Source organism: Stenotrophomonas maltophilia group sp. msm1 (assembly GCF_032025805.1).
In the GTDB taxonomy this organism is placed as follows: domain Bacteria; phylum Pseudomonadota; class Gammaproteobacteria; order Xanthomonadales; family Xanthomonadaceae; genus Stenotrophomonas; species Stenotrophomonas hibiscicola.
Map to the genome: position 1 here is coordinate 860,488 of NZ_JAVSKH010000001.1, position 111,404 is coordinate 971,891.

The 111,404-nt window shown below is 67.2% G+C and carries 100 protein-coding genes, 4 pseudogenes and 2 riboswitches (2 of these 106 only partly in view); of the genes and pseudogenes, 60 read left to right on the forward strand and 44 right to left on the reverse strand.

Going from position 1 to position 111,404, the window contains the following annotated elements:
• On the reverse strand, positions 1-1,324 hold the 5' portion of the coding sequence (locus ROV95_RS03740) for an ATP-binding protein (RefSeq protein ID WP_065195982.1). It extends 503 nt beyond the left edge of the window; the window shows 1,324 of its 1,827 coding nt (coding positions 1-1,324); its start codon is at positions 1,322-1,324; its stop codon lies off the left edge, out of view.
• Between the two features lie 385 nt (positions 1,325-1,709).
• Here ROV95_RS03740 and ROV95_RS03745 point away from each other — a divergent pair, with 385 nt between their 5' ends.
• The 4 genes from ROV95_RS03745 to ROV95_RS03760 all read left to right on the forward strand — a co-directional run bounded on the left by ROV95_RS03745 (position 1,710) and on the right by ROV95_RS03760 (position 5,534).
• Positions 1,710-2,771 carry an ATP-binding protein gene (locus ROV95_RS03745; protein WP_308305905.1) on the forward strand — a complete coding sequence of 354 codons (1,062 nt, stop codon included), beginning with the start codon at positions 1,710-1,712 and terminating at the stop codon, positions 2,769-2,771.
• Entirely contained in the window at positions 2,764-4,212 is a 1,449-nt protein-coding gene (gene ntrC / locus ROV95_RS03750; RefSeq protein WP_155028774.1) for a nitrogen regulation protein NR(I), read from the forward strand. Before ROV95_RS03745 ends, ntrC begins: the two co-directional genes overlap by 8 nt.
• Before the next feature lie 93 nt (positions 4,213-4,305).
• Positions 4,306-4,875 (forward strand): superoxide dismutase family protein, encoded by a 570-nt coding sequence (locus ROV95_RS03755; RefSeq protein WP_019661930.1) that lies wholly within the window; start codon positions 4,306-4,308, stop codon positions 4,873-4,875.
• A 32-nt stretch (positions 4,876-4,907) separates the two neighbouring features.
• Positions 4,908-5,534 carry a superoxide dismutase family protein gene (locus ROV95_RS03760; protein WP_227844205.1) on the forward strand — a complete coding sequence of 209 codons (627 nt, stop codon included), beginning with the start codon at positions 4,908-4,910 and terminating at the stop codon, positions 5,532-5,534.
• 206 nt (positions 5,535-5,740) lie between these two features.
• Here the strand turns inward: ROV95_RS03760 and ROV95_RS03765 are convergent, their stop codons facing one another.
• Positions 5,741-6,628 (reverse strand): hypothetical protein, encoded by an 888-nt coding sequence (locus tag ROV95_RS03765; protein WP_019661928.1) that lies wholly within the window; start codon positions 6,626-6,628, stop codon positions 5,741-5,743.
• Between the two features lie 93 nt (positions 6,629-6,721).
• On the opposite strand from ROV95_RS03765, the gene ROV95_RS03770 reads away from it, so the two are divergent.
• Positions 6,722-8,017, forward strand: a complete 1,296-nt coding sequence (locus ROV95_RS03770) for an acetyl-CoA C-acetyltransferase (protein ID WP_099551602.1) — start codon at positions 6,722-6,724, stop codon at positions 8,015-8,017.
• Positions 8,018-8,109: 92 nt separating this feature from the next.
• Here ROV95_RS03770 and ROV95_RS03775 read toward each other — a convergent pair whose 3' ends face one another.
• From ROV95_RS03775 to ROV95_RS03785, 3 genes are all read right to left on the reverse strand, one after another.
• The gene (locus tag ROV95_RS03775; protein ID WP_312543121.1) at positions 8,110-9,405 is read right to left on the reverse strand and encodes a heme biosynthesis HemY N-terminal domain-containing protein; all 1,296 of its coding nucleotides are present in this window, start codon (positions 9,403-9,405) and stop codon (positions 8,110-8,112) included.
• A gap of 6 nt (positions 9,406-9,411) precedes the next feature.
• On the reverse strand, positions 9,412-10,389 hold the full coding sequence (locus ROV95_RS03780) for a uroporphyrinogen-III C-methyltransferase (protein ID WP_312543122.1): 978 nt from the start codon (positions 10,387-10,389) through the stop codon (positions 9,412-9,414).
• Positions 10,390-10,493: 104 nt separating this feature from the next.
• Complete coding sequence (locus tag ROV95_RS03785; RefSeq protein ID WP_171953240.1) at positions 10,494-11,303, reverse strand: uroporphyrinogen-III synthase; 810 nt, start codon at positions 11,301-11,303, stop codon at positions 10,494-10,496.
• 35 nt (positions 11,304-11,338) lie between these two features.
• Between ROV95_RS03785 and ROV95_RS03790 the strand changes: the two genes are divergently transcribed.
• The 5 genes from ROV95_RS03790 (at position 11,339) to ROV95_RS03810 (ending at position 14,423) form a co-directional block, all read left to right on the forward strand.
• Positions 11,339-11,806 (forward strand): YiiD C-terminal domain-containing protein, encoded by a 468-nt coding sequence (locus tag ROV95_RS03790; RefSeq protein ID WP_008266702.1) that lies wholly within the window; start codon positions 11,339-11,341, stop codon positions 11,804-11,806.
• 32 nt (positions 11,807-11,838) lie between these two features.
• A complete protein-coding gene (locus tag ROV95_RS03795) occupies positions 11,839-12,264 on the forward strand; it encodes a hypothetical protein (protein WP_021204063.1) in 426 nt (141 codons plus the stop codon).
• A 57-nt stretch (positions 12,265-12,321) separates the two neighbouring features.
• Positions 12,322-12,759 (forward strand): rhodanese-like domain-containing protein, encoded by a 438-nt coding sequence (locus ROV95_RS03800; RefSeq protein WP_014645505.1) that lies wholly within the window; start codon positions 12,322-12,324, stop codon positions 12,757-12,759.
• Positions 12,760-12,858: 99 nt separating this feature from the next.
• Positions 12,859-13,377, forward strand: a complete 519-nt coding sequence (gene secB, locus ROV95_RS03805; protein ID WP_005407596.1) for a protein-export chaperone SecB — start codon at positions 12,859-12,861, stop codon at positions 13,375-13,377.
• 20 nt (positions 13,378-13,397) lie between these two features.
• On the forward strand, positions 13,398-14,423 hold the full coding sequence (locus tag ROV95_RS03810) for an NAD(P)H-dependent glycerol-3-phosphate dehydrogenase (protein ID WP_312543125.1): 1,026 nt from the start codon (positions 13,398-13,400) through the stop codon (positions 14,421-14,423).
• A 145-nt stretch (positions 14,424-14,568) separates the two neighbouring features.
• Here the strand turns inward: ROV95_RS03810 and ROV95_RS03815 are convergent.
• Positions 14,569-14,856, reverse strand: a pseudogene (locus ROV95_RS03815) (DUF4440 domain-containing protein); the annotation flags it as partial.
• Between the two features lie 59 nt (positions 14,857-14,915).
• Here ROV95_RS03815 and ROV95_RS03820 point away from each other — a divergent pair.
• Positions 14,916-15,590 (forward strand): Ivy family c-type lysozyme inhibitor, encoded by a 675-nt coding sequence (locus tag ROV95_RS03820; RefSeq protein WP_111097751.1) that lies wholly within the window; start codon positions 14,916-14,918, stop codon positions 15,588-15,590.
• Between the two features lie 13 nt (positions 15,591-15,603).
• On the opposite strand, the gene ROV95_RS03825 is transcribed toward ROV95_RS03820, so the two are convergent.
• From ROV95_RS03825 to ROV95_RS03845, 5 genes and pseudogenes are all read right to left on the reverse strand, one after another.
• Entirely contained in the window at positions 15,604-15,978 is a 375-nt protein-coding gene (locus ROV95_RS03825; protein ID WP_069138124.1) for a hypothetical protein, read from the reverse strand.
• A gap of 489 nt (positions 15,979-16,467) precedes the next feature.
• Positions 16,468-17,499 (reverse strand): ACR3 family arsenite efflux transporter, encoded by a 1,032-nt coding sequence (arsB, locus tag ROV95_RS03830; RefSeq protein WP_312543129.1) that lies wholly within the window; start codon positions 17,497-17,499, stop codon positions 16,468-16,470.
• Between the two features lie 8 nt (positions 17,500-17,507).
• Positions 17,508-18,011, reverse strand: a complete 504-nt coding sequence (locus ROV95_RS03835; protein WP_058980263.1) for an arsenate reductase ArsC — start codon at positions 18,009-18,011, stop codon at positions 17,508-17,510.
• A 36-nt stretch (positions 18,012-18,047) separates the two neighbouring features.
• Positions 18,048-18,467: pseudogene (arsN2, locus tag ROV95_RS03840) on the reverse strand (arsenic resistance N-acetyltransferase ArsN2); the annotation flags it as partial.
• Between the two features lies 1 nt (position 18,468).
• Entirely contained in the window at positions 18,469-18,798 is a 330-nt protein-coding gene (locus tag ROV95_RS03845; protein WP_021204021.1) for a metalloregulator ArsR/SmtB family transcription factor, read from the reverse strand.
• A 17-nt stretch (positions 18,799-18,815) separates the two neighbouring features.
• On the opposite strand from ROV95_RS03845, the gene arsH reads away from it, so the two are divergent.
• Positions 18,816-19,544 (forward strand): arsenical resistance protein ArsH, encoded by a 729-nt coding sequence (gene arsH / locus ROV95_RS03850; protein ID WP_312543131.1) that lies wholly within the window; start codon positions 18,816-18,818, stop codon positions 19,542-19,544.
• A gap of 21 nt (positions 19,545-19,565) precedes the next feature.
• Here arsH and ROV95_RS03855 read toward each other — a convergent pair whose 3' ends face one another.
• From ROV95_RS03855 to ROV95_RS03865, 3 genes and pseudogenes are all read right to left on the reverse strand, one after another.
• Complete coding sequence (locus tag ROV95_RS03855) at positions 19,566-20,258, reverse strand: L,D-transpeptidase (protein ID WP_021204019.1); 693 nt, start codon at positions 20,256-20,258, stop codon at positions 19,566-19,568.
• A gap of 157 nt (positions 20,259-20,415) precedes the next feature.
• Entirely contained in the window at positions 20,416-20,688 is a 273-nt protein-coding gene (locus tag ROV95_RS03860) for a hypothetical protein (RefSeq protein WP_005407606.1), read from the reverse strand.
• Positions 20,689-20,962: 274 nt separating this feature from the next.
• Positions 20,963-21,517: pseudogene (locus ROV95_RS03865) on the reverse strand (lytic murein transglycosylase); the annotation flags it as partial.
• A 245-nt stretch (positions 21,518-21,762) separates the two neighbouring features.
• Between ROV95_RS03865 and ROV95_RS03870 the strand changes: the two are divergent.
• From ROV95_RS03870 to ROV95_RS03890, 5 genes are all read left to right on the forward strand, one after another.
• Entirely contained in the window at positions 21,763-22,338 is a 576-nt protein-coding gene (locus ROV95_RS03870; RefSeq protein ID WP_021202106.1) for an Ax21 family protein, read from the forward strand.
• A 123-nt stretch (positions 22,339-22,461) separates the two neighbouring features.
• Positions 22,462-23,229 (forward strand): DUF6597 domain-containing transcriptional factor, encoded by a 768-nt coding sequence (locus tag ROV95_RS03875; protein WP_227844210.1) that lies wholly within the window; start codon positions 22,462-22,464, stop codon positions 23,227-23,229.
• 68 nt (positions 23,230-23,297) lie between these two features.
• Positions 23,298-23,666 carry a VOC family protein gene (locus ROV95_RS03880; protein WP_312543134.1) on the forward strand — a complete coding sequence of 123 codons (369 nt, stop codon included), beginning with the start codon at positions 23,298-23,300 and terminating at the stop codon, positions 23,664-23,666.
• Between the two features lie 121 nt (positions 23,667-23,787).
• Positions 23,788-24,762 (forward strand): Dyp-type peroxidase, encoded by a 975-nt coding sequence (locus ROV95_RS03885; protein WP_312543136.1) that lies wholly within the window; start codon positions 23,788-23,790, stop codon positions 24,760-24,762.
• Positions 24,763-24,847: 85 nt separating this feature from the next.
• Positions 24,848-25,264 carry a hypothetical protein gene (locus tag ROV95_RS03890; RefSeq protein ID WP_312543137.1) on the forward strand — a complete coding sequence of 139 codons (417 nt, stop codon included), beginning with the start codon at positions 24,848-24,850 and terminating at the stop codon, positions 25,262-25,264.
• A 96-nt stretch (positions 25,265-25,360) separates the two neighbouring features.
• Here the strand turns inward: ROV95_RS03890 and pnuC are convergent, their stop codons facing one another.
• The 7 genes from pnuC to ROV95_RS03925 all read right to left on the reverse strand — a co-directional run bounded on the left by pnuC (position 25,361) and on the right by ROV95_RS03925 (position 34,139).
• Positions 25,361-25,933, reverse strand: a complete 573-nt coding sequence (pnuC, locus tag ROV95_RS03895) for a nicotinamide riboside transporter PnuC (protein WP_312543138.1) — start codon at positions 25,931-25,933, stop codon at positions 25,361-25,363.
• An 8-nt stretch (positions 25,934-25,941) separates the two neighbouring features.
• Positions 25,942-28,131, reverse strand: a complete 2,190-nt coding sequence (locus ROV95_RS03900) for a TonB-dependent siderophore receptor (protein WP_312543140.1) — start codon at positions 28,129-28,131, stop codon at positions 25,942-25,944.
• Between the two features lie 70 nt (positions 28,132-28,201).
• Positions 28,202-28,297: riboswitch (TPP riboswitch) on the reverse strand.
• Positions 28,298-28,340: 43 nt separating this feature from the next.
• Positions 28,341-29,465, reverse strand: a complete 1,125-nt coding sequence (locus ROV95_RS03905) for a phosphotransferase (RefSeq protein ID WP_312543142.1) — start codon at positions 29,463-29,465, stop codon at positions 28,341-28,343.
• 128 nt (positions 29,466-29,593) lie between these two features.
• A complete protein-coding gene (locus ROV95_RS03910; RefSeq protein ID WP_014645533.1) occupies positions 29,594-30,001 on the reverse strand; it encodes a glycine zipper 2TM domain-containing protein in 408 nt (135 codons plus the stop codon).
• 246 nt (positions 30,002-30,247) lie between these two features.
• On the reverse strand, positions 30,248-32,239 hold the full coding sequence (locus ROV95_RS03915) for a peptidoglycan-binding protein (protein WP_312543144.1): 1,992 nt from the start codon (positions 32,237-32,239) through the stop codon (positions 30,248-30,250).
• Between the two features lie 112 nt (positions 32,240-32,351).
• Positions 32,352-33,122 carry a hypothetical protein gene (locus tag ROV95_RS03920; RefSeq protein ID WP_312543145.1) on the reverse strand — a complete coding sequence of 257 codons (771 nt, stop codon included), beginning with the start codon at positions 33,120-33,122 and terminating at the stop codon, positions 32,352-32,354.
• Between the two features lie 378 nt (positions 33,123-33,500).
• Entirely contained in the window at positions 33,501-34,139 is a 639-nt protein-coding gene (locus tag ROV95_RS03925; protein WP_019661903.1) for a response regulator transcription factor, read from the reverse strand.
• Positions 34,140-34,214: 75 nt separating this feature from the next.
• On the opposite strand from ROV95_RS03925, the gene ROV95_RS03930 reads away from it, so the two are divergent.
• Positions 34,215-37,814 (forward strand): transporter substrate-binding domain-containing protein, encoded by a 3,600-nt coding sequence (locus ROV95_RS03930; protein WP_312543146.1) that lies wholly within the window; start codon positions 34,215-34,217, stop codon positions 37,812-37,814.
• Here the strand turns inward: ROV95_RS03930 and ROV95_RS03935 are convergent.
• Both ROV95_RS03935 and ROV95_RS03940 read right to left on the reverse strand, forming a co-directional pair.
• Positions 37,808-38,209 carry a c-type cytochrome gene (locus tag ROV95_RS03935; RefSeq protein ID WP_251102785.1) on the reverse strand — a complete coding sequence of 134 codons (402 nt, stop codon included), beginning with the start codon at positions 38,207-38,209 and terminating at the stop codon, positions 37,808-37,810. The genes ROV95_RS03930 and ROV95_RS03935 overlap by 7 nt on opposite strands.
• Positions 38,210-38,273: 64 nt before the next feature.
• Positions 38,274-39,950, reverse strand: coding sequence for an electron transfer flavoprotein-ubiquinone oxidoreductase (locus ROV95_RS03940; RefSeq protein WP_019661900.1), 1,677 nt, complete (start codon positions 39,948-39,950; stop codon positions 38,274-38,276).
• 258 nt (positions 39,951-40,208) lie between these two features.
• Here ROV95_RS03940 and ROV95_RS03945 point away from each other — a divergent pair, with 258 nt between their 5' ends.
• Entirely contained in the window at positions 40,209-41,372 is a 1,164-nt protein-coding gene (locus ROV95_RS03945) for an acyl-CoA dehydrogenase family protein (RefSeq protein WP_057504116.1), read from the forward strand.
• A gap of 375 nt (positions 41,373-41,747) precedes the next feature.
• Here the strand turns inward: ROV95_RS03945 and ROV95_RS03950 are convergent, their stop codons facing one another.
• Both ROV95_RS03950 and ROV95_RS03955 read right to left on the reverse strand, forming a co-directional pair.
• A complete protein-coding gene (locus ROV95_RS03950) occupies positions 41,748-42,227 on the reverse strand; it encodes a tRNA (cytidine(34)-2'-O)-methyltransferase (protein ID WP_312543150.1) in 480 nt (159 codons plus the stop codon).
• A gap of 69 nt (positions 42,228-42,296) precedes the next feature.
• A complete protein-coding gene (locus ROV95_RS03955; RefSeq protein ID WP_014035556.1) occupies positions 42,297-42,773 on the reverse strand; it encodes a hypothetical protein in 477 nt (158 codons plus the stop codon).
• A 415-nt stretch (positions 42,774-43,188) separates the two neighbouring features.
• On the opposite strand from ROV95_RS03955, the gene ROV95_RS03960 reads away from it, so the two are divergent.
• The 4 genes from ROV95_RS03960 (at position 43,189) to ROV95_RS03975 (ending at position 48,701) form a co-directional block, all read left to right on the forward strand.
• The gene (locus ROV95_RS03960; RefSeq protein WP_312543152.1) at positions 43,189-46,038 is read left to right on the forward strand and encodes a pitrilysin family protein; all 2,850 of its coding nucleotides are present in this window, start codon (positions 43,189-43,191) and stop codon (positions 46,036-46,038) included.
• Between the two features lie 194 nt (positions 46,039-46,232).
• On the forward strand, positions 46,233-46,550 hold the full coding sequence (locus ROV95_RS03965; protein WP_005407628.1) for a DUF4156 domain-containing protein: 318 nt from the start codon (positions 46,233-46,235) through the stop codon (positions 46,548-46,550).
• A 103-nt stretch (positions 46,551-46,653) separates the two neighbouring features.
• Complete coding sequence (locus ROV95_RS03970) at positions 46,654-47,670, forward strand: 3-oxoacyl-ACP synthase III (protein ID WP_014035559.1); 1,017 nt, start codon at positions 46,654-46,656, stop codon at positions 47,668-47,670.
• Between the two features lie 140 nt (positions 47,671-47,810).
• Complete coding sequence (locus ROV95_RS03975; protein ID WP_227844221.1) at positions 47,811-48,701, forward strand: alpha/beta fold hydrolase; 891 nt, start codon at positions 47,811-47,813, stop codon at positions 48,699-48,701.
• Between the two features lie 110 nt (positions 48,702-48,811).
• Here the strand turns inward: ROV95_RS03975 and ROV95_RS03980 are convergent, their stop codons facing one another.
• Complete coding sequence (locus ROV95_RS03980) at positions 48,812-49,243, reverse strand: YkgJ family cysteine cluster protein (RefSeq protein ID WP_029380125.1); 432 nt, start codon at positions 49,241-49,243, stop codon at positions 48,812-48,814.
• Between the two features lie 104 nt (positions 49,244-49,347).
• Between ROV95_RS03980 and oleC the strand changes: the two genes are divergently transcribed.
• From oleC to ROV95_RS03995, 3 genes are all read left to right on the forward strand, one after another.
• Positions 49,348-51,006, forward strand: a complete 1,659-nt coding sequence (gene oleC / locus ROV95_RS03985) for an olefin beta-lactone synthetase (protein ID WP_134735588.1) — start codon at positions 49,348-49,350, stop codon at positions 51,004-51,006.
• Positions 51,003-51,995 (forward strand): 2-alkyl-3-oxoalkanoate reductase, encoded by a 993-nt coding sequence (oleD, locus tag ROV95_RS03990; RefSeq protein ID WP_134735589.1) that lies wholly within the window; start codon positions 51,003-51,005, stop codon positions 51,993-51,995. Before oleC ends, oleD begins: the two co-directional genes overlap by 4 nt.
• 81 nt (positions 51,996-52,076) lie before the next feature.
• Positions 52,077-52,232, forward strand: a complete 156-nt coding sequence (locus ROV95_RS03995) for a DUF1328 domain-containing protein (protein ID WP_005407633.1) — start codon at positions 52,077-52,079, stop codon at positions 52,230-52,232.
• A gap of 175 nt (positions 52,233-52,407) precedes the next feature.
• Here ROV95_RS03995 and ddlA read toward each other — a convergent pair whose 3' ends face one another.
• On the reverse strand, positions 52,408-53,502 hold the full coding sequence (ddlA, locus tag ROV95_RS04000) for a D-alanine--D-alanine ligase (RefSeq protein WP_312543155.1): 1,095 nt from the start codon (positions 53,500-53,502) through the stop codon (positions 52,408-52,410).
• Positions 53,503-53,892: 390 nt separating this feature from the next.
• On the opposite strand from ddlA, the gene ROV95_RS04005 reads away from it, so the two are divergent.
• The 4 genes from ROV95_RS04005 (at position 53,893) to ROV95_RS04020 (ending at position 57,663) form a co-directional block, all read left to right on the forward strand.
• Positions 53,893-54,528 (forward strand): SCP2 sterol-binding domain-containing protein, encoded by a 636-nt coding sequence (locus ROV95_RS04005; protein ID WP_021203737.1) that lies wholly within the window; start codon positions 53,893-53,895, stop codon positions 54,526-54,528.
• Positions 54,525-56,180: a ubiquinone biosynthesis regulatory protein kinase UbiB gene (ubiB, locus tag ROV95_RS04010; protein WP_058979718.1), complete on the forward strand. Its 1,656-nt coding sequence runs from the start codon at positions 54,525-54,527 to the stop codon at positions 56,178-56,180. Before ROV95_RS04005 ends, ubiB begins: the two co-directional genes overlap by 4 nt.
• Before the next feature lie 5 nt (positions 56,181-56,185).
• Positions 56,186-56,764 (forward strand): O-methyltransferase, encoded by a 579-nt coding sequence (locus tag ROV95_RS04015; protein WP_312543157.1) that lies wholly within the window; start codon positions 56,186-56,188, stop codon positions 56,762-56,764.
• Between the two features lie 155 nt (positions 56,765-56,919).
• The gene (locus ROV95_RS04020) at positions 56,920-57,663 is read left to right on the forward strand and encodes a pseudouridine synthase (protein WP_207049543.1); all 744 of its coding nucleotides are present in this window, start codon (positions 56,920-56,922) and stop codon (positions 57,661-57,663) included.
• A gap of 70 nt (positions 57,664-57,733) precedes the next feature.
• On the opposite strand, the gene ROV95_RS04025 is transcribed toward ROV95_RS04020, so the two are convergent.
• Positions 57,734-58,261, reverse strand: coding sequence for a DUF2059 domain-containing protein (locus ROV95_RS04025; protein ID WP_019661887.1), 528 nt, complete (start codon positions 58,259-58,261; stop codon positions 57,734-57,736).
• Positions 58,262-58,394: 133 nt separating this feature from the next.
• On the opposite strand from ROV95_RS04025, the gene arfB reads away from it, so the two are divergent.
• From arfB to dcp, 3 genes are all read left to right on the forward strand, one after another.
• Positions 58,395-58,826 carry an alternative ribosome rescue aminoacyl-tRNA hydrolase ArfB gene (gene arfB / locus ROV95_RS04030; protein ID WP_005420755.1) on the forward strand — a complete coding sequence of 144 codons (432 nt, stop codon included), beginning with the start codon at positions 58,395-58,397 and terminating at the stop codon, positions 58,824-58,826.
• Between the two features lie 4 nt (positions 58,827-58,830).
• Positions 58,831-59,433: a lysophospholipid acyltransferase family protein gene (locus tag ROV95_RS04035; protein WP_010487088.1), complete on the forward strand. Its 603-nt coding sequence runs from the start codon at positions 58,831-58,833 to the stop codon at positions 59,431-59,433.
• Between the two features lie 111 nt (positions 59,434-59,544).
• The gene (gene dcp / locus ROV95_RS04040) at positions 59,545-61,701 is read left to right on the forward strand and encodes a peptidyl-dipeptidase Dcp (protein WP_019661886.1); all 2,157 of its coding nucleotides are present in this window, start codon (positions 59,545-59,547) and stop codon (positions 61,699-61,701) included.
• A 117-nt stretch (positions 61,702-61,818) separates the two neighbouring features.
• On the opposite strand, the gene ROV95_RS04045 is transcribed toward dcp, so the two are convergent.
• On the reverse strand, positions 61,819-62,265 hold the full coding sequence (locus tag ROV95_RS04045) for a 3-dehydroquinate dehydratase (protein ID WP_004153636.1): 447 nt from the start codon (positions 62,263-62,265) through the stop codon (positions 61,819-61,821).
• Between the two features lie 3 nt (positions 62,266-62,268).
• The gene (locus tag ROV95_RS04050) at positions 62,269-62,670 is read right to left on the reverse strand and encodes a hypothetical protein (protein ID WP_021203742.1); all 402 of its coding nucleotides are present in this window, start codon (positions 62,668-62,670) and stop codon (positions 62,269-62,271) included.
• Between the two features lie 257 nt (positions 62,671-62,927).
• Between ROV95_RS04050 and lepB the strand changes: the two genes are divergently transcribed.
• On the forward strand, positions 62,928-63,554 hold the full coding sequence (lepB, locus tag ROV95_RS04055; RefSeq protein WP_312543160.1) for a signal peptidase I: 627 nt from the start codon (positions 62,928-62,930) through the stop codon (positions 63,552-63,554).
• 124 nt (positions 63,555-63,678) lie between these two features.
• Positions 63,679-64,935 (forward strand): MFS transporter, encoded by a 1,257-nt coding sequence (locus ROV95_RS04060; RefSeq protein ID WP_188250590.1) that lies wholly within the window; start codon positions 63,679-63,681, stop codon positions 64,933-64,935.
• 128 nt (positions 64,936-65,063) lie between these two features.
• Here ROV95_RS04060 and ROV95_RS04065 read toward each other — a convergent pair whose 3' ends face one another.
• Positions 65,064-65,981 carry a LysR family transcriptional regulator gene (locus ROV95_RS04065; protein WP_164145245.1) on the reverse strand — a complete coding sequence of 306 codons (918 nt, stop codon included), beginning with the start codon at positions 65,979-65,981 and terminating at the stop codon, positions 65,064-65,066.
• Positions 65,982-66,286: 305 nt separating this feature from the next.
• Entirely contained in the window at positions 66,287-67,255 is a 969-nt protein-coding gene (locus ROV95_RS04070) for a LysR family transcriptional regulator (RefSeq protein ID WP_019661881.1), read from the reverse strand.
• A gap of 110 nt (positions 67,256-67,365) precedes the next feature.
• Between ROV95_RS04070 and aceB the strand changes: the two genes are divergently transcribed.
• The 4 genes from aceB to ROV95_RS04090 all read left to right on the forward strand — a co-directional run bounded on the left by aceB (position 67,366) and on the right by ROV95_RS04090 (position 74,319).
• Complete coding sequence (gene aceB / locus ROV95_RS04075) at positions 67,366-68,988, forward strand: malate synthase A (protein ID WP_021203746.1); 1,623 nt, start codon at positions 67,366-67,368, stop codon at positions 68,986-68,988.
• A 64-nt stretch (positions 68,989-69,052) separates the two neighbouring features.
• Positions 69,053-70,354, forward strand: a complete 1,302-nt coding sequence (gene aceA, locus ROV95_RS04080; RefSeq protein WP_019661879.1) for an isocitrate lyase — start codon at positions 69,053-69,055, stop codon at positions 70,352-70,354.
• A 418-nt stretch (positions 70,355-70,772) separates the two neighbouring features.
• Positions 70,773-71,813, forward strand: coding sequence for a GGDEF domain-containing protein (locus ROV95_RS04085; protein ID WP_019661878.1), 1,041 nt, complete (start codon positions 70,773-70,775; stop codon positions 71,811-71,813).
• Between the two features lie 13 nt (positions 71,814-71,826).
• Positions 71,827-74,319: a putative peptide modification system cyclase gene (locus tag ROV95_RS04090; RefSeq protein ID WP_312543165.1), complete on the forward strand. Its 2,493-nt coding sequence runs from the start codon at positions 71,827-71,829 to the stop codon at positions 74,317-74,319.
• 7 nt (positions 74,320-74,326) lie between these two features.
• On the opposite strand, the gene ROV95_RS04095 is transcribed toward ROV95_RS04090, so the two are convergent.
• Positions 74,327-74,623, reverse strand: coding sequence for an NHLP-related RiPP peptide (locus ROV95_RS04095; RefSeq protein ID WP_058979735.1), 297 nt, complete (start codon positions 74,621-74,623; stop codon positions 74,327-74,329).
• Positions 74,624-74,761: 138 nt separating this feature from the next.
• Here ROV95_RS04095 and ROV95_RS04100 point away from each other — a divergent pair, with 138 nt between their 5' ends.
• Positions 74,762-75,928 carry a putative peptide maturation dehydrogenase gene (locus ROV95_RS04100; RefSeq protein WP_312543168.1) on the forward strand — a complete coding sequence of 389 codons (1,167 nt, stop codon included), beginning with the start codon at positions 74,762-74,764 and terminating at the stop codon, positions 75,926-75,928.
• Between the two features lie 19 nt (positions 75,929-75,947).
• On the opposite strand, the gene ROV95_RS04105 is transcribed toward ROV95_RS04100, so the two are convergent.
• From ROV95_RS04105 to ROV95_RS04115, 3 genes are read right to left on the reverse strand one after another with little or no spacing between them, the layout of a single operon-like run.
• The gene (locus ROV95_RS04105; protein WP_312543170.1) at positions 75,948-77,930 is read right to left on the reverse strand and encodes an acetyl/propionyl/methylcrotonyl-CoA carboxylase subunit alpha; all 1,983 of its coding nucleotides are present in this window, start codon (positions 77,928-77,930) and stop codon (positions 75,948-75,950) included.
• Between the two features lie 41 nt (positions 77,931-77,971).
• On the reverse strand, positions 77,972-79,582 hold the full coding sequence (locus ROV95_RS04110) for a carboxyl transferase domain-containing protein (protein ID WP_111101760.1): 1,611 nt from the start codon (positions 79,580-79,582) through the stop codon (positions 77,972-77,974).
• A 10-nt stretch (positions 79,583-79,592) separates the two neighbouring features.
• The gene (locus ROV95_RS04115) at positions 79,593-80,756 is read right to left on the reverse strand and encodes an isovaleryl-CoA dehydrogenase (protein WP_251102087.1); all 1,164 of its coding nucleotides are present in this window, start codon (positions 80,754-80,756) and stop codon (positions 79,593-79,595) included.
• Positions 80,757-80,917: 161 nt separating this feature from the next.
• Here ROV95_RS04115 and ROV95_RS04120 point away from each other — a divergent pair, with 161 nt between their 5' ends.
• The 3 genes from ROV95_RS04120 to ROV95_RS04130 all read left to right on the forward strand — a co-directional run bounded on the left by ROV95_RS04120 (position 80,918) and on the right by ROV95_RS04130 (position 83,928).
• On the forward strand, positions 80,918-81,535 hold the full coding sequence (locus ROV95_RS04120; RefSeq protein ID WP_021203751.1) for a TetR/AcrR family transcriptional regulator: 618 nt from the start codon (positions 80,918-80,920) through the stop codon (positions 81,533-81,535).
• A gap of 218 nt (positions 81,536-81,753) precedes the next feature.
• Positions 81,754-82,272, forward strand: coding sequence for a c-type cytochrome (locus tag ROV95_RS04125; protein ID WP_005407662.1), 519 nt, complete (start codon positions 81,754-81,756; stop codon positions 82,270-82,272).
• A 210-nt stretch (positions 82,273-82,482) separates the two neighbouring features.
• Positions 82,483-83,928: an ExeM/NucH family extracellular endonuclease gene (locus ROV95_RS04130; RefSeq protein WP_312543174.1), complete on the forward strand. Its 1,446-nt coding sequence runs from the start codon at positions 82,483-82,485 to the stop codon at positions 83,926-83,928.
• A 300-nt stretch (positions 83,929-84,228) separates the two neighbouring features.
• Here the strand turns inward: ROV95_RS04130 and ROV95_RS04135 are convergent, their stop codons facing one another.
• A complete protein-coding gene (locus ROV95_RS04135) occupies positions 84,229-85,086 on the reverse strand; it encodes an EamA/RhaT family transporter (protein WP_155028805.1) in 858 nt (285 codons plus the stop codon).
• 43 nt (positions 85,087-85,129) lie between these two features.
• Here ROV95_RS04135 and ROV95_RS04140 point away from each other — a divergent pair, with 43 nt between their 5' ends.
• From ROV95_RS04140 to ROV95_RS04155, 4 genes are all read left to right on the forward strand, one after another.
• Positions 85,130-85,801 (forward strand): CocE/NonD family hydrolase, encoded by a 672-nt coding sequence (locus ROV95_RS04140; RefSeq protein ID WP_019661868.1) that lies wholly within the window; start codon positions 85,130-85,132, stop codon positions 85,799-85,801.
• Positions 85,798-86,898, forward strand: a complete 1,101-nt coding sequence (zapE, locus tag ROV95_RS04145) for a cell division protein ZapE (RefSeq protein ID WP_312543177.1) — start codon at positions 85,798-85,800, stop codon at positions 86,896-86,898. Before ROV95_RS04140 ends, zapE begins: the two co-directional genes overlap by 4 nt.
• 635 nt (positions 86,899-87,533) lie before the next feature.
• Complete coding sequence (locus ROV95_RS04150; protein ID WP_019661866.1) at positions 87,534-89,936, forward strand: ribonucleoside-diphosphate reductase subunit alpha; 2,403 nt, start codon at positions 87,534-87,536, stop codon at positions 89,934-89,936.
• A gap of 147 nt (positions 89,937-90,083) precedes the next feature.
• Positions 90,084-91,103, forward strand: a complete 1,020-nt coding sequence (locus ROV95_RS04155) for a ribonucleotide-diphosphate reductase subunit beta (RefSeq protein ID WP_019661865.1) — start codon at positions 90,084-90,086, stop codon at positions 91,101-91,103.
• Between the two features lie 134 nt (positions 91,104-91,237).
• Here the strand turns inward: ROV95_RS04155 and ROV95_RS04160 are convergent, their stop codons facing one another.
• The gene (locus tag ROV95_RS04160; protein WP_155028807.1) at positions 91,238-91,873 is read right to left on the reverse strand and encodes a LysE family translocator; all 636 of its coding nucleotides are present in this window, start codon (positions 91,871-91,873) and stop codon (positions 91,238-91,240) included.
• A gap of 152 nt (positions 91,874-92,025) precedes the next feature.
• On the opposite strand from ROV95_RS04160, the gene ROV95_RS04165 reads away from it, so the two are divergent.
• The 3 genes from ROV95_RS04165 to ROV95_RS04175 all read left to right on the forward strand — a co-directional run bounded on the left by ROV95_RS04165 (position 92,026) and on the right by ROV95_RS04175 (position 94,508).
• On the forward strand, positions 92,026-92,427 hold the full coding sequence (locus ROV95_RS04165) for an acyl-CoA thioesterase (protein ID WP_100474952.1): 402 nt from the start codon (positions 92,026-92,028) through the stop codon (positions 92,425-92,427).
• A 43-nt stretch (positions 92,428-92,470) separates the two neighbouring features.
• Positions 92,471-93,286 carry an NAD-dependent protein deacetylase gene (locus tag ROV95_RS04170; protein WP_111097701.1) on the forward strand — a complete coding sequence of 272 codons (816 nt, stop codon included), beginning with the start codon at positions 92,471-92,473 and terminating at the stop codon, positions 93,284-93,286.
• Between the two features lie 121 nt (positions 93,287-93,407).
• Positions 93,408-94,508 carry an NADH:flavin oxidoreductase/NADH oxidase gene (locus ROV95_RS04175; RefSeq protein WP_111097700.1) on the forward strand — a complete coding sequence of 367 codons (1,101 nt, stop codon included), beginning with the start codon at positions 93,408-93,410 and terminating at the stop codon, positions 94,506-94,508.
• A 3-nt stretch (positions 94,509-94,511) separates the two neighbouring features.
• Here the strand turns inward: ROV95_RS04175 and ROV95_RS04180 are convergent, their stop codons facing one another.
• Positions 94,512-95,423: a LysR family transcriptional regulator gene (locus ROV95_RS04180; protein ID WP_021203759.1), complete on the reverse strand. Its 912-nt coding sequence runs from the start codon at positions 95,421-95,423 to the stop codon at positions 94,512-94,514.
• A gap of 114 nt (positions 95,424-95,537) precedes the next feature.
• Here ROV95_RS04180 and purU point away from each other — a divergent pair, with 114 nt between their 5' ends.
• Positions 95,538-96,389 carry a formyltetrahydrofolate deformylase gene (purU, locus tag ROV95_RS04185; RefSeq protein ID WP_026347242.1) on the forward strand — a complete coding sequence of 284 codons (852 nt, stop codon included), beginning with the start codon at positions 95,538-95,540 and terminating at the stop codon, positions 96,387-96,389.
• Positions 96,390-96,676: 287 nt separating this feature from the next.
• Here the strand turns inward: purU and pncA are convergent, their stop codons facing one another.
• Together pncA and ROV95_RS04195 are read right to left on the reverse strand one after the other, a co-directional pair.
• A complete protein-coding gene (gene pncA, locus ROV95_RS04190) occupies positions 96,677-97,303 on the reverse strand; it encodes a bifunctional nicotinamidase/pyrazinamidase (RefSeq protein WP_312543186.1) in 627 nt (208 codons plus the stop codon).
• 55 nt (positions 97,304-97,358) lie between these two features.
• Positions 97,359-98,030, reverse strand: a complete 672-nt coding sequence (locus tag ROV95_RS04195) for an epoxyqueuosine reductase QueH (RefSeq protein ID WP_032953751.1) — start codon at positions 98,028-98,030, stop codon at positions 97,359-97,361.
• Positions 98,031-98,205: 175 nt separating this feature from the next.
• Positions 98,206-98,421, reverse strand: a riboswitch (cobalamin riboswitch).
• Between the two features lie 127 nt (positions 98,422-98,548).
• Here ROV95_RS04195 and ROV95_RS04200 point away from each other — a divergent pair.
• Complete coding sequence (locus ROV95_RS04200; RefSeq protein ID WP_312543188.1) at positions 98,549-100,423, forward strand: patatin-like phospholipase family protein; 1,875 nt, start codon at positions 98,549-98,551, stop codon at positions 100,421-100,423.
• 43 nt (positions 100,424-100,466) lie between these two features.
• Positions 100,467-100,904 carry a hypothetical protein gene (locus tag ROV95_RS04205; RefSeq protein ID WP_058979760.1) on the forward strand — a complete coding sequence of 146 codons (438 nt, stop codon included), beginning with the start codon at positions 100,467-100,469 and terminating at the stop codon, positions 100,902-100,904.
• 211 nt (positions 100,905-101,115) lie between these two features.
• Here ROV95_RS04205 and ROV95_RS04210 read toward each other — a convergent pair whose 3' ends face one another.
• On the reverse strand, positions 101,116-102,483 hold the full coding sequence (locus ROV95_RS04210; protein WP_019661852.1) for a short-chain fatty acyl-CoA regulator family protein: 1,368 nt from the start codon (positions 102,481-102,483) through the stop codon (positions 101,116-101,118).
• A gap of 114 nt (positions 102,484-102,597) precedes the next feature.
• On the opposite strand from ROV95_RS04210, the gene ROV95_RS04215 reads away from it, so the two are divergent.
• From ROV95_RS04215 to mmsB, 5 genes are read left to right on the forward strand one after another with little or no spacing between them, the layout of a single operon-like run.
• Entirely contained in the window at positions 102,598-104,103 is a 1,506-nt protein-coding gene (locus tag ROV95_RS04215; protein ID WP_019661851.1) for a CoA-acylating methylmalonate-semialdehyde dehydrogenase, read from the forward strand.
• 14 nt (positions 104,104-104,117) lie between these two features.
• Positions 104,118-105,284 (forward strand): acyl-CoA dehydrogenase family protein, encoded by a 1,167-nt coding sequence (locus tag ROV95_RS04220; RefSeq protein WP_312543190.1) that lies wholly within the window; start codon positions 104,118-104,120, stop codon positions 105,282-105,284.
• Entirely contained in the window at positions 105,281-106,078 is a 798-nt protein-coding gene (locus tag ROV95_RS04225) for an enoyl-CoA hydratase (protein WP_312543192.1), read from the forward strand. The genes ROV95_RS04220 and ROV95_RS04225 overlap by 4 nt, the downstream gene beginning before the upstream one ends.
• Positions 106,075-107,250 (forward strand): enoyl-CoA hydratase/isomerase family protein, encoded by a 1,176-nt coding sequence (locus ROV95_RS04230; protein WP_312543193.1) that lies wholly within the window; start codon positions 106,075-106,077, stop codon positions 107,248-107,250. The genes ROV95_RS04225 and ROV95_RS04230 overlap by 4 nt, the downstream gene beginning before the upstream one ends.
• Positions 107,247-108,137, forward strand: coding sequence for a 3-hydroxyisobutyrate dehydrogenase (mmsB, locus tag ROV95_RS04235; protein ID WP_312543194.1), 891 nt, complete (start codon positions 107,247-107,249; stop codon positions 108,135-108,137). The genes ROV95_RS04230 and mmsB overlap by 4 nt, the downstream gene beginning before the upstream one ends.
• A gap of 147 nt (positions 108,138-108,284) precedes the next feature.
• Here the strand turns inward: mmsB and ROV95_RS04240 are convergent, their stop codons facing one another.
• On the reverse strand, positions 108,285-108,710 hold the full coding sequence (locus tag ROV95_RS04240) for an organic hydroperoxide resistance protein (protein ID WP_005411948.1): 426 nt from the start codon (positions 108,708-108,710) through the stop codon (positions 108,285-108,287).
• A 111-nt stretch (positions 108,711-108,821) separates the two neighbouring features.
• Positions 108,822-109,802, reverse strand: a complete 981-nt coding sequence (locus ROV95_RS04245) for a cation transporter (RefSeq protein ID WP_005407688.1) — start codon at positions 109,800-109,802, stop codon at positions 108,822-108,824.
• Between the two features lie 185 nt (positions 109,803-109,987).
• On the opposite strand from ROV95_RS04245, the pseudogene ROV95_RS04250 reads away from it, so the two are divergent.
• Together ROV95_RS04250 and ROV95_RS04255 are read left to right on the forward strand one after the other, a co-directional pair.
• A pseudogene (locus ROV95_RS04250) lies at positions 109,988-110,223 on the forward strand (STAS domain-containing protein); the annotation flags it as partial.
• A gap of 866 nt (positions 110,224-111,089) precedes the next feature.
• Positions 111,090-111,404 carry the 5' portion of a hypothetical protein gene (locus ROV95_RS04255; protein WP_146256770.1) on the forward strand. 117 nt of this gene lie beyond the right edge of the window, so 315 of the gene's 432 nt are visible here — the first part of the coding sequence; its start codon is at positions 111,090-111,092; its stop codon lies beyond the right edge, outside the window.

The window sequence follows — 111,404 nt, forward strand, 5'->3', positions numbered from 1 at the left end:
GGAGCGCTTTGGAAAGGGCTTTCAAGGCTAGTACATCGGTTGGACCTTCGACGCACACTAGTACCTGGACCCGGCTGTCAGGCGTTACGCCCAATGCTTCAGCCACCTTACCGAACACGTCGACCCCCGACTCAACCTGCGGCTTTTTCGTGTCGGAGTGGCGAGAGATGTAACGAATGCTCTGCTGGGGTAGCGCCGAGGCAAATCCGGGACTGTGAGTGGTCAATATGACCTGACAGCCGGGGTCTTCTGACAACACCTTGAAGGAGTCGATGAGAATCCGTTGGTTGCTGGGGTGCTGAGCCGTCTCTGGCTCCTCGATCGCGTAGATGATGCTGCGCTTGGTGCTGGTTTTGAGCCGTCGCTCTGCTTCGGCTTTGAAGAAGCTCACCAGCACAAGCCGCCTGACGCCGCTGCCTCGCTTGTTCAACGGTATGCCATCGTCGGTGCTCAAGCCGAGCGAAAACAGTCCCTGCCACTTGGCGGCGGTGGGAGGGCTGAACTCTGGTGTAAGTTCGCTGGCAAGGTTGGGATCGATCGTGGTCAAAGCTCTGTGCGTGTTCTTCGCAATCTCTTCGGCCTTCTCGCGAACCTTTGTTTGGATTCGAGCAATGTCATCTTGGACCTCTGCAATGGCAGCAGCGACGGCTGCCTTCATCGGGCTTTGGACCTCGCTGTCCGAGTCCCGACTGCTCCGATCACTTTGGAAGAGAGCGAACATCGGCAAGTGAGGCTCAATCTGGTCCCAGATACGTTTGACGTCCTCCTTGGACTTGCCGACCGCGATTGCGACCTCTTGAAGCTTGAGGTCGCCAGCGGCCGCCCAAAGTGCGCGGCGCATGCCAGGGTTGCCCTTCAATGCAACCGCCAAGCCAAGATCTTTCACCCTCTTCTGGAGCTCCTTCTCCTTCAATTCCAGCAGGTTGTCGTAATTGGCCGCAGTGGGGTGAAACGCAAGCACCAGCACTTCTGCGGATGGCTTCTTACTGGTGCAGTCGTAGGTTTTACGAATTTTCAGCCGGCCGTCCAAGGTCAAAAGATACTCATCGGCCAACGTGGTATCTGCCCCCGCGTCTAACGTCAGTGTTGGCGGAAGCTCCGAGAACTCACACGTGATCGAAACGGTCTTGTCTACGCTGTGAACATGAGCATCTCCCTGCTCCATGGCCACCACGTCTGCGTTGAAGAATATTTCCAGCGCTTCCAGAATCGCTGACTTGCCGATGTCATTCCGGCCGACAAAAGTAGTCAAGTCGTCCAGTTCGACCCGGATCTCATCCCCATAGCAACGAAAGTTGGTAATGCTGATTGCTTCCAAGCGCATATCTTCGCTCCCCCCTGAGCGCCTTCCATGCAGCCAAGCCAGCCGCCACTAGATAGTGCCTCGAGGCTGCGGAAGCGGCAACCGAGGCAATCTGAGGGCCTGAGCAAGGGCGCTGCCTCCGGCACCTAAGATGGCCCGCTACTCTTAACGCTTCATTCTCACGAATGCGTTCTTGGCTGGCCAAACAGGCGTACGCTCTCATCTGGTTCCGCAGTTCCCTGAACTGTCGAACCTGGGACCCACCCTGAAACTACAGTTCGGCATAGTTCGTACTCATGCGATTAGCCATAGTTGGTGCCTACAGCACTGACTTTGCCAAAGCGTCCACTTTTCTGGCGGAACGTGCTCTGACCCCGAACCCCGCGTTTTGCACTACATTGGTGCAATGTCCGACCCCGCACCGCCGCCGACCCTTGAAGCCCTGGGCACGCCGCTGGCGTGGGCCGGGGCCGATGGCCGCATCATCGGCTGCAATCCGGCCTTCGGCCGCTGGCTGGGCGTCAGCGGGCGCCGCCTGCTGGGCCAGCCGCTGGCTGCACTGGAAGTGCAGGGCGAAGCGCTGGCCCACTTCCTGGCACGCGATGAGCGCGACAGCCTGCGCCTGAACCGGTTGGCGCTGGCGGTGCCCGGCGAGGCGCCGCGCTTCGCCGAGGGCTGGATGAGCCGCCGCGACGATGGCGGCTGGTTGCTGGAGGCACATCCGGTCGACGAATTCCCTGGGCTGGACCCGACGCAGGCCCTGCCCAGCGCGCTCAGCGCGGCGCTGAAGGGCCTGGCCCACGAGCTGCGCAACCCGCTGGCCGGGTTGAAGGGTGCGGCCCAGCTGCTGGCCCGCCGCGCGGCCCAGCGCGAGGCCAGCGAACGCGAACTGATCGAACTGATCGGCTCGGAGATCGAGCGCCTCAACGGCCTGCTCGACCAGCTGCTGTCGCCGGCCCCGGCCGCACCCCACGCCGAACTGAACATCCATGCCGCGCTGGAACGCGTGCTGCGCCTGGCCGAGAACGAGGCCGGCTGGGCAGTACGCCTGCAGCGCGACTACGACCCCAGCATTCCCGAATTCCGTGGCGACGCCGACCGTCTTACCCAGGCGGTGTGGAACCTGGTGCGAAACGCAATCCAGGCCGGTGCCGGCAGCATCACCCTGCGCACCCGCGTGGAGCATGGCGCGCGCATCGCCGAGCAGCTGCACACGCTGGCGTTGCGCCTGGAAATTGCCGACGACGGCCGTGGTGTACCCGAGGAACTGGCCGAGCACCTGTTCCTGCCGCTGGTCAGTGGCCGCGCCGAAGGCACTGGCCTGGGCCTGGCGCTGGCCCAGCAGGTGGCGCGCGAGCACCGCGGCACGCTGACCTACCGCTCGCGCCCGGGCCATACCGTGTTCACCCTGCTGCTGCCGATTGTCAGTGGCGCCGCCCCGGCCGAGGAGGCCCCGCGCGATGTCTGAGTCTTCTTCGTCCCCGCAGCGCATCTGGGTGGTCGATGACGATCGTGCCGTGCGCTTCGTGCTGTGCACCGCGCTGCGCGAGGCGGGCTACCAGGTCGTCGATTTCGACAGCGCTGCGGCAGCCCTGCAGGCCCTGGGCGAAGGCGCGCCGCCGGCGCTGCTGTTCACCGATGTGCGCATGCCTGGCGACGATGGCCTGGTGCTGCTGGACAAGCTCAAGGCCGCGTTGCCGCAGCTGCCGGTGGTCGTGATGTCGGCCTATACCGATGTGGCCAGCACGGCCGGTGCGTTCCGCGGCGGCGCGCATGAATTCCTGTCCAAGCCGTTCGACCTGGACGATGCCGTGGCGCTGGCGCAGCGCGTGCTGCCGGCGGTGGCGCCGGCACTGGCAGCGCCCACGCCTGCGGCGGAAGCGCATGGCGACCAACCGCCGCAACTGGTGGGTGAGACGCCACCGATGCGCGCGCTGTTCCGCGCCATCGGTCGCCTGGCGCAGGCGCCGCTGGCGGTGCTGATCACCGGCGAGACCGGCACCGGCAAGGAGCTGGTGGCCAATGCACTGCATCGCGAATCGCCGCGTGCGCATGGGCCGTTCGTCGCGCTCAATACCGCTGCAATCCCGTCCGAGCTGCTGGAAAGCGAGTTGTTCGGCCACGAGGCCGGTGCCTTCACCGGTGCGCAGCGCCGCCATATCGGCCGCTTCGAGCAGGCCAACGGTGGCACGCTGTTCCTTGACGAGATCGGCGACATGCCGCTGCCGTTGCAGACCCGGTTGCTGCGCGTGCTGGCGCAGGGCGAGTTCTTCCGCGTCGGTGGCCGCGAACTGATCCGCGTCGATGTGCGCGTGGTGGCCGCCACCCACCAGGACCTGGAAGGGCTGGTCGCGCAGGGGAAGTTCCGCGCGGACCTGCTGCACCGCCTCGACGTGGTGCGCCTGCAGCTGCCGCCGCTGCGCGAGCGCCGCGAGGACATCGCGCAACTGGCCAGCACCTTCCTGGCCGCCGCCGCACGCAGGCTGGACACGCCGCCCAAGCGCCTGACCGCCGCCGCACTGCAGGCGCTGCGCGAACACGACTGGCCCGGCAACGTGCGCGAACTGGAAAACGTGTGCTGGCGGATGGCCGCGCTGGCCGCCGCTGACACCATCGGCGTGGCCGACGTCGATACCGCGCTGAACCGTACGCGGGGCGGTCGCGGCAGCATCAGCGGTGCCGATCCAGGCCAGTGGGAAGCGCTGCTGGCCGAATGGGCGCGCCGCCAGCTGGCCGAAGGCGTGGAAGGGCTGCACGCACAGGTGCGTGAGCGGGTCGACCATGCGCTGCTGGAAGCGGCGCTTCAGATCACCCATGGCCGCCGCGCCGAAGCCGCTGCCCGCTTGGGCCTGGGCCGCAATACCCTTACCCGCAAGCTGGGCGCTGGCCGCCGCCGCGGGGGCCATTGAACGGTCCCTGCACGCGGTCCTCGCGCCTGCTTGCCGAACTGTTGATCGTTCATGGACGATGCAACGCTTAGTGTCACCTGCAAGGAGTCTTCGATGCGTCTGTCCTTTGCCATCCTGCCGTTGTCCGCCGCCGTGCTGCTGTCTGCCTGTGGCAGTACGCCGAAGAAAGCCGAGCCCACCCCGCCGCCGCCGACCGTGGTCAGCGCTGCGAAGCAGGGCGAGGCCAATCTCGCGCCGGCCTCGGCCAGCATTGTCAGTGGCCGCATCGCACTGATGGTGGAGCCCGGCGGCATGCACATCACCGGCCTGGTCGGTGGCCTGCAGCCGATGCAGCAGGCCGGCTTCCACATCCATGAGCGCGGCGACTGCAGTGCGGTGGATGCCAGCAGTGCCGGCAATCATTTCAATCCCGGTGGCGCTGCGCATGGCCGCGCCGGCACCGGCAAGCACCACCTGGGCGACATGGACAACCTGCGTGCCGACGCCCAGGGCCGCGCCAACGTCGATATCCACCTCAAGGGCGTTACCCTTGGCGGAGGCGCCGCCACCGATATCGCCGGACGTGCACTGGTCGTGCATGCCAACGCCGACGACTATCGCAGCCAGCCCGCCGGCAATGCCGGCGTCCGCATCGCCTGTGGCGTGATCCGGGTCGTCCGCTGATCACTGCAGGCATCATCGAGGGAGAGATTCCAATGCGTCTGATCCACACTTCGCTGTTTGCGGCCATCGCCGCGCTGGGCCTGGCGGCCTGCAACCAGCAGCCGGCCGCGCCGCAGGCCGAAACCCCGCCGGCCGCGCCGGCCGACGGCGCCACCACCGGACCGGCGGCAACTCCGGAACCGGCTGCGGCACCGGCGGCCGATGCTTCGGCAACGGCCGAGCTGGCACCGACCCAGGGCAACGAGACCAAGGGCAGCGTCACCTTCAAGGTGGTTGATGGCAAGGTGCACGTGACCGGCCAGGTTACGGGCCTGAAGCCGGGTAGCGAGCACGGTTTCCACATCCACGAGAAGGGCGACTGCAGCGCGCCGGACGGCATGAGTGCCGGCGGCCACTTCAACCCGGGCAAGCAGGACCACGGAAGCGTGGCGGCCGATCCGCACCACGGCGGCGACATGCCCAACATCAAGGCCGACGACAAGGGCGTGGCCACCATCGACGGCCCGGTGTCGAGCAACGTCAACATCGGCAAGGGTGATGACTTCGACATCATCGGCCGCGGCCTGATCGTCCACGCCGATGCGGATGACTACAAGACCCAGCCGACCGGCAACGCCGGCGCGCGCCTGGCGTGTGCGGTGATCCAGAAGGCCCCGTAAGGACGCTTTTGCTGGAAACGGAAAACGCCGGCGCAAGCCGGCGTTTTTCTTTGCATCGCTTCCTGTAGAGCCGAGCCCATGCTCGGCTGCTATTCGGTGGACCTGAGCCGAGCATGGGCTCGGCGCTACACGCACGGCGGTCGCGCCCCGGCGAAACGCAATTGCACGGTAGCGCCGGGCCATGCCCGGCGGTGCGCATCCGCAGATCAGCGCGCCAGCAGCTCGCGCGCGTCCTGCCCGGCCTCGCAGTGCACGAACAGCACCGGCACGCCGTGTGCCTCCAGCACCGCAGCCATCTGCCGCTGGCGCATCAGGAACTGTTCGTAGATGCCCTTCAGGCGGTCGCAATCGTTCTTGCTGTGGTTGTAGTGCGCGCACCAACCGGCCGGGTCGAACAGTGCCATGCGTGCTTCGCCGTGCGTATAGCGCAGCAGCGGCTCGGGCGCGGCATTGAGCCACTCGTCCTCGCCCGGCGCCATGATCGCGGTCTCGATCAGCGGCCACAGCGCGGCCAGGCCCTGGTTGTCGTACTGCATCGACATCATCGCGGCCAGATCGTTCACGGTGAAGTAGCGTGCGTGTTCGATCCGCGCACCGAAGCTGTTCTGCGCCATCAGCGCGGTGTCGGCATGCGCCATGCCGTTGGCGAGCAAGGTGTCTTCCAGCGCATGCGCGACCGCGTTGGTGGTGGCCACATCGCTGCCGGTCAGCAGGAACGGCACCACGCGCAGGCCACCGCCAACCAGGCTGGCATCGGCCTGGAACGGCAGCGGCACGTCACCCTCGGCATCGGTACCGAAGGCCAGCAGGCGCGGGCCTTGGTTGCGGCCCGGAGCACGCATCTGCAGTTCTTCCAGGCGGCGATGGATCGGCCAGCCCGGGCGCAGCACTTCGGCCGGGTCGAAATGGGCGGCGGCGAACACCAGGTCCAGCTCGGCTACCTGTGGCACCAGCTTGGACAGGTCACGGCCGACGCGTTCGGCCAGTTCACCGGCCTGTTCTGCGCTGAGCACCGCCTGGCGGGGGATTTCACCGCCGGCCAGTTCCAGGGCCAGCACGCCAAGGGCATTCATCGCGGGGTCGGGTTTGCTCATGGTTCCACGGTTGGCCCATCACAGGGCGGCAGCTACACTTGGCTCCATTATGCCTGCTCCGCCGTGCAGGCCATGTTGCAGACACCCTCATCCATGCCAGGTATCTCCATGCCCAACGCTCGTCCCGTCGCCATCCTCGGTGGCGTCCGCATTCCGTTCTGTCGCCAGAACACCGCGTATTCGGATGTCGGCAACCTCGGCATGTCGGTCCGTACGCTGGGTGCGCTGGTCGAACGGTTCGGCCTGCATGGCCAGCAGCTGGGTGAAGTGGCAATGGGTGCGGTGATCAAGCACTCCAGCGACTGGAACCTGGGCCGCGAAGCCACGCTGTCCTCCGGCCTGTCGCCGCTGACCCCGGGCATCACCCTGCAGCGCGCCTGCGGTACCTCGCTGGACAGCATCATCACCGTGGCCAACAAGATCGCGCTGGGCCAGATTGAATCGGGCATCGGTGGTGGTTCGGACACCACCTCCGACGTGCCGATCGTCTACGGCAAGAAGCTGCGTGCACGCCTGCTGGCCGCCAACCGCGCCAAGAGCACCGGCGACAAGATCCGCGCACTCACCGCTGGCTTCAAGTTCTCCGAGCTCAAGCCCGAGTTCCCGGGCGTGGCCGAGCCGCGCACCGGCAAGAGCATGGGCGACCACTGCGAGGACATGGCCAAGGAGTGGAACATCTCGCGCGACTCGCAGGACGAGTGGGCGGTGTCCTCGCACAAGAAGCTGGCTGCCGCCTATGAGCGCGGATTCTTCAACGACCTGATCGCACCGTTCCGTGGCGTCGAGCGTGACAACATCCTGCGCCCGGATACCTCGCTGGAAAAGCTGGCGACGCTGAAGCCGGCGTTCGACAAGGTCTCCGGCCGTGGCACGCTCACCGCCGCCAACTCCACCCCGCTGACCGATGGTGCCGCTGCGGTACTGCTGGCCAGCGAAGAGTGGGCACGTGCGCACGGCCATGAGCCGCAGGCCTATCTGCGCGATGCGCATGTCTCTGCGGTGGACTTCGTGCATGGCGAAGGCCTGCTGATGGCACCGACCGTGGCCGTGCCGGAGATGCTCAAGCGCAATGGCCTGACCCTGCAGGACTTCGACATCTACGAGATCCACGAGGCCTTCGCCGCGCAGGTGCTGTGCACCCTGCGTGCGTGGGAGAGCGAGGATTACTGCCGCAACCGCCTGGGCCTGGATGCACCGCTGGGTCGCATCGACCCGGACAAGATCAACCTGCTGGGTTCGTCGCTGGCCACCGGTCATCCGTTCGCCGCCACCGGCGCACGCGTGATCGCTACCGCCGCCAAGCAGCTGGCCGAACGCGGCGGTGGCCGCGCGCTGGTGTCGATCTGCACCGCCGGCGGCATGGGCGTGGTGGCGATCGTCGAACGCTGATCGCTGCGACTACCGGGTTCCACATATGAAAACGCCGCCCGGTGGGCGGCGTTCTTTTTCTCCGGTGGGTGCCGACCGTTGGTCGGCACGCTTCACGGCAACCGCGGGTTGCCGAATTCGTCGCGCTCTTCGTTGGCGTCATATACCGGGGGCTGGACCGCGATCGGCTGCTCTTCCACCGTGGCGCGCAGCGGCGCTTCGCTGCCGCGTACCAGTTCCACGCTGTCCTCGCCGCGCTGCAGGCGCAGCGCATTGGCCAGGCACTGCGCGGCCAGCGCGTGTTCGCCACGCTGGGCGAACAGTTCACCCAGCGCTTCCCACGCTGGTGCACCGGCGCCCGCGGCGATGGCCTCGTGCAGGAACGTATCGGCGGCATCCCACTGCTGCTGGGCCAGGGCGACGCGGCCCTGCGCCAGATGCAGTGCGGCCGAGCCATCATGCACATTGCGCCAGCGCGCCAAGTTGGCCTGGCGGGTGGCCAGGCGCTCGGCCGGCAGGCGGCCATACAGCGCCACCAGTTCGTCGTCCCAGCGCTGGTCCAGCGCCTGTTCCAGCGCCAGCAGCGCCGGCTCGTCCCAGTCCAGCGCCACGGCGCGGCTGGCATAGGCGCCCACCACGTCCGGGGTAGGGCGCAACGCCTTCGGCGTGGCTTCCCACTGCGCGGCCAATGCGTTGACGTCGGCCGCTTCCAGCAGCGCCTGGGCCGCCAGCCGCGCTTCCAGTTCGCTGCTGGCCTCGGCCGGCAGCACCTTGCTCTGGCGCAGCGCACCCAGCTGGCCATACGCCTCATGGGCGCGGCCGGCCTGTGCCAGTGCCTCGGTGCGCAGCCACAGGCCGCGAGGCGGCAGCGGCTGGATCGCCGCTACGTCCAATGCGTTGATCGCATCGACTGGCAGATCGCGCGCCAGCAGCTGTTCGGCGCGCAGCAGCGCCTGCAGGGTGGCGTCACTTTCGCCCAGGCGCTGCAGCAGCGCCTCGCCGGCGGGGCCGTCGGCCCGTGCCTGCGCGCTGCGCACGGCGGTGGCCAGTGCCACCGCGCTCACTTCCGGGTCCCTGGCGGCGCCGTCCAGCAGTTTTTCCGCGCGCTGCCACTGGCCATGCTCGTAGGCCTGCAGGCCGTCGATCAGGCGCACCCTGCCCTGCTTGCGGCGGTAGCGGCCCCAGGCACGGAACGGTGCAGCGATCAGGCTCCACAGCAGCCACAGCACCAGGACCGTGATCACCGCCAGCAGCGCTACCTTCGGCAGGTTGCTGTGATAGTCGTAGCCGCCGTAGCGCAGGGTCACCTCGCCGAAGCGGTTCAGGTCATCGGCGCCGAGCCATTGCGCGGCGACCACGCCGATGGCCACGGCCAGCAACAGCACGACCAGGGATTGCAGGGGTTTCATGCGGGCTTACCTCCGGTCGGTCTGGGTGCGCAGTTGTTGCAGGGTGCTGCCAAGGACAGCGTCGTTGGCCTGCAGTGGAAGTTCGCGCAAGGCCTTCAGTTCAGCACGTTGCGCGCGCAGGGCCGGTGAATCCGGCCAGCGTCGCTGTGCCCAGTGTTCCACCCGGTCCAGGGCGGAGTTGCGGCCCGCGCGGTCGCCACGCTCGATGGCGGCACGTGCCAGCGTCAGTTCCAGCTGCAGTGCATCGTCGGCGTTGCGCTGTTCGGCGGCCGTCAGTGGGCCGTTCTGGCGGCTGGGGGTGATGTCCACGAACGGGGCCAGGGTGGCCTGCCACCACGGCTTGGCAGCATTGCCGCCGGTCGTGCCGGTGATCTGTGACGGTAGGCCCTGCAGCGCCCGGGCCACAGCATCCAGACGCTGCAGCGACTGCACGCGCGGGCCGCTGCCGAGCGCGTCCAGTGCCTCGCGCTCCTGCACCAGCGCCTGGCGCAGGTTCAGGCCATCAGCGTCGGGCAGTTCGGCCAGTGCGGTGGCCACCTGTGCGTACAGGCGGCGTGCGCCCTCCACGTCGTCGGCATAATTCAGCCGTTGCGCCGCCTGGGTCAGCAGCAGTTCGGCCTCATCGCGCTGTACCGCCTGGCGGCCCTGGTTGGCGCTGTCGGCCAGCTTGGCCAGGTTCTCTTCCAGCAACGCGCTGCGCTGGGAGAGGCCCAGCATCTCGTCGCGCAGCACGCGGTTGGTGGTGGCCGCGTCCTGCAGGCGCTGGCTGGTTGCGCGCTGGTCACGACGCAGCGCATCCAGCGTGGCCTCCAGGCCCTTCAGCTGGACGGCCGTGGTCTGTGCCTGCGCTTCCTGCTCATGCTGTTGCTGCTGCCAGACGTACCAGCCGGCATAGCCGCCCGCGCCAAGCACGACCGCAGCGGCCAGCGGCAGCAACCAGCGCACGGGTCTACGGGGCGGGGAAACGGGCGGAGTCTCGTTCATGGGGCTTCCTTGTCGGCAACGTCGCCGGTCAGGGTCCGGCAGGCCGCATGGTGCACAGCATCACTGTTGCCGACCACAGCGGCAAGCGTGATCCACGTCCCTGTTCAGTTCGCTGCCGGGACGGTGAGCGTGGCGTGTGCAGCGGCCACCAGCTGCGCAGCAGTGGGGCCGGCGCTGCGTGAGATGTGCCGCAGGCCGAGCGACCGCGCCTGTTCGCCGAGGCGGTCGCTGGCAACCACCACGCGGGCAGACGCCCGCAGGCGCTGCTGCCAAGTCGGCGGAAGCTGCTGCCAGAAATGCAGCAGCGCCTCGCCACTGCTGACCGCCAGCACCCACGGCTGCGCTGAATGCGCCAATCGCGCCAGCGTGCGGGGCGAAAGGCGCAGCAGGCGACGCTGGTAGACATCGGCACGTTCGATCGCGGCGCCGGCGGTCTGCAGGTGTGCAGCAATCAGGCCGCGTCCGCCGGGCGCGGTGACCAGTCCGATGCGCAGGCCGCGGACGTCCGCCAGCACCGGCAGCGCCAGCAGCCCCTCGCTGTCCATCCGCTGCGGCGCATGCACCCCGGCGACGCCGTGCTCCCGCAGCGCGCGCGCGGTGCCTTCGCCCACGGTCAGCCACGGGCTGCGTTGCGCCTTGGCCAGCGGCAGCAGGGTGGCGGCCGCGGTAACCGCGGCCGGGCTGGTGAACACCACCCGGTCGCAGTTCAGCGCGCGTTGCAGCTGACGCACCACTGGCATGCCGTTCAAGCGCTGCAGGCGCCAGGGCGGCAGGGCCACCACATGCCCGCCCAGCCCAGCAACGGCGCGGCGCAGCGCGGAATTCTGGCCCTGCGGTCGCAGCGAAATGAAGGTCCAGCCCGGCTCGGAACCGGCGGCGCCAGTGGGTATCGTATGGTCGGCCATTGCCTGCATTATGCGGGCCCTTCGTTGTCGTGGTCGCTGCTCCGATGTCCGTTGATGCTCTGACTTCCTCGCTGGCCGCCCTGCAGGACGTGCTGGACTGCATGCCGGCGGTGCGCGCCATGCAGATCCAGCTCGATGGCTATGCCGATGGCGTGCTGCGCATCACCGCGCCGCTGGCCGCCAACGTCAACGACAAGGGCAACGCCTTCGGTGGCAGCCTGGCCTCGGTGCTGACCCTGTCCGGCTGGGCACTGGTCAGCCTGCGCCTGCGCCTGGCCGGCCACGATGCCGAGGTCTACGTGGCCGACAGCAACCTGCGCTACCTGGCCCCGGTCTACGAAGACCTGCATGCCCATGCCGAAGCGGCCGAAGCCAGCGGCTGGGATGCCTTCCTGAATACCTTCCGCCAGCGCCGCAAGGCCCGCATCAGCATCATCGCCACCCAGCCCGGCGCCGATGGCAAGCCGGCCGCCGAGTTCAGCGGTCGCTTCGTTGCCTTCGCCAAAGGGTAGGATGGCAGGCTGACGTCCTGGGGAAACCACCGATGCGCCGCCTCATCCAGTTCCTGATGTGTTCCCTGCTGCTGGTCAGCGCCGTGGCTTCGGCCGACGACCTCAGCCGCAAGCAGCGCAAGTTGCTGGAAGAGACCCAGATCGCCTACGGCGCCACCATCCGCTGGGGCAGCATGGACGATGCGATCGGCTATCTGGACCCCAAGCTGCGCAAGGAAAAGCCGCCGACCGAGTTCGAGCTCAACCGCTACGCGCAGCTGCGCGTGTCGTCCTACCGCGAGCGCAGCAGCGCCTCGCTGGATGGCGGCCTGGTCGAGCGCCGGGTCGAAATCGGGGTGATCAACCAGAACACCCAGGCCGAACGCACCGTGGTGGTGGTCGAGCGCTGGCGCTGGGACCCGGAAGCCAAGCGCTGGTGGCAGACCGCCGGCCTGCCGGACCTGTGGAAGGGGCAGTGACGGGCCGCGTCCGGCTTGTGCGACAATCGGCGCCCGCTTAATCGACCCGTGACCTGAGTGAATTACGAAGAGTTGCTGGCCTTTGCAGGCCGAAACCCGATGCTGTCCGCGGCCCTGGTCGGCCTGACCGTGGCCATCATCGTCACCGAGATCCGCCGCCTGTTCCGGGGCTTCAAGGGCATCAAGCCCGCCGAACTGACCCAGCTGATCAACGCGGGCGGCACGGTGGTGGTCGACCTGTCGGCCAGCGGTGACTTCGAGAAGGGCCACATTGCCGGCAGCCGCAACGCCCAGGCCAGTGCCTTCGGCCCGGACCACAAGCTGGTGGCCAATGCCAAGCAGTCGCCGGTGGTGCTGGTGTGCCGCAGCGGCAACGCCTCGGAAACCGCCGCCAAGGCGCTGAAGAAGGCCGGCTTCGAGAAGGTCTACGTGCTCGACGGCGGCATTCCTGCCTGGCAGCAGGCCGAGCTGCCGCTGGTCAAGGGCCGCAACTGATTACCGCAGGTGGCGGATCCGGCCTTGTATGGGCCTGATCCCGCCCCCATCGCAGTAATTCGACCATCGTTTTCATTGCATTCATTGGAGTTACTGGAAATGTCCGAAGAGATCACCAACGGCGCTGCTGCGCCGGTCGATGCCGCCACCGGCCCCGCTTTCACCGTCGAGAAGATCTACGTCAAGGACGTCTCCTTCGAGTCGCCGAACGCCCCGACCATCTTCAATGACCAGGTGCAGCCGGAGCTGCAGCTGAACCTGAACCAGCAGGTGCAGCGCCTGGGTGAGAACGCCTTCGAAGTCGTGCTGGCCGTGACCCTCACCTGCCAGGCCGGTGAGCGCACCGCCTACGTGGCCGAAGTGAAGCAGGCCGGCGTGTTCGGCCTGGTCGGCCTGGACCCGCAGTCGATCGACGTGCTGCTCGGCACCCAGTGCCCGAACATCCTGTTCCCGTACGTGCGCCAGCTGATCAGCGACCTGATCCAGGCCGGCGGCTTCCCGCCGTTCTTCCTGCAGCCGATCAACTTCGAAGGCCTGTACGCAGAAACCCTGCGCCAGCGCCAGGAGCAGGGCGACGCACCGTCGCTGGCTGACTCCGAGCCGGCCGGCAACGCCTGATTCCTGCCGCGACGTCACGGATGAGCACTCCCGCTGACAAGATCGCCGTGCTGGGCGCCGGTTCCTGGGGAACCGCGCTGGCCAGCCTGCTCGCACGGCACGGTCACCCGACCGTGCTGTGGGGGCGCGATGCTGCCGTGGTCGACGCCATCGACCAGCGCCACGAGAACCCGCGTTACCTGCCGGGCATCCCGCTGCCGGACAGCCTGCGTGCCACTACCGACCTGGCGTCGGCGGTGGAGGGCGCGGCCTGGATCCTGGTGGTGACCCCCTCGCATGCCTTCGGCGAAACCGTGCGCGCGCTGGCGCCGCTGCGCCCGGCCGGTGCCGGCGTGGCCTGGGCCACCAAGGGCTTTGAGCCCGGTTCGGGCCGCTTCCTGCACGAAGTGGCGCGCGAAGTGCTGGGCGAGGACGTGCCGCTGGCCGTGGTCACCGGCCCGTCGTTCGCCAAGGAAGTGACCCAGGGCCTGCCGACCGCGATCACCGTGCACGGCGACGTGCCCGAGTTCGCGCAGACGGTGGCCGAGGCGATGCACGGCCCGGCGTTCCGCGCCTATACCGGCGACGACATGGTCGGTGCCGAGCTGGGCGGCGCGATGAAGAACGTGCTGGCCGTGGCCACCGGCGTGGCCGATGGCATGCAGCTGGGCCTGAACGCCCGTGCCGGCCTGATCACCCGTGGTCTGAACGAGATGCTGCGCCTGGCCGCTGCGATCGGCGCCAAGCCGGAAACGCTGATGGGTCTGGCCGGGTTGGGCGATCTGGTGCTGACCTGCACCGGCGACCTGTCGCGCAACCGCCGCCTGGGCCTGGCCCTGGGCCGTGGTCAGACGCTGCAGGATGCTGTTCGCCAGATCGGCCAGGTGGTCGAGTCGGTGCAGACTGCCGACGAAGTGATGCGACAGGCGCGCCGCCATGGCATCGACCTGCCGATCTCCGACGGTGTGCGTGCCGTGCTGCATGGCGAGCAGACCCCGGAAGAAGGCCTGCGTGCATTGCTGGCGCGGGAACAGAAACCGGAATATCCGGACACGCTGTTCAAGTGAATCGAAAAACCCCGGCCACGTGCCGGGGTTTTTTTATGTGCGTGCCCTATCCACGCATGTCGTGGATCCAGGACGGATCCCGCTTCTGGTAGCTGCCAACCTTGGTTGGCGCCCGGTAATGCCGGGCCATGCCCGGCGGCATTCATCACCGCGCGCGCGGCCGCGCGTTGCTGTTGTCCATGTCCGATAAAATCAACCACGGCCCATCCCCCTCGCGCTTCAGCATGAGCGTGAACTTGCCGGTATCCCTCACGTTGCTGCCGTAGCTGTACGCACCAATGATGTAGCCCGTGCTGCCCTCCATCGAATACGGCAACGCACGCAGCCGCAACGGACTGCCACCCCGGCCGGCATACACGGCCTCGATCGCGCTGCGGCCGCGCATCGGCAGCTGGTTGCTCTGCAGCACAAAGCCATCTTCGGCGAACAGCGCATTAGAATCACGCGGCCGTCGATTCGGCGGACGCAGCGCAGATCAGACAAGGACACGCGATGAAGATGCGAATCACAGGGATGGCGATGATGGCCGCGCTGCTGGCAGCCTGCGGACAGGCACCGGAGAAGACTGGCGAGGCCGCGCCTGCTGCGGCGCCAGCACCAACCACCGAAGCTCCGGCCGCCACGGCCACGGTGGTCGAGAAGGAACCGTCAATCGAAGACAGCGTGGACCCCGCGGTGTGGGACAGCGAGGGCGAACCGGAAGACCCGGGCGCCGGCGGCGAACTGACCTGCGCGGACAATCCGCTGGCGACCCACTTCTTCACCCTGGTCGGCGGCAGTACCGTGGACGACTGCGGCCGCAAGGACCCGAAGGTGCTGGCCGCGTTCGATGCGCTGATGAAGGGCACGCAGGACGCCGAATCCACTGACAAGGATATGCCGTCGCTGCGCAAGCGCCTGTTGAGCGGACCCAGCGGCCCTGGCGAGCTGGTAGTGCTGCAGGGCGAGCCGTGGTGGTTCTACACCGCCTGCCAGGCCCACGACTGCCCCGGCACCGCGTTGGCGATGCTGTACTCACCCACGCAGGCGAAGATGGTCGGCCGTCTTACCGCGCGCTGCCGTGTGTGGTGGCTGGGCGAGCCGACGGCGGAACAGCGTGAGCAGATCGAACAGCGCCAGCCACTGCAGGATGCCGCGTTGAAGGAAGACAGCGCGCTCTGCGAGTGATGTGGCGCCGGCGTCACCCGTCCGGCTGCATGCGCGCGCTGGCCTGTGCGTTCATCGTCAGGCACGCCATGATCAGCCCTTCCATCACCCGGTCGCCCACGTACTCGGCCTCCGTGCCGTTCTGGCGCACGCGTTCGGCCGCCAGCAGCAGCTCCAGCGTCACACGCTGGCCGGCCAGTGCGCAGTCCGCATCGGCCAGCGCCATGCAACGGCCCGGCATCTGGTGACGCTCCGGCCAGGGTTGGCCATCGGCGGCCGCGCCTTTGCCGATGCGGTGAAGCGTGGCGATGAAGGCGTTCGGGTCGGTCGCAGCCGCGTGCTCTGAGGGCTCACCGCCAGTGGCGGACGAGCGATGCGGATGCAGGCGGGGGAAGTCCGGTGAGGTCATGGCAGTGCTCCGTGCAGGACAGACGGTAGCCGCCACGCAAAGGTGGCGGGCGGAGACGTGGCTCGAAAACCGGGAGATCACGAACAAGACCGGCAGGCGCAAGGCCTCCACGCTCCGCCCGCCATAGCCGGCAGACGGAATGCCAGCCGGCGCCACGCGGGGTGACGCCGGCTGGCAAGCGCAAACAACGTTCGTGATCTAACGGGTTTTCGAGGCCCGGCCACCCATTTTCCGGCGGCCCGCCATCTGTACCGCCGTCGCTGCGCAACGCCAATCAGAAGAGTTGCATTCAACGCTGGATCAAAGACGCTTTTGGCATTTTTGCATGCTGTTAAGCCGTCGCAGACGCAGGCGCCGCAACGTCCGTAGCGGCATGGGGAATATGCGACATGGGTCGAAGTTGATGACGTGGCGTACGGGTACCCCACCAGGCCGATGACGACAGTGCGGGGCGAAGGACGTAAATAGACTTCGGCGCACTCCGGTCTGTCAGTGCTCTTCGCGTCTCTCGTACCAGGCTTGAGTACGGTTTACGATCCGCACCACAGACAACATGACCGGCACCTCGATCAGCACACCAACTACCGTCGCCAGCGCAGCCCCCGAATGCACGCCGAACAGCCCCACCGCGGTGGCAACCGCCAGTTCGAAGAAGTTGCTGGCACCAATCAGTGCTGAAGGGCCGGCCACGCAATGCGCCACGCCCAGGCGACGATTGAGCAGGTAGGCCAGGCCGGAAGTGAAATAGACCTGGATCAGGATCGGCACCGCAATCAGTGCGATCACCAGCGGTTGCTTCACGATCTGCTGGCCCTGGAAGCCGAACAGCAGCACCAGTGTGAGCAGCAGCGCGCACAACGAGACGGGCCCCAGATGGCGAAGCACCCGCTGCAACGCCGCCTCGCCACTACGCATCAGGATCCAGCGCCGCAGCAACGCAGCCAGCAGCACCGGCACCACGATGTAGAGGCCAACGGACAGCAGCAGGGTATCCCACGGCACGGTGATCGCCGACAGGCCCAGCAGCAGTGCAACCACCGGCGCGTAGGCCACCACCATGATCGCGTCGTTCAACGCCACCTGGCTCAAGGTGAAGTTGGCATCGCCACGGCACAGGTTGCTCCACACGAACACCATGGCGGTGCAGGGCGCGGCCGCCAGCAGGATCAGCCCGGCGATGTAGCTGTCGATCTGTGCTGCGGGCAACCAGTCGGCGAAGGCATGGCGCAGGAACAGCCAGCCCAGCAGCGCCATCGAGAATGGCTTGACCGCCCAGTTGATGAACAGCGTTACGCCGATGCCCTTCCAGTGCTGCTGCAACTGGCGCATCGCAGTGAAGTCGACCTTCAGCAGCATCGGGATGATCATCAGCCAGATCAGTACCGCAACCGGCAGGTTGACCTTGGCGATCTCTGCGGATGCCAGCGCGGCAAAAGCACCGGGTAGGAAGTGGCCCAGCAGCGTGCCGACCGCAATGCAAAGCCCGACCCAAAGCGTCAGGTGGCGTTCGAACAGATTCATGCGGGAAGTCACGGCACGCTGTCGGTCGGCTGCAACTGTCCAATCTGATCCAGCGCGTGCTGCAGCGCTTCGCGGTCGGACCACAATGAGTCAGGCAAGGCGAGCAATGCACGCAGTCGCAGCTTCACGATGGCATGGGCCTGCGCGAATGCCGCGGCCTTGTCGGCATCGTTACCCGCTACGGCCGCCGGATCGGGCAGGCCCCAGTGGCTGCGGATGAAGTCACCGAACACCACCGGGCAGGCCTCCGCTGCGGCTGAATCGCATACGGTGATCACCAGGTCCATCGGGGCTGCACCCACGAACTCATCCCACGACTTGCTGCGCAGCCCTTCAATGGGCATTCCTTCGGCCTGCAACTGGGCCAGCGCGAAGGGGTTGATCTGGCCAGTGGGCTGGCTGCCCGCACTGAATGCGCTGAAGCGATCGCCGCCCCAGGCGCGCAGGGTGGCTTCAGCAAGCACGCTGCGGGCGCTGTTGCCGGTGCAGAGGAACAGGACATTGCGGGTCATGTGGCTTCCGTGGTCAGTGAGTGGCTTGGACATGCAAAGCGCGCTGCCCGGGCAGAGACGAGTGAACTCGGCAGAGCTGCGGATCGCCTCCGCTATCTGCGCGCGATCGCATCCGGCATAGCCGTGCCGCGCGAACCACGTGCCTGCCGATGTTGTCAGCAGCACCAGTACCCTGACCTGCATACGGCGGGCCATCTCTTCGGCCGCTGCCAGCAATGCGCGTCCAAGGCCGGTGCCGCGTCGGTCATCAGACACCACCAGGGAGCGGAGCAGCGCCGAGGCGCCGAAAACCTGCAATCCAACGGCGCCCACGGGGACGCCGTCGAGGTCTGCGACGAGAAACACGACCTCGCTGCTTTCCAGATCGGCCACGGGCAACTGCGCCCGCTGCAGAAGGTCTCGGATGCAGGACAGGTCGTCGCGTGTGCCGGCACGAATCACGGGGTCTGGCTTCATCTCAGCACCTGCAGGCCGGTTCGCTTGCCGCGCACTGCTGGTCCGGCGAACCCGCGCAGCAATTGTGCGTCAGGTACTGGATCAAGCCGTTCATCGCATCGAAGTTGGCGCGATAGCAGACATGGCGGCCCTGGCTTTCGCTCTCCACCAGCCCGGCCTGCACCAGCTCCTTCAGGTGGAAGCTGAGCGTGGCTGGAGGCACCTGCAGGGCCGTGGCGATGTCGCCCGCCATGCGCCCTGCCGGGCCAGCCTCCACCAGCAGGCGGAAAGAAGCCAGGCGGGTGGCATGACCGAGCGCGGTGAGGGCGGTGATTGCATTTAACGTTTCCATATTTCTAGAATAATCGAATGAATAAGCCAATCACAAGCCCTGACCTGCCCAATCTGGTGGAATCGTCATTGCCCCAGCCCAATCATCACAAGCTCGCCGCGGCAGATCTGGGGCCGCCACGCATCCTCCTGCTCTACGGCTCGCTGCGGCCGCAGTCCTTCAGCCGCAAGCTGGCGCTCGAAGCCGAGCGATTGCTGCGCCATCTGGGGTGCGAAACCCGCATGTTCGATCCGCATGCGCTGCCCATGCTGGACAGCGTGGACACGAGCCACCCTGAAGTGCAGCGGTTGCGTGCGTGGTCGCAGTGGTCGGAAGGCCAGGTCTGGGTCAGCCCCGAGCGGCACGGCACGGTCACCGGCGTGTTCAAGAACCAGATCGACTGGTTGCCGCTGGAAGATGGCAGCGTGCGGCCCACGCAGGGCAGGACGCTGGCGGTGATGCAGGTGAGCGGCGGCTCGCAGTCGTTCAACACCGTCAACACGTTGCGCGTGCTCGGTCGCTGGATGCGCATGCTGACCATCCCCAACCAGTCATCGGTGGCCAAGGCCTGGCAGGAATTCGATGACGAAGGGCGAATGAAGCCCTCGCCGTACTACGACCGCGTGGTGGATGTGATGGAGGAGCTTGTGAAGTTCACGCTGCTGATGCGAGGGCGGTCGGACTACCTGGTGGACCGCTACAGCGAGAGGAAGGGCGACGCGCTCGCGGCCGCATTGGCGCAGGCTGCTGGCGCTACCGCCTCCTGAGTTCCGCTACGCAAACGCGCTCTATTTGCTCGCGCGCCGCGCGCCCTTCTCGTCTTCTTCCTTCGCATTCCCACGGCTCTGTGCGAACTCCGGGAAGGTCTTCGCGATCGAATCCTTGTCCGGCAGGATGTAGAACACACCGCCCTTCTCGAACGTGGAGTGCACGATCTGCTCGTAGAACGCAGGCGAAACGTTGATGCAACCGTGGGTGACGCGGTTGTCGTCCGGCGAGGGCGATGCCAACCGCTCGGCGCGCTTTTCCTTCGGGCTGCCCGGCGGCAGCGGGTGCATCGAGACTGCGGAATCGTAGTCCACCCACAGCACGCGTCCGGCATCGTCGGACGGGCCGTAACCGCCAATGAAGCGGCCGGCAGGCGTGGTGCGGTCGTGGCCGGGAATCGCGCTCAGTGCGAGCTTGGCGACGCCCGGTGCGGAGTGGTCGCCGATCGCCGACCCAAACAGCGCCGGTGCTGCGCCGCGCAGCTTGCCGTCACCGCCGAAGACCAGAACCTGCGCCGCCGCCTTGTCCATGACCGCAAACGGATAGCCCTGGTTGTCCTTGCTGGCGACCACCCAGCCGGCCAGCTCGATCACTGTTTCGGACACGCTCTGGTCGGGCGGAAGTTCATCAACGGCGGCAATGCGTTGTTCAGGCGCTTCCTTGTCCTTGCCCTTGGCGCTGGCTGCGCCGCTGCACGCAACGGCCAGTGCCAACGCCAGTGCGGCATGGAAGACGCGGCGTGCAGGGGAGGAGGAGGTACGAATGGGACGGCTCCTTGCAATGCAATTCTGGGTGGAAGGATGCCAGTGGCCGGCGAAGGCCACTGGTTCCCGATACAGAGGTGGATCAATTCAAAGGGTGAGAGAGCTATCAGCCGCGCGGCTTGCGACCGGCCGGTGCCCTTTCAAGCTGCTGTACGCGGCCTTCGATCTGGTCCAGACGCTGGTTGGCCTGCTGCGCCGACTGGTTGGCGGACTCGGCACTCTGGGCAGCGCCCTGCACCTTTACGTCGAGCTGATCGAGGCGCGAGTTGATGGTTGCGAACTCGTCCTTGTAGGTGGCGCAAGCGCCGAGGCTTACGGTGGCCACGATGGCGACGGTGATGGCGCGTGCTGCGTTGATGTGCTGCTTGGTCAGTTTCATTTCCAACTCCCTCCTTCGTCTGGGGAAGCTGGAATATAGCGGCGTTTGTTCCCGGCGCTAGCCCGTGCTTTCAGCTGGAATTGGAAGACGTGGAAGCGCCGTGAAGACGTTCGATCAACAAAACTTAACAAGCAGGATCACGCGGGCGGACGTGCATCGGCCGGCTTGCCTTGTGCCTGTTCAGAAGCACGTATTCATCAGCATGAAGCGGATTTCATCGAAGTGCCGTCGGCACCGCCTCGATGCCAGCGCACGCGGGCCGCCACCGGCTGGCTTCCAGCAGCGCCTGATAGAGCAGGGTGGGCTGCTCGACTTCCACGCGTGCACCTGGCTGTTGCACGTGCACGTACTCATGGGCAATCAGGTGCACGAAACGGTCGCCGACATCGGCCTGCATCCAGTCGGCGTCGCACAGCGCTTGCAGTCCAATGACCACGCCTGCTTCGGCGGTCACGCCACCACTGTTGCCGCGGCCCACCAGTACGGTGACCGGGGAAAGCGCCGCAGACGGCAACAAGGTGCCCAGCTGATCGACGGCAGCGGCGACGCGCATGCGGATCGATGGCAATGCTGTCGCGCAGGTTCTCGCTTTCGCAGACAATGCCGGCGTGTCCTGGATGGCCCTGGCCAGCCGCTCCATCGAGCCGATACGGCTGTCGGTGAAGCTGCGCAGAGCGTCTGTGCCAGCATCCAGATAGCCGCGCTGCAGATCGTCGGCACTCGGCTTTCCAGCGCTGGCATCCAGCACATGGAAGAAACGCGTGACATCGTCCGTCTGAATCACGATGCGCGCAGGAGGCTGGCTGCGCTCGGCCGCCTGCAGCATCATCGCAAGGATGATGAGCAGCAGCTCGCGCACCCTACGGCGGGCACGTCCCCGCAACAGCAGTGACGCGGCGGATGTGTGCGGCATGCGGAGTTCCCTGAACGTTGCCCACATTTATATACCAGTCAGTTCAATATTCAGGGTTGATTAGACCCCCTAACGGATAATTCACACCTGTCGATCGCCTCCTCTCTCTCCCCCTCCCGGGAGGCGGCCGACGAAACCAAAATAATTAAAGGTGTGTCCCGATGAACAAGAATTCGCTGCTCGCTCTGGGCCTTCTGGCTGCCCTGCCATTCGCTGCATCGGCAACCGACGGCCTGTCGTACAACTACGTTGAAGGCGGCTACGTGAACACCGACGCCAAGGGCGGCGACGCCGATGGCTGGAAGGTGAAGGGTTCCGTTGCGGTGCACCCGAACTTCCATATCTTCGGCGACTACAGCGCGCAGGAGACCGACAAGTTCAAGAACGATGTCGACCAGTGGCGCATCGGCGCCGGCTACAACTACGGCATCGCACCGAACACCGACCTGGTGGCTCGCGTTGCGTACCAGAAGTACGACATGAAGCACGGCCTGGACTTCAACGGCTACTCCACCGAAGTGGGCGTGCGCACCGCGTTCAACCCGTACGTGGAAGGCTACGTGATGGCCGGCTACGAAGATTTCAGCAAGAAGCACGGTTACAACCCGGACGGCGAGTTCTACGGCCGTGTCGGCGCCACCGCCAAGTTCAACCAGAACTGGGGCCTGAGCGGCGAAGTGAAGCTGGCCAAGGCTGGCGACCGCGAGTGGTTCGTGGGCCCGCGCTTCACCTGGTAACAAACGCCTGCCGTTAGTGCGTGTTGTGCTGGCGTGTGACTCTCTCTCTCTCCCACACGCCAACCGAAGCCCGGCCTCGCGCCGGGCTTCACTTTTATGGGCCCTGTAGCGCGACAATGCGGCATGGGCGACTCTTCCCCCCTCGCAGGTACTGGCACGGCCTACCAGGAGCATCCGGCGCCTGCGCCGCTGCGCGGCCACTTTGGTCAGCTGTGGCAGAGCCAGCTTCCTGACGATGCCGATGGGCACATCACCGTACTGCCCGATGGTTGCGTGGATATCCTCTGGCGCGACGGTGCGTTGTTCGTGGTCGGCCCGGACCGCGTGGCCGCGCACCCGGCGCTGGCACCCGGTGCGCAGGTGCTGGGGGCACGCTTCCGTCCCGGCCAGGCATTGGCCGCGCTGGGCCTGCCCCTGGCCGAGATCATCGGCCAGGCCGTGCCACTGGCCGATCTGAAGGGCGCGTGGGCGAGCAAGGCGGCGGCCTCCATTGGTGACACCGCGCCTGCACAGCGCCTGCAGCGGATGGCGCACTGCCTGCAACAGCATATGGGTGCGTCCGCGCTCGATACCCCGGCGCAGCGTGCACATGCCCTGTTCCAGGCGCTCGCCATTGGTGACGCCACGCTGGATACGCTGGCGGCACGCCTGAGCCTGAGTCCGCGCAGCCTGCGGCGCTTCAGCCAGTCGCAGTTCGGCTACGGCGCCAAGACGCTGGAACGGATCCTGCGGCTGCAACGTTTTCTGCGCCACAGCCGCGCGCTGCCGCAGCACTCCCTGGCGATGCTGGCCGCCGAGGCCGGCTATGCCGACCAGGCCCATCTCAGCCGCGAGGCACGTGAGCTTGCCAGCATGACAGCACGCGAGCTGCGCCTGGAATGGGGCCAATGATGGCCGTTTCGTTCAAGACCGCGATGCCACGTTGATTGAAGCTGGGGCTCCCAACACGGAGCCACGCCATGAGCCACGCCGCATCCCGCGATGCCGAACGCCGCATCGACAACATCGAATTCAACGTCGCCGACATTGCCCGCAGCAAACGCTTCTACGGCGAGGTGTTCGGTTGGCACTTCACCGACTATGGCCCGGTCTACACCGAATTCGACGATGGCCGCCTGAAGGGCGGCTTCGTGGCCGACGTGCCGGTGCGTGTCCACGGAGGGCCGCTGGTGATCGTGTATTGCGCGGACCTGTCCGACGCGCAGCAGCGCGTAGTCGCTGCCGGTGGCGAGGTGGTGCGGGCGGTGTTCGCATTCCCCGGCGGCCGCCGCTTCCACTTCCGCGACCTGGATGGCTACGAGCTGGCGGTGTGGAGCGATCTGGATTGAGTCTTCGTACCATTGCCGGTGGACGGAACGAGAACCGCTCCGTCCACGGTCAGGCGGTTCCGCTATGATCGCCCGCACATCGCCACACGCGACGCGCCCGCCTCAAGCCCGCAGGAATACCGTGAACACCCAGCCCGCCCAGATCACCGCCGTCAACCACACGCTCGACAATGAGCCGCAGCAGATCACCGCGCCACTGACCCATTCGGCGGCGTTCCTGGTGCTGAAGGTGAAGGATGATGAGGCGTCGATCGCCAGGGCGCGCGAGGTGCTGGCCAGCACCGACGACCTGATCAAGAACACCGCCATCCGCGAGATCGAGCGCACCTTCACCTGCAACGTGGCCATTGGTCACCGCGTGTGGAAGCCGCTGGTGGGCACCACGCCGCCGCGTGAGCTGCAGCCGTTCCGCGAGATCAAGGGCGCGACCCACACCGCCGTGTCCACGCCCGGTGACCTGCTGTACCACATCCGTGCACGCACCATGGACCTGATCGTGGCGTTCGAGCGCAACCTGCTGATGGCCTTCGGCGATGCGGTGGAAGCGGTCGATGACGTGGCTGGCTTCCGCTATTTCGATGGCCGCGACCTGCTCGATTTCGTCGACGGCACCGCCAACCCGGAAGGGCTGTCGCTGCCGGAAGCCACGATCGTGGGTGAGGAAGACCCGGAACATGCCGGCGGAAGCTACGTGGTGGTGCAGAAGTACCTGCACAATCTCGATGCCTGGCGCGCGCAGAAGACCGAGGCGCAGGAGGCGATCATCGGCCGCACCAAGCACGACAACATCGAGCTGGACGATGCACCGGCCGATGCGCAGAAGTCGCACAAGACCCTGTGCACCATCGAGGACGCCGACGGCGAGCATGAGATCCTGCGCGACAACATGCCGTTCGCCAACCCGGGCCGCGGCGAATACGGCACCTACTTCATCGGCTACACGCGCCGCCTGTGGGTGATCGAGAAGATGCTCGAGCGCATGTTCATCGGCAATCCCGCGCCACTGCACGACCGCATCCTTGATTTCTCCACCGCCACCACCGGCGTGACCTTCTTCGCGCCCTCGCGCAAAGTGCTGGCCGATCTGGGCGATTGATCGCGCCGGGCAGCGGCGACCGCCATCTGCCTGTCATCTTCCGCCCCGACCATCTGCTGTTGGATGCGAGTGCAGGAGGCAGGCGATGGCGATGGCAAGGAACACAACCGGTGCACGCCGCTGGTGGCGGCCGCTGGCCGCGGTGTTCGGTGCGCTGGTACTGGGGAGCGCGGCGGTGTCCGCGCAGGACGCCCCTGCGCATTGGATGGCCTACGCCGCTGCGGTCGGTGGCCAGCTGCAGCAGCGCCTGCAGCAGGAGCAGGACCCGCAGGCGCAGCGCGTGCTGGAATGGCTGCAGGCACATCCGGACGCACCGACGCCGCTGCCGGTGAGCGTGTGGATCGCTGCGGATGGCCGCATCTCGAAGCTGGAATTCGACAGCCTGGGTGACGCCCAGGTCGACGCAGACCTGCGCGCGACGCTGCAGGCCGCGCCGTTGCTGGCAGCCCCGCCGGCGGACATGCGCCAGCCGCTGCGATTGGGTCTGGTGCTTGACCGGTAGATCCACGCCATGCGTGGATGGGCCTACCGGTGACCCTTCAGCCACGCATGGCGTGGCGCTACTGTGGATGGCCAGCGCACAGCCCGGCCATCCGCATCAACGAACCGGCGCCACCTGCGGTTCGCGTGCGGCGGCACTCCATGCGCGCAGGCCGAACACGGCCAGGCCGAGGAAGAACACGTACAGCGCGGCGGTCACGTGCAGCGACTTGAACAGGTACGCGCCCACGTAGACCACGTCCACCGCGATCCACACCCACCAGCAGGCCACGTGGCGGCGTGCCTGCCACCATTGCCCGACCAGGCTCAGACCGGTCAGCAGCGCATCCAACCAGGGCAGGGCCGCGTCGGTGAAGCTGTGCATGGCCGCACCCAGCGCCACGCCACCACACAGGCCGATGGCCAGGTCGCGCAGCAGCTTGCCGCGCGCCAGCGGCACGATGCGGATGCTGCCCTCATCGGCGGCATGCTGCCGCCAGTTGAGCCAGCCGTAGACCAGGAAGCCACCGAAGGCGACCTGCAGCAGGGTGTCCGAGTACAGCTTGGCCTCGGCGAATACCAGCCCGTACAGCGTCACCGACAGCAGGCCCACCGGCCACGCCACCAGCCGGCGCCGGGCCATCAGCCAGACGCCAAGGATGCTGCACAGTGCGGCGGTCCACTCGAGCATCACGCCGCTCACAGCGCGAACGTCACCGACAGGCGGGCCTGTCGCGGTGCGCCGGGGAACAGGTAGTAGTCACCGCCGCTGCTGCCGGTATCGCGCCAGTAGAAGCGGTTGAACACGTTGTCCACCGACAGGTTCCAGGTCACCGCACGCTCGTGCAGGCGATGCTGGAAGCGCAGACCAGCGTCGAACACCGAGTAGTCCGGTGCGCGCACGCCGCCGTCGGCGCGTGCCACGTTGGCACCGGCATAACGCCAGCCGCCAGTGACATCCAGGCCCTGCACGAACGGCAGCGCGTAGGCCAGGTGCACGCTGGCCCGCACCTTCGGCACATTCACCAGCTGATGGCCTTCATAAGCCGGCGTGCCGGTGTCGCGCGCACGCGCCTGCAGCACGCTGGCACTGGCCACGATCTGCAATGCGTCGGTCAGCTGGCCGTTGGCGGTCAGCTCCAGGCCGGTGTGGGTCTGGGTGCCTTCCTCGACGAAGGTGTAGCCCACGTCGCTGTTGTCCGGCCTGGCGTACTGGTACGGCTGCGAAATGCGGAACACGGCCGCACCCAGGGTCAACGCCTCGACCGGCACGTACTTCACGCCCACTTCCAGCTGGCGCGACTGCACCGACGGCAGGAAGGTGTCGGCATTGCTGGTCCAGAACGGCGCTTCCTGGCCAAGCGAAATGCCGCGCACGTAACTGGCATAGGCGTTGAGCTGGCCGGTGGCCTTCCACACCAGCGCGGTCTGCGGCAGGAAGCGTGACAGGCGGCTGTGGCGCTGCGGGGTGCCGCGCTTGTCGTAGGCGCGCTCATCGAGGCGCACGAAGCGGCCACCGGCCAGCCACTGCCAGTCGTCACCGAAGCTCATCCGGTCCAGCGCGAAGAAGGCGGTCTGGCGGCTGTCCAGGCGACGTGCGGATGGGCCGGGCATCTTCGGCGACGGCTCGAACACCGGCACCGGTGCCTCGTGGATGTTGGTGGTGCCGACGTACTCGTTGACGCTGGGGCGCTTGTCCACGGTGCGGCGGAAGTAGTCGGCACCGAGGGTCAGCTCATGGCCGACGCTGCCGGTCTCGAAACGGCCGCGCAGCTCGGCACGGGCCTGCTGGTTGCGGCGGGTGTCGTCCGGGCTGCGGTAGTCGTAGACGTCGTAGTCGCCATTGGGTGCGAAGTAGTTGCCCGGCACGCTGCCGTCGGCGCACTGCGTGGCGTAGTAGCAACCGTAGGCGAAGGCGACGTTGTCATCGATCACCGACCGGCTGTGGCCGACCGAGACGCGCGACTGCCAGGCCTCGTTGAAGTCGTAGGTGTGCAGGGCGGTGATGTTGGTGCTGGCGATATCCACCGGACGCTGCCACGGCTGGTAGCCGAGCAGGTGCTCGCGGTCGACGCCGCGCGGCAGGTCGCGTGCGCCCAGCAGCTGGTAACCGGACACCGAACGCTGCGAGCTGGTCTGGTAGTTGGCATCCACTTCCAGCTTGCCGCGTTCGCCGATCAGCCAGTCGGCCGCCAGCGAGTAGAAATTGCGGCGGCCATCGGCGTGCTCGACATAGGAATTGCTGGAATCCCACGCGGCATTCAGGCGCAGGCCGAAGCGCGGGGTGATCCAGTGGCCGACATCGACGGCGACGTAGCGCGAGCCTTCCGAATCGGTGCCGAGCGTGGCGGTGCGCACTTCGGCCGGGCGCTTGCCGATGTAGTTGATGATGCCACCCGGTGCCATCACGCCTGCGGCCAGGCCGGCTTCACCCTTGAGGATCTCCACCGACTGCACGTTCTCCAGCGCCAGGCGCTGTTCGCCGGCGATGGACAGGCCGTTGAAGCGGTAGCCGGTGGCGGCGTCCAGCGCGAAGCCACGGATGGCGATGTTCTGGTAGTAACCCACCGGCGCATACGCATCACCGAGCGAGGCATCGTTGCTGGCCAGCTCGGACAGCGAACGCACCTGGCGACGGTCGAGGTAATCGCGCTCAAGCACGTTCACCGAGGCCGGCGTGTCCTTCCAGCTGCCGCCACCGAAGGCGTTCACGCGCGAGGTATCGGCTTTCGGTTTGCCGGCCTGCACGCGCACCGCTGCCAGTTCGGTCGGCGAATGCTCGGCGCCGGTGGCAGCCGCATCGGGGGACGCCTCGGCCTCGCTGGCGTGCAGCGGCAGCGCGGCGCAGAGGGCGAGGGAGAGCAGGGTGGGGCGAAGGCAGCGGTTCATTCGATTCGTCTTCGGACAACAAGGGAGACGAAGCGACGGCGCGCAGGTGCACCGGCCCATGACGGGGGTGTGGCTGCGGCTCAAAGCTCCCTACGCCGGTGCAAACCGGATCAGGTTCCAAGGGACTCTCTCAGCCTGGCAGATCCAGGCACCCCCGCTTCAGGTGACCATTTCACTACAAATGGTACGGATTTGCGAGCCGGCGCCCTTCAGGCTGCCGCGTGCAGGGCCTGCAGCAATGCCTGTCCCGGCGCGCTGTGGAACCACGCCGGGTGCCCCAGCATGAAGGGCTGCCACGCCACGTCGGCATTCGCGGTCGAGCCGGTGACACCTTCGAAGTACTCCACTTCGGACAGTGCGAAGTCGAAATGGACCATCGGCAGCAGGTCGGCCAGCAGGTGCACGCGTGCCGCCGACAGCGGCAGTACCTGGCGGTAGCCGTCGAGCAGCGCCAGCGCGATATCGATGCGCACTGCCTGCATGCCGCGCTCCAGTTCCAGCCACGCCACCGCGTTGCGCTCGATCGCGGTGGCGAGGTCGAACAGTGCGCTGGTAGGCGACGCCAGGCCGAAGTCCAGCACGGTACTGATCTGCCCATCGCGCCACAGCAGATTGGACACATGCCAGTCGTTGTGTGCCCACAGCCGGGGCTCGTCGCGCAGGCGTTCGGCCAGGCCGGCATGCCACGGCAGCACGTCACGCTGCAGCTGCGCCTCCCACGGAATGCGCGCGAGATAGCGGGCCAGCGCGGGGCGCTCGTGCAGCCCTGCCTTGATGGCCGCGACCGGATCGTCGGCGCCGATCAGATCGTCGCGCGCGACCAGCACATGGGTGCTGCGCTGGGGCGCGTGGTAGCTGGCGGCGGCACGGTGCAGCTGTGCGAGTGCGCGTCCGGCTTCACGGGCCTGCGCGATATCGGTCAGCAGCGACCACGACACCGCGTCGCGATACAGGTCCTCACCGACGCCAACCGCATGCAGCTCGAAGGTCCATTCGCCATGCTCGACGGCAGTGTGGCCATCGGTGGCCGGCAGCACCTGTACTACCGGCACGCCGGCGGCGGCGAGATGGGCGATGAAGTGGTGTTCTTCTTCCAGGCAGGCCGCACTGCGCACGCTGTGGTGGTGGCGCTTGATGAACAGCGCGCCGTCCACGCCGTCGACGATGGCGGCGGCCGACAGCGGTCGGGGGCTGTGCCAGCGCGGTTGGCTGTGCTCGCCCAGCTGCGGGTAACGCTGGCGCAGCCACGCGATGTCCGCCGCGCTGATCGGTGGCCAATCGGCAGCGACCTCGTCGTTGTTGAGGCCCTGCACGCGGTGGGAAGAAGAATTCATGCCGCAGCCCCGGTGGGGAAAGTCACATCCAAGGCTGCGCATTCAACGCCATGCACGCGGCCAACGCAAACGGGCGGGTCATCGACCCGCCCGTCCGTGCATCAGCTGCGGTGATGCCGCCGCGCTGCCTACCAGCCGCGATGGCGGCCGCGGTCGTGGTAGTAGCGGTTGTCGTAGTAGCGCTCGCGCTGCCAGCGACGGTCGTCACCGCGGTCGTAGTAGCCGCTGCGGTAGTAGCCACGGTCGTAACGGCGATCGTAGCGGTCGTCGTAACGGCGATTGTCGTAGTAACGACGGTCGCGGCGGTCGGAGGTGGTCAGGTTGCCGATCGCGCCGCCGGCCACGGCGCCGCCCACGGTGGCGGCAGGATCACCGTTGGAGAGCAGGTTGCCGGCCACGCCACCGACCACGGCGCCGACCAGGGTGCGCTTGTCCTTCCTCGACATCGCGCTGGCATCGCTGACCACGGCGACACCGGCAACCAGCGCCAGAGCCATCGCCAGACCACGGAAGCTGAGTGTGGAAGTACTGAGCATGTTCGTTCTCCTGTGAGGTGCATGCCACGCTGGGCAGGGAGGGCGCGGGGCGCCCCGGCTGCCGTGATGTCCACGCTGGCGTTCCAACATTGCCGGAACATTGCCTGGTGCACCGAGCGGCTTGCGCATTCATCTAGCGGCAGGCGGCATGAAGCAAGGCTGAAAGCGGCCTCGGCCGCTCAGCTGGCAGAAAGGGAAAAGGCCACGCGGACGTGGCCCTCCCTTCTCTCCCAAGGCGCTGCGGGCTTAGACGCCCATCGCCTTCTGTGCCTGCCGGGCCTGCTCCTGCTGGGCATCCTGCTGCTGGTGCAGCACGTTTGGGGCGCCCTGCACGGCACCACTGCTGAGCGCCAAGCTCTGCTCGCTGGCCGCACGGGTCTCCACCGCCACGCGGCTGGCCGCCGGGTCGCCGATCGCGCCCTGCACGGCGAACAGGCGCTCACCGTTCGGGCTGGGCACCACCGTGTCGATGCGTTGCAGGCCGGCGGCATGCGCCTCCTTGGTCAGGGCCGCGGCGGCGCTTTCCAGCGCGTGGCGATCCTTGAAGGTACCTGCCGGCAGCCGCTCCAGGCCTTCGGTGGCCTGCAGGTACATCGGATTGCGTGGGTGCCGCTCGTCGTTCAGCAAGGGCCGTTCGCGTGCTTCCTTGATCGCTTCCAGCGTCTTCGGACCGACGATGCCGTCGACGACCAGGCCGTTGTCCTTCTGCAGCTGGCGCACTGCCGCGTCGGTGTTGCGGCCGAAGCGGCCATCCTCGACCAGTGGCTTGCCGTCGGCGCCGACGTAGCCCAGGTGGCCCAGCTGCTCCTGTACCTTGCGCACGCCCTCGCTGTGCGCGCCCTGCTTGTACAGTTCGGCGTGCGGCGTGGCGGCCGCCTTGTGCTCGGCGTTGGTCTTGCCCTGGGTCTGCTCGTGCGATTGGGTGCGGTTTTCCAGCAGGTCACGGGCCTTGGACAATGGATCGGACGCGAACAGCTTCCAGTGCGGGTGGTCCTTCACCTGCCTGAGGTAGTCCTCCACCGGCATGGTGTGCACGCCCTTGCTGCCGGTGGACTGGCTGATCAGCAGCCTGTCGGTGTTCGGGTCGCGCACCACCATCACGATGTGGTCGATGCCGTTCCAGTGTTCATGGCGGGTCCTGGCCGTATCCAGGCCGATGATCATGCCTTCCTTCAGCGCACCGGGCTTGAGGATCGCGTCGCGGTCAAGCAGCACGCCGGACTGGTCGAATGCCCTGCGCACGATGCCGCCGGAACCCAGGTTGCCCAGGTCGATGCGATCGGCCTTGCTGAAGACCGCATGCCCGGCCTTCTGGTTGATCTCGTCCATGGTCCGGTTCTGCAGCGTGCCGACCCAGCCGGAGCAATCGATGTAACCCTGGTCCACGTTCTTGCCGGTCTTGCCCGGTACGTACAGCGCGTGGCCCGGAATGTTGATGGCGTACTTCACATCGTCGTACTTCACGCCGGCCTCGTAGGCGGCCTGCAGTTCGATGCCCGGTTTCGGCGCGGCAGCGGCTGTTGCGGTTGCCGCCAGCGTGGCAGCACCGGCCGCCACGGCTGCGCTGGCCTGTGCAGGCGCGGCCGGGGCCTGGCCCTGGCCCTGTGCCACCGCCTGCGGTTCGATGTTCTTTTCCGGGATGCTGATCGCTGCGTACTTGTGGATGTAGTAGCTGGAGAAGGCCCGTGCCAGGTCGCCATCGTTCATGCCGCGCATTTCGGCCAGGCTGTGGCCGGTCAGCGCCTTCGCGTCCGACCCGATCTGGTTCAGCACGTTGCGGCGCATGTTGATCTCGTCGCCGTGGCTGTTGCGGACCACGCCGAAGGTGCCGGTGGCAATGGCGGTCTGCACCGAGCCATAGCCGGCACTGCCCTGCTGGTGGGCCAGGTACAGGTCCAGCCCGGTCGGCGTACTGCCGCCGGACAGGTACGGGTGGCCGGTGCGCTCGTTGCGGCGTGCCATCGAGTCCAGGTTGTCCTGGTACATCTGCGCGGCCGCTTCGGTGTTGCGGGTGGGGTCGAACTCGTGGCCGGTCAGGTGGTACTGGCGTGCGGACCCGGGCACGAACTGGAACAGGCCCTTGGCGCCGGATGACGCGTTGTGGGCGCGCTCGTTGAACGTGCCACCGGTCTCGATGTACGCGAAGCGCATGAAGTCGTCGACCGGAATGCTCTTCTGCCTGGCGACCTGCTCGACGATGTCCAGGACTTCCTTTCTGCTGTAGTCATGCTGTGCCATGACGTTTTTCCTCGGGGTTGATGGAGCGGCGCATGCCGCGAATCGCCAACCGGACTCATCCGTGAGTCAAGAACATGTCGGTCAACAGGGAACCCGCGCGTGGCGGGTGCTTTCAGCGCGCGAGGTACTGCTGGGTCGCGCTGTCGAAGGTGTAGTGCACGGTGTCGCCGGCACCCAGGGTGCGGGTCCTGCCGGGGCCTTCGAGGGTTGTGCCCTTGAAGGTCACGGTCAGTCGCGGCAGGCCGTTGCCGTCGGCAGCGAAGGCCAGTTCGCCGTCGCTGTCGGTGCAGGGCATCACGTTGCCTTCGTCGCAGGCGGCGCTGTTGTCTTCGCCTGTGCGCACCGTACCGACATAGCGCCAGACCTTGCTGTCCACGTCGTCTTCGCTGCGCCTGGGGTTGAACAGCAGCAGCGCATAGCCGGTGCTGCTGACGCCGCGGTCGAAGCTGCTGGTCGGCACCGCCAGCAGCAGGCGGCCGTCGGCGGTGCGATGTTCAAGCGGCTTGCGCCGGGTATCGACGTCGTCGGCCTTGTCGTACGCGCCCAGTGCGCCGATGGTCCATTCCTGGCCACGGAACTTCCACGGCTTCTTCGCGTCGGTGCCGGCCAGCACGAAGGTGGCCTCGGCGAGGTTGGCGCGGTCGTCCGGACCGGCCTGCGTCTGCTCGCCAGGCTTGCCGTAGTGCTCGCGGGTATCCCAGGAGAAACCCGTGTAGTACGTAGTGCCATCGAGAGTGAAGGTGTGGCCGAACCAGAAGGTCGCCACGCTGCCGTTCTGGACCTCATAGGAGGTCGCGCCATCGCCATCCACTTGATAGGTGAAATACATCACGGTCGGCGCGTCGGGCGGGGTAACGGCGGTGTCGGGAGAGGTGTTCTGCATCGTGGCAACATCCTGTCGGGGCGCATTGGCAGCCTGCGCAGGGGCGCCGGGCTGGGAGGACGAGGGGACCGGATCGGCGGCGCTGCAGGCGGCAGCGGAAAGAGAGACGAGCAGGCACGCCGCGAATGCGCGCAGGGGCCGCACCGGCAGGGTCCAACGTAGCTTGGGGGGATGATGCATGCGCCTCTCCATGGTCAGCGTTGCCGGGCCAGACGGCCGGCAGGGAACCGCGCCACGTCCACCAGGGACGGGAGCGAGGACATGAGCCGGTCGATTCCTTCGACCTCGCATTGGGAACTCATGCCCCACCATCTTGGCACAGATCGGCGGCCCGTCAAAGAGGGCAGTGCCAGATGCCCTTCTTGTGCGATCCGGCTCTCAGATCTTGCCGTCGCGCAGGTAATCGAACAGCTCGGCGTCGCCCTTCAGGCCCAGTTTGAGCATGGCATCACCTTTCTGCCGGCTGATGGTGCTGACGCTCTTGTGCAGCTGAAGCGAGATTTCCTTCACGGTCATGCCGGTGCCGAGCAGCCGCAGCACCTCCACCTCGCGTGGCGACAGCGGCTTGCCGTCACCCTCGCGCATGCGCCAGCTGCCGGCAGCCTCGACCCGCTCGCGCAGGCTGCGGCTGATGTAGGGCTGGCCGCGGTAGACCGACTGGATGGCCTGCGGCAGCTCGTCCATCGACGAGCTCTTGTCGACCAGGCCGAGCACGCCGCTGTCGAGCACCATGCGCAGGATCGCCAGATTGCTGGAGACGCTGAGCATCAGCACCGGCAGGTCTGGATGACGGCGGCGGATCATGCCGATCATGGCGAAGCCGTCGGCCTGCGGGCTGCCCGGCATGGAGTAGTCGGTCACCAGCAGGTCGCAGGGCTGGCTGCCGAGCAGGGCCATCAGCGCCTGCGCGCTGTCGGCTTCGCCGACCACGCGGCCCACCCCGCTCGATTCGATGACGGCGCGTGTACCGATACGGACCACCGGGTGGTCGTCTGCGATGATGATGCGCAAGCTCATGCTCTAGTATGGCCACCGGGCTGGCTGGGCCGCGACCATCGCGGTCCCTGGCAGGATTCTAGGAGATCGACGCCGATGCGTAGCTGGGCTGTTCGCGGGCTGGTCCTGCTGCTGGTCGTACTGGCGCTGCCGGCAGCGTTGGCGCAGGCGGTGCCCGGGCCGTTGCCGCTCAGCCCCCTGCAGCGCGAGTACCTGGCCGCCCATCCGAGCATCGTCGTGGGTCAGTATGACAGTGGCTGGCCACCGTTCGAGTCCCTCCGTGATGGCCAACAGGTTGGCCTGGGTCCGGATTATCTGTCGCTTCTTGCCCATCAGTTGGGCGTGAAGGTGGAGGCAAGGCGCTACTCCGACTGGACATCCGTGCTGGATGCGGCATGTCGTGGCGAGATTGATGTGGTGATGAACGTCGGGCTCAGTGCCGACCGCACCCGCTGCATGGTCTACACCGCCGCCTATGGCGAGGCCCCGCTGGCCCTGGTGGGGCGCCCGGATGACCTGCGTGCCTCCGACAATCCCGATCTGGACGGACTGCGGGTGGTGATCGAGCAGGACTTCCTGACCGGGCCCCAGGTGCGCGCCCGCTTTCCGCATGCGCGCCAGCTTGTCGCAAACAACTCGTTGGCGGCCTTGGAGATGGTCAGAGACGACAAGGCCGACGTTTACATCGGCAATGCCTATGTGGCCACCGAACTGATCGCCCGCGAGGACCTGCAGGGCGTCGTGCTGCTGCGCCCCAGCGATCTCCCGCCGGAGCGACTGCACTTCGGCATTCCCAACGGCAAGCAGCCACTGGCCGAAGCGCTGGACCTGGCGCTGGCCGCGACCAGCCAGGCCCAGCGCGATGCGCTGGCGCAGCGCTGGCTGCCACCTCCGCGGTGGTCGGCATCGGCACAGCTGGCGCTGAGCCAGGCCGAGAAGCGGGTACTGGAGCAACCGTTGAGGATTGGCTTCGCGCCGAACGCGGCGCCACTGTCGTTCGCCGACCAGGATGGCAACCCCAGCGGCCTGGCCAGCGAATACCTGCGCCGCCTGCTGCAGGCCGGCGCCAACCTGCAGGTGGAAAACAGCCATGACTGGTACGAAGTGCGCGAGAAGGCGCGCCGCGGCGAGCTGCAGGCGGTAATGGGCATTCCGGCCGATTCGCGCTACCTGGGCCCGGACTGGGTGTTCAGCCAGCCCTTCATCAGCGTGCCGAACGTGATCGTCAGCCGGCGCGACAGCCCGGCGCTGCTGGGCCTGTCAGACCTGCAGGGCAAGCGGGTGCTGCTGTCCGATCCGGAGCGCGTGCGTGGTTATGTGCTGCAGCAGGCACCGCAGGCCCGGATCATCGCAGCGCGCAGCGCGGAACAGGCCCTGCAGCGCCTGATCAATGGCGACGCCGACGCCTATATAGGCAATCTGGCCGTGGTGGACCACCTGCTGCGCAACCGCTTCCCGGGGCGCCTGCAGGTGGCCGCACCGGCCGGCTTCAACGATCAGCTGGTGCTGGCTGTCGAGCGTCGCCATGCCGCCCTGGCCACCACCTTCGACCGCCTGCTGCTGCAGATGACCCCACGCAAGCGCGAAGCCCTGCGCGGCGACTGGCTGGCCGTCGAATACCGCAACGGCCTCGAGTGGACCCGCGTGGCGCGCTGGGGCGTGCCGCTGCTGCTGGTGCTGCTTACCGCGCTGCTGGTGCACGCCATCGGGCATTGGCGGCTGCGCCGTGAGGTAGCCGGGCGTCGCCATCTGGAACAGCGCCTGGCCGAAGTCACCGACAACCTGCCCGCCGTGGTCTATCAGGCACGCCGTGCGGCTGACGGAACCCTCAGTTTCCCGTTCATTGCCGGTGACCTGCAGGCGTTGTTCGGGATCAGCCGGCAGCAGGCCGAACAGGATGCAACCTGCCTGCTGGAGCGCATCGAGGAAGATGACCGCGAGCACATCCTGCATGCGGTCGAGCAGGCGGCGCGGCAGTTCGCGCCGCTCATTCTCGAGTTCCGGCTGCGTCCTGAAGGCACCGGCGCGCGCTGGGTGCGCAGCCAGGCCCATCCCTATGCTGCGGAAGCGGGCGCGGTGATCTGGAGTGGTTACTGGGTGGACGTCAGCGAGGCGCGTGCGCAGGCCGAGGCCCTGACTGCGGCCAAGGCAGAGGCCGAACAGGCCGCGGAGGCGAAGTCGCGTTTCCTGGCAACCATGAGCCATGAGATCCGCACGCCGATGAGCGGCGTGCTGGGCATGCTTGAGGTGCTGGCCCATTCGCCGCTGGATGCCGAGCAGCAGCGCATTCTCAACGTGATCGAGGATTCCGCGCAGATGCTGCGGCAGATCCTCGACGATATTCTCGATTACTCGCGGCTGGAGGCCGGCGCACTGCGCCTGGAACCGGTGCCGCAGCCGCTGCGGCCCTTGCTGGAGAGCGTGTGCCGGTTGCTGTCGGCGCAGGCCAGTGCACGTGGGCTGGACCTGCACGTGCAGATCGACCCACAGCTGGCAGCGGCGCACGAAGTGGATGGCGTGCGCCTGCGCCAGATCGTGTTCAACCTGCTCAGCAACGCCATCAAGTTCACCGTGCGCGGCGAAGTGCGGTTGCAGCTGGAAGTGCTGGGGCCGACCGCCGAAGACGGCAGCCAGCCGCTGTGCCTGAGCGTCACCGACACCGGCATCGGAATCGCGCCGGAACAGTTGCAGCACCTGTTTGCGCCGTTCACCCAGGCCGGTGCATACATCCAGCGTGACCATGGTGGTACCGGCTTGGGCCTGAGCATCTGCCAGCGCCTGGTGCAGATGATGGACGGCGAACTGGAGCTGCACAGCACGCTGGGCGAGGGTACCCGCGCCGAGGTGCGGCTGTCGCTGGTGGAAGCCGGCCGTGGCGATGTTGAAGCGCTTGCCGCCGAGGAGGAACAGGCGGCGCTGCTGCCGCCGGCGTTGCGCGAGGCACGCGTGCTGGTGATCGAAGATCATCCGACCAACCAGGCGATGATGGCCTGGCGCCTGCAGCAGCTGGGTGTGCCGCATGTGCTGGTCGGCGATGGCCAGCAGGGGCTGGACCGGTTGGCGTCGGAGCCGTTCGATCTGGTCATCACCGATTGCCGGATGCCGGTGCTGGATGGCTTCGCCTTCACCCGCCTGCTGCGCGAACGCGAGGGTCGCAACGGCCAGCCGCGGCTGACCGTACTGGCGCTCACCGCCAGCGTACTGGACGACGATGCACGGCGCTGCCGCGAGGCCGGCATGGACGAAGTACTGTCCAAGCCGCTGTCGCTGGCAACCCTGCGCGCCGCGCTGCTGCGCTGGTTGCCGCAGGCGCAGGGACTATCGGTTGTGGAGCCGCAGGCCGGACCCGCTGCCGACGATGGCGGGACGCTGCCTGATCTGGCCAGCCTGCAGCGGCGGTTCGGCTCACGCGTGGTGGCCGAGCAGCTGCGCGACAGCCTGTTGCAGGCCAGCGAGGGCGATCTGGCGACCGTGCAATGCGCCGTGCAGGCCGGCGACCGCGAAACCGCGGCGCTGCAACTGCATCGCCTGGCCGGCGGCCTGGGTGCGGTTGGGGCGACGGTGCTGGCCGGGCAGGCCAACGCACTGGTCGAGCGGCTGCAGGACGCAGCCGAGACCGATCCGGAGCCGTTGTTCGAGGCGGTGGCGGGGTTCGTCGCGCGTCTGCAGCACCAGCTGCAGCGATTGGCTCACTGAGCCGACTGCTGTTGCAGGTAGGCGATCACCAGCGCGCGGCGTTCGGCGCTGGGAAAGGCGTTGTACATGCGGGTGCCGGGCACCACGTGGGTGGGCGACTGCAGGAAGGCATCCAGGGTCTGCGCGGTCCAAGTGATGTCGGCGCGGCGCATGCCCTCGGAATAGCCGTAGTCGGGCAGGCTGCCGGCGCGGCGGCCGATCACGCCATGCAGGTTCGGCCCGAAGCGGTGGATACCGCCGGGCTGCACCGTGTGGCAGCCGGCGCACAGTTCGAACGCGCGCTGCATGGCCTGCTGCCGGGCCTGTTCGGGCGTGGCGGGCGCAGCAGGTGGGCGCTGGCAGGCCGTGGCGAGCAGGGACACGGCAATGGCAATGAGCAGGCGGTCGGCGCGCATGGGCGGCAGGATAGCGGTGCGGTCGAGCCGCCGGGCTGCGACACGCGGTCGCAGCCCGGGGCGATCACATGCCCGAGTAGTTCGGGCCGCCGCCGCCCTGCGGGGTCACCCACACGATGTTCTGGGTGGGGTCCTTGATGTCGCAGGTCTTGCAGTGCACGCAGTTCTGCGCGTTGATCTGCAGGCGCGCGCTGTCGGCTTCGCCGACGAACTCGTACACGCCGGCCGGGCAGTAGCGCGCTTCCGGACCGGCGTACTCGGCCAGGTTCACCTTCACCGGAATGCTCGGGTCCTTCAGCGTGAGGTGGCTGGGCTGGTTCTCGTCGTGGTTGGTGCTGCTCAGGAACACCGAGCTGAGGCGGTCGAAGGTCAGCACGCCATCCGGCTTCGGGTAGGCAATGCGGGTGTGCTTGGCCGCCGGCTCCAGGCAGGCATGATCCGGCTGGGTGCGATGCAGGGTCCACGGCGGGTTGCGCACGCCCAGTTTGGGCAGCAGCCACTGCTCCACGCCGGTCATCAGCGTGGCCACGGTCTGGCCCTTCTTGAACCACTGCTTGAAGTTCTTGGCCTGCTGCAGTTCGGTGAACAGCCAGCTGGCTTCGAACGCCTTCGGGTAGGCGCTCAGTTCATCGTGCTGGCGATCAGCAGCCAGCGCGTCGAACGCGGCGTCGGCGCACAGCATGCCGGTCTTGATTGCGGCGTGGCTGCCCTTGATGCGGCTGGCGTTGAGGTAACCGGCCTCGCAGCCGACCAGCGCGCCCCCGGGGAACACCGTCTTGGGCAGCGACAGCAGGCCACCGGCGGTGATTGCACGGGCGCCGTAACCGATGCGGGTGCCGCCCTCCAGGTGCTTGCGGATGGAGGGATGGGTCTTGAAACGCTGGAACTCCTCGAACGGGCTCAGCCATGGGTTCCTGTAGTCCAGGCCGACCACGTAGCCGATGGCGACCTTGCCCCCGTCGGCGTGGTACAGAAACGCGCCGCCGTAGGTGTCGCTGTCCAGCGGCCAGCCGGCCGCATGCACCACCAGCCCCGGCTCATGCCTGGCCGGGTCGATCTGCCACAGTTCCTTGATGCCGATGCCGTAGGCCTGCGGGTCCTTGCCTTCGTCCAGTTTGTAGCGGGCGATCAGCTGGCGGCCGAGGTGGCCGCGCGCGCCTTCGGCGAAGACCGTGTACCTGGCGTGCAGCGCCATGCCGCGCTCGAAGGCCGGGCCGATGCTGCCGTCCTTCTCGATGCCCATGTCGCCGGTGGCCACGCCGATCACTTCACCGTTGTCGCCGAACAGCACTTCGGCGGCGGCAAAGCCCGGGAAGATCGCCACTTCCAGCGCCTCGGCCTGCTGCGCCAGCCAGCGGGTCACTTCGCCCAGGCTGATGATGTAGTTGCCTTCGTTGTGGAAGCACTCCGGCAGCAGCGCGTTGGGCGTGCTGCGTGCGCCGGTCTCGCTGAGGAACAGGAATTCGTCGCGGGTGACCTTCTGCTTCAGCGGTGCGCCGCGTTCGGCCCAGTCCGGGAACAGTTCGGTCAGTGCGCGCGGGTCCATCACCGCACCGGAGAGCACGTGCGCGCCCGGTTCGGAGCCCTTTTCCAGCACGCACACCGACAGCTCGCGGCCGGCTTCGATCGCGCGCTGGCGCAGGCGGATCGCGGTGGCCAGGCCGGCAGGACCGGCGCCGACGATCACCACGTCGAACTCCATTACTTCACGCGGGGGCAGGGCGTTGGCTTCAGCGCTCATCGATTGCATGACTCGTGGGTAGGGCCGGCATCGGGGCCACCGGCGGTGCCTGGGAATCGCGCGTGCGGCCACGGGCGAAACGGTTGTTTGAATGTGTCAGGGTACCGGGACGCGCGTGATCGAGCTAGATAGACGCCGTTCACCGCACGATTGCTGCAGCGCAGCGTAGTACCTCAGCCCTGGTGGTGGGCCAACCCTGGTCGGCACGCGCTGCCCGGATGACCGACAATGGCCGGGTCCTGACTGCGTGTGAGTGCCATGGCTTTGCATCCGTACGATCTGTTCGATGTCCGTTCCCTGCTCAATGAGGAAGAGCGTGCGGTGCAGGAGAGTGTCGCCCGCTTCACCAACGAGCGCGTGCTGCCGATCATCGGCGATGCCTTCGACCAGGCCCGTTTTCCGTCTGAACTGGTGCCGGAGATCGCGTCACTGGGCCTGCTCGGCGCAACGCTGCCGACCGAGTACGGCGGCGGTGGCCTCGGCGCGGTCAGCTATGGCCTGATCTGCCAGGAGCTGGAGCGCGGCGATTCGGGCCTGCGCAGCTTCGTGTCGGTGCAGAGCTCGCTGTGCATGTATCCCATCTACGCGTACGGCAGCGAGGAACAGCGCCAGCAGTGGCTGCCGGCGATGGCGCGCGGCGAGCTGATCGGCTGCTTCGGCCTGACCGAGGCGCATGGGGGTTCCGATCCTGCCAGCATGAAGACCCGCGCCGTGCGCGACGGCAGCGACTGGCGCATCAGCGGCAGCAAGATGTGGATCACCAGCGGCCCGGTGGCCGACCTGGCCATCGTCTGGGCGCAGACCGAGGACGGGATCCAGGGCTTCGTGCTGGAGAAGGGCATGGCCGGCTTCACCACCCAGGAAATCAAGCACAAGATGAGCCTGCGCGCCTCGCTGACCGGTGCGCTGTTCTTCGATGACGTGCGCGTGCCCGACAGCCACCGCCTGCCGAACGTGAAGGGCCTGAAGGGGCCGCTGGGCTGCCTGACCCAGGCCCGCTATGGCATCAGCTGGGGCCCGATCGGCGCGGCGATTGCCTGCCTGGATGAAGCGCTGGGCTACGCCAAGGAGCGCGTGTTGTTCGGTCGCCCGCTGGCGGCGACGCAGAGCGCGCAGATCAAGCTGGCCGAGATGGCCCGCCGCATCACCACCGCACAGCTGCTGGCGCTGCAGCTGGGCCGCCTGAAGGAAGCCGGCCAGTTGCAGCCGCAGCAGGTCAGCCTGGCCAAGTGGAACAACTGCCGCATGGCCATCGACATCGCCCGCGAGTGTCGCGATCTGCTGGGTGGGGCCGGCATCACCACCGAACACGTGGCGATCCGTCACGCGTTGAACCTGGAATCGGTGATCACCTATGAAGGCACCGAGACCGTGCACCAGCTGGTGATCGGCCGCGAACTGACCGGCATCAACGCGTTCTGAGTGCAGCGGTAGTGCCGGCCGCTGGCCGGCATTGTCCAGTAGCGTATTCGCAGGCGAGCGATCGGTGTGCCGAACCGCGCACCGGACCGCGATGGGTTCAAGGACAGTCTGTACCGCGCGGCTGTCGGGTCCGCCTTGAAGCGAGCCGAGCACCGCAGGTCCGGCGGGGGCGAAGAGGCGCGGGTGTCTGAGCGCAGCGAGTTCGCGCCGTCCCCCGGCGGGCCGAGGAGCGCAGGGTACCGGTGCGCAGCACCGGCTCGCGGATGGCGGCGCGTTTCTTTTGGTTACTTTTCTTTCCGCGCGGAAAGAAAAGTAACGCCCATGAACGCATGCGCCCGCCACAGCAACAATCAGGCAGAAGAGAGGCGCGTGGCGCTACGCGCCGCCGGCAAACCCATGCTGCCGCCACGCCTCGTACATCACCACCGCAACGGTGTTGGAAAGATTGAGGCTGCGGTTGCCCGGCCGCATCGGCAGGCGCAGGCGGCGGCCGTCGGGCAGGGCATCGAGCACGTCCTGCGGCAGGCCACGGCTTTCCGGGCCGAACAGGAAGGCATCGCCCTCTTCAAAGGCCACGCTGTCGTAGCGCACGCTGGCGCGGGTACTGAGTGCGAACAACCGATTCGGTGCGATCCGCGCCAGCGCGGTGTCCAGGTCGAGGTGCACCTGCAGGCGTGAATACTCGTGGTAGTCCAGCCCGGCGCGCTTGAGCTGCTTGTCTTCCAGTGCGAAGCCAAGCGGCTCGACCAGGTGCAGCTGCGCGCCGGTGTTGGCACAGAGCCGGATCACATTGCCGGTGTTGGGCGGGATTTCCGGTTGGAACAGGATCACGTGGAACTGGGGCGCGGCATTCATCGGCGCAGTGTACCTGCGACGGCGGCCGCCTTTACGGCGCACGCCCTGCGCGAGGCAGGGCGGCACCGGTTACGGACGCAGCAGGACCTGGGCGGTTTCGGTGGCCAGGGCCTGCAGGTCGGCGGCGCTCGGACGCACCTGCAGGGCCGGCAGGTTGACGATGACCGAGTTGGCGACGTTGGTGGCGGCGGCAGCCAGGGTCGCGGCGTAGCGCTGGGCTTCCAGCTCGGCGGCCAGGGCGACGCGCTGTTCCAGGCTCGGGCGCACTTCCACCGAGGCCAGGGTGGTGATCGGCATCGCGGCCGCAACCGGGGCGGCGACGTAGCCGTTGCGCTCGGCCAGCTGGTCGGCGCTCGGGCGCACTTCCACGGTGGCCAGGGTCGGGATGCCGCTGGCCTGTTCCCAGGCCTGCTGGGCCAGCTGGTCGGCGGCAGGGCGGACCTGCACGGTGGACAGCGTCTTGATGGATTCGGAGGCCTGCACCGACGAAACAACCGCGGTGCCGGCAATCAGGGCGATGGCGATGGCAATGGTCTTGGCGTTCATGACGGGGCCTGTTTAGTGTTGGTGATCAGTGGTGTTGTAGTAAGGTAGTACACCAATTCTGGGCTTGCAAGGAAAATTTCCGATTTCCTGCATTTGTTCAGTCTTCAGTCAGCTTTCGTCTGAAGTCCTTCCTGGCGCAGGAACTACCAAGCAATCCGCGTGCCAACTTTTAGTTGTTGATTTAGAAGGGGTTTGTTCGGGTAGAGAAGTGTCCGGTGGGCGGACACCTGTCCATTCCTCGGGCCGCGGACACTGTCCGGACGTTGCCTGCGGGCGCTTGTGACCGCCCCTCCCGGGCCGCAAAGCAGGGGTGGAGGGGCAAGGAGGCAAACACCCCCAGTGACTGCTGGCCGATTCCTGCCGCTCCGTGCGCAGGCTAGGATCGGGGTTCACCTATGTGACCAAGGATCCGGATATGTCTCTCGCCCTTCGCCCGCGCGCTGCACTGCTGGCCGTCGCCCTCAGCACCGCCTTGGGCACGCTCGCGCCCACCCATGCGCTCGCCGCCAAGCCGGCGGCACCGGCCAAGGTCGATATCCCGTACGAGCAGTTCACCCTGCCCAACGGCCTGCGCGTGATCGTGCACACCGATCGCAAGGCGCCGATCGTCGCGGTCAACGTCTGGTACCACGTGGGCAGCAAGGACGAGCCGGCCGGCCGTACCGGCTTCGCGCACCTGTTCGAACACCTGATGTTCCAGGGCAGCGAAAACCACGACGGCGAGTTCTTCGAGCCGTTCAAGCAGGTCGGTGCAACCAACCAGAACGGCACCACCAACACCGACCGCACCAATTACTTCGAGAACGTGCCGACCACCGCGCTGGACATGGCACTGTGGATGGAATCGGACCGCATGGGCCATCTGGTCGGTGCGATCGACCACGCCGCGCTGGACGAGCAGCGTGGCGTGGTGCAGAACGAGAAGCGCCAAGGCGAGAACCAGCCCTACGGCCAGGCCTGGGACCAGCTCAACAAGGCGCTGTATCCGGTGGGCCACCCGTACCACCACGGCGTGATCGGTTCGATGAACGATCTGAACGCGGCGTCGCTGGACGACGTGAAGACCTGGTTCCGCACCTGGTACGGCCCGAACAACGCGGTGCTGGTGCTGGCCGGCGACATCGACCTGGCCACCGCCAAGGAAAAGGTCTCCAGGTACTTCGGCAGCATCCCGGCCGGCCCGACCATGGCGCAGCCGGCGGTGAACGTGGCCAAGCGCAGCGCCGATACGCGCGAGACGATGACCGACAAGGTGCCGCAGGCGCGTATCTACCGCGCCTGGAACGTGCCGCAGGTCGGCACCACCGAGGTCGATCAGCTGCAGCTGTTCGCGCAGGTGCTGGGCGGTGCCAAGTCCTCGCGCCTGAGCCAGCGCCTGCAGCACCAGGACAAGCTGGTGGACAGCATTGCTGCCGGACTCTCCACGTCACAGCTGGGCTCCAACTTCGTGATCATGGCCACGGTCAAGCAGGGCCAGGACCCGGCCAAGGTCGAGAAGATCATCGACGAGGAGTTGGACCGGCTGATCAAGCAGGGCCCGACCGCCGCGGAACTGGAGCGCGCCAAGACCGGCGCCCGCGCCGGCTTCATCCGCGGCATCGAGCGCATCGGTGGCTTCGGCGGCAAGGCCGACGCCCTTGCAGAATGTGCGGTGTTCACCGGCGACCCGGGCTGCTTCCGCACCTCGCTGGCCAACATCGAGAAGGCCAGTGCCGCCGATCTGAGCCGGCTCGGCGCGCAGTGGCTGGACAAGGGCAGCCACACCCTGGTGATCGCACCGGGTGAGCGCGTGGCGCTGAAGGAAGATCCGAGCCAGGCGCCGAAGCCGTTCACCGTGCCAGCGGTGGACCCGAAGTACAGCACGCTGCCGGAGCAGGTCGACCGCAAGGCCGGCGTGCCGCAGACCCGCGAGTTCCCGCAGTTGAAGTTCCCGGCGCTGCAGCGCGCGACACTGAAGAACGGTACCCAGGTGATCCTGGCCGAGCGCCATGAGATTCCGGTGGTGCAGTTCAGCTACCAGTTCCCGGGCGGCTTCAGTGCCGACCAGGGCCGCAAACCGGGCACCGCCAACTTCACCATGAGCCTGATGACCGAGGGTGCCGGCAAGCTCGGCTCGCTGGCCTTCGCCGATGCGGCGGATGCGCTGGGCGCCAGCCTGGATGCCTCGGCCGGCCTGGACTCGATGAGCGTGGACCTGTCGGCGCTGAAGGAAAACCTGGTGCCGTCGCTGGCGCTGTACCGCGACCTGCTGCGCGAACCGCGCTTCGAGCAGGGCGAGATCGACCGGGTCAAGGCGAGCTGGATCGCGGGCATCCAGCAGGAGAAGGTCAACCCGGGTGCGGTGGCGATGCGCGTGCTGCCCCCGCTGCTGTACGGCAAGGGCCACCCGTATGCCATTCCGTTCACCGGCAGCGGCGACGAGGCGGCGATCAACGGCCTGACCCGCGAGGACCTGGTCGACTTCCATCACGACTGGCTGCGCCCGCAGAACGGCACCCTGATTGTGGTCGGCGACACCACCCTGGCCGAGATCGTGCCGCTGCTGGACAAGCAGCTGGGCGACTGGAAGGCTGCCGGCGATGCCCCGCAGGTGAAGGCGGCCACCGACGTGGCGCTGCCGAAGGGCCCGCGCGTGTTCCTGATCGACCAGCCGGGCGCGGTGCAGGCCAACCTGTTCGCCGGCCAAGTGGTGGCACCTTCCAGCGCCACCAGCTCGACCCGCTTCGACATCGCCAACGGTGTGATCGGCGGCGACTTCACCTCGCGCCTGAACATGAACCTGCGTGAAGACAAGCACTGGTCGTACGGTGCGCGCAGCAGCGCGGTCAATTCGGTGGGCCAGCGCCCGTGGATGGCCAGCGCGCCGGTGCAGATCGACAAGACCGGCCCGGCACTGGCGGAAATGCGCAAGGAAATCGCCGCGTTCGCCGATGGCAGCAAGCCGGCCACCGCTGCCGAGGTCAACCGCATCCGCAATATCCAGACCCTGAGCCTGCCCGGTGCCTACGAGACCGCCAGCGCGGTAGCCTCGACCATCGGCTCGATCGTGCAGTTCAAGCGCCCGGACGACTACGTGCTGCGTCGCAAGGCCGAGATCGAGGCGATGACCCCGGCGCAGGTGCAGCAGGCCGCCGCCGAGATCAAGCCGCAGGCGCTGACCTGGGTGGTGGTGGGTGATCTCAAGCAGACCGAAGCGGCCGTGCGTGCGCTGAACCTGGGCGAGGTGACCGTAATCGATGCCGAAGGCAACCCGGTCAAGAAATAAGGGATGTGCCTGCCCGCCACGGCGGGCAGGTCTCCCGTGGTAGCGCCGGGCCATGCCCGGCGGCTTTCCGGCGGCCAGCCATGCCGCGCTGTGCGCTCGCCGGGCATGGCCCGGCGCTACCTGGGCTCCGCCACGGCTACCCCCGATTCAGGCTGTTCAGGCAGAATCCCCCCATACCCTTCCAGGATCTGCCCATGCGCGTTCTGCTGCTTTCCTCCCTGCTGCTCACCGTCACCGCCTGTACCTGGGTGCCGATCGAACCGGCCGGCAAGGCGACCCGCGTACTGCCGGCAGGCCCCGTTCCCGCTGGCTGCATCGCCAAGGGCGAAGTGGTCGTCACCGTGAAGAGCAAGGTCGGCTTCTACAACCGCAACCCGCTGCGCGTGCAGGAAGAGCTGGAAACGCTGGCCCGCAACGAGGCCCCGAGCGCAGGTGCCAATGCCGTGCAGGCCGCTGCGGCCCCGGCCGATGGCAGCCAGCGCTTCGCCGCGTTCCAGTGCCCACCGCGCTGAACGCTTCACCATACGGCCAGCGCTGAATTCGTAAAGATGCGGTGAAGGCCCCCGGGGTTATAGAATAGCGCCCCCTTTTGCCTGAGCCTTGGCGCTAACCTCGATGCTCTTCAAGAATGTCTCGATCGCCGGCCTGGCACACGTCGACGCACCGCATACGCTGACCACCAAGGAAATCAACGAACGCCTGCAGCCGACGTTGGATCGCCTGGGCATCCGCACCGACGTGCTCGGCGATATCGCCGGCATCCACGCGCGCCGCCTGTGGGACAACGGCGTGCTGGCGTCCGACGCTGCCACCATGGCCGGCCGCAAGGCGCTGGAAGACGCTGGAATCGATGCGACGCAGGTGGGCCTGCTGGTCAATACCTCGGTCAGCCGCGACTACCTGGAGCCGTCCACCGCCTCCATCGTGTCGGGCAACCTCGGCGTCAGCGACGAATGCATGACCTTCGACGTCGCCAACGCCTGCCTGGCCTTCATCAACGGCATGGATATCGCCGCGCGCATGATCGAGCGCGGTGACATCGACTACGCGCTGGTGGTGGATGGCGAGACCGCCAACCTGGTGTACGAGAAGACGTTGGAGCGCATGACCGCTCCGGACGTCACCGCCGACGACTTCCGCAACGAACTGGCGGCCCTGACCACCGGTTCGGGTGCTGCCGCGATGGTGATGGCGCGCTCGGAGCTGGTGCCGGACGCGCCGCGCTACAAGGGTGGCGTCACCCGCTCGGCGACCGAGTGGAACCAGCTGTGCCTGGGCAACCTGGACCGCATGGTCACTGACACCCGCCTGCTGCTGATCGAAGGCATCAAGCTGGCACAGAAGACCTTCACCGCCGCCAAGATCGCACTCGGCTGGGCCGTGGAAGAGCTGGACCAGTTCGTGATCCACCAGGTGAGCCAGCCGCACACCGCTGCGTTCATCAAGAACTTCGGCATCGACCCGAAGAAGGTCATGACCATCTTCGGCGAGCACGGCAACATCGGGCCGGCCTCGGTGCCGATCGTGCTGAGCAAGCTCAAGCAGCTGGGCAAGCTGAAGAAGGGTGATCGCATCGCGCTTCTGGGCATTGGTTCCGGCCTGAACTGTTCGATGGCTGAAGTGGTCTGGTAAGCAGCCCGCTGCCCGACCTCCTGTAGAGCCGAGCCATGCTCGGCTCACGCGCACAGCGCGGTTCTTCCGCGGCCTGACCGGAGAGCCGCCGAGCATGGCTCGGCGCTACACCGCGCCGCGATTCTTCCAAGGTGCTCCGCATGCGCGATCTTCCCGGTTACCCCGCCCACCCGCAGCGCTTCGAAGTGCGCCCGGGCCTGTCGATGAACTATCTCGACGAAGGCCCGCGCGACGGCGAGGTAGTGGTGATGGTGCACGGCAATCCGTCGTGGAGCTATTACTGGCGCACGCTGGTGGCCGGCCTGTCGGACACCTACCGCTGCATCGTGCCGGACCATATCGGCATGGGCCTGTCGGACAAGCCTGATGACAGCCGCTACGAGTACACGCTGCAGTCGCGCGTGGACGACCTCGATGCGCTGCTCAAGCACCTGGGCATCACCGGACCGGTGACCCTGGCCGTGCACGACTGGGGCGGCATGATCGGTTTCGGCTGGGCGCTGTCGCACCACGACCAGGTCAAGCGCCTGGTGGTGCTCAACACCGCCGCGTTCCCGATGCCGGCGGCGAAGAAGATGCCGTGGCAGATCGCGCTGGGCCGTCACTGGAAGATCGGCGAGTGGATCATCCGCAGCTTCAACGCGTTCTCCTCCGGTGCCTCGTGGCTGGGCGTGGAGCGGAAGATGCCGGCCGACGTGCGCCGCGCCTACGTGTCGCCGTACAACAGCTGGGCCAACCGCATCAGCACCATCCGCTTCATGCAGGACATCCCGCTGTCGCCGGCCGACAAGGCCTGGTCGCTGCTGGAGCGTGCCGGCAAGGCACTGCCCTCGTTCGCCGACCGTCCCGCCTTTCTCGGCTGGGGCCTGCGCGACTTCGTGTTCGACCATCATTTCCTGAAGGGCTTCCAGGCCGCGCTGCCGAAGGCCCAGGTACATGCGTTCGAGGACGCCGGGCATTACGTGCTGGAAGACAAGCACGAGGTGCTGGTGCCGGAAATCCGGGCGTTCCTGGACAAGAACCCGATCTGAGAAGTGTGCCGACCAACGGTCGGCACCCACCCCTTCCGGTGGGGGTGCCGACCGTTGGTCGGCACACCCGAAGGGTTGATGAGGTTGCCGGCCGGCGGCCGGCACTACCATTACGCGGCGACCGGCGCCTGCGGCGGCGAGGAAGGGCTGTTGCCGTTGTCGTCCGGGTGGTCGTCGTCATTGTCGGCGTCATCACGCCAGCGCCAGTCGGCCAGGGTCAGCGGATCCAGGCCATAGGCGATGCGCGCCTTGTCGCACTGCGGGCTGGCCTTGCCGTATTCCCACGATGCATCCACCTCACGGCACACGCTGGGCCGGTTGGGGTGGATGGTGCAGCGTGAATACACGCCGATCTGCGCATCCAGCGCGACGCAGCGCACCGGCTTGGAATGGGTGCCGCGCATGCACAGGCGATGCGGGTCCAGCACCTCGGTAAGCTGGTGCGGCACGCCGCCGGGGGTGACCTCGTCCGATTCCATCCAGTGGAAGGCCACGCGGTATTGGGTGCAGCAGGCGCCGCAGGTCATGCAGGGATGTTGCATGGGCAAGCCGCCTCGGGCGGCAGTCGGAATCGGGAACGAGGGTGCGGATTTTCCACGAAGTCGGCCGCCGCGCAAGAAATTCCGTAAGCGGCGACAATGAACGGATGAACCGACCCTGCAACATTGCCGCGCGCCTGCCTGAACTGGCGCGTGAACGCCCCGATCAGATCGCCATCCGCTGCCCGGGCCGCCGAGGCGCCGGCAACGGCATGGCCGCCTACGACGTCACCCTCGATTACCGCCAGCTGGATGCCCGCAGCGACGCCATGGCCGCCGGTCTGGCCGGCTACGGGATCGGCCGCGGGGTGCGCACGGTGGTGATGGTGCGGCCCTCGCCGGAATTCTTCCTGCTGATGTTCGCGCTGTTCAAGCTGGGGGCGGTGCCGGTGCTGGTCGACCCGGGCATCGACAAGCGCGCCCTGAAGCAGTGCCTGGACGAGGCGCAGCCGCAGGCCTTCATCGGCATTCCACTGGCGCAGGTGGCGCGGCTGGCGCTGCGCTGGGCGCCCTCGGCGACCCGCCTGGTCACTGTCGGCCGCCGCCTCGGCTGGGGCGGCACCAGCCTGGCCGCGCTGGAGCGCGCCGGCGCCAGCGCTGGGCCGATGCTGGCCGACACCGATGGCGAGGACATGGCCGCGATCCTGTTCACCAGTGGCTCCACCGGCGTGCCCAAGGGCGTGGTCTACCGCCACCGCCATTTCGTCGGCCAGATCCAGCTGCTGGGCAGTGCCTTCGGCATGGAAGCGGGCGGGGTGGACCTGCCGACCTTCCCGCCGTTTGCCTTGTTCGACCCGGCGCTGGGCCTGACCTCGGTGATCCCGGACATGGACCCGACGCGGCCGGCGCAGGCCGACCCGGCACGCCTGCACGATGCCATCCAGCGCTTCGGCGTGACCCAGCTGTTTGGTTCGCCCGCGCTGATGCGGGTGCTGGCGAAGCATGGCCGGCCGCTGCCGACGGTGACCCGGGTGACCTCGGCCGGTGCACCGGTGCCGCCGGACGTGGTCGCCACCATCCGCAGCCTGCTGCCGGCCGATGCGCAGTTCTGGACTCCCTATGGCGCCACCGAGTGCCTGCCGGTGGCAGTGGTGGAGGGTCGTGAGCTGGAGCGCACCCGCGCCGCCACCGAGGCCGGCGCTGGCACCTGCGTGGGCAGCGTGGTGGAACCGAACGAGGTCCGCATCATCGCCATCGATGACGCGCCGCTGGCCGACTGGTCGCAGGCACGTGTGCTGGCCACCGGCGAGGTGGGAGAAATCACTGTGGCCGGCCCAACCGCCACCGACAGCTACTTCAACCGCCCGCAGGCCACCGCGGCGGCGAAGATCCGCGAGACGCTGGCCGATGGCAGCACCCGCATCGTCCATCGCATGGGCGACGTGGGCTACTTTGATGCACAGGGCCGTCTGTGGTTCTGCGGCCGCAAGACCCATCGCGTGGAAACCGCGCAGGGGCCGTTGTACACCGAACAGGTCGAGCCGGTGTTCAACACCGTGCCCGGCGTGGCGCGCACGGCCCTGGTGGGTGTTGGCCCGGCCGGTGCACAGGTACCGGTGCTGTGCGTGGAACTGCAGCGCGGGCAGAGCGACAGCCCGGCCTTGCGCGAGGCCCTGCGTGCGAAAGCCGCCGCACGGTTGCCCGATGCGAACCTGCAGCACGTCCTGGTGCATCCGGCGTTCCCCGTCGATATCCGTCACAACGCCAAGATCGGCCGCGAAAAGCTCGCCGTCTGGGCCGGCGCCGAACTGGAGAAGCGCGCATGAAAATCCTGGTCACCGGCGGCGGTGGTTTCCTCGGTCAGGCGCTGTGCCGCGGGCTGGTTGAGCGTGGCCACCAGGTGCTGGCGTTCAACCGCAGCCACTACCCCGAACTGCAGGCGATGGGCGTGGGCCAGATCCGCGGTGATCTGGCCGATGCGCAGGCGGTGCTGCATGCGGTGGCCGGCGTCGATGCGGTGTTCCACAATGGTGCCAAGGCCGGCGCGTGGGGTAGCTATGACAGCTACCACCAGGCCAATGTGGTCGGCACCGACAACGTCATCGCAGCCTGCCGCGCGCACCGCATCGGCAGGCTGGTCTACACCTCCACGCCCAGCGTGACCCATCGCGCTACCCATCCGGTGGAAGGCCTCGGCGCCGACGAGGTGCCGTACGGCGAAGATTTCCAGGCGCCGTACGCGGCCACCAAGGCGATCGCCGAACAGCGCGTGCTGGCCGCCAACGATGCCGCGTTGGCGACGATGGCGTTGCGTCCGCGCCTGATCTGGGGCCCTGGCGATCAGCAGCTGGTGCCGCGCCTGGCCGAGCGTGCGCGGCAGGGCCGCCTGCGCCTGGTGGGCGATGGCAGCAACAAGGTCGATACCACCTACATCGACAATGCCGCGCTGGCGCACTTCCTCGCCTTCGAAGCGTTGGCACCGGGCGCTGCGTGCGCGGGCAAGGCCTACTTCATCTCCAATGGCGAGCCGTTGCCGATGCGCGAACTGGTGAACAAGCTGTTGGCTGCGGTGGGTGCGCCGACGGTGGACAAGGCGATCAGCTTCAAGACCGCCTACCGCATCGGCGCTGTCTGCGAGCGGCTGTGGCCGCTGCTGCGACTGCGCGGGGAGCCGCCGCTGACCCGTTTCCTGGCCGAACAGCTGTGTACGCCACACTGGTACAGCATGGAACCGGCGCGCCGTGACTTCGGCTACGTGCCGCAAGTCAGCATCGAAGAAGGGCTGCGCAGGCTGAAGGCTTCATCTGCTGCATAGATCGCCATCACTGGTTGCACACCGCAGGATCGGGAGGATGGACCCACGCCATCCAAGGCTCGACCACCCGCGAGGAGCGCCATGCTGCACTACGCCATCATCTTCTTTGTCATCGCCATCATCGCCGCCGTTCTGGGTTTCTCCGGTATCGCCGGCGCCGCAACGAACATCGCCTGGATCCTGTTCGTGGTGTTCCTGATCCTTGCGGTGATCTCGATGTTCCGCAAGCGAGGCTAGTAGACCGCAGGGTAGTGCCGGCCGCTGGCCGGCACTGCTCTTTCCGGTGGGTGCCGACCGTTGGTCGGCACGCCCCTTTGTAGAGTCGAGCGTGCTCGACTGTTTCTCGTGAGTCGAGCATGGCTCGACTCTACAGAGGATCATCGAGCATGGCTCGACGCTACACACAGCGCCGCTACACAGCGCTCTGCAGTCCGCGATCGGCCTCGTGGCGCTCCAGCGCCAGTTCGATCAGGCGCGTGATCAGCGTGGTGTAGTCCACGCCGCTGGCGCCCCATAGCTTCGGGTACATGCTGATGCGGGTGAAGCCCGGCAGCGTGTTGACCTCGTTGATGACGATCCCGCCCGCTGCGGTGAGGAATACATCCACGCGCGCCATGCCCGCGCACTCCAGCGCCCGGTAGGCCTGAAGCGCGATCTGCTGGATACGCGCCTGCGTTGCGCCATCAATGTCTGCCGGTACCACCACGTCGGCGCCATCGTCGTTGATGTACTTGGTGTCGTAGGCGTAGAACTCGTCGTGTACCACTACCTCGCCGCACAGGCTGGCCTGCGGATGCGCATTGCCCAGCACCGCGCACTCGATCTCGCGGCCGACCACCGCCGATTCCACCAGCACCTTGTGGTCGTAGCGCAGCGCCAATGCCAGCGCCTCGGCGAAGCCCGCTGCATCCTTGACCTTGCTCACCCCCACTGACGAACCCTGGTTGGCCGGCTTCACGAACAACGGCAGGCCGAGCTGCGCGATCACCGCATCGACATCGACTGCCGCCGCCTGATGGCGACGGATGCACAGCCACGGTGCCACCTGCAGCCCGGCGTCGCGCAGCAGGCGCTTGGTCACGTCCTTGTCCATCGCCACCGCCGAGCCCAGTACCGGTGAACCGACGAAGGGCAGGTTGGCCATGCGCAGCAGCCCCTGCAGCGCACCGTCCTCGCCCAGCGGCCCGTGCACGATCGGCAGCACCACATCGATCTGGCCGAACGCGCTGGCCGCATCGGACGGCTGCAGCTGCGCCTGCTCGGCGCCCGGGCGCACCGCCAGCGACGTACCGGACCGATGCAGGGCGATGCGCGACGGATCATCGGCATTGATCAGGAAGGTATCGGGTTGGCTCAGATGCCACTGACCCTGCTTGTCGATACCGACCAGCACCGGCTCGAAGCGCTCGCGATCAAGCGCATCGAGGATGTTCTTCGCCGACTGCAGGGAAACTTCGTGCTCGGATGACTTGCCACCGAAGATGATGCCGACCCGGGTCCGTGCCATGGGGAATGCGATGTCCTGTGCGTTGCGTGGCCCCATAGCATGAACCTTCATCGGCCCTCCGCGTGAGGCACAGATGAACCAGAAATCCATCCACGCATGGCGTGGATCTACCGTGTCGACCAAGGTCGACACCCACCACAGCAACACAGAACGCCGTCCCGACAGATCGCAGCAAGCTGTCGAAGGCGGGGTGGGTCCGGTTGCGGGGGCGTGAGCGCCATGGATGGCGCGACCGAGCTTACATGGACGTACTTGCAGCGTCCCCCGCAACCGGACCCACCCCGCCATCCCACGGATAGCCAGCTTTTGATGTTGCCCTGGCTGTTGCATCTGCGGGTGCCGGGCGGCAGCCCGGCCCAAGCCCCCCACCCACGCAGGTAGAATGCGCCCATGGCTCCTTCCCTGCTCAAGTCCCTCAAGCCGGTCGCTGGCCGCGCCCTGCAGATCGCCCTGAACCGCGCCCTGGCGCTGGATCCGGATACCCGCCATGCCCTGGCCAGCCTCGACGGCCGCCACATCGACCTGACCCTGGAAGCGCCGTCGCTGGCGATGCGCATCAGCGTCGACGGCGACCAGCTGCGGGTCGGTCCGGTGGACGCGCAGGAAGCCGACCTGGCCGTGCGCAGCAGCCTGGCCGGCGTGCTGGCGCAGCTGCCGCTGCTGGCCAACGCGCGGCGCGGTGACAGCAACGGCAAGGGTCGCGTGCGCGTGGCCGGCGATGCCGAACTGGCGCGACGCCTGCAGCAGCTGGCCAAGGGCTTCGACCCGGACTGGCAGCAGCCCTTCGTCAGCGTATTCGGCGAGGTACTGGGCGTGCAGGTTGCCAACACCCTGCGCAACGGCCTGCAGCACGCGCGCCAGGGCGCGATCGATCTGGCCCACAGCGCCGCCGAGTTCATCACCGAGGAATCGCGCGATGTGGTGCCGCGTGCCGAGCTGGACGCCTTCCACGATGACGTGGACGTGCTGCGCGATGACGTCGAGCGTCTGGGTGCTCGCGTGCAGCGCCTGCGGGGTGCCGCATGAAGGCCGTGCTGCGGGCCAGCCGCATCGGCCGGGTGATCCTGCGTTACCGCCTCGACGACCTGCTGCAGGGCACACCGGCCGAGCGCTGGTTGCGCCTGGCCAAGCCGTTCGTGCCGCGGGCCTCGGCCGACATCGCCGCACAGTCGCGCGGTGCACGCCTGCGCCTGGCGCTGCAGGACCTCGGCCCGATCTTCGTCAAGTTCGGCCAGATCCTGTCCACCCGCCGCGATCTGGTGCCACCGGACGTGGCCAATGAACTGACCCTGCTGCAGGACCGGGTCAAGCCGTTCGATGGCGAGACCGCGCGCCGCATCGTCGAGGACGCGCTCGGCCTGCCGGTCAGTGCGGCCTTCGCCAGCTTCGACACCGAACCGCTGGCCTCGGCCTCGATCGCACAGGTGCACGCGGCGACGCTGGCCGATGGCCGCCAGGTGGTGGTCAAGGTACTTCGCCCGGGCATCGAGAAGCAGATCGACGCCGACATCGCCCTGCTCAATTCGCTGGCCGCGCTGGTCGAGCGCACCCACCCGCGCGCCGACAAAATCCGGCCGCGCGAAGTGGTGGCCGAGGTCGAGAACACCCTGGCCGCCGAGCTGGACCTGCAGCGCGAAGGCGCCAATGCCAGCGTGCTGCGCCGCTTCTGGGAAAACAGCGACGACCTGTACGTGCCGGAAGTGATCTGGAGCCATACCGCCGAGCGCGCACTGACCTTGGAGCGCGTGTGGGGCATTCCGTCCGACGACATCGCCGCGCTGGACAAGGCCGGCATCGACCGCAAGGCTCTGGCCGCCAAGGGCGTGCGGGTGTTCTACACCCAGGTGTTCCGCGACAACTTCTTCCATGCCGATGCGCATGCCGGCAACATCTGGGTCGACACCGATCCGGCGCGTCGCGCCAACCCGCGCTTCATCGCGCTGGACTTCGGCATCATGGGCCAGCTCTCGCAGGAAGATCAGTACTACCTGGCCGAGAACTTCATGGCCATCTTCAACCGTGACTACCGCCGCATTGCCGAACTGCACGTGCAGGCGCGCTGGATGCCGGACCACGTACGCATCGACGATCTGGAAGCGGCGGTGCGATCGGTCTGCGAACCTTACTTCACCCGGCCGCTGTCGCAGATCTCGCTGGCCGAAGTGCTGATGAAGCTGTTCCGCGTGGCGCAGCGTTACCAGCTGACCCTGCAGCCCCAGCTGATCCTGCTGCAGAAGACCCTGCTGAACATCGAAGGCGTCGGCCGCCAGCTGGACCCGCAGATCGACATCTGGGCGGTGGCCAAGCCGGTGCTGGCGAAGATCCTGCGCGAGCGCTACAGCCCGCGCCGGGTGGTACGCGAGATCGGCAAGCGCCTGCCGGAAATCATGACCCATGCCCCGGACATGCCACGTCTGGTACACGCCTGGCTGACCCAGCAGGTGGAAGGCCGCCATGAACTGTCGATGCGCTCGCGCGACCTGGCCGCTCTGGACGCCAGCGTGCAGCGCCTGCAGAAGCGCGCGGTGGGGGCGATCACTGGCGTGGGCCTGCTGGCCATTGCCGCGCTCATGTACGTGCTGCAGCCGCCGGGCTGGTACTGGGGCGACCTGCCAATGTGGAGCTGGTTGTCCGGTGCGCTGGGCGCAGTGGCGCTGGCGCGCGCGTGGTGGAAGTAGGTCCCATGCTGCAAGCGCTCAAGGACGAACTGGCACGCTTCGGCGCCGACAACGACGCCCGCGAGAGCGCGCGTGGCCGCCGCATGCTCAACATCACGCCGGACACGGGTGAATTCCTGTCCGTGCTGGTCCGCTTCGGCGCCGCGCGCAGGGTGCTGGAGATCGGCACCTCCAACGGCTATTCGACGCTGTGGCTGGCCGAGGCTGCCGCCGCCATCGACGGCCACGTGATCACGCTGGAATACGCACAGGACAAGGCGGCGATGGCGCGTGACACCTTCGCGCGCAGTGGCCTGGCCGATCGCATCACGCTGGTTCACGACGATGCAGGGCCGTGGCTGGCACAGGCCGTCGATGCCAGCATTGACCTGCTGTTCCTCGATTCGGACCGCGGGCAGTACGCCGGCTGGTGGCCGCAGCTGCGCCGCGTGCTGCGGCCGGGGGGCCTGCTGGTGGTGGACAACGCCACCTCGCATGCGCAGGAAATGGAACCGCTGCGCGTGCTGCTGTACGCTGATCCGGACTTCAGCGTCAGCCTGGTGCCGGTTGGCAACGGCGAGCTGCTGGCCGTACGCAGCGCCTGACTGCAGCGTTGCCCGCGCCTGATCCGGCAGGGCCGGCCGCGCCTGATCTGGTAGTGCCGGCCGCTGGCCGGCAACCCCAGCAGCCAGACGACCCTGAGGCAGCCGGCCAGCGGCCGGCTCTACCCCATTCAGTGCCCAGCCCCGATAATCCCGCGGTGAGCACCGAACCCGATACCCTCGCCGCGGTCGAGACCGACACCGCGCCCCTGCAGTTGCTGCACCTGGATGAGCGCCTGGCCGTGGTCAACAAGCCTGCCGGGCTGATGGTCCACGACAGCAAGCTGGCCCGTGGCGAAGACGACTTCCTGGCCGACCGCCTGCGCGAGCAGCTGGGGCGGCCGATCTTCCTCGTGCACCGCCTGGACCGGGCCACCAGTGGCTGCCTGCTGCTGGCCTTCGACCGCGAGACCGCCAGCGCGCTGGGCAAGGCGTTGATGGGCGGCGAAGTGTTGAAGGACTACCTGACGGTCTGCCGGGGATGGCCGGCGGAACTGTCCTGGCGGGTGGACCATGATCTGGATGGCGGCCCGGGCAAGCCGGTGAAGAAGCCGGCGATCACCGACTTCCAGCGCCTGGCGACGGGCGAGCTGTCGGTGCCGGTCGGTGAGTTCACCCGTTCGCGTTATGCACTGCTGCGCTGCCAGCCACAGACGGGGCGCTTCCGGCAGATCCGCCGGCACCTCAAGCACCTCTCGCACCACATGATTGGCGACACCAGTCATGGCGATGGCCGCCACAACCGCATCTTCCGCATGCAGGGCGTGCACCGCATGCTGCTGCACGCCGAGCGCCTGCGCTTCCCGCATCCGGACGGTAGCACGGTGGATGTGCGTGCGCCGCTGGACGGCGGGTTCCAGAAGGCGCTGGACCTGTTTGGCTGGCAGGTGGACGACGCCTGATGCTGCTGCCGTAAGCCGAGCGTGGGCTCGGCTCTACAGCCAGCGGCCGGGCGTGGCCCGGCGCACCCCGTTATTTCTTTTCCGGCTCGTTGACGATGGCTTCCAGATCCTTCTGCAGATCCGCGAACAGCGGCTGCATGCGCGCCTGGATGGCCACCATCACGTTCTGCATCAGCGCCGGGGTCTTGTCCAGCAGGCTCTGGCCGGCCGAACTCTCGTAGAACTCGGCCATCGCCAGCACGTCTTCCTTGCTGAACGTCTTCTTGTACAGGTCCACGTACATCGGCCGCAGCTGCTGCCACGACAGGGCCTGGCGCAGCGTCTGGCTGGTGCGTGCCTGGATCCGCTTCAGCTGTTCCTGCTGCTGGGCATTGAGCTGGCGCTGTGCGGCCACCTGCTGGAACTGCTGCTGCTGCATCGCCTCGATCTGCGGCAGCATGGTGTCGATCATGCTCTGCGCACGCGAGGCCGACAGCAGGCGGTTGATGTCGCCGTCTGTCGGTGGCGCGGCCAGGGCCGGAACGCTGGCCACGGCCAGCGCCAGCAGCAGGGCGGCGCGGCGCAGCAGGGACGGCAGGGCGGGTGTGGTGCGGGTCATGCGGGCTTCCTGCGGTACATGGGACGGCCAGCATACCCGCAGCCAAGGCGAAGGCGGCGTGTTCGGTACCTGATCGGCGGCATACGGCGCGCGATGCCGCACTCTGGCACGTGGCTGCCGCTACAATGCGCGGATGGGCAGTGGACCGGTCACCATCAGCGCGCAGCTTGAAATCCCCGACGGCGAGATCGTCGAGCGGTTCGTGCGTGCCAGCGGTGCCGGTGGCCAGAACGTCAACAAGGTCTCCACCGCGGTGGAACTACGTTTCGACGTGGCCAACTCGCCTTCGTTGCCCGAACCGTTGCGCGCACGCCTGCTGGCGCGGCGTGACCGGCGCATGACCGGCGAAGGCGTGCTGGTCATCGATGCGCAACGTTTCCGGACCCAGGATCGCAATCGCGAGGATGCGCGCGAGCGGCTGGCGGCCTTCATCCAGGCCGGGCTGAGCGTGCCCAAGCCGCGCAAGGCCACCAAGCCGACCCTCGGGTCGAAACTGCGTCGTCTGGACGCCAAACGCGGGCGCGCGCAGATCAAGCGCGGTCGCTCATCACGTGACTGGGAGTGATTGCTTGAACAACCCGACTTCGTTGCTGCCGGCCGTGCCGCCGCAGATGCCGCAGGTCAAACCCAACGCCTTCCTGCGCTGGCTGGCGCGCTGCACCCTGCGCATGGGCGGCTGGAAGGTGACCGGCACCCTGCCTGACATCCCCAGGCTGGTCTTCATCATCGCCCCGCATTCGTCCAACTGGGATGGGCTGTGGGGCATGGCGGCCAAGATCGCGCTGGGCATGAAGGTGAAGGTACTGGGCAAGGCGTCGCTGTTCTGGTGGCCGCTGGGCCCGCTGCTGCACAGGCTGGGCGTGATCCCGCTCGATCGCAGCTCGCCGCAGGGCACCGTCGGACAGGCCGTGGACCTGCTGCGCAACAACGAGAAGATGTGGTTCGCCATCACCCCCGAGGGCACCCGCAAGGCGGTGAAGGACTGGAAGGCCGGTTTCCTGAAGATCGCCCGGATGGCTGACGTGCCGATCCTTGCCGCGTACTTCCACTACCCGGAAAAGACCATCGGTATCGGCCCGCTGTTCACGCCCAGTGGTGATGACGCTGCCGACATGGCCGCGATCCGCGAGTTCTACCGGCCCTGGATCGGCAAGACCCGCGGTACGGTCTGAGCCTGCCGCAGGCCGCTGCATAGACGCCACGTCCGGCACATGCCGGGCGAGCGCGACAGGAGTAGGGTGGAGGGCTGGTATCCCGTACCGTCTGCCCAAGGAGTGTTTTACATGTCGCGTACCGTAGTCCTGGCCGCCGCCATCAGCCTGGCGTTGGCGGCCTGTTCCGGCAAGGAGTCCACCCCCGTGTCCGATGCCCAGAAGACCCCGGCCCAGCAGCCGGCCGAAGCCTCCACCAACCCTCTGCTGAGTGCGAGCACGCTGCCGTTCCAGGCGCCGCCGTTCGACAAGATCAAGGACAGCGACTACCTGCCGGCGTTCGAAGAGGGGATGCGCCAGCACCTGGCCGACGTGCGCAAGATCGCCGACAGCAGCGAGCCGGCCACCTTCGACAACACCATCGTGGCAATGGAGCGCAGCGGCGAGACGCTGAACCGCGTCTCGCGCATCTTCTTCGGCCTGGTCCAGGCCGATACCAACGATGCACGACAGAAGATCCAGGAAGAAGTGGCGCCAAAGCTGGCTGCCCACCAGGACGAGATCAATCTCGATCCGAAGCTGTTCGCGCGCGTGAAGTCGATCTATGACCAGCGCGACACGCTGGAATTGGATCCGGTGCAGAAGCGCCTGGTCGAGCACTACTACGACGGCCTGGTGCGCGCCGGTGCGCAGCTGTCCGACGCTGACAAGGCGACCCTGCGCAAGCTCAACGTGGAAGAGACCACCCTCTCCACCCAGTTCCATACCCGCCTGGTGGCCGCCACCGCCGCTGCGGCCGTCGTCGTCGACGACAAGGCCAAGCTGGCCGGCCTGGACGAGGATGCGATCAACAACGCCGCGGCCGCCGCCAAGGAACGCAAGCTGGACGGCAAGTTCCTGCTGCCGCTGCAGAACACCACCCAGCAGCCGGTGCTCGGCTCGCTGAGCGATCGCGACCAGCGCGCCGCCGTGCTGAAGGCCTCGGAGACCCGCGCCGAGCGCGGTGATGCCAACGACACCCGGCAGACCGTGCAGCGCCTGGCCCAGCTGCGTGCGCAGAAGGCCAAGCTGCTCGGCTTCGAGACCTTCGCCGACTACCAGCTGGGCGACCAGATGGCCAAGACCCCGGCTGCGGCACTCAAGCTGCTGACCGACACCGTGCCGGCCGCCACCGCCAAGGCGCGCGCCGAAGCCGGCGAGATCCAGAAGGTGATCGACGCGCAGAAGGGTGGTTTCCAGGTCGCCGCTTCGGACTGGGACTTCTACGCCGAGCAGGTGCGCAAGGCCAAGTACGATCTGGACGAATCGCAGATCAAGCCGTACTTCGAACTGGACAATGTGCTGCAGAACGGCGTCTTCTACGCCGCCACCCAGCTGTACGGCATCACCTTCAAGCCGCGTACCGACATTCCGACCTACAACCCGGACATGAAGGTGTACGAAGTGTTCGACAAGGACGGCACCTCGCTGGCGCTGTTCTACACCGACTACTTCAAGCGTGACAGCAAGTCCGGCGGCGCCTGGATGGACGTGTTCGTCGAACAGGACGGCCTGACCGGTGCCAAGCCGGTGGTCTACAACGTCTGCAACTTCACCAAGCCGGCCGCCGGCCAGCCTGCGCTGATCAGCTTCGACGACGTCACCACCATGTTCCATGAGTTCGGCCATGCGCTGCACGGCATGTTCTCGAACGTGAAGTACCCGTCGATTGCCGGCACCGCCACCTCGCGTGATTTCGTCGAGTTCCCGTCGCAGTTCAACGAGCACTGGGCGCTGGATCCGAAGGTGTTCGCCAACTACGCCAAGCACTACAAGACCGGCGAGGCGATGCCGCAGGAACTGGTCGACAAGATCCTCAAGGCGCGCAGCTTCAACCAGGGCTATGCGACCACCGAGTACCTGTCTGCCGCGCTGCTGGACCTGGCCTGGCACACCCAGAAGGCCGACGCGCCGCTGCAGGATGTCGGCGCCTTTGAAGCCAGCGCGCTGAAGAAGTTCAAGGTCGACCTGCCGCAGGTGCCGCCGCGCTACCGCACCACCTACTTCGACCACATCTGGGGTGGCGGTTACTCGGCCGGCTACTACGCCTACTTCTGGGCCGAAGTGCTCGACCATGACGCCTACCAGTGGTTCACCGAGCACGGTGGGCTGACGGCGGCCAACGGCCAGGAGTTCCGCGACAAGATCCTCTCGCGCGGCAACAGCGTGGAGCTGTCGACCCTGTACCGCGATTTCCGCGGCAAGGACCCGTCGGTGGAACCTTTGCTGAAGTTCCGCGGGCTGAAGTGAGAAATCGAAAACGGCGGGGGAAACCCCGCCGTTTTTCTTTGTGTAGAGCCGAGCCCATGCTCGGCTGGCTTTTTCTGGAGACGCAGCCGAGCATGGGCTCGGCTCTACACAAGCGGATCACGTCCCCACGTGCACCCGGTTGGCCTGCTCGGCCAACCCGAGGTGATCGAGCGCGATATCCAACGCCAGCACATAGCTCTGCGCGCCATAGCCGGCGGCGATGCCCAAGCGCTGGCCGACACCGGCCGGCAGGCAGGGCTCGGCCACCGCGCCGTCGTCGTGGACCTCCACGTAGGCATTGTGCAGGTAGGGCAGCAGGCGCTGCAGGCGCAGGCTGTTGGCGCACGCACCCGGGTCAAGCAGTGTCACTTCGCCACGGCTGTGATCGGCCACGCGCAGTGCGTCCAGCAGTTCCTGTTCCGAGCCACAGGCACGGATCGCCACGCTGGTGCCGGCATCGATCGCGCGATGCACCAGCGACTTCAGGACCGGCGCCGGCAGTGGCATTGCCGTGCGGATCAAGGCGCCGGCGGCTTCCGGGCCGCGGATGATGAAGATCGACATGGCTCAGCCCTCCTGCGCCAGGCGACGGCCGACGATGGCCAGCGACAGCGGATAGCCGGCCTGCTGGCTGCGCTGGTCGACCACTACCGCGGCGGGGCCGTGCTGCAGGCGCAGCCGCGCATCCAGGCCGGGCTCGCTGGGCGACTGCAGCTCGATGTACTGCGCCGGCAGCCGTTCCAGCGCCGCCTGCAGTGCGCCACCCTCGGCCTGCCATTGCGCCTCGTCGGCCACGCCGACATCCAGCAGCACCCAGTCGGCCGAACGCGCCTGCGGCTGGCACAGGCACTGGCGCACTTCGGACAGGCTGGCGCAGTCGCTGCACAGCACGCGATGGCCGGCCAACTGTGCCGGCAGTTGGGGACGCGGTGCCGACGAAGAGGCGTGGCGGATCACCAGGAGGGTCATACAACACCTTGCGGAATGCGCCCTGCGGCGCGGTGGGCACACGATGCACGTGCTGGCCGTAAAGGTGCGATGCCCGTGGCCGTGTGCGCGCGTAAAACCTGCGTAACCCTTCCTGTAGAGCCGAGCCTACGCTCGGCTGGCGTGCACCGACACTCGAAGAGCAGCCGAGCGCGGGCTCGGCTCTACAACAAGCCGGCGCGGGAACCTCTCCCGCCCGAGTGTGGTCTGATGCAGCGACCACCCACCCGGAGCCTGTCATGGATGCTGTTGCCCGCCCTCCCTTTTCCGAACGCGCGCTGGCCTGGCTGAAGAAGGAGGCGCTACCGTTGCTGGTGATGCTCGGCCTGCTCGCCGCCGCCCGCGATACCCTGGCCAACCACTACGTGGTGCCCAGCGGCTCGATGCAGCCGACCCTGCAGCCCGGCGACCGGGTGATGGTGGACATGCGTGCCTATGGGCTGCGCCTGCCGTTTACCGGCAAGGAACTGATGGCGACCGGCACCCCGCAGCGCGGCGAGGTGGCGGTGTTCGATTCGCCGGCCGACGGCACCCGCCTGATCAAGCGGGTGGCCGCGGTGGCCGGTGACCATGTACAGCTGCACGAAGGGCACCTGAGCATCAACGGCCAGCCGCTGCAGACCGCCGACCTGCAGGACGTGGAAGCCTTCGGCGAGCGCCGAGCCCGCCTCGATCTGGGTATGGGGGGCGGTCCTGACATCGCTGACCTGGTGGTGCCGGCGGGCAAGGTGCTGGTGCTGGGTGACCACCGTGGCAACAGCTTCGACGGCCGCTTCTTCGGTTTCGTCGATGCAGACAGGATCTACGGCCGCGCGGTGGCGGTGTACTACCGCCGCGGTGACGGTTTCGAGTGGCAACGCCTGTAAGCTGAATTGATACTTCCTATATATCAATCCTGATCTATCAGGTTATGGATCGACTGGATCGACGGGCCTAGTCTGAGGCCCGTTCCCTCCCACGCCCGGCCGTCCCCACCGGCCCTTCGATTCCATGACTGGCGAAACTGCGGCGGCCGTTGAAGGCCGTCCCTCCACTCTCGATACCGGCACCGACACCCGCATCCAGCAGGGCACCCCGGCCTTCCGCCGCACCGCGTTGGCACTGTTCCTGGCCGGCTTCTCCACCTTCGGCCTGCTGTACACCGTGCAGCCGCTGCTGCCCGAGTTCAGCCGCCACTTCGGCGTGTCGGCCGCAGGCAGCGCGATGTCGTTGTCGCTGACCACCGGCACGCTGGCGGTGGCGATGCTGTTGGCCGGCCTGCTGTCCGATGCGGTCGGCCGTCGCCCGTTGATGATCGTTGCGCTGTTGGCGTCGGCCATGCTGTCGCTGAGCACGGCGCTGGTGGACGACTGGACCACGCTGCTGGTGCTGCGCACCCTGCTTGGCCTGGCGCTGAGCGGCGTGCCGGCAGTGGCGATGACCTACCTGGTCGAGGAAATGGACAGCCGCGCGCTGGGCCTGGCGATGGGCCTGTACATCGGCGGCAACGCCATCGGTGGCATGAGCGGGCGCCTGCTGGCCGGCATCATCGCCGATCACTGGGGCTGGCGCTGGGGCATCGGCGTGGTCTCGATCATCGCCATCGCCAGTACCGTGCTGCTGTGGCTGCAGCTGCCGCCGTCGCGCCATTTCCATCCCCGCCGCGATGGCCTGCGCGAGTTGCCGTCGCGCTGGCGCCTGCTGTTCGCCGACCCGGGCCTGCCGTGGCTGTTCGCCACCTCGTTCGTGCTGATGGGCGTGTTCGTCACCCTCTACAACTACCTGGGCTATCACCTGCTGGCGCCGCCGTACCACCTCAGCCAGACCGTGGTCGGGCTGATCTTCAGCGTGTACCTGGTGGGCACCTTCAGTTCGGCGTGGATGGGCCAGCAGGCTACGCGGTACGGGCGCGGCCGCATCCTGTCGATCTCGTTCGCGCTGATCGGCGCCGGCATCGCGCTGCTGGCGATGCCGTGGCTGAGCACGATGGCACTGGGCATCGCGCTGGTCACGTTCGGCTTCTTCGGTGGCCACTCGGTGGCCAGCAGCTGGGTCGGCAGCCGTGCCGGTACGATGCGCGCGGAAGCGTCGGCGCTGTACCTGTTCGCCTACTACCTGGGCTCCAGCGTGCTGGGCGGGGTCGGCGGCCTGGCCTACGCGGCCTGGGACTGGTGGGGCGTGTGTGCGTTCGCCGCGGTGCTGACCCTGATCGGTGGTGGCATCGTCTGGGCGCTGCAGCACCGCGCCCCGCAGCCGGTGACCGCGTGACCCAACGCACGGTAGTGCCGGCCGCTGGCCGGCAACCACGGTGTAGCGGCTTTGCCGAGGTAGAGTCGACTGTCAGTCGACTGCTCTTCCATCAGATCGCGAAAACCCGCGCTGCGCGCGATAGTCGACTAACAGTCGACTCTACCGGCGAACGCCCCGCGCAGCAGCCCGGCGAAGTTTCGGATCAGCGGCGTCACCCGTTCGCGATGCCACGCCAGCTGCACTTCCGAATGCGCGCCAGCATCGGCCAACGCCACGAAGCGCGATCCTTCCACCCGGATGTGATCGCACGACGACGGCAGGATCGCCGCACCCAGGCCCGCAGCGGCCAGGCTGATCAACGTCGATGCTTCACCGGCTTCCTGCACGATGCGCGGCGTGAAGCCCGCCGCCGCACACAACGCGATCATGTGGTCGTGGATGCCCGCGCCCGCGCTGCGCCGGAATGCCACGAACGGCTCCTGCGCGAAGTCGCGCAACGACACCGTGCCCTGCTTCGACAGCCTGCGCAGGGCAGGGTGGTCGGCATGCACGATCAGCGCCAGCGGATCGACGAACAGGCTGTGTGCCACCAGTTCCGGCGGCAACGCACGCTTGCGGATGATGCCCACGTCCAGTGAACCATCGAGCAGCGCGTCGATCTGCTGCAGCGTATTCATCTCGCTCAGCTGTAGCCGCACCTGCGGATACTGCTGGCGGTAATGCAGGATCGAACGCGGGATCTGTGGCGACAGCGGCGTGGCCCGGGTCAGGCCGATATGCAGTTCACCCTGCTCGCCGCGCTGCGCACGCTGCACCTCGTCCACCGCGGTTTCCACCTGCTGCACGATCGCGCGCGCGCGCTCCTGCAGCCGCTCCCCAGCAGGCGTCAGCTGCACGCGGCGATGGCTTCGCACGAACAGGCGCGCGCCGATCAGTTCCTCCAGCTGCCGGATCTGCTGGCTGAGCGGCGGCTGTGACATGCCCAGGCGCTCGGCCGCCTGGCCGAAGTGCAGCGTATCGGCAACAGCGAGGAAGTAGCGCAGGTGGCGCAGTTCGATGGACATGGGGCCAGTTTATTCATCGTCAGCCGGAAATGAATCAGAGATGGGATCCGATCCCGTGCCGACCAACGGTCGGCACCCACCAACAGCAGCTGGCACCAACAGCAGCGACCAACTGTCGAAGGCGGGGTGGGGCCGGTTGCGGGGGTGTGAGCGGCATGGATGCCGCGACCAAGCCCCGGGGCTCACTTCATGGACGGGTTTACGGCGTCCCCCGCAACCGGACTCACCCCGCAATCCCACGGATAGCCGGCTTTTGCTGTTGCTTCGGCTTCGGCGGGTGCAGGGCGCAGCCTGCCGAACACCCCTCACCGCTCCGAATGCCCGCTCTGGTCGTAATCGCGCGGACTGAACAACTCCGGCTGGATCAGCTCGATGAACGCCCGCGCCTGCGCCGACAGTGCCTTGCCGCGGCGCACGATCACCCCGTAACTGCGCTCGGGGAACCAGCGCTTCATCGACCGCGCCGCCAGCCGCTCGCGGTCGGCTTCGTGCAGGCACAGCGCCGGCACGATGGAAATGCCCATGCCCATCGCCACGTACTGCTTGATCACTTCCCATCCACCCACTTCCAGCGCCACGGTGTAGGCAATGCGGTGGCGCTGGAATACCTGGTCGACCAGACGGTAGGTGATCTGCCGCTTTGGCGGCAGTACCAGCGGATAGCGCGCGATGTCGGCCAGCTCCAGCTCGCCGCCGCTGGCCAGCGGATGGTCGTGCGGCGCGATCAGCACCTGTTCGAAGCGGTAGGCCGGGGCGTAGGTCAGGTCGGCCGGCACATCGGTCATCGAACCGATAGCCAGGTCGGCGGCATCCTCGCGCAGCAGGTCGGTGCCGTCGGCGCTGATCGCGTTGTGCAGGGTCAGGCGCACATCCGGATGGTGCAGGCGGAAGCGTTCGACGATCTTCGGCAGCAGGTACAGGATGGTCGAGCTGTTGGCGGCGATGTTCAGCTCGCCCGCGTCCAGGCCGCGTACCTTGTCGCGGAAGCGCGCCTCCAGCCCGTCCAGGCTCTCCACCAGCGGCTGCGCCATCTCGTACAGCAGTTGGCCCTCGCGGCTGGGCACCAGGCGCCGCCCGCTGCGTTCGAACAATGGCACCCCCAGCTCCCGTTCCAGGGCCTGCAACTGCAGGCTGATCGCCGGCTGGCTGACGAAAAGTGCCTCAGCCGCCCGTGAGACCGAACCCAGGCGCACCGTCTGGCAGAACGCACGCAACGGCTTCAGCCGGTCGGATTTGTAGGAAAAACGCGGACTTGGCGGGGTGCGTGTGCTCATCGTGTCACGAGTATTAGCACAACTTATGTAGAACATTGCAAAAACTGTTTTGCCAAATACTCAGGCCCGGCGGCACCGTGGAGCCGTTTCCCCACCGCTGGAGTTGCCCCATGTCCGCCGTCGCTTCCGCTGTTCCCACCCCCGCCGCGAAGGCTACCCCCGGCATCGCCCTGGCGACCCGCGTGGCCGGCCAGGACACCCTGCTGCCGGCGCCGCTGCTGGCCCTGCTGGTGTCGCTGCACCGTGCGGTGGAACCGGGCCGGCAGGCGAGGCTGCAGGCCCGCCGTGAACGCCAGGCATTCTTCGACCAGGGCGGCCTGCCGGACTTCCGCGAGGACACCGCCGCCATCCGCAGCGGCGACTGGCGCGTGGCCCCGCTGCCGGCCGCGTTGCAGGACCGCCGCGTCGAGATTACCGGCCCGACCGACCCGAAGATGGTCATCAACGCGCTGAACTCCGGCGCCAAGGTGTTCATGGCCGACTTCGAGGATTCGACCTCGCCGACCTGGCGCAACCTGCTGGCCGGCCAGCAGTCGCTGGCGGCGGCGGTGCGCGGCGATCTGGAATACACCGCCCCCAATGGCAAGCACTACACGCTGCGCCCGTACGACGAGCAGGCGGTGCTGATCGTGCGCCCGCGTGGCTGGCACCTGGATGAAAAGCACGTGCGCATCGACGGCCAGTTCCTTGCCGGTGGCCTGTTCGACGCAGCGGTGTTCGCCTTCCACAACGCCCGCACCCTGCAGGCGAAGGATCGTGGCCCGTACTTTTACCTGCCCAAGCTGCAGAGCATGGAAGAGGCGGCGCTGTGGGAGACCGCGCTCTCGCATATCGAGGGCATGCTCGGGCTGCCGCACGGCCAGATCAAGGTGACCGTGCTGATCGAAACGCTGCCGGCGGTGTTCGAGATGGACGAGATCCTGCACGCGCTGCGTGATCGCATCGTCGGCCTGAACTGCGGGCGCTGGGACTACATCTTCTCGTACCTGAAGACCTTCCGCCGCCACGCCGACCGCGTGCTGCCCGAGCGCGGCCAGGTGACCATGACCCAGCCGTTCCTGAAGGCCTATTCGGAACTGCTGATCCAGACCTGCCACCGCCGCGGTGCGCATGCGATGGGTGGCATGGCCGCGCAGATCCCGATCAACAACGATGCCGCCGCCAACGAACAGGCGATGGCCCGGGTGCGCGCCGACAAGCTGCGCGAAGTCACCGCCGGCCATGACGGCACCTGGGTTGCGCACCCGGCGCTGATTCCGGTGGCGATGGCGATCTTCGACGAACACATGCCCGGTGCGAACCAGCACAGCGTGCTGCGCCAGGATGTGCGCGTCGGCCGCGACGAACTGATCGCACGGCCGCCGGGCACCGTCACCCGCGCCGGCTTCGAGGGCAACGTGGAAGTCTGCGTGCGCTATCTGGCGGCGTGGCTGGATGGCAACGGCTGCGTGCCGATCCATCACCTGATGGAGGACGCGGCCACCGCCGAGATCAGCCGCAGCCAGCTGTGGCAGTGGCTGCATACGCCGGGCCAGCAGCTGGACGATGGCACTGCGATCGATCTGGCGCTGCTGGATTCCACCCTCTCGCAGCTGCCGGCACGGCTGGGCGATACCGCCGTACTGCCCGGTGGTGCGCGCATCGGCGAGGCCATCGCCCTGCTCGGCGAACTGAGCCGCAGTGACGAACTGACCGATTTCCTGACCCTGCCGGCCTACGCGCGCATCGATTGACCGACTGCCGGCCCTCCTGCCGTTTCCCTCCCCGCTGCACGCACGAACCGAACTGGAGAAAGACATGAGCAAGCTGCCCACTGCCGAACAGATCCAGCACGACTGGGACACCAACCCGCGCTGGGAAGGCATCCAGCGCAACTACAGCGCCGCCGACGTGGTGCGCCTGCGCGGCACCGTCCACATCGAGCACTCGCTGGCCCGCCTGGGTGCGGAGAAGCTGTGGGCGTCGCTGCATGAGCGCGAGTTCGTCAACGCGCTGGGTGCATTGACCGGCAACCAGGCCATGCAGCAGGTCAAGGCGGGCCTGAAGGCGATCTACCTGTCCGGTTGGCAGGTGGCGGCCGACGCCAACCTGGCTGGGCAGATGTATCCGGACCAGTCGCTGTACCCGGCCGATTCGGTGCCGGCGGTGGTCAAGCGCATCAACAACACCCTGCTGCGTGCCGATCAGCTGCATCATGCCGAAGGCAAGGACGACATCGACTTCCTGCAGCCGATCGTGGCCGATGCCGAGGCCGGTTTCGGCGGCGTGCTCAACGCCTTCGAACTGATGAAGGCGATGATCGAGGCCGGTGCGGCCGGCGTGCACTTCGAAGACCAGCTGGCCTCGGTGAAGAAGTGCGGGCACATGGGCGGCAAGGTGCTGGTGCCGACCCGCGAGGCCATCGAGAAGCTCAACGCCGCGCGCCTGGCTGCCGACGTGCTGGGCGTGCCGACCCTGCTGGTGGCGCGCACCGATGCCGAAGCGGCTGATCTGTTGACCAGCGACATCGACGGCAACGACAAGCCGTTCACCACCGGCGAGCGCACCGTGGAAGGCTTCTACAAGACCCGCAATGGCCTGGACCAGGCGATCAGCCGCGGCCTGGCCTACGCGCCCTATGCCGATCTGGTGTGGTGCGAGACCGGCAAGCCGGACCTGGAGTTCGCCCGCAAGTTCGCCGAGGCGATCCACGCGAAGTTCCCGGGCAAGCTGCTGGCCTACAACTGCTCGCCCAGCTTCAACTGGAAGAAGAACCTGGACGACGCCACCATTGCCAAGTTCCAGCGCGAACTGGGTAGCTACGGCTACAAGTTCCAGTTCATCACCCTGGCCGGTTTCCACGCGCTGAACTACGGCATGTTCAACCTGGCCCACGGCTATGCACGCCGCCAGATGAGCGCCTTCGTGGAGCTGCAGGAAGCCGAGTTCGAAGCGGCCGAGCGCGGTTTCACGGCGGTCAAGCACCAGCGTGAAGTCGGTACCGGCTACTTTGATGCGGTGACCCAGGCGATCCAGCAGGGGCAGTCGTCGACCACCGCGCTGACCGGCTCCACCGAGGAAGAGCAGTTCCATGGCGGGCGCAGCGAACGCGCGGCGTGATGCGGTAGTGCCGGCCGCTGGTCGGCAACCCATCGGTGTTTCCGAAGCCCATGCAGTTGCCGGCCAGCGGCCGGCACTACCGGGCACCGGGTGATCAGGGTGGCCAGGGAAGGGCCAGACAACGCCGGCCGGTCGGGGGACCTGCCGGCGTTGTTGTATCGGTGCAAGGGCGCGGCGGCCGGCAGGCAGCGTCAATCAGGCGCACCCCCTTGGCCGCAACTTGGCCGAAATCCTGTGAAACCCGGCATCGGATTGATCCAGCAGGGGTTTTGCCCGGACATGGGTGACCAGAACGGGCCACCACCGATCTTCACATCACACAAGAGCGCCCTGAGGCTCAAAATGAGATAGGGCGCACACTTTAAAGCGGTGCTATGCTCCGCGGCTCACCAGGGGACGCTGGCGGCGGGTGCAGGGAATGACCGGCAGGGGTGCGGCCGAGAACAGTGATATGACGACAGGTATCGCCCGGGTGGCGATGGCCGAGATCGTGCATGCGCTGTTGTCGGATGCCGAGGTGGCATTGTTTGCCAGATTCGCCCGCCCATGCAAGCTTCATGCCGGACAGTGGCTGTTCCAGCGGGGCCACCGCGGCGAGCGCATGTATGTGATCCTCGACGGCCAGATCGAACTGGACTTCGGCGAGGACCTGGTGATCAAGACACTCGGGCAGTATGAGTTCTTCGGCGAACTGGGCCTGCTGGTTGGCGACCACCTGCGCAGCGCCAGCGCGCGCGCGCTGGTCGATTGCGATGTCCTGGAGCTGGGGCCGGCCGATTTCCACCGCTTGGTCGAATCCGATCCGGGGCTGGTGGCGTACTTCCTGCGTCGCACGATCATGCGCGTGCTGACCAACGAACAGGCCCTGATCAGCCAGCTGCGGCGCCGCAACCACGATCTGGAAACCGCGCTGGACAACCTGTACATCACCACTCATCAGCTGACCCATACCCGCGAGCTGGTGCGCACCGATGAACTGACCGGGCTGCACAACCGCCGTGGCCTCACGTTGTACCTGCAGGAGTGCCGCGAGCGTGCCGAGGGGCTGCCGCAGGCGTTGCTGCTGATCGATTGTGACCGCTTCAAGCAGATCAACGACCGCCACGGCCACCAGGCCGGCGACCGCGTGCTGCAGAGCATGGGCAACATCCTGCGCTCGATGGCCGGCGAGCATGACCTGGCCTGCCGCCTTGGCGGTGATGAGTTCTGCCTCATCCTGCGCCGCGGCAACCACGAGATCGTGCAGCACGCGGCCGAGTTCATCCTCAGCGCGGTGCATGGCCTGCTCGAACGCAGCCCCGGTACGCCGCATGTCAGCCTGGTCAGCATCGGTGCGTGCCTGCTGGCGCCGGAGGCAGGCTGGAGCGAGTGGTACGCGCGCGCGGATCGCGCGCTGTACCAGGCCAAGCGCGATGGCGGCAACTGCCTGCGCTGGGCGAATGATCCGGACGGCCAATAGGGAGAGGCAGGCGATGGACGGCGACAACGGAACGTCAGCCCCGCATAGCCCACAGCTACGCGCCCTGCTGTTCACCGATCTGTGTGATTCGCTGCAACTGGTCGAGCGGATCGGCGATGTGGCGGCCGCCAGCCTGTTCCAGGAACACGACCGCCTGGTGCTGGTCCTGCAGCAGCGCTGGAACGGCCAGCTGATCGATCGCTCCGACGGCCTGTTCATGCTGTTCGAGCGGGCCATCGATGCTTTGGGCTTCGCCCTGGACTACCAGCGCGAACTGCACGCGCTGGGCCAGCAGCGGGCGATCGAACTGCGCGCGCGTGCAGGCCTGCATGTGGGTGACGTGCTGACCTGGGAGAACAGTGCCGAGGCGGTCCGGGCCGGCGCCAAGTCGATGGAAGTGGAAGGCCTGGCCAAGCCGATGGCAGCGCGCCTGATGACGCTGGCCCGCCCTGGCCAGATCCTGTTGTCGGCGGTGGCCGAATCGCTGACCCGTCGCGCCGCCGGCGCGCTGGGGGAACGGGGTGCGCGCCTGCTGTGGAAGTCGCACGGCCGTTGGCGCTTCAAGGGAATGCCGGTGGTGCAGGAAGTGATCGAAGTGGGTGAGATCGGTTCAGCGCCGTTGCGCATGCCACGCGCCACTGCCAAGGCACGCCGTGACCTGCCGCTGTGGCGGCAGCCGCTGGTGCTGGCCGCCGAGGGCCTGGTGCTGACGGTGGCCGTGCTGGGCGGCTGGTTGCTGCTGCGGTCGGAACCGGCGATCGCGTTCGCCGAGCGGGACTGGGTGGTGCTTGGCGATGTCGACAACCTCACCGGCGACCCGATTTTCGACGACTCGATGCGGCACGCGATCCGGATCGCGCTGGAGCAGTCGCGCTACGTGAACGTGCTGTCGGAGGGCAAGATCCGCGAAAGCCTGGAAATGGCGCGGCTCTCGGGCGATACCCGGCTCAGCCGCGATACCGCGGCCAACGTGGCGGTGCGGGAGGGCGCGCGCGCCGTGCTGCTGCCGACGGTGCGGCAGAAGATCGGTGGCTACGAGCTGGCCATTGATGTCGCCGCACCCGGCACCGGCCAGGTGATCCAGACGTTCACCGCCACCACGGATCGATCCGACCAGATGGTATTCGCGGTGGACGACGTGGTCGGGCGCCTGCGTCGCGGACTGGGCGAATCGGTGGCGAGCCTGGAACAGTCGTTGCCGCTGCCGCGGGCATCGACCCAGGACCTTCGCGCACTGCGAGCGTTCGCGCTGGCCGAGAATGCACTGGGCCAGCGTCGCTTCGAGGAGGCGCGCAACCTCTATCAGGCTGCAATCGATATTGATCCCGGTTTCGCCCTGGCCTACATGGGCGTGGCCAAACTGCATGCGCGCGTCGATGAAGGGCGGCGCGCACGCGAAGCCATGCAGCACGCGCTGGACCTGCAGGATCGGTTGCCGCCACGCGAGCGCCTGTACCTGAAGGCCTGGATGGCCGAACTGGAGCCTGGTGGCTGGGCGCTGGAGCACTGGCGCACGCTGGCCAAGGTCTATCCGGATTCGTTCGCCGGGCTGTCCAACACGTCCTGGTACCTGCTGCAGGCCAACCAGTTCAGCGAGGCCGAACCCTACGCGCGTGCGGCTGCGGTGCCGCAGGATCCGCTGCGCCTGTATCCGCTGATCCACCTGGTGCGGATACAGATCGCCGCCAACCAACCGCAGCTTGCGGCCGAGACACTGGCCCAGGCACAGGTCCTGCGCGGTCGTGATGATGCCGATGAGACCGGCGTGGACGTGCTGGTCGCGCAGGGCAAGTACGCCAAGGCCGCCCAACTGCTGCCGCAGATCCGTGCCAACGATGCCCTGCAGCAGCGCATGAAGCTGCGTGCGCAGCTGCTGCTGGCGGCCACGCAGCGCGATTGCGCGGCCATGCAGCAGGCGGTACGCGACGACGCGTCGGCGCCGGCGCTGGTCGACTTCCAGGTGCAGCAGCGGCTGCAGCACGCCAGCGTGGCAGCTCTGTGCCCGAGCGCGGACCGCGCCGAGTTGCAGGCCATCGCTGCGTTGCTGCATCCGTTGCTGGAGCAGCGCGATGATCCCATGCTGCATGCCCGCGGCCTGCAATGGCTGGCTCTGGTCCATCTGGCCCAGCGACAGGGCCAGTTCGAGCTGGCCAAACGCTGGCTGGACGAGCAGCGGCCGCTGCTGCGCAGCCTGCGCAGTCCGGTCGCCGATCGCTGGCTGCGCATTGTCAGCGCCGTGGATGAACTGCAGATGCAGCGGCCCGAAGCTGCCCGCGCCCTGATCGAGCCAATGCTCGATGGCAGCGAGCCGGTGCAGGCACACGTCGTGCTGCTGCTCGCGCTGCGCGCACAGGGCAATGAAGCTGCCGTACGCCGCGAGCAGGCCTGGCTGTCCCAGCATCGCGGCCAGGCCATTGCCGAGGTCACCGCCATGCAGGTCTGGCAACCACTGAATGTGCACGACGTGTCCACGTGGGCATCGCCGGCCGCGGCCGGCGCGCCCTGATGACGGGTCAGCCGTCGATGCGCTCGCCGACCTTGCCCGCTTCGAAGCAGAACACCACGGTCATCGCCGCCACCGACCCGGACAGGTGGGCCTGCAGGCTGTCACGCACCTGGCTCAGCTCCTCGACCGAAGCCAGGGTGCCGATCTTCATGCAGTCGCTTTCGCCGACCGCACCGTCCAGCCCGATCGAGGCCAGAGCCTTGGCCGGCGAGGTGGTGAAGTGGCTGCGGAAGTCATCGTTGCCGATCAGGTGGTCCAGCAGGGTGCTGGCGTCTGCGGCGGAAAGGCGGGGATAGGTGCTCATGGGGATCGTCCGTAGGCTGAAGTTCTCGTATCGGCCGCGACAGCCTGCCATTGAGGGCCGCGCTGCGTACGTCGCTAAAGTTGGCCGCGCTGCGGTCGTTGCTGCTATGCCGGTTGTGCGGCAGAAGGAAGGAATCCCATGCGCCTGCGCCGCTGCGCCAGCCTGATGTTCGAGCCCCGCGAGGCGATCACCCTCGACCTGCGCGCGATGCTGGCCGGCCACGCCGAGATGGACAGCCAGATCAGCTGGGTGGCCCTGGCCGCGCATCTGGACCAGCCACTGCCGGTGGACGCCGAGGAGCGCCAGCTGCTCGGCGAGCTCAGTGCGCACCGCTGGTGCGAACCGCCCGCCGATGCCTGCCCGGCCATGCTGGCCCGCCTGGTCGAGCAGGGCCTGCTGTTGACCGACCCACCGAGCGAGGTGGGGCACCAGCTGCGCGACGAGGCTTTGCGGCGCAGCCAGTGGTGGCCGCTGGCGGCGCTCGCCCATCGTCATGCGCGCTGGCAGGCCGTGGACAGCGTGGAGGACATGCGTCGGCAAGGGTTGGACACTGCTGCCGGCCTGCGCCAGCGCCTCGGGCCGCCACCGCCGGTGGTGCAGCCGATGCAGGGCGATTACCAGCCGCTGCCGCGCAGCGAAGAGGCGCCGTTCGACACACTGCTGGCGCGCCGCAGCACCTGCCGCAATTTCGATACCCAGCGCGCGCTGCCGCTGCCGTTGCTGGCCCAGGTGCTGCAGCGCACGCTGATGGCCCACGCGGTGCAGAAGGTCGAGCGCGATACCGAGTTCCTGAAGAAGAACGTGCCTTCCGGTGGCGGCCTGCATCCCACCGAAGGCTTCCTGCTGGTGCAGAACGTGGAAGGACTGGCACCGGGCCTGTACCACTACCACCCGGTGCAGCACGCCGTGCTGCCGCTGCCCTCGCCACCGCCGCAGGCACTGCCGGCGCTGGCGCGGCGGATGCTGTCCGGGCAGGCGTGGTTCGCCGATGCGCCGGCGCTGCTGGTGCTGGCGCCGCGCTATGACCGCTGCTTCTGGAAGTACCGCAACCACGCCAAGGCGCATCGTGCGGTGACGCTGGATGTCGGTCACATCTCGCAGCTGCTGTACCTGTGCGCCACCGAGCGCGGGCTGGCGGCGTTCGTGACGGCGGCCATCAACGATGCCGATGTTGATCGTGCCTTCGGCTTCGATGGCATCGGCCAGAGCGCGATGGCCATCTGTGGCCTGGGCTGGCGCAGTGCCACGCTGGACACGGCCGAATTCGATCCGGCCGGGCGGGTGGCGACGGGCGACGACCGCTGAGCGGTCGCCACCCCAGCGTTCACGCCGCCTCGAAGTCCACCAGTACCGCGCCGTCGCCGACCTGGTCGCCGGCCTTGGCGCGGTAGCCCTTCACCGTCCCGTCGGCCGGCGCCTGCAGGGTGTGCTCCATCTTCATCGCTTCCAGCACCACCAGCGGCGTGCCGCGCTTGACCTCGGTACCGGCGGCGACCAGCGTGGCGACGATCCTGCTCGGCATCGGTGCCAGCAGGCTGCCGGCATCGGCCACGGCGTGGTCCGATTCGCCCACCGGATCATGCAGGGTGAAACGATGCTGGCCGTCAGCACCGAACAGGTACAGCTGGTCTCCGTCACGCAGCAGCTGCAGTGCCCAGCGGCGCCCGCCCAGCTGCACCACCAGCCCGCGCATATCGGCTGTGCCGACCACCTGCACGGGTGCCGCGTCATCGCACTGCACACGCCAGCCATCGGCCTGCGCCCACACCTTCAGCGTGTGCCGGCGTTCGCCCTGCTGCAGCGGCAGCACGCGCGGCGCGGGCGCGCCAAGGCGCCAGCCGTCCTGTGACTGCCACGGCGAATGCGGATCGCGCGCATCGCTGGCTGCACCTGCAGTAGTGGCCACGGCGGCCACCGCCGCCAGCAGCCACAGCGCATCATCGCTGTCACCCACCCGGCTCAATGCCGCCTGCTCGCGCTCGATCAGCGCGGTATCCAGCTTGGCGTGGGTAAACGAATCGGTGTTCACCAGGCGGCGCAGGAAACCGGCATTGGTGGTCACGCCCACCACCTGGCAGTCGGCCAGTGCCTGGCTCATGCGGCGCAGCGCGGCGTCGCGGTCCACGTCCCAGACGATCAGCTTGGCAATCATGGGATCGTAGTACGGCGTGATGCTGTCGCCTTCCTCGACACCGGTATCCACGCGCACATGAGTCGACGGTGCCGGCAGGCGCAGGCGGCGCAGGATGCCGGTGGACGGCAGGAAGCCACGGTCGGCATCCTCGGCGTACAGGCGCGCCTCGATCGCATGGCCATGGATGGCCAGCTGGTCCTGGCGCAACGGCAGCGGCTGGCCCGAGGCCACGCGCAGCTGCCACTCCACCAGGTCGGTGCCGGTGATGTACTCGGTGACCGGGTGCTCGACCTGCAGGCGGGTGTTCATTTCCATGAAGTAGAAATCGCCGTCCGGGCCGGCGATGAACTCCACCGTGCCCGCACCTTCATAGCCCACCGCGCGCGCGGCATCGACCGCCGCCTTGCCCATCGCAGCACGACGTTCCGCGCTCATGCCCGGGGCCGGCGCTTCTTCCAGCACCTTCTGGTGGCGGCGCTGCACCGAGCAGTCGCGCTCGAACAGGTACACCGCGTCACCGTGGCTGTCGCCGAACACCTGGATCTCGATATGGCGCGGGCGCTCGACGTACTTCTCGACCAGCACGTGGTCATTGCCGAACGCCGAGGCCGCCTCGCGCTGGCAGCTGGCCAGCGCATCGACGAAGTCCTCGCTGCGCTCGACCTTGCGCATGCCCTTGCCACCGCCACCGGCGCTGGCCTTGATCAGCACCGGGTAACCGATGGCGTCGGCCTGTTCGCGCAGGAAGGACGGTTCCTGCTGGTCGCCGTGGTAGCCCGGAGTCAGCGGCACGCCGGCTTTCGCCATCAATGCCTTGGCCGCGCTCTTGTCGCCCATCGCGCGGATGGCGCTGGCCGGCGGCCCGATGAAGGTGATGCCGGCGGCGGCGCAGGCATCGGCGAAGTCGGCATTCTCTGACAGGAAGCCGTAACCGGGGTGGATCGCCTGCGCGCCGGTCAGGCGTGCGGCGTCGAGCAGGGCATCGCCGCGCAGGTAACTTTCACGTGCAGCGGCCGGACCGATGTGGATGGCTTCGTCGGCCAGGCGCACGTGGCGCGCGTTGCGGTCGGCATCGGAATATACCGCCACGGTGGCGATGCCGAGGCGGCGGCAGGTGGCGATGACGCGGCAGGCGATTTCGCCGCGATTGGCGATCAGGACTTTGGTGAACATGGCAACGGGCTTCATGGGAGCGTGCTCGGTCATGGCACGGGTTACATGCGGAACACGCCGAAGCGCGTCTGCTGCGGGGCGGCGTTGAGGCTGGCCGACAGCGCCAGGGCCAGTACCCGGCGGGTGTCGGCCGGATCGATCACGCCGTCGTCCCACAGGCGCGCGCTGGCGTAGTACGGGTGGCCCTGCTGCTCGAACTGCTCGCGGATCGGTGCCTTGAACGCGTCTTCCTCCGCCGCCGGCCACTGGCCGCCCTTGGCCTCGATGCCATCGCGCTTGACCGTGGCCAGCACGCTGGCGGCCTGCTCGCCGCCCATCACGCCGATGCGCGCGTTCGGCCACATCCACAGGAAGTTGGGCGAGTACGCACGGCCGCACATGCCGTAGTTGCCGGCACCGAACGAGCCGCCGATGACCACGGTGAACTTGGGAACCTTGGCGCAGGCCACCGCCATCACCAGCTTGGCGCCGTCCTTGGCGATGCCGCCCTGTTCGTACTTGCGGCCGACCATGAAGCCAGTGATGTTCTGCAGGAACACCAGCGGGATGTTGCGCTGGGTGCACAGCTCGATGAAGTGCGCGCCCTTCAGTGCCGACTCGGAGAACAGGATGCCGTTGTTGGCGATGATGCCGATCGGGTAGCCGTTCAGATGGGCGAAGCCGGTAACCAGTGTTGCGCCATAGCGCGGCTTGAACTCGTCAAAGCGCGAGCCATCGACCAGGCGTGCGATCACTTCGCGCACGTCGTAGGGCTTGCGCGTATCGGCGGGAATCACCCCATACAGTTCATGCGCCGGCAGCAGTGGTTCCTCGGAAGGCTGTACCGCCATCGCCGGTTCCGGCTTGCGCCAGTTCAGCTGGGCGATGATTGCGCGCACCCGTGCCAGCGCCTGCAGGTCGTTGTCGGCCATGTGGTCGGCCACGCCGGAGATGCGCGTGTGCACATCGGCACCGCCCAGTTCCTCGGCCGTCACCACTTCACCGGTGGCCGCCTTCACCAGCGGCGGGCCGCCGAGGAAGATCGTGCCCTGCTCGCGCACGATCACGGTCTCGTCGCTCATCGCCGGCACATAGGCACCACCGGCGGTGCAGCTGCCCATCACGCAGGCGATCTGCGGAATGCCCTGCGCCGACAGGTTGGCCTGGTTGTAGAAGATCCGGCCGAAATGATCGCGGTCGGGGAAGACTTCGTCCTGCAGTGGCAGGAACGCGCCACCGGAATCGACCAGGTAGATGCACGGCAGGTGGTTCTGTTCGGCGATCTCCTGCGCGCGCAGGTGCTTCTTCACCGTCATCGGGTAGTAGGTGCCGCCCTTGACCGTGGCATCGTTGGCCACGATCACGCATTCCACGCCGCTCACGCGGCCGATGCCGGCCACTACGCCAGCGGCCGGCACGGCGTCTTCGTACATGCCGTGAGCGGCCAGCGGCGCGATTTCCAGGAAGGCGCTGCCGGGGTCGAGCAGGGCGTCGATGCGGTCACGCACCAGCAGCTTGCCGCGCGCGGTGTGCTTGGCGCGTGCGGCTTCGCTGCCACCCAGCGCGGTGCGCGCGAGGGTGGCATGCAGGTCGTCGACCACGGCCTGCATCGCCGCGCGGTTGCTTTCAAACGTTTCGCTGCCCGGTTGCAGCTGGCTGTTCAGGACGGTCATCGCGTTGGCCTTACAGGGTGCGCTGGAACAGTTCGCGGCCGATCAGCATGCGGCGGATCTCCGAAGTGCCGGCGCCGATTTCATACAGCTTGGCGTCGCGCCACAAGCGGCCGGTCGGGTATTCGTTGATGTAGCCGTTGCCGCCGAGGATCTGGATCGCCTGGCCGGTCAGCCAGGTGGCCTTCTCGGCGGCGTACAGGATGGCACCGGCGGCGTCCTGGCGGGTGGTGCGGCCCTGGTCGCAGGCGCGCGCCACGGCATAGACATACGCACGGCAGGCACCCAGGCCCACGTACATGTCGGCGATCTTGGCCTGGATCAGCTGGAAGCTGCCGATCGGCTCGCCGAACTGGTGGCGCTCGTGCACGTACGGCATCACCACGTCCATGGCCGCGGCCATCAGGCCCAGCGGGCCACCGGACAGCACCACGCGCTCGTAGTCCAGGCCGGACATCAGGACGCGCACGCCACCGCCAACCTGGCCCAGCACGTTCTCTTCGGGAATCTCGCAGTCCTGGAACACCAGCTCGCAGGTGGGCGAAGAACGCATGCCCAGCTTGTCCAGCTTCTGCGCGGTGGAAAAGCCCTTCATGCCCTTCTCGACCAGGAACGCGGTGATGCCCTTGGCGCCGGCCTCCATGTCGGTCTTGGCATAGACCACCAGCACGTCAGCATCCGGGCCGTTGGTGATCCACATCTTGTTGCCGTTGAGCACGTAGCGGTCGCCGCGCTTGTCGGCGCGCAGCTTCATCGATACCACGTCCGAACCGGCCCCCGGCTCGCTCATCGCCAGCGCACCGACCAGGCTGCCATCGCACAGGCCGGGCAGGAAGCGCTGCTTCTGTTCCTCGTTGCCGTTCTTGCGCAGCTGGTTCACGCACAGGTTGGAGTGCGCGCCATAGGACAGGCCGATGCCGCCGGAGGCACGCGAGATTTCTTCCATCGCCACCACGTGGGCCAGGTAACCCATACCGGTGCCGCCGTATGCTTCTTCCACGGTGAGGCCGAGCAGGCCCTGTTCGCCCAGCTTCGGCCACAGGGCCAGCGGGAACTGGTTGCTGGCATCGGCCTCGGCGGCCAGCGGTGCGACCTCGGCGGCGGCAAAATGGGCCACGCTCTGGCGCAGCAGGTCGATCTCTTCGCCAAGGTCGAAGTTCAGGGATGGCACGTGCATTGTGGTGGCTCCACGACGGGATGGCAGGAAATGGACGCACCCGGCGGGGGAGCGGGCGGCGGTCTGCAGGACCGCTGCCCGCACGGGCGATTGGACCCCAGCGTAGCGGGGTTCGGAGAAGAAGTGAATACAAATTCAAAAATTGAAACCAGAATCAAAACATGGCCTACAAACGCTCTGCACTGATGGAAGAACGCCTGGCCGGGGCCCGTGAACGGATCCTGCTGGCCACCCGTGAACTGGTCGCCACTGGCGGCTGGCGCAATGCCCCGGTGACCGCCGTGGCGACCCTGGCGGGGGTGTCCACCGGCCTGATCTACCGGCACTTCCCGTCCAAGGCCGAGTTGTTCGTGGAGGTGCTCAACGCCGCGGTGGCCCACGAGGTGGCGATCATGGAGCGCATCGCCAGTGGCCCGGAGGCGGCCAGCGAGCGCCTGCGGCTGGCGATCACCGCCTTCGTACGCCGTGCCCTGGCTGGGCCGGGGCTGGCGCACGCCTTCATCGTCGAACCGGTCGACCCGGACGTGGAAGCCGAGCGCATGCGCGGTCGTCGCGCCTTCGGCGACGTGTTCCTGCGGCTGGTGGAGGAGGGCGTGGCGGCCGGTGAGCTGCCTGCGCAGGACGCGCATGTGGCCGCTGCGTGCCTGGTCGGCGCCTTCACCGAGGCGATGGTCGGCCCGACCGCGCCAAGCCGCGAAGCACACCGCGACGAAGATGCACTGGTGAACGCAATCTGCAGCTTCTGCCTGCGCGCGATCGGTGCCCCGGCAATTCGGTAGCGCCGGGCCATGCCCGGCGGCTGTTGCCATCCTCGACCGTTGTTGCCGCGCTTCGCGCTCGCCGGGCACGGCCCGGCGCTACCCGCATGCGGCCACGGCCGCATGCTGCGCCGCACCAGCATGACGCCTGTTGTCGCACGCATAGCGCGTTCTATACTCGGCCCATGACGCAGTCGCTCAGCCGTGGTCCAACGACTATCAGCCAGGGGTAACGAAGAGTGCGGAATTACGATCTGGAGTTCCTGAAACGCTTCTCCATGGTGATCGCGCTGCTGGCGACCATCACCCTCGGCCTCATCCTCCTTGCCGCCTACATCCACACCCGGATTCCACCCGAAGTATCGCCGACCGCGGCCAAGCGCACCGAACAGCGCATTTCGCCCACCGGCGCGGTCTATGCCGGCAGCACCGGCGCCGCCGCGCAGGCTGCGGCCAAGGCCGCCGCGCTGGCCAAGGCTGCTTCGCAGGTGGCTTACGGCGGCACCAAGGATGGCAAGGTGATCTTCGACAACCTGTGCACCGCCTGCCATACCACCGGCGTGGGCATGGCACCGACGCTGGACCACTCGCATTGGGACAAGCGCATCGCGCAGGGCAAGGACACCCTCTACAAGCACGCCATCGAGGGCTATACCGGCCCGGATGGCGGCATCATGCCGCCCAAGGGTGGCAACCCGGCCCTGACGGAAGAACAGATCCACGCCACCGTGGACTGGATGCTGGGCAACCTGAAATAGCCGCCGCAACGCGCCGCTTCCTGTAGAGCCGAGCCCACGCTCGGCTGCTCTGCGCACGGTGTGGCCAGGCGCAGCCGAGCGTGGCCTCGGCTCTACCACCTACTAAGCTTTGCCCACCGAGGCCTGATTGCCCCTGTGCCCCCGCCGCGCAGGCGGATCTCCGCATTTCAGGGTTAGTCTGTGCGCCCTCTTCACTGGAATCGCCCGTCGATGCGCCGCCGTTCCCTTGCTCTTGCCCTGTCCCTGCTGCTGCCGGCCAGCGCCTTTGCCCAGGCCCAGCCGCAGGCCGCATCAGCTACGACGCCCGCTGTCGCGCGCAGCAGCGCCACCGTGGTGCTGACCGCCGCACCGGCCGACTGGCGCGCGCTGGATGGCCAGCGCGTGCGCATCGCCGCACCGCTCACCCTGGCCGGTACCGATGGCCTGGAGCGCTTCGGCCAGCTCACCGTGGCCTTCGACGGCCGCCTCTGGCAGCCGACCGAAGTGGCTGCGCCGGGCACCGCCGGCTACGAGCAGGTGATGGCCGACAACCAGCGTCGCCGGCTGGTACTGGAAGATGGCAGTGACGCCCGCGACCCCGCCAGCGTGCCCTACCTGCCGGGCAACCCGGTGCTGCGCACCGGCATGCAGCTGCGCAACGTGGAGGGCATCGTGCGCGTGGATGCGCAGGGCCATCCGCGCCTGCAGGTCGAGGGAGCGCTGAAGCTGCCGGAGCTGAAGCGCCCGGCGGTGCCGACCGTGCCGGGCAGCCTGCATGTGGCGGCCTTCAACCTGGAGAACTTCTTCAATGGTGACGGCCAGGGCGGTGGCTTCCCGACCCTGCGCGGCGCGCGCACGCTGGACGAGCACAAGGCGCAGCTCGCCAAGCTGGTCACCACGGTCAACGCCTTGGGCGCCGATGTCGCTGCGCTGATGGAACTGGAGAACGACGGCTACGGTCCGCACTCGGCCATTGCCGAACTGGTCGATGCGCTCAACCGCGACCGCGGCGCGCAGGGCGACTGGCGCTTCGTCGATGCCGGCAACGGCCCCGGCGACAATCCGATCCGGGTTGGCATCATCTACCGCAGCAGCCGCCTGCAGCCGCTGGGCAAGCCGGCCACGCTGACCGGTGGTCCGTTCGTCGAACACAGCCGCGTGCCGCTGGCGCAGGCCTTCCAGGGCAAGCAGGGCGCGCCGTTCGTGGTGGTTGCCAACCACTTCAAGTCGAAGGGCTGCCGCGACGCCGCCGGTGCCGACGCCGACCGCAACGACAACCAGGGCTGCTGGAACGCGACCCGCGTGACCTCGGCGCAGCAGCTGCATGCCTGGCTGCAGACCGACCCGACCGGTACCGGTGCCAGGGACGCGGTGCTGCTGGGCGATTTCAATGCCTACGCGATGGAAGACCCGATCCGCACCCTGCGTGACCTGGGCTGGCAGGACGCATTCAAGGTCGCCAAGGTCGAGCATCCCTACAGCTACGTCTACAACGGCTATACCGGCCGCCTCGACCATGCACTGCTGAGCCCGGGCATGGCCAAGCGCCTGCGCGGTGCCGCCGAATGGCACAGCAATGCCGACGAGCAGGACGCCAGCGGCTACCAGGGCCGCAACGTGCAGGGCCCGTGGCGCAGCTCCGACCACGACCCGCTGCTGCTGGGTTTCGACAGATAGGGTTCGCCGGGGATCTGCTCTGGTAGGGACCTTGATCGGCACGGATGCCGCCTTTGCTTTTGATCTACCAGTCCGCCTTCAAGCGAGCCGAGCATCGCAAGTGGATCAGGGGCGAAGAAGCGCCGATGTCTGAGCGCAGCGAGTTCGGCGCCGTCCCCTGGTTCACCGAGAAGCGCAGGGAACCGGTGCACAGCACCGGCTCGCGGCTGGCGGCGCGTTCTTTTGGTTACTTTTCTTTTCGCGCGAAAAGAAAAGTGACATCCCACCGCGGGCGCGGAAATGGCCCGCCGCAACCAACGCTCACCCCCAGGCGATCAGTCCGATCGCCAGCACCGCCAGTGCCAGGCCGGCGCGGTTCCACTTCGTGGTGGCCTCGCCGAAGGCGAACACACCCACCAGCGCGCCCAAGACCACTACCCCGATGTTCATGCCGGCGAACACGGTAGCCGGGCTGTCCGGCATCGCCTGGTGCGCCTGCACATAGAAAAGGATGTTGCCGCCATTGAGCAGGCCCAGCAGTGCACCCGCGCCGAGGTTGCGCCAGGCCAGCCGGCTGCAGCCACTGAAATGCCGCCACAGCTGCAACGCAAGCATCAGCACGAAGGCCACGCTGAAGCTGGCCAGCACCGCCGCCATCGACGGCGTGCCGGACAGCGCCACCTGCTTGAGCAGCACGTCCACCACCGCGAACCCGGCCCAGACGCCCAGCAGCCAGCCCCAGGCACCGGGCGAGGACGCTACGGTCGGGCCGCGCGGACGCAGGCTGATGGCCACCATCGCCAGCAGGCCCAGGGCGAGCCCAGCCAGCTTCCACGGCGTGGCGGTCTGGCCGAAGAACAGGAAGGCCGCCGCCAATGACAGCAGCAGCGACAGCCGCTGCGCCACGTCGCTGCGGACGATGCCGGCCACCGCCACCGCGCGGCCCAGCACCAGGAAGATCGACGGCAGCACCACCGCCAGCGCCAGCAATGACAGCCACGGCGCATGCGGCGCGCGCAGTGCATCCAGCGGCGGCTGCAGTACCACGGCGGTGAGCGTTGCCGCCACCAGATAGTTCCAGGTGACCATCTGCGAAACATCCAGCTGGCGGCGTCCGGCCACCTTCAACAACACCGAAACCAGCACGCTGCAGATCACGGCCAAGGACAGGTAGAGCATGGGGCGGGCACAGGTCAGGGGCGGGGGACGGTATCATGGTGCCATGCACAAGCCTTCGTTCCCCGTCGCCCCCGGCGAAACCGCCTGCCTCGAACTGGACGGCCCGGCCGGCCCGCTGGAAGTGGTCGTCGACCTGCCCAAGGCCGATGTACCGGTGCAGCCGATCGTGGCCATCGTCTGCCATCCGCTGTCCACCGAGGGTGGCACCCTGCACAACAAGGTGGTCACCATGACCGCCACCACCCTGCGCGAGCTGGGCATCGCCACGGTGCGCTTCAACTTCCGCAGCGTCGGCGCTTCGGCTGGTACCTTCGACGGCGGCGTGGGCGAGCAGGATGACCTGAAGGCGGTCGCCGCCTGGGTGCGCAGCCAGCGCCCGCACGACCGGCTGTGGCTGGCCGGTTTCAGCTTCGGTTCGTTCGTGTCGCTGAAGGCGGCTGCCGCGCTGCAGCCGGAGGCGCTGATCTCGATCGCGCCACCGGCCGGTCGCTGGGATTTCGACGGTATCGCACCGCCGGCCCGCTGGCTGGTGATCCAGGGCGAGCAGGACGAGATCGTCGACCCGCAGGCCGTCTACCAGTGGCTGGACACGCTGGACTTCCCGCATGAGCTGGTGCGCATGCCCGAGACCAGCCACTTCTTCCACCGCAAGCTGATCGACCTGCGCGGCGCGCTGACCCACGGCGTGAAGCATTGGCTGGGCGCGGCGGCATGAGTGCAACCGAGCTGACCCCGTCGCAGCGGTATGCGGAAGGGGTTGCCCGTGGCGACTGGCAGAACGACCCGGCCCAGCATGCGGCGCTGGCCGAGCTGGACCGCATCCACCTGGGCCTGCTGGACAGTGCCGAGGATGGCTGGCTGGACCGCCTGTCCTCGTTCTGGAAGAAGCCCGAGCCGGTCAAGGGCCTGTACTTCTGGGGCGGTGTCGGCCGCGGCAAGACCTTCCTGGTCGACCTGTTCTACGACGGGCTGCCGATCAAGCAGAAGTACCGCACCCACTTCCACCGCTTCATGCGCAGCGTCCACGAGCGCCTGCGCGAGCACCAGGGCCAGAGCGACCCGCTGGCGAAGATCGCCCAGGAATGGCGCAGCAACCTGCGCGTGCTGGTGCTGGACGAGTTCTTCGTCACCGACATCGGCGATGCGATGCTGCTGGCGCGGCTGCTGGAGCGCCTGTTCGCCGAGGGCGTGACCCTGGTCACCACCTCCAACACCGCAGTGGAGAACCTGTACCTCAACGGCCTGCAGCGCGAGAGCTTCCTGCCGGCCATTGCCCTGCTGCAGCGCTTCTGCGTCGAGCTGTACGCCGAAGGTACCGAGGATTACCGCATGCGCGCGCTGACCCGCTCGCCGGTATACCGCGCACCGCTGGCGGCCGACAGCGATGAGTGGCTGGCCACGCGCTGGAGCGAGCTGAGCGGCGGCCAGCCGGCCAAGTCCGGCAACATCGAGATCGAGGGCCGCAAGATTCCGGTGCGCGGCCGTGGCAAGAGCATCGCCTGGTTCGATTTCGCCGCGCTGTGCGAAGGCCCGCGCGGGCCCTCGGACTACATCGAGATCGCGCACGAGTTCAACACGGTGCTGCTGGGCGGCATTCCCGCCTTCGACCGCCTGAACGAAGATGCCGCGCGCCGCTTCGTCAACCTGATCGACGAGCTGTACGACCGCCACGTCAACCTGGTCTGCACCGCCAGCACCTCGCCGATCGAGCTGTACACCGGCCAGCGCCTGCAGGGCGCCTTCGAGCGTACCGCCTCGCGCCTGATCGAAATGCAGAGCGCCGAGTACCTGGGTACCCCACACCGGGCGTGAGGGGGCCTGAGGGCGTGCGTTGGCCGGCCGGCGGCCACGACCAGCCCGGAATTCCGGTAGTGCCGGCCGCTGGCCGGCAATGATTCGGGGGGGAGGGCGAAACGGCGTTACCTGCGGCCGCTCCTCCGGCCCGGCCGACAGATGCGGCCTCGAGTCGCTGCCCGGCGGGTGATCCCCGACGTCCACCGCATTCCCACCGGCTGCCCACCACCTATCCACAGGGTTGTCCCTAGCCAGCTTCATCACTGTCATGTGAAGCTCTCATTGTTCCGTTTCTGCGGTGCGTTGTGCCACCGCAGTGACGCCTTTCGGGCTTGACTGCGCAGCCCGTTCCGGCGGGTCTGAAGCGTCTGATCAGGGCGCCGATGGCACGATCCTTGCGGCGCAAGGGATTGCCGAATTTCACTACATTTGGCGTTGACGGACCCCATTACCCCCACTATCTTGTGGCCGTCGGTCGCAGCAACCCCAGGTCTGGGGGTGGCAGCAGCACCCATCCGCGATCGTCAACGGCAGTGGCAGGCGCAGGGTCTCATCCTCTGCGACGCCGTCCTGCCATCCTGGGCCGTCATGTCCCGGGCTGCGTCACCCCGATGCATCGAGCACCCCCAAATCACGCCAAGAGGACATACGCCGTGAGCACCGAATCCAGCGCCACCATCGAGAAGGAAAGCGAATTCCTGTTGACGTCGCCGCCGACGGCCAACGCGATGAGTGTGACCAAGCGCAACGGGACCACCGAGCTGGTGGACCTGAACAAGATCGTGCGCGCGGTGCAGCGTTCCTCCGAAGGCCTGCACGCCGTCGATCCGATGCGCGTGGCTACCCGCACCATTTCCGGCCTGTACAACGGCGCCACCACCCGCGAGCTGGACGAGCTGTCCATCCGAACCGCCGCCCTGCTGATCGGTGAAGAGCCCGAGTACGGCCGCCTCGCTGCGCGCCTGCTGGCCAACTACATTGCCAAGGAAGTCTCGGGCCAGGAAATCTACGCCTTCTCGCAGTCGGTCAGCCGTGGCCATGAAGTCGGCCTGATCAACGACCGCCTGCTGAACTTCGTGCAGACCAACGCACGCAAGCTCAACGACGCCATCGACATCTCGCTGGACCTGAACTTCGATTACTTCGGCCTGCGTACCCTGTATGACCGTTACCTGCTGCGCCACCCGCACACCCGCAAGGTGATCGAGACCCCGCAGCAGTTCTTCCTGCGCATCGCCAGTGCGCTGAGCGAGGACGTGTCCGAGACCCTGGCGCTGTACAAGCGCATGGGCAACCTGGACTACCTGCCGTCCAGCCCGACCCTGTTCAATTCCGGCACCACCCACGAACAGCTGTCCTCGTGCTTCCTGCTGGATTCGCCGCAGGACTCGCTGGAGTCGATCTACGCCAAGTACGGCGACATCGCCCAGCTGTCGAAGTTCTCCGGCGGCATCGGCGTCAGCTACACCCGCGTGCGTTCGCGTGGTTCGCTCATCAAGTCGACCAACGGCCACTCCAACGGCATCGTGCCGTGGCTGAAGACCATGGATTCGTCCGTGGCCGCGGTGAACCAGGGCGGCAAGCGCAAGGGCGCAGCCTGCGTGTACCTGGAAACCTGGCACGCCGATATCGAGGACTTCCTCGAACTGCGTGACAACACCGGTGACGAAGCCCGCCGTGCGCACAACCTGAACCTGGCCAACTGGGTACCGGACCTGTTCATGAAGCGCGTCGAGGCCGACCAGGAATGGTCGCTGTTCGATCCGCGCGTGGTGCCGGAGTTCACCGACCTGTTCGGCGAAGCCTTCGAGGCCGCCTACCTGCAGGCCGAAGCCCAAGGCAAGGCCAACCGCACCATCCCAGCGCGCAAGCTGTACGCCCGCATGATGCGTACGCTGGCCGAGACCGGCAACGGCTGGATGACCTTCAAGGACAAGTGCAACCGCGCAAGCAACCAGACCCTGCGTCCGGGCAACGTGATCCACCTGTCCAACCTGTGCACGGAAATCCTGGAAGTCACCTCCAACGATGAAACCGCAGTGTGCAACCTGGGTTCGATCAACCTGGGCAACCACTTCGACGAGCACAACGAGTTCGACTTCGAGAAGCTGGCCGAGACCGTGCGCCTGGCCGTGCGCCAGCTCGACCGCGTCATTGACCTGAACTTCTACCCGATCGAAACCGCCCGCCGCGCCAACCTGCGCTGGCGTCCGGTCGGCCTGGGCTGCATGGGCCTGCAGGATGTGTTCTTCCGCAAGCGCCTGCCGTTCGACAGCGCCGAGGCCCGCGCCCTGTCGAAGAAGATTGCCGAAGCGATCTACTTCCACGCGCTGGAAACCTCCTGCGAGCTGGCCCAGGAACGCGGCAAGCACCCGTCGTTCAACGACACCCGTGCCGCCAGTGGCGAACTGCAGTTCGATGCCTGGAACGTGGTGCCGGAAGACACTGCGCGCTGGGATGCCCTGCGTGAGCGCATCAAGGAACACGGCCTGCGCAATTCGCTGATGATCGCGATCGCGCCGACCGCGACCATCGCCTCGATCGCCGGCTGCTACGAGTGCGTAGAGCCGCAGGTGTCCAACCTGTTCAAGCGCGAGACCCTGTCCGGTGACTTCCTGCAGGTCAACCGCTATCTGGTGAACGAGCTGAAGAAGCTGGGCCTGTGGACGCCGGAAATGCGCGATGCCATCAAGCTGGCCGAAGGCTCCATCGCGGGTCTGCCACAGATCCCGGAAACGCTGCGCGAGGTCTATCGCACCGCGTGGGAACTGCCGATGCGTTCGCTGATCGACATGGCCGCCGAACGTGGCGCCTTCATCGACCAGTCGGCCTCGCTCAACCTGTTCATGGAAAGCCCGAACATCGGCGCGATGTCCTCCATGTACATGTACGCCTGGAAGCAGGGCATCAAGACCACCTACTACCTGCGTTCGCGCCCGGCCACCAAGATCGCCAAGACCACGGTGAGCAGCGCGGCCCCGGCCAAGGTGTTCAGCCCGGACGAAGCCATCGCCTGCTCGCTGGAAAACCCGGAAGCCTGCGAGGCCTGCCAGTAACACACCGCGCGGTGGGTGCCGACCGTTGGTCGGCACTCGAGCACCTCGCACCTGTAGAGCCGAGCCACGCTCGGCCGCAGCACGGAAACACCCAGGTAGCGCCGGGCCACGCCCGGCGTTTTGACCCGAGAAGACAAGGAAACACCCATGGCCGACAAGCCCAAGCAGATGCTGCTCGATCCCGGTTTTGAACTGACCCTGCGCCCGATGCGCTACCCGCAGTTCTATGACATGTACCGGAACGCGATCAAGAACACCTGGACGGTGGAAGAGATCAATTTCCAGATCGACATCACCGACCTGCACAGCAAGATGTCGCCGGGTGAGCGCCACCTGATCCACCGCCTGGTCGCGTTCTTCGCCACCGGCGACTCGATCGTGTCCAACAACCTGGTGCTGAACCTGTACCAGCACCTCAATGCGCCGGAAGCGCGCATGTACCTGTCGCGCCAGTTGTATGAAGAAGCGCTGCACGTGCAGTTCTACCTGACCCTGCTGGACAACTACCTGCCGGACCCGGAAGAGCGCGCCAAGGCGTTCTCGGCGGTGGAGAACATCGACTCGATCAAGAAGAAAGCCGATTTCTGCTTCAAGTGGATCGACTCGATCCAGGACCTGACCCGCATCGAGACCCGCGAGCAGCGCCGCCAGTTCCTGCTCAACCAGATCTGCTTTGCCGCCTGCATCGAAGGCCTGTTCTTCTTCGCTGCGTTCGCCTACGTGTACTACTTCCGGTCGCGCGGCCTACTGCCGGGTCTGGCCTCGGGCACCAACTGGGTGTTCCGCGATGAAAGCGCGCACATGGAGTTCGCGTTCGAGTCGGTGCGCGTGGTGCGCGAGGAAGAGCCGGACCTGTTCGACGAAGAGATGAAGCAGCAGGTCTACGACATGCTGGCCGAAGCCATTGAATGCGAAGTGCAGTTCGCCGAGGACGTGCTGTCCGGCGGCGTGGCCGGCATCTCCACCCGTGACATGCGCCAGTACCTGCAGCACTGTGCCGACCAGCACTTCGCCAAACTGGGCATGGAAAAGAAGTACAACGTGCGCAACCCGCTGCCGTTCATGGAACTGCAGGACGTGCAGGAACTGACCAACTTCTTCGAACGCCGCGTCTCGGCCTACCAGGTCGGCGTGCAGGGCGAAGTCGCCTTCGACATGAACTTCTGATCGAACCGGCCCGGCCTGTCGCAACGAAAAACCCCGGCCAATGCCGGGGTTTTTTGTTGCGCGCCTGCTTTTGTAGAGTCGAGCCATGCTCGACTGCTGTTCGCAAGAAAGTCGAGCATGGCTCGACTCTACAATCAGCGCCGCCCTTCCATCGCCATGCGCACCGCCAACCCGGCCAGCACCGTGCCCATCAGCCAGCGCTGCACCCTCTGCCAGGTGGGGCGCGCGGCCAGAAAGCCGGCGATGCTGCCGGCGGTCAGCGCGATCAGGCCGTTCACGCTGACGCTGACCAGGATCTGGGTGGAGCCCAGCACGATCGACTGCATCAGCACGCTGCCTTCGCTGTCCGGATGCAGGAACTGCGGCAGCAGCGACAGGTACATCACCGCGATTTTCGGGTTCAGCAGGTTGGTCAGGAAGCCCATCGTGAACAGCTTGCGCGGGCTGTCCTGCGGCAGGTCGCGCACCGCGAACGGCGAACGGCCACCCGGCTTGAGCGCCTGCCAGGCCAGGTACAGCAGGTACAGCGCGCCGCCGATGCGCAGCGCGTCATAGGCGAACGGCACGGTCATCAGCAGGGCGGTGATGCCCAATGCCGCGCACAGCATGTAGAACACGAAGCCCAGCGCCACCCCGCCCAGCGAGATCAGGCCCGCCATCGGCCCTTGGCAGATCGAGCGCGAGATGACGTAGATCATGTTCGGCCCGGGCGTGAGTACCATGGCCAGCGAAACCAGCGCAAAGGCCAGCAGGTCGGAAGTGGCGGGCATGGGCAGTCCTGGCAGCGGGCGTGGCGCAGTGTAACGCCTGCTGCAGGCGCGGCCTGCGCAGGCACCGCTGCCGGGTGACCGTTGCACGTGCATTCCGATGGCCATCACGCCGGTCGCTTAGAATCCGCAGCACCCCACACCGAAGTACCCCCATGACCCCGATCCCCGAGACCGTGCCGCCCATCGAAGTGCGCATGGCCGAAATCGTCTTTCCCAACCACACCAACCACCTGGGCACCCTGTTCGGCGGCCAGGCATTGGCGTGGATGGACAAGGCCGCCTTCCTGGCTGCTGCCCGCTACTCGCGCCGCACCGTGGTGACCGCGCGCAGCGACCAGGTCGACTTCAAACTGCCGATCCGCATCGGCCAGATGGTGGAAACCATCGGCCGCATTGTCGAAGTCGGCCGCAGCTCGATGAAGGTGGAGGTGGAACTGGTCGCCGAGGACCTGCACAGCGGCGAGCGCAAGCTGTGTACCCGCGGCCACTTCGTGATGATCGCGCTGGACGAGGAAGGCCACCCGATCGCGGTGCCGCCGCTGCCCGCCACCTGAGCCGGCGCTTGCACGGGCGCTGCGGCGCCCCCATCTGGCAGCCATGACCTCGCCGCTGACCGACTTCATCGACCGCGCCCAGCGCCTGTTCGTGCTGACCGGCGCCGGTTGCAGCACCGCATCGGGCATCCCCGATTACCGGGATGCCGACGGCCAGTGGAAGCGCACCCCGCCGGTGACCTACCAGGCCTTCATGGGCGAGACCGCTACCCGCCAGCGCTACTGGGCGCGCAGCCTGCTGGGCTGGCCGCGCTTCGGCCTGGCCCGGCCCAACGGTACCCACCAGGCCCTGGCCGCACTGGAGAGCCGTGGCAAGCTGCAGGTGCTGCTGACCCAGAACGTGGACGGCCTGCACCAGCGCGCCGGCAGCCGTAACGTGATCGACCTGCATGGCCGCCTGGACCTGGTGCGCTGCATGTGCTGCGAGCGGCGCAGCGATCGCGGGGAGTTCCAGCAGCGCCTGCTGGACGCCAACCCCGGCTGGGACACGCTGGAGGCCGGCATCGCCCCGGACGGCGACGCCGACCTGGAGACCGATTTCTCCAGCTTCGTGGTACCCGGGTGCCCGCACTGCGGCGGGGTGTTGAAGCCGGACGTGGTGTTTTTCGGCGAGAACGTGCCGCGCGAGCGGGTGGAGGCGGTGCACGAGCACCTGCAGCAGGCCGACGCCGTGCTGGTGGTGGGCTCGTCGCTGATGGTCTATTCCGGCTTCCGCTTCGTGCAGGCGGCGGCCAAAGCAGGACTGCCGGTGGCGGCACTGAACCGTGGCCGCACCCGTGCCGACGACCTGCTGCAGTTCAAGGATGAACGCGATTGTGCTGAGGCGCTGGCGTCGGTTATCGAACCATCGGCTGGGTAGAGTCGACTGTCAGTCGACTCTACAGGCCACCCGCCGCCGCGAAACAGCGATCCATCCAGATGGTTGATCCGGGAGCCGCGCAGCGGTGCAATATGCCCCCCTACGTCGTCCCATCACTGTCTTGAGCCAGCTGTTTTCGCCGATCTCGTTCGGCCCCCTGACCCTGTCCAACCGCATCGTCATCGCGCCGATGTGCCAGTACTCCGCCGAAGATGGCCGCGCCAGCGACTGGCACGCCATGCACCTGGGCAACCTGGCGCAATCCGGCGCCGGCCTGCTGATCCTGGAAGCCACCGCAGTCGAGCCGCGTGGCCGCATCAGCTGGGCCGACCTGGGCCTTTGGGATGACGGCACCGAGGCCGCGTTGGCACAGGTATTGGCCAGCGTCCGCCGCTGGTCGCCGATGCCGCTGGGCATCCAGCTTGGCCATGCCGGTCGCAAGGCGTCGGTGAACCGCCCTTGGGACGGCGGTGGTCAACTGCCAGCCGACGACACGCGTGGCTGGATCACCGTGGCGCCGTCGCCGCTGCCGTTCCATGCTGCCGATCCGGCGCCGCAGGAACTGGACGAGGCCGGCATCGCCGAGCTCGTTGCTGCCTTCGCCGCCAGTGCGGTGCGCGCCGAGCGCCTGGGCTTCGAGCTGATCGAGCTGCATGCCGCGCACGGCTACCTGCTGCACCAGTTCCTGTCGCCGCTGAGCAACCGCCGCACCGATGGCTACGGTGGCTCATTGCCGAACCGCCTGCGCCTGCTCGTGGAAGTATTCGACGCCGTGCGTGCGGCGGTATCGGACAAGGTCGCCGTGGGCGTGCGCATCTCCGCCAGCGACTGGGTCGATGGCGGCTGGGATCTGGTGCAGAGCGAAGCGCTGGCCCAGGTGCTGGACGCGCGCGGCTGCAACTTCCTGCACGTTTCCAGCGGTGGCCTGGACGAGCGCCAGAAGATCACCGTCGGCCCGGGCTACCAGGTGCCGTTCGCAGCAGCGATCAAGGCCAAGGTGCGCATGCCGGTGATCGCGGTGGGCATGATCACCGAACCGGAGCAGGCCGAATCGATCCTGCGCCATCGCCACGCCGATGCGGTAGCGCTGGCACGCGGCATCCTCTACGACCCGCGCTGGCCGTGGCACGCTGCTGCCGCATTGCGCGACAGCGTGGAGCCGGCGCCGCAGTACCTGCGCTGCGAGCCGCGCGAGGCGCGTGGCGTGTTCAAGACGCGCTGAGGCTCACACCCGCCAAGCCGGCGCGATGCCGGCCTGAAGGTGATCGAACAGCGCGCGGATCTTGGCGGTGAAATCGCGGCGGTCGCTGACGCAGAAGTAGACCTCCATCGGTTCCGGGCGCCACGCGGTGTCGGCGCCGAACACCGCCTGCAGGCGGCCATCGCGCAGGTACGGCTCGGCCACGAAGGCGGCCAGCCGGGTGATGCCGGCACCGGCCGCCGCCAGCGTCGCCAGCGCATCGATGTCATCGCAGACCATGCTCGGTGGCAGCGCGGCGTCCACGCGCTGGCCGTCCTTCAGCAGGCCCCAGCGCAATGGCCGGCCATCGGTGGGGAAGCGGTGCAGCAGCCCGCGATGACCGCCCAGCTCGGATGGCTGTTGCGGGGTGCCGCGTGCCTTCAGGTAGGCCGGCGAGGCGCAGAACACGAACGGAACACGCGCCAGCTGCCGCGCCACCACCCCGTCCTCCAGCTGGGCCCCGATGCGGATGCTGGCATCCACCGCTTCCGGGCCATGCTGCACGGCGCGGTCGGTCAGGCGCAGCTCCAGCTGCAGTTGCGGGTAGCGCTGCTGCAGCGAAGGCAGCAACGGCGCCAGCACATGGCGGCCGAACGCACTGCTGCTGGCGATGCGCAGCGGCCCGGCCGGTTCGATGTCACCGGCGGTGACCATCGCCTGCGCGCGCGCCAGGTCGGCTTCGATGTGGCGCACCTGCGCCAGGTACAGCGCGCCGGCCTCGCTGAGGGCCAGCTGCCGCGTGCTGCGGTTCAGCAGCCGTACGCCCAGATGGGCCTCCAGCCGGTTGATGTTCTGGCCGACCGCGGTGGCGCTGATGCCAAGGATGCGGGCCGCGGCGGCAATGCTGCCGGTCTCTGCGGTGCGGGTGAAGCTGCGGATCAGTTGCAACAGGTTCATGACCGACCAGCTTGCCACGGGAAGATCAAAGTATCGCTTGGTACTGAACCAAGCAGGTCGGTTGCACCCGTGATCATCCGGCCGCTGGGCAGGGCGCTGCCCTACACTGTGGCGATGCGCCCCGATTCCATTCTTACCCTGTCCTGCCCCGACCGTACCGGCATCGTCTATCGCGTGTCCGGCCTGCTGTTCGACCACGGCTGCAACATCCTCGACGCCCAGCAGTTCGGCGACGAGGAAAGCGGCCGCTTCTTCCTGCGCGTGCATTTCGATCGCGATGCCGGCCTGCCGCTGGAGACCGTGCACGCCGCGATGGCCACGCTCGCCCAGGACTTCGGCATGGACTGGCAGCTGCACGATGGCCGCCGCCGCGCACGCCTGCTGGTGCTGGTCAGCAAACAGGGGCATTGCCTCAACGACCTGCTGTTCCGCGCCCACAGCGGCCAGCTGAAGGTCGACATTGCGGCGGTGGCGTCCAACCACGCCGACTTCGCGCCATTGGCCGCCTCCTACCAGGTGCCGTTCCACCACCTGCCGGTGACCGCCGATACGCGCGCGGTGCAGGAGCAGCAGATCATCGACCTGGTCGAGCGTGAGCGCATCGACCTGGTGGTGCTGGCGCGCTACATGCAGATCCTGTCACCCACGCTGTGCCGCGCGCTGGCCGGCCGTGCGATCAACATCCACCACAGCTTCCTGCCCAGCTTCAAGGGCGCGCAGCCGTACCACCAGGCGCACGCGCGCGGGGTCAAGATCATCGGCGCCACCGCGCACTACGTCACCGAGGACCTGGACGAAGGCCCGATCATCGAACAGGACGTGGCCCGCGTTGACCATGCGATGGCGCCGCGCGAACTGGTGCGGCTGGGCAGTGATACCGAATCGCTGGTGCTGGCGCGTGCGGTGCGCCGCCATGTGGAACACCGCATCCTGCTCAATGGGCATCGCACGGTGGTGTTCCGGTAATCGCCCATCCCGCGTCCGCCGGGCATGGCCCGGCGCTACCACGGGTGCTATCCGGTAGTGCCGGCCGCTGGCCGGCAACTGCAGAGATCCCGAGGTTGCCGGCCAGCGGCCGGCACTACCGAATCCTGATTTCATCCAATGAAAAGCCCCCGGTTCGGCCGTCCCGCGATCTGTAGGGGGGCGTAGTTAGGGGGCTGGATGAATCGATTGTGTTGTTGTGGGCAGGAGCGCGCAAGCGGCATAAGCGACGTGCCCGGTAGCGCCGGGCCATGCCCGGCGGTCACGCCTCAGACGATCGCGATTCCCGCCTTGCCCAGCGCCTCGCGTACCATCGTATCGTTGGCCTCGGTCACCGGCCGGGTCAGCTCCCACAGGAACTTCACCTTGAAGCCGGACTTCACCGCGTCCTGCGCGCTCCACAGCACGCAGTAATCGCGGGCCAGGCCGCACACGTGCACTTCGCGGATGCGGCGCTCATGCAGCCAGCCGGCCAGGCCGGTGGCCGGGCGCTCGCCATCGGGACCGTGGTTCTCGCGGAAGGCGCTGTACGAATCCACCTGTTGGCGCGTGCCCTTGCGCAGGATCAGGTCGGCCATGGCCCAGTCCACGCCCGGGTGCAGAGCGGCGCCATCGCTGCCCTGCACGCAATGGTCGGGCCACAGGGTCTGCGGCTGCGCGTGCAGCAGGATGGTCTCGAACGGGCGTTGGCCGGGGTGCTGGCTGGCGAACGAGGCGTGATCGGCCGGGTGCCAGTCCTGGGTGGCCACCACCGTGCGGTAGCGGCGCTGCGCCAGTAGTCCGGCAATCGGTGCCACCAGCGCATCACCCTGGTCGCAGGCCAGCGCGCCGCCCGGCATGAAGTCCGGCTGCAGGTCGATCACCAGCAGGGCGACGTCGGCGGGCAGGGCGGTCATGGCAGATCCACTACAAGAGAAGGGGCGACCAGCGTGGCCGCCCCTCGCTCACACGTCAATCGCCCTGCGGCGTCCCAGCGTCCTGCCCGTAGTACAGCAGGCCGATTTTGATCCGCTCGCGGCCGTTCTCGCGACGGTGGCGGTTGGCATCGCGCAGCGAATACACGCAGCCGCAGTACTCCTGCTGGTAGAACTGCTCGCGCTTGCTGATCTCGATCATGCGGCTGGCACCGCCGCCCTTGCGCCAGTTGTAGTCCCAGTACTGCAGGCCTTCGTAGCGCGAGGCGGCGCGGATGCCGCAATCGTTGATCTGCGCCATGTTCTTCCAGCGCGAGATGCCCAGCGACGAACTGATGGTGTCGTAGCCGTGCTCGTGCGCGTACAGCGCAGTGCGTTCGAAACGCATGTCGAAGCACATCGTGCAGCGGATGCCGCGTTCGGGCTCGTTCTCCATGCCACGCGCACGGCTGAACCAGTTGTCGGTGTCGTAGTCGCAGTCGATGAAGGGAATGCCATGCTGCTCGGCGAAGCGGATGTTTTCCTGCTTGCGCAGTTCGTATTCCTTCACCGGATGGATGTTGGGGTTGTAGAAGAAGATCGCGTAGTCGATCCCGGAGGCGGTGATCGCCTCCATTACCTCGCCGGAGCAGGGCGCGCAGCATGAATGCAGCAGCAGGCGCTTGCCGTTGGCAGGCAGGGTCAGGGTGGGGCGTTGGAACTCGGTCATCGTCAGGTACCGCATGGACCGCCGGCAACGGCGGTGGCCCATGCATCTGTGCGTGGGTGGACAGGGCTGGCCGGATACCGTGAAAAGGACGCACGCGGCCGCACTGCCCGCACGCGCAGGTCAGCGACGGCCCCGGCACCCTCCCCCCCGAGAGTCCAGGTCGAGTCAGGGGACGGTCGTGTCCCCCGGCCGGGGCCGGTATTCGGGCTGATGGACACGGGCCGCAGCCCACCTACTACCTGCCGCTTCCCAGGCGCGAGCCCAGTGCTGTTGGCAGGATTCGTTTCCATTCACCGCTGCGGGGCAGCTCCGGAATGAGCGCGCCAGGCGCCTTCACCGGATTCCCGTTCAAATCCCTGTCGCCATCAACGCTGCGGCGGGGATACCTTCGGCGTGCCCACGGTGGACGCGTCGAGGGCAATGGTCAAGGGTCAATGAAAGCTCGGGGCTGTGGTCCGTTTCTCAGGCCGTGAGAGCGCCGCTTGCCATACTGGGCATCGACAGACGGGAGGTGGCTCGTGGCGGCGAAGTACTGCGATCTGGTCATGAAAGGCGGCATCACCAGCGGCATCGTGTACCCCAATGCGGTACTGGCGCTGGCGCGCGAGTATCGCTTCAAGAGCATCGGCGGCACCTCGGCCGGCGCCATTGCTGCGGCGGTGGCGGCTGCGGCGGCATGCGGCGATCGTCGCCAGCAGGCCGGCGAGCACCTGCCCAGTGATGCCGGTTATGGGGGGCTGTCGGCGGTGTCGGCGCAGCTGTCGCGGCGCGGGTTCATCTACAGCCTGTTCCAACCGGCGCGGGGCGCGCGTGCGGCCTATCAGCTGCTGGTGGTGCTGACCGGCAATGCGGGCCTGCCACACAAGCTGCTGTGCCTGGCAGTGGCGGTATTCGAGATCGCGCCGCTGGAAGTGCTGGTGTCGCTGGCGCTGCTGCTGGGCCTGGGCGGGTGGGGCGGCGGCTGGAGCGGTGTGGCCGCCACGCTGCTGCCGTCGCTGCTGTGCGCCTACGGTGCCGGTGTGGCCGGTGCCGCGCTGCGCGTGGCCCGCGTGGCACGGCGCAACCTGCTGGGCCTGTGCAGTGGCCTCGGCCGCGATGCACGCAAACCGGCGTTGACCGAGTGGCTGCATGAGTGCCTGCAGCAGTTGTCAGGCAAGCCACTTGATGCACCGCTGACCTTCGCCGACCTGCACGACGCACCGCGCTATGCCGGCGAGCCGGACAGCCCGCACGCGATCAGCCTGCAGATGATCACCACCTGCGTCTCGCACAACGAGCCGCGTACGCTGCCACTGGGCGGCGCGCAGTTCTGGTTCCTGCGCGAAGAGTTCGAGCAGTTGTTCCCGGCCAGCGTGGTGCAGTGGCTGGTGGATCAGGCTGGCCCGCCGCTGGACGTGGAGGGGCGGCAGTACTACCACCTGCCGCAGGGCCCGAAGCTGCCGGTGCTGGTGGCCACACGCATGAGCCTGAGCTTCCCGTTGCTGATCAGCGCGGTGCCACTGCACGAACCCTCGCGCCGCGAGCGCCGCTGCGAACCCACCGCGCCGGCGGCCGACCCCGAGCACAACGTGGCCGACAGCATGGAAGGGCTGACCAGCGCCGGGCAGGCTTGCGGTCCGGTGATCACCGCCTTCCGCATCTGCTGGTTCTCCGATGGTGGCATCAGCAGCAACTTCCCGATCCATCTGTTCGACGCCGCATTGCCGCGCTGGCCGACCTTCGCCATCAACCTGGTCTACCCGCAGCACGCCGAAGACGTGAGCCAGGGCAGCGGTAGCCGGCAGGCACTGGAGCATGCCGTGTTCCTGCCCACCGAGAACCGCCACGGCTGGCAACGGCATTACCAGTCCATTGCCACGCCGCTGGCCGCAGCCGAGCTGGGGCGTTTCCTGTTCGCGGTGGTGGCGACCATGCAGAACTGGCGCGACCTGCTGCAGGCGCGCGCGCCGGGTTATCGCGACCGCATCGTGCATGTGAGCCTGCAGGGCGACGAAGGTGGCATGAACCTGGACATGCCGCAGGAGGTGCTGACCCGCATCGCCGACAAGGGCAGCCTGGCCGGTGCGCGGTTCTGTTCGTTCTCGTTCGAGAACCACTACTGGATCCGCTGGCGCAACCTGGCCTCGGCCTACCAACGGTACACGCTGGAAGTGGCCCGTACCGACGACCCGGCGCAGCAGGTACTGGCCTATCGCGCGGCGTACTCGATGGTCGCTCGCGGCGAACCGACACCGCCGTCGTACAAGCTGGGCTCGGAAGACAAGCGTCGCGGCTCGCAGCAGCTGTGGGCGCAGATGGTCGAGCAGGGCCGAACCTGGGAGGACCTGGGCCCTGACCTGACCGACGGCGCACCGCGTCCGCTGCCGCAGATGAAGGTGACGCCGATCTACTGACCGGCGCCGATACAATCGCGCTTCACGCTGCAAGGAGTTTTGGATGTCTGCCCGCCAGGAACTGCTGGATCTGCTTGAACGCCTCGATATCCGCGACCCGGAGCACCTGCCGGTTGTGCCACTGGCCGCGTACTTCGAAGGGAACGATTTCGAAGAGTGCATTGCACCGAACCAGTGGGGCTACGGCCGCCCGCCGATTGCCGAGCTGTACGCACGCCTGGCCGCGATTGCCGAAAAGCCCGAAGTGGAAGGTGTCTACGTGGGGCTGCACCAGGACTGGAGCAGCGCACTGGACGACGACAGCGAATGGCCTGCCGCGGAAAATGTGCACGTGCTGACCCGCGCCGACGCCGCAACCGTGGAAGGATGGCTGCAGGGCCTGGAATGCGACGGCGTCGGCGAAGGCTGGCCGTACGGCCAACACATCGACGCACCCGTGCCCTCGGAAGGCCACCGCGTACTGACCGTGTTCTGGGACTAAAACGCGCCAACCAGGGCTGGCACCTACCAGTAGAGCCACGCCACGCGTGGATGCATTCCAAGATGAGAATTCATCCGGATGGGGTCAGAGCCCGTTGCGTGGCAACCGGACCCACCCCGCCATCCCACTGAATGCCCGCTTTTGCTTTTGAGGTTGCCGGCCAGCGGCCGGCACTACCGCAGGTGCAGGGCGCAGCCCTGCCGAACCAACCCTACCGCCCCGGCAACTGCGCGAACGCACGCTGCATGCAGTCCTCCCGCGGGCACACCCGGCAACCCGGCCCGATCGAAACCGAATTTCCCGGGCTCTGCACATCCAGCCCCAGTGAATACACCAACCGCTCGGCATGCTGCAGGTCGCAGCCCAGCGCTACCGCAAACGTCTTGCGCGGCTGGCCATGGCCGACCGGACCACTGCTGACCTGCCGTGCCAGCCAGAAATGCCGTCGCCCATCGGGCATGCGCGCGGTCTGCGTAAGGATGCGCCCGGGCTGGTTGAACGCCTCGTAGACGATCCACAGCGGGCACGAACCACCCACCTGCGAGAAGTGGAAGTCGGTGGCCGAATGGCGCTTGGACACATTGCCCGCGCGGTCCACGCGGATGAAGAAGAACGGCAGCCCGGGCGCGCTGCGCCGTGCCAGCGTGCTCAGCCGATGGCAGACCGCTTCGAAGCCGACGCCGAACTGGTGTGCCAGCAGTTCGATGTCGTAGCTGCTGGCCTCGGCCGCACGCAGGAAGCGCATGTACGGCATCACCAGGGCGCCAGCGAAATAGTTCGACAGACCGATGCGGGCCTGAGCGATGCGTGCCTCATCGGTGAAGCCGGCACGTGCCACCACCGCATCGATCTGCGGCAGGTAGCCGTGCAGGGCCAGCTCGGCGGCCATCTGGAATGCCTGCTGGCCTGGCTCCAGGTAGTCCGGCAACCACAGCCGCCGTGCTTCGGCATCGTACTGGCGCTTCTCGCGCCCGGCCTGCAGCGCGGCCACTTCCACCAGCACGCCGTGGCGGTCGGCCAACAGCTGGCGCAGGCGTGGTGCCACGTGCCCGGGCGACAGCCCCCACTCGGCGAACAGACGCTCGGCCAGCTCGTCCAGTTCGGGAATGTGGTTGTGCATGCGGTTGAAGAACTCACGCACCTGGTCGCCTGCGGGCAGGATGCTCCCGGCGCCGGGCTCGCCCAGCTGGAACTCCAAGGCGGCGGCATGCTCACGCAGCGCCAGGTGGCGGCGGTGCAGATCCAGCAGGGCGCGGCTGACCTGCGGCAGGTTGCCGGCCAAGGCGCGCAGCTCGGTCGCGCTGACCTCCGCCAGGCCCAGGTCGCGCAGGGTTTCGCCCAGCGCTTCCTGCAGCGCGGCAGGCTCATCTTCGTCGAATAGTGAGGAAACGTCGCCCAATACTTCGCCCAGCTTCTTCTGCACGGCCGGGGTGAGTGGGCGCTTGTTGCGCTCGATCTGGTTCAGGTAACTGGCCGACAGGCCCAAGGCGCGGGCCAGGTCCACCTGGCTGTAGCCGCGCTGCTCGCGCAGCCGCAGCAAGCGAAGGCCAAGCTGCCGCTGGCTGGATGAATAATTCACAGAATTAACATGAATCGTCTGGCGTGTTGGCCAGATTAAGCGGATTCAGGCCGGAAATCGAGGTGGCTGCTGTGAATAATGCCAAGCATCTTTCGAGCCCGTGGGATTGTCGTCATGACTGTTGAAGCGCCCCGTATCCGCATGCTGATCGATGGCCAGTTCATCGAATCGGCCACCTCCCACTGGCAGGACGTGATCAATCCGGCCACCCAGGACGTGCTGGCCAAGGTGCCGTTCGCCACCACCGCAGAAGTGGACGCCGCCGTCGCCGCCGCCAAGGAAGCCTTCAAGACCTGGCGCAAGACCCCGATCGGCACCCGCGCGCGCATCTTCCTGAAGTACCAGCAGCTGATCCGCGAGAACATGAGCGAGCTGGCCCACATCCTCACCGCCGAACAGGGCAAGACCCTGCCCGACGCCGAAGGCGATGTGTTCCGCGGCCTGGAAGTGGTCGAGCATGCGGCCGCCATCGGCAACCTGCAGCTGGGTGAGTTGGCCAACAACGTGGCCAATGGCGTGGATACCTACACGATCATGCAGCCGCTGGGCGTGTGCGCTGGCATCACCCCGTTCAACTTCCCGGCGATGATTCCGCTGTGGATGTTCCCGATGGCGATCGCCACCGGCAACACCTTCATCCTCAAGCCGTCCGAGCAGGACCCGATGGTCACCATGCGCCTGGTCGAGCTTGCCCTGGAAGCCGGCATTCCGAAGGGCGTGCTGAACGTCGTCCACGGCGGCGAGGAAGTGGTCAACGCGATCTGCGACCACCCGGACATCAAGGCCGTGTCGTTCGTCGGTTCCACCCGCGTCGGCACCCACGTGTACAACCGTGCCTCGCTGGCCGGCAAGCGCGTGCAGTGCATGATGGGCGCCAAGAACCACGCCGTGGTGCTGCCGGACGCCAACAAGGAACAGACCCTCAACGCGATGGTCGGCGCCGCCTTCGGTGCGGCCGGCCAGCGCTGCATGGCCGCCTCCACCCTGGTGCTGGTCGGTGAAGCGCGCAACTGGGTGCAGGATCTGGTTGAAAAGGCCAAGACCCTGAAGGTCAGTGCCGGCACCGTGGCCGGCACCGACGTCGGCCCGGTCATCTCCTGCAGCGCCCGCGAGCGCGTGGAAGGCCTGATCGCCTCGGGCGTGGAGCAGGGTGCCAAGCTGGTGCTGGATGGCCGCAAGCCGCAGGTCGATGGCTTCGAGAAGGGCAACTTCGTCGGCCCGACCATCTTTGCCGGTGTCACCACCGACATGCGCATCTACCAGGAAGAAATCTTCGGGCCGGTGCTGGTCATCCTCGAAGCAGAGACGCTGGAAGACGCCATCGCGATGGTCAACAGCAACCCGAACGGCAACGGCACCGCACTGTTCACCCAGTCCGGCGCTGCCGCGCGCAAGTTCCAGGAAGACATCGACGTCGGCCAGGTCGGCATCAACGTGCCGATCCCGGTGCCGGTGCCGCTGTTCTCGTTCACCGGTTCGCGCGCCTCCAAGCTGGGCGACCTGGGCCCGTACGGCAAGCAGGTGGTGCTGTTCTACACCCAGACCAAGACGGTCACCGCGCGCTGGTTCGATGACGAGACGCTGAGCCACGGCGTCAACACCACGATCAGCCTGAAGTAACGGCAGGAGCAGCCATGAGCCACTCGATGACGACGGAACTGGAAGAAGCGCAGCAGGCGTACCGCGAGGCAGCGCGCGACTTCGCACTGGCCGAACTGGCGCCGCACGCCGCGCGATGGGATGCGGAGGGCATCTTTCCGCGCGAGGCGATCGCCAAGGCCGGTGAGTTGGGCTTCTGCGGTCTGTACATGGACCCGGAAGTGGGCGGCAGCGGCTTGAGCCGGCTGGACGCCGCCGTCGTCATCGAGGAGCTCGCCAACGTCGATCCGTCGACGGCGGCGTACATCAGCATCCACAACATGGCCTCGTGGATGGTGTCCACGTGGGGCCAGCCGGCACTGCGCGATGCCTGGGGCAGCGACCTGTCCTCAGGCAGCAAGCTGGCCTCGTACTGCCTGACCGAGCCGGGCGCCGGTTCCGATGCGGCCTCGCTGAAGACCACCGCCGTGCGCGATGGCGACTTCTACGTGCTGAACGGCTCGAAGGCCTTCATCTCCGGCGCCGGGGCCACCGAGCTGCTGGTGGTGATGGCGCGCACCGGCGGTGCCGGTGCCGGTGGTGTCAGCGCCATTGCCGTGCCGTCGGACCTGCAGGGCATCAGCTTCGGCCGCAAGGAAGAGAAGATGGGCTGGAACAGCCAGCCCACCCGCGGCATCACCTTCGAAAACGTCCGCGTGCCGGTCAGCCACCTTCTGGGAGAGGAAGGCGGCGGCTTCAAACTGGCGATGAAGGGGCTCGACGGCGGCCGCATCAACATCGCCGCCTGTTCGCTGGGTGCCGCGCAAGGTGCGCTGGATGCCGCACGCCGCTACATGGGCGAGCGCCGCCAGTTCGGCAAGGCGCTGGCCGAATTCCAGGCGCTGCAGTTCAAGCTGGCCGACATGGTCACCCAGCTGGTGGCCGCGCGGCAGATGGTGCACACCGCCGCACGCAAGCTCGATGCCGGTGCCAGCGACGCCAACGTGTGGTGCGCGATGGCCAAGCGTTTCGCCACGGATGCGGGCTTCAACATCTGCAATGAAGCGCTGCAGATCCACGGTGGCTACGGCTACATCCGTGAATACCCGATCGAACGCCTGCTGCGTGACTGCCGCGTGCACCAGATCCTGGAAGGCACCAACGAGATCATGCGGGTGATCGTTGCCCGTCACCTGCTCAACACCGAAGAGGAACTGCGATGAAGGATTGGCGTACCCAGGAGCACGTGGGCCTGAATGTGGAGGTCGATGGCCACACCGCCGTGGTCACCCTGAACAACCCGCCGGCGCACACCTGGACCGTGCACAGCCTGTCGGCGCTGCGCGACCTGGTGGGCGCGCTCAACGCAGACCGCGACATCTACGCGTTGGTGATTACCGGTGACGGCGAGAAGTTCTTCTCCGCCGGTGCCGACCTCAACCAGTTCGCCTCCGGCGACAAGGCCGCTGCGCGCGAGGCCGCGCGTCGCTTCGGTGAAGCCTTCGAAGCGCTGTCCGGGTTCCGTGGCGTGTCGATCGCCGCCATCAACGGCTACGCCATGGGCGGTGGCCTGGAATGCGCACTGGCCTGCGACCTGCGCATCATCGAAGACCACGCCCAGGTGGCGCTGCCGGAGGCCACCGTCGGCCTGCTGCCGTGTGCCGGTGGCACCCAGAACCTGCCGCGCCTGGTGGGCGAGGGCTGGGCCAAGCGCATGATCCTGCTGGGCGAGCGCATCAATGCCGAGACCGCACTGCGCATTGGCCTGGCCGAAGAAAAGGTCGGCAAGGGCGAAGCCAAGGCACTGGCACTGGAATGGGCGAAGAAGGCCGGCAAGCAGAGCCCGACCAGCATAGCCGCCTGCAAGACGCTGGTACAGGCCACCCGCGCCGGCACCCACGCCTCGGCGCTGGTGGCCGAGCGCGAAGCCTTCGTCGACCTGTTCGACACCGCCGACCAGGTCGAGGGCGTAACCGCCTTCCTGGAAAAGCGCACCGCGCAGTGGAAGAACGCATGAGCATCGACACCGCTGCCGACGACGCACCGGTGCTGTTCGAAGAGCGCGTGGCCGGCAATGGCACGCGCATCGGCATCGCCACGCTCAACGCGCCGCGCACGCTCAACGGATTCTCGCTGCCGATGGCGCACCTGCTGCTGAAGCAGTTGAATGCCTGGGCCGACGACGACGGCATCGCCATGGTGGTGCTGCAGGGCGCCGGTGAAAAGGCGTTCTGCGCCGGCGGCGACCTGCACAGCCTGTACAAGAGCATGGTCGCCTTCCGCGAGGCCGGCCACAGCGACATCCGCCAGAACGCCTATGCTGCCGAGTTCTTCGACGTCGAATACCGCGTCGATTACCTCATCCACACCTACGCCAAGCCGATCCTGTGCTGGGGCCATGGCATTGTGATGGGCGGCGGCATCGGCCTGATGTCCGGTGCCAGCCACCGCGTGGTCAGCGAACGTTCCAAGCTGGCCTTCCCGGAAATCACCGTCGGCCTGTTCCCCGATGTCGGTGGCAGCTGGCTGCTGCCGCGGGTGCCGGCCAAGGGCGGCCTGTTCCTGGCCCTGACCGGTGCACTGCTCAACCCGGGCGACGCTATCTACGCCGGCCTGGCCGACGTGCACGTGGCCGAAGAACGCCGCAGTGCAGTGTTCGATGCGCTGCTGCAGGTGGCCTGGTCCAGCGATGCCGCACACAACCACGAACGCCTGACCCATCTGCTGCAGTCGCATGCCAGCGATGCCGCCACCGGCCCGCTGCTGGCCAATGCCGCGCAGGTCGAGGCGCTGTGCGAAGGCGATGACCTGCAGGCCATCGTGGCGCGCATTACCGGCCTGCAGACCGACGATGCCTGGCTGCAGGCGGCACAGAAGACCCTGGCTGCCGGCGCACCGGGTTCGGCACGGTTGGCATACGAACTGCAGCGCCGCAGTGCCGGCCAGGACCTGGCCGCGATCTATCGCCTGGAGTACATCGTCGCCCTGCACTGCGCCGCCCACGGTGATTTCGCCGAAGGCATCCGCGCGCTGCTGATCGACAAGGACCGCAATCCGCAGTGGAACCCCGCCACCCTGGCCGGGGCCACCGGCGCGTGGGCCGACACTTTCTTTGCTTCCCCCTGGGCCGATGCCGCGCATCCGCTGGCCGACCTGGGCACTCCCCTTGTTGAAAGGAGCCTTGCATGAGCCGCATTGCATTCATCGGGTTGGGCAACATGGGTGGCCCGATGGCCGCCAATCTGGTCAAGAACGGCCACAGCGTGCGCGTGTTCGATCTGGTTCCGGCCGCGGTCCAGGCCGCCGTCGATGCCGGTGCCAGTGCTGCGTCGTCGGCACGCGACACCCTGGCCGACGCCGAAGTGGTGATCTCGATGCTGCCGGCCAGCCGCCACGTCGAAGGCGTGTACCTGGGCGACGACGGCATTCTTGCCGCGATTCCGGCCGGCGCACTGCTCATCGACTGCAGCACGATCGCACCGGCCAGCGCCCGCAAGGTCTCGGAAGCGGCCGCCGCACGTGGCCTGCAGATGATCGACGCACCGGTGTCCGGCGGTACCGCCGGTGCCCAGGCCGGCACCCTGACCTTCATCGTCGGTGGCGAAGAGGACGCGCTGGAGCGTGCCCGTCCGGTGCTGCAGGCGATGGGCAAAAACATCTTCCACGTGGGCGCCAGCGGCGCCGGCCAGGTCGCCAAGCTGTGCAACAACATGGCGCTGGGCGTGATCATGGCGGTGACCGGTGAAGCCATTGCGCTGGGCGTGGCACACGGGCTGGACCCGAAGGTGCTGTCGCAGATGATGGCGGTCAGCACCGGCCGCAGCTGGGCTACCGAAGTGTGCAATCCGTGGCCGGGCGTGCTGGAAAATGCACCGGCCTCACGCGGTTACAGCGGCGGCTTCGGCAGCGATCTGATGCTGAAGGACATGGGCCTGGCAGTGGAAGCGGCGATGAGTGTCGGCGCCTCGATTCCGCTGGGCGAAGTAGCCCGCAATCTGTACTCGATGAACCACCAGGCCGGCCGCGGCAAGCTGGATTTCTCCAGCGTCGTGCAGCTGATCACCAGCGAGAAGTGACCTGGTAGTGCCGGCCGCTGGCCAGCAACCTCATGCCCCCTGTGGGACAACGAAGGTGGGATGGGCGGATGTTCGGTTTCGACCGGCATCCGCCCATTTTTTTGCTCTTCACGTTGGTAGTGCCGGCCGCTGGCCGGTATCACCGCATCAGGCCACGACCAGCGTCACGTCGATGTTGCCGCGGGTGGCATTCGAGTACGGGCACACGATGTGCGCCTTCTGCACCAGCTCTTCCACCTGCTCGCGCGGCACGCCGGGCACGTTGATGGTCAGCTCGGCTTCGATGCCGAAGCCGGTCGGGATCTGGCCGATGCCGACCTTGCCGGTCACGGTGGTGTCGGCCGGCAGCGCGACCTTGGCCTGGCCGGCCACGAACTTCAGCGCGCCCAGGAAGCAGGCCGAGTAGCCAGCCGCGAACAGCTGTTCGGGGTTGGTGCCCGGGCCACCGGCGCCGCCCAGCTCGCGCGGGGTCGACAGCTGGATGTCCAGCACGTTGTCGGAGGAGACGGAACGGCCTTCACGGCCGCCGGTGGAGGTGGCCTGGGCGGTGTACAGAACCTTTTCGATGGACATCGGGATGCTCCTGGTCGGTGGGTGGGTGTTGCGTTGGAGCCTACTTTGCCCGCTTTCCGCGTACGTTGGGTTGCAGGGCGTACGGAAAACTTGATCGATCGTCCTGTCGGCCTAGATCGTCCACTCGCGGTCGGTGGTGAACATGATGGTCAGCCAGCGGTCCGGCGAGGCCTCGCCCAGCGCGTCGCCGATCTCATCGCGCAGCTGGTCCCATTCCACCAGCGGCCGTGGTGGGTCGTTTTCCGGCACCACGAAGAACAGCTCGATCTGCTCGCCTCGCCCCACCTGCGCCACGTAGCTGCGGTGCTCGACGAAGCCATGCTTGGCCACGATCGCGCGTGCCACGGCATCCACGTGCGCCTGCAGCTCCGGCGGGGTGACCAGCAGGATGCCGGCCAGCGCCCGGCGCACGGTGCCGAGCGGGGCGATCATCACCAGCACGCAGACGAAGGCAAGGATGGCCGGGTCGATGTACGGCCCGACCCAGGCCCAGGACGTGCCCTGCACCAGCACGCCGCCGAGGAAGGCCAGCAGGTAGCAGGCCGACATGCTGGCCGCGATCACCCAGTTTTTCGCATCCAGTGCGATGAACTCCGAGCCGATGCGGCGGTTGGCGCGCAGGATGAACCAGGCCAGTGCGCCTTCGCCGACGATGGACAGCCCGGCGAAGGCGATGGCCGGGCCCAGCGCAATGTGGCGGCCCCCGGACATCAGTGCATCTACCGCATTGACCAGCGCATACAGCGCCGCGCCGATCATCAGCGTGCCGCTCACCCCCAGCACGATCGGCTCCAGGTGCCAGAAGCCCATGGTGAAGCGCTGGTTGAGCCGCGATTGCAGCGCATCGGTCTGGGTGGACAGCGCGATCAGGCGTGCCACCAGCAGCGACAGCCAGGTCATCACCACGTCGATCAGGCCGTAGATGCCATCGAAGATGATCAGCGAGGAATTGGCCAGCAGGCCGAATACCACTGCGGCGGCGGCCAGCAGCAGCGAGGCGGCGATCGACAGGCGCAGCACGCCCTGTTCGGTGGCGGGGTCGAAGAACTGCGGGCGGTGGGTGGCCATGGCCCGATTGTAGAGCGGCGGCATGCCTCGCTGCCTTCCGCTGTCTGGCATCGTCGCAGAACGTTGAGGACATCGACGAGAGGCCCAGCGAGCGTGACCGCGAATGCGTCGCCCAGGGCCTGGCCAACATGATCATCGAATTCCTCGGCCGCATGCGGGATATGCAGCGCTACGATGCCGGTGACACGCAGGTCTACCGCGTGCGTTGGCAGGTGTTCCTTGCCTCGGCCGGCCATCTGGTGCGGTGTTCGATTACCAGCACGTGACGCCGAAGGTACAGATTGATCTGCGCGACGCCCACCTGTGAGACCTGACCGCCGCGGCCGCGCTGGAACGCGCGCAGGAATAGCTGGCCGCACATGGGGCGAAGGTGACGGTGGTGGGGCTGAATGCTGCCAGCCAGACGTTGATCGAGCAGGTGGGCGGCGCGCGCGGCGGGTACTGAGGCGGCAGTGTTTCAATGCCTGCGTCGGTTCTGGGGCCGGCTAAGCTTCCAGAATTTTCCTGAATCGGCTTCTCAGTGAGGTAGCGCCATTACAGATGGAGAGTCCATATGTGGCCAGCGCCTTGGCAGATTCGGTGTCAGCCTTTGCCTGCCACGAATGGGCAGCGAGCAGGGCCCTGCCGACGCGCGTGATCGAACTGAAGTGTGCCGGCGTCGTGTCAGCCTGAATGGCCGCGACCGTCAGAGCTTCACAGATGGAATCGATGTCCTGGAACTTTGAGAAAATGGAAGGGCACTCTCTATCAATAGAGCATCCACCTCAGTCCTGAGCAGATCAGCGTCCTTTTCAACGGCTATCCAATGGTCGCTGTTGCCTGGGGGAGCGGCCTGCATCTCACGTCGCAGTCGGTTTCGTTGAGATTGGTGGTCCAATCCATGCAACGCCGCGGGATGAAGCGGGCGAGCACACACATCGATGAAACTCTCGTGGCATCTCGTAAAAGTTGCTCCACTTCGGACAAATCCTGCGTCCTTCAAGGATGCGTAGACGATGCTCAGGGCGCGCTTTGTGATAGCGGTCATGAGGCGAGCATCAGGAGGGAGGATGATTGCAGGCGAGGCCTCTCAGACTGGGTAAGCCGGTGCGAGGCAATGAGTGTGTCGACTTGGCTGGGAGCGGTAACTGGCATTGACGTCAGTAGCTGTCGCTATCAACAAAAGTTGTTGTTTGGCCGTCGTTCCCTGGTTCGCAAAACCCGAAAGACGTCGGATCGCATGATGCAGATTGCAGCTTTTCTCATTGCCAATCTTCTGAGTATGGAAGCAGGCTGGAGACACGCGATTCTGTGTTCAAGGAAGCAGCATCCATGAAATCGAATTTTTCGGTGTCATTCAAATGTCTGTTGGCTTTTGCGCTTGCGCTTGGTTCGACGACATGGCCGGGAGTGATGGCGTTGGACCGCCTTGCGGTTGCCGTCGATCGGACCACGCGCTACAGCGCCGGAACTGACGAAGCGAACGAAGTCGTTCGATGGCTGGACGCACGCAAGGATGTCCACCAGCGGACGCTTGCACTTGGGACACTGACCATTCGCCATCGCTGTAGGGGGGAGCGGGATTCACCTCGGACGCCAGCCATCCGCGCCCTTTTCCATCATGGTGCTTCCGGAGAGAAGATCACT

Excerpts from the sequence above, each read along its gene's own strand:
- ROV95_RS03745 (WP_308305905.1), top strand. The coding sequence starts at position 1,710 with ATGTCCGACCCCGCACCGCCGCCGACCCTTGAAGCCCTGGGCACGCCG.
- ROV95_RS04240 (WP_005411948.1), bottom strand. The coding sequence starts at position 108,710 with ATGTCCATCGAAAAGGTTCTGTACACCGCCCAGGCCACCTCCACCGGC.
- ROV95_RS04100 (WP_312543168.1), top strand. The coding sequence starts at position 74,762 with ATGCGCCTGCGCCGCTGCGCCAGCCTGATGTTCGAGCCCCGCGAGGCG.
- aceB (WP_021203746.1), top strand. The coding sequence starts at position 67,366 with ATGTCCGCCGTCGCTTCCGCTGTTCCCACCCCCGCCGCGAAGGCTACC.
- ROV95_RS04140 (WP_019661868.1), top strand. The coding sequence starts at position 85,130 with ATGCACAAGCCTTCGTTCCCCGTCGCCCCCGGCGAAACCGCCTGCCTC.
- arsB (WP_312543129.1), bottom strand. The coding sequence starts at position 17,499 with ATGAATCTGTTCGAACGCCACCTGACGCTTTGGGTCGGGCTTTGCATT.
- ROV95_RS04165 (WP_100474952.1), top strand. The coding sequence starts at position 92,026 with ATGACCCCGATCCCCGAGACCGTGCCGCCCATCGAAGTGCGCATGGCC.
- ROV95_RS03920 (WP_312543145.1), bottom strand. The coding sequence starts at position 33,122 with ATGCAGAACACCTCTCCCGACACCGCCGTTACCCCGCCCGACGCGCCG.
- ROV95_RS04025 (WP_019661887.1), bottom strand. The coding sequence starts at position 58,261 with ATGACCCGCACCACACCCGCCCTGCCGTCCCTGCTGCGCCGCGCCGCC.
- ROV95_RS03870 (WP_021202106.1), top strand. The coding sequence starts at position 21,763 with ATGAACAAGAATTCGCTGCTCGCTCTGGGCCTTCTGGCTGCCCTGCCA.
- ROV95_RS04065 (WP_164145245.1), bottom strand. The coding sequence starts at position 65,981 with ATGTCCATCGAACTGCGCCACCTGCGCTACTTCCTCGCTGTTGCCGAT.
- ROV95_RS04230 (WP_312543193.1), top strand. The coding sequence starts at position 106,075 with ATGAGCATCGACACCGCTGCCGACGACGCACCGGTGCTGTTCGAAGAG.
- ROV95_RS03760 (WP_227844205.1), top strand. The coding sequence starts at position 4,908 with ATGCGTCTGATCCACACTTCGCTGTTTGCGGCCATCGCCGCGCTGGGC.
- mmsB (WP_312543194.1), top strand. The coding sequence starts at position 107,247 with ATGAGCCGCATTGCATTCATCGGGTTGGGCAACATGGGTGGCCCGATG.
- pncA (WP_312543186.1), bottom strand. The coding sequence starts at position 97,303 with ATGACCGCCCTGCCCGCCGACGTCGCCCTGCTGGTGATCGACCTGCAG.
- ROV95_RS03765 (WP_019661928.1), bottom strand. The coding sequence starts at position 6,628 with ATGAGCAAACCCGACCCCGCGATGAATGCCCTTGGCGTGCTGGCCCTG.
- ROV95_RS04120 (WP_021203751.1), top strand. The coding sequence starts at position 80,918 with ATGGCCTACAAACGCTCTGCACTGATGGAAGAACGCCTGGCCGGGGCC.
- ROV95_RS04090 (WP_312543165.1), top strand. The coding sequence starts at position 71,827 with ATGGACGGCGACAACGGAACGTCAGCCCCGCATAGCCCACAGCTACGC.
- ROV95_RS03845 (WP_021204021.1), bottom strand. The coding sequence starts at position 18,798 with ATGGAAACGTTAAATGCAATCACCGCCCTCACCGCGCTCGGTCATGCC.
- ROV95_RS04170 (WP_111097701.1), top strand. The coding sequence starts at position 92,471 with ATGACCTCGCCGCTGACCGACTTCATCGACCGCGCCCAGCGCCTGTTC.
- ROV95_RS03795 (WP_021204063.1), top strand. The coding sequence starts at position 11,839 with ATGCGCCGCCTCATCCAGTTCCTGATGTGTTCCCTGCTGCTGGTCAGC.
- ROV95_RS03945 (WP_057504116.1), top strand. The coding sequence starts at position 40,209 with ATGGCTTTGCATCCGTACGATCTGTTCGATGTCCGTTCCCTGCTCAAT.
- ROV95_RS04205 (WP_058979760.1), top strand. The coding sequence starts at position 100,467 with ATGTCTGCCCGCCAGGAACTGCTGGATCTGCTTGAACGCCTCGATATC.
- ROV95_RS03810 (WP_312543125.1), top strand. The coding sequence starts at position 13,398 with ATGAGCACTCCCGCTGACAAGATCGCCGTGCTGGGCGCCGGTTCCTGG.
- ddlA (WP_312543155.1), bottom strand. The coding sequence starts at position 53,502 with ATGGCACGGACCCGGGTCGGCATCATCTTCGGTGGCAAGTCATCCGAG.
- secB (WP_005407596.1), top strand. The coding sequence starts at position 12,859 with ATGTCCGAAGAGATCACCAACGGCGCTGCTGCGCCGGTCGATGCCGCC.
- pnuC (WP_312543138.1), bottom strand. The coding sequence starts at position 25,933 with ATGCTCGAGTGGACCGCCGCACTGTGCAGCATCCTTGGCGTCTGGCTG.
- purU (WP_026347242.1), top strand. The coding sequence starts at position 95,538 with ATGCGCCCCGATTCCATTCTTACCCTGTCCTGCCCCGACCGTACCGGC.
- ROV95_RS04115 (WP_251102087.1), bottom strand. The coding sequence starts at position 80,756 with ATGCACGTGCCATCCCTGAACTTCGACCTTGGCGAAGAGATCGACCTG.
- ROV95_RS03825 (WP_069138124.1), bottom strand. The coding sequence starts at position 15,978 with ATGACCTCACCGGACTTCCCCCGCCTGCATCCGCATCGCTCGTCCGCC.
- ROV95_RS03910 (WP_014645533.1), bottom strand. The coding sequence starts at position 30,001 with ATGCTCAGTACTTCCACACTCAGCTTCCGTGGTCTGGCGATGGCTCTG.
- ROV95_RS03975 (WP_227844221.1), top strand. The coding sequence starts at position 47,811 with ATGCGCGATCTTCCCGGTTACCCCGCCCACCCGCAGCGCTTCGAAGTG.
- lepB (WP_312543160.1), top strand. The coding sequence starts at position 62,928 with ATGGATGCTGTTGCCCGCCCTCCCTTTTCCGAACGCGCGCTGGCCTGG.
- ROV95_RS03905 (WP_312543142.1), bottom strand. The coding sequence starts at position 29,465 with ATGAATTCTTCTTCCCACCGCGTGCAGGGCCTCAACAACGACGAGGTC.
- ubiB (WP_058979718.1), top strand. The coding sequence starts at position 54,525 with ATGAAGGCCGTGCTGCGGGCCAGCCGCATCGGCCGGGTGATCCTGCGT.
- ROV95_RS04155 (WP_019661865.1), top strand. The coding sequence starts at position 90,084 with ATGGCCGACAAGCCCAAGCAGATGCTGCTCGATCCCGGTTTTGAACTG.
- ROV95_RS03970 (WP_014035559.1), top strand. The coding sequence starts at position 46,654 with ATGCTCTTCAAGAATGTCTCGATCGCCGGCCTGGCACACGTCGACGCA.
- ROV95_RS03995 (WP_005407633.1), top strand. The coding sequence starts at position 52,077 with ATGCTGCACTACGCCATCATCTTCTTTGTCATCGCCATCATCGCCGCC.
- ROV95_RS03755 (WP_019661930.1), top strand. The coding sequence starts at position 4,306 with ATGCGTCTGTCCTTTGCCATCCTGCCGTTGTCCGCCGCCGTGCTGCTG.
- ROV95_RS04085 (WP_019661878.1), top strand. The coding sequence starts at position 70,773 with ATGACCGGCAGGGGTGCGGCCGAGAACAGTGATATGACGACAGGTATC.
- ROV95_RS03785 (WP_171953240.1), bottom strand. The coding sequence starts at position 11,303 with ATGCAGGCAATGGCCGACCATACGATACCCACTGGCGCCGCCGGTTCC.
- ROV95_RS03875 (WP_227844210.1), top strand. The coding sequence starts at position 22,462 with ATGGGCGACTCTTCCCCCCTCGCAGGTACTGGCACGGCCTACCAGGAG.
- ROV95_RS04135 (WP_155028805.1), bottom strand. The coding sequence starts at position 85,086 with ATGCTCTACCTGTCCTTGGCCGTGATCTGCAGCGTGCTGGTTTCGGTG.
- arfB (WP_005420755.1), top strand. The coding sequence starts at position 58,395 with ATGGGCAGTGGACCGGTCACCATCAGCGCGCAGCTTGAAATCCCCGAC.
- ROV95_RS03915 (WP_312543144.1), bottom strand. The coding sequence starts at position 32,239 with ATGGCACAGCATGACTACAGCAGAAAGGAAGTCCTGGACATCGTCGAG.
- ROV95_RS03935 (WP_251102785.1), bottom strand. The coding sequence starts at position 38,209 with ATGCGCGCCGACCGCCTGCTCATTGCCATTGCCGTGTCCCTGCTCGCC.
- ROV95_RS03860 (WP_005407606.1), bottom strand. The coding sequence starts at position 20,688 with ATGAAACTGACCAAGCAGCACATCAACGCAGCACGCGCCATCACCGTC.
- ROV95_RS04130 (WP_312543174.1), top strand. The coding sequence starts at position 82,483 with ATGCGCCGCCGTTCCCTTGCTCTTGCCCTGTCCCTGCTGCTGCCGGCC.
- ROV95_RS04070 (WP_019661881.1), bottom strand. The coding sequence starts at position 67,255 with ATGAGCACACGCACCCCGCCAAGTCCGCGTTTTTCCTACAAATCCGAC.
- ROV95_RS04110 (WP_111101760.1), bottom strand. The coding sequence starts at position 79,582 with ATGACCGTCCTGAACAGCCAGCTGCAACCGGGCAGCGAAACGTTTGAA.
- ROV95_RS03880 (WP_312543134.1), top strand. The coding sequence starts at position 23,298 with ATGAGCCACGCCGCATCCCGCGATGCCGAACGCCGCATCGACAACATC.
- oleC (WP_134735588.1), top strand. The coding sequence starts at position 49,348 with ATGAACCGACCCTGCAACATTGCCGCGCGCCTGCCTGAACTGGCGCGT.
- ROV95_RS03900 (WP_312543140.1), bottom strand. The coding sequence starts at position 28,131 with ATGAACCGCTGCCTTCGCCCCACCCTGCTCTCCCTCGCCCTCTGCGCC.
- ROV95_RS04245 (WP_005407688.1), bottom strand. The coding sequence starts at position 109,802 with ATGCCGCCGCTCTACAATCGGGCCATGGCCACCCACCGCCCGCAGTTC.
- oleD (WP_134735589.1), top strand. The coding sequence starts at position 51,003 with ATGAAAATCCTGGTCACCGGCGGCGGTGGTTTCCTCGGTCAGGCGCTG.
- ntrC (WP_155028774.1), top strand. The coding sequence starts at position 2,764 with ATGTCTGAGTCTTCTTCGTCCCCGCAGCGCATCTGGGTGGTCGATGAC.
- ROV95_RS03930 (WP_312543146.1), top strand. The coding sequence starts at position 34,215 with ATGCGTAGCTGGGCTGTTCGCGGGCTGGTCCTGCTGCTGGTCGTACTG.
- ROV95_RS03790 (WP_008266702.1), top strand. The coding sequence starts at position 11,339 with ATGTCCGTTGATGCTCTGACTTCCTCGCTGGCCGCCCTGCAGGACGTG.
- ROV95_RS04095 (WP_058979735.1), bottom strand. The coding sequence starts at position 74,623 with ATGAGCACCTATCCCCGCCTTTCCGCCGCAGACGCCAGCACCCTGCTG.
- arsH (WP_312543131.1), top strand. The coding sequence starts at position 18,816 with ATGAATAAGCCAATCACAAGCCCTGACCTGCCCAATCTGGTGGAATCG.
- ROV95_RS03820 (WP_111097751.1), top strand. The coding sequence starts at position 14,916 with ATGAAGATGCGAATCACAGGGATGGCGATGATGGCCGCGCTGCTGGCA.
- ROV95_RS03925 (WP_019661903.1), bottom strand. The coding sequence starts at position 34,139 with ATGAGCTTGCGCATCATCATCGCAGACGACCACCCGGTGGTCCGTATC.
- ROV95_RS03775 (WP_312543121.1), bottom strand. The coding sequence starts at position 9,405 with ATGAAACCCCTGCAATCCCTGGTCGTGCTGTTGCTGGCCGTGGCCATC.
- zapE (WP_312543177.1), top strand. The coding sequence starts at position 85,798 with ATGAGTGCAACCGAGCTGACCCCGTCGCAGCGGTATGCGGAAGGGGTT.
- ROV95_RS04050 (WP_021203742.1), bottom strand. The coding sequence starts at position 62,670 with ATGACCCTCCTGGTGATCCGCCACGCCTCTTCGTCGGCACCGCGTCCC.
- ROV95_RS04005 (WP_021203737.1), top strand. The coding sequence starts at position 53,893 with ATGGCTCCTTCCCTGCTCAAGTCCCTCAAGCCGGTCGCTGGCCGCGCC.
- ROV95_RS03890 (WP_312543137.1), top strand. The coding sequence starts at position 24,848 with ATGGCGATGGCAAGGAACACAACCGGTGCACGCCGCTGGTGGCGGCCG.
- ROV95_RS03940 (WP_019661900.1), bottom strand. The coding sequence starts at position 39,950 with ATGAGCGCTGAAGCCAACGCCCTGCCCCCGCGTGAAGTAATGGAGTTC.
- ROV95_RS03770 (WP_099551602.1), top strand. The coding sequence starts at position 6,722 with ATGCCAGGTATCTCCATGCCCAACGCTCGTCCCGTCGCCATCCTCGGT.
- ROV95_RS04220 (WP_312543190.1), top strand. The coding sequence starts at position 104,118 with ATGAGCCACTCGATGACGACGGAACTGGAAGAAGCGCAGCAGGCGTAC.
- ROV95_RS03960 (WP_312543152.1), top strand. The coding sequence starts at position 43,189 with ATGTCTCTCGCCCTTCGCCCGCGCGCTGCACTGCTGGCCGTCGCCCTC.
- ROV95_RS04060 (WP_188250590.1), top strand. The coding sequence starts at position 63,679 with ATGACTGGCGAAACTGCGGCGGCCGTTGAAGGCCGTCCCTCCACTCTC.
- ROV95_RS03780 (WP_312543122.1), bottom strand. The coding sequence starts at position 10,389 with ATGAACGAGACTCCGCCCGTTTCCCCGCCCCGTAGACCCGTGCGCTGG.
- aceA (WP_019661879.1), top strand. The coding sequence starts at position 69,053 with ATGAGCAAGCTGCCCACTGCCGAACAGATCCAGCACGACTGGGACACC.
- ROV95_RS03965 (WP_005407628.1), top strand. The coding sequence starts at position 46,233 with ATGCGCGTTCTGCTGCTTTCCTCCCTGCTGCTCACCGTCACCGCCTGT.
- ROV95_RS04105 (WP_312543170.1), bottom strand. The coding sequence starts at position 77,930 with ATGTTCACCAAAGTCCTGATCGCCAATCGCGGCGAAATCGCCTGCCGC.
- ROV95_RS04225 (WP_312543192.1), top strand. The coding sequence starts at position 105,281 with ATGAAGGATTGGCGTACCCAGGAGCACGTGGGCCTGAATGTGGAGGTC.
- dcp (WP_019661886.1), top strand. The coding sequence starts at position 59,545 with ATGTCGCGTACCGTAGTCCTGGCCGCCGCCATCAGCCTGGCGTTGGCG.
- ROV95_RS03950 (WP_312543150.1), bottom strand. The coding sequence starts at position 42,227 with ATGAATGCCGCGCCCCAGTTCCACGTGATCCTGTTCCAACCGGAAATC.
- ROV95_RS04045 (WP_004153636.1), bottom strand. The coding sequence starts at position 62,265 with ATGTCGATCTTCATCATCCGCGGCCCGGAAGCCGCCGGCGCCTTGATC.
- ROV95_RS03955 (WP_014035556.1), bottom strand. The coding sequence starts at position 42,773 with ATGAACGCCAAGACCATTGCCATCGCCATCGCCCTGATTGCCGGCACC.
- ROV95_RS04195 (WP_032953751.1), bottom strand. The coding sequence starts at position 98,030 with ATGACCGAGTTCCAACGCCCCACCCTGACCCTGCCTGCCAACGGCAAG.
- ROV95_RS04215 (WP_019661851.1), top strand. The coding sequence starts at position 102,598 with ATGACTGTTGAAGCGCCCCGTATCCGCATGCTGATCGATGGCCAGTTC.
- ROV95_RS03980 (WP_029380125.1), bottom strand. The coding sequence starts at position 49,243 with ATGCAACATCCCTGCATGACCTGCGGCGCCTGCTGCACCCAATACCGC.
- ROV95_RS04015 (WP_312543157.1), top strand. The coding sequence starts at position 56,186 with ATGCTGCAAGCGCTCAAGGACGAACTGGCACGCTTCGGCGCCGACAAC.
- ROV95_RS04160 (WP_155028807.1), bottom strand. The coding sequence starts at position 91,873 with ATGCCCGCCACTTCCGACCTGCTGGCCTTTGCGCTGGTTTCGCTGGCC.
- ROV95_RS04180 (WP_021203759.1), bottom strand. The coding sequence starts at position 95,423 with ATGAACCTGTTGCAACTGATCCGCAGCTTCACCCGCACCGCAGAGACC.
- ROV95_RS03835 (WP_058980263.1), bottom strand. The coding sequence starts at position 18,011 with ATGACCCGCAATGTCCTGTTCCTCTGCACCGGCAACAGCGCCCGCAGC.